The 115343-nt window shown below is 47.5% G+C and carries 112 protein-coding genes, 7 tRNA genes and 1 pseudogene (1 of these 120 cut by a window edge); 25 read left to right on the forward strand and 95 right to left on the reverse strand.

What is annotated here, in order from left to right:
* Positions 1 to 346: 346 nt before the first annotated feature.
* The 31 genes from MAMMFC1_RS03080 to MAMMFC1_RS03230 all read right to left on the reverse strand — a co-directional run bounded on the left by MAMMFC1_RS03080 (position 347) and on the right by MAMMFC1_RS03230 (position 26511).
* A complete protein-coding gene (locus MAMMFC1_RS03080; protein ID WP_126306390.1) occupies positions 347 to 607 on the reverse strand; it encodes a Txe/YoeB family addiction module toxin in 261 nt (86 codons plus the stop codon).
* Positions 604 to 867, reverse strand: coding sequence for a type II toxin-antitoxin system RelB/DinJ family antitoxin (locus MAMMFC1_RS03085; protein ID WP_126306392.1), 264 nt, complete (start codon positions 865 to 867; stop codon positions 604 to 606). Before MAMMFC1_RS03085 ends, MAMMFC1_RS03080 begins: the two co-directional genes overlap by 4 nt.
* A 178-nt stretch (positions 868 to 1045) precedes the next feature.
* Positions 1046 to 1177, reverse strand: a complete 132-nt coding sequence (locus MAMMFC1_RS22575) for a hypothetical protein (protein WP_269471859.1) — start codon at positions 1175 to 1177, stop codon at positions 1046 to 1048.
* A gap of 428 nt (positions 1178 to 1605) precedes the next feature.
* Positions 1606 to 1681, reverse strand: a tRNA-Arg gene (locus MAMMFC1_RS03095).
* 16 nt (positions 1682 to 1697) lie between these two features.
* Positions 1698 to 1771: transfer RNA gene (locus tag MAMMFC1_RS03100), tRNA-Gly, on the reverse strand.
* 19 nt (positions 1772 to 1790) lie between these two features.
* Positions 1791 to 1867: transfer RNA gene (locus tag MAMMFC1_RS03105), tRNA-Pro, on the reverse strand.
* Positions 1868 to 2001: 134 nt separating this feature from the next.
* Entirely contained in the window at positions 2002 to 3114 is a 1113-nt protein-coding gene (citC, locus tag MAMMFC1_RS03110) for a [citrate (pro-3S)-lyase] ligase (RefSeq protein ID WP_232035633.1), read from the reverse strand.
* A 187-nt stretch (positions 3115 to 3301) separates the two neighbouring features.
* Complete coding sequence (gene citF / locus MAMMFC1_RS03115; RefSeq protein WP_126310413.1) at positions 3302 to 4837, reverse strand: citrate lyase subunit alpha; 1536 nt, start codon at positions 4835 to 4837, stop codon at positions 3302 to 3304.
* Between the two features lie 8 nt (positions 4838 to 4845).
* A complete protein-coding gene (locus tag MAMMFC1_RS03120; protein ID WP_126306394.1) occupies positions 4846 to 5721 on the reverse strand; it encodes an HpcH/HpaI aldolase/citrate lyase family protein in 876 nt (291 codons plus the stop codon).
* On the reverse strand, positions 5721 to 6014 hold the full coding sequence (gene citD / locus MAMMFC1_RS03125) for a citrate lyase acyl carrier protein (protein WP_126306396.1): 294 nt from the start codon (positions 6012 to 6014) through the stop codon (positions 5721 to 5723). The genes MAMMFC1_RS03120 and citD overlap by 1 nt, the downstream gene beginning before the upstream one ends.
* 114 nt (positions 6015 to 6128) lie before the next feature.
* Complete coding sequence (locus MAMMFC1_RS03130; protein ID WP_232035634.1) at positions 6129 to 7064, reverse strand: alanyl-tRNA editing protein; 936 nt, start codon at positions 7062 to 7064, stop codon at positions 6129 to 6131.
* A 384-nt stretch (positions 7065 to 7448) separates the two neighbouring features.
* Positions 7449 to 8693, reverse strand: a complete 1245-nt coding sequence (locus MAMMFC1_RS03135; protein WP_126306398.1) for a methylaspartate ammonia-lyase — start codon at positions 8691 to 8693, stop codon at positions 7449 to 7451.
* Positions 8694 to 8888: 195 nt separating this feature from the next.
* On the reverse strand, positions 8889 to 10340 hold the full coding sequence (locus tag MAMMFC1_RS03140; RefSeq protein WP_126306400.1) for a methylaspartate mutase subunit E: 1452 nt from the start codon (positions 10338 to 10340) through the stop codon (positions 8889 to 8891).
* 14 nt (positions 10341 to 10354) lie between these two features.
* On the reverse strand, positions 10355 to 11737 hold the full coding sequence (gene glmL, locus MAMMFC1_RS03145; protein WP_126306402.1) for a methylaspartate mutase accessory protein GlmL: 1383 nt from the start codon (positions 11735 to 11737) through the stop codon (positions 10355 to 10357).
* Positions 11734 to 12168 (reverse strand): methylaspartate mutase subunit S, encoded by a 435-nt coding sequence (gene glmS / locus MAMMFC1_RS03150; RefSeq protein ID WP_174234359.1) that lies wholly within the window; start codon positions 12166 to 12168, stop codon positions 11734 to 11736. Before glmS ends, glmL begins: the two co-directional genes overlap by 4 nt.
* Positions 12168 to 13151 carry a GntR family transcriptional regulator gene (locus MAMMFC1_RS03155; protein ID WP_126306406.1) on the reverse strand — a complete coding sequence of 328 codons (984 nt, stop codon included), beginning with the start codon at positions 13149 to 13151 and terminating at the stop codon, positions 12168 to 12170. Before MAMMFC1_RS03155 ends, glmS begins: the two co-directional genes overlap by 1 nt.
* 176 nt (positions 13152 to 13327) lie before the next feature.
* Positions 13328 to 13756 carry an RDD family protein gene (locus tag MAMMFC1_RS03160; protein WP_126306408.1) on the reverse strand — a complete coding sequence of 143 codons (429 nt, stop codon included), beginning with the start codon at positions 13754 to 13756 and terminating at the stop codon, positions 13328 to 13330.
* A 126-nt stretch (positions 13757 to 13882) separates the two neighbouring features.
* The gene (locus MAMMFC1_RS03165) at positions 13883 to 14368 is read right to left on the reverse strand and encodes a metallophosphoesterase family protein (protein WP_126306410.1); all 486 of its coding nucleotides are present in this window, start codon (positions 14366 to 14368) and stop codon (positions 13883 to 13885) included.
* Positions 14365 to 14982: an XTP/dITP diphosphatase gene (locus MAMMFC1_RS03170; RefSeq protein WP_408631223.1), complete on the reverse strand. Its 618-nt coding sequence runs from the start codon at positions 14980 to 14982 to the stop codon at positions 14365 to 14367. The genes MAMMFC1_RS03165 and MAMMFC1_RS03170 overlap by 4 nt, the downstream gene beginning before the upstream one ends.
* 15 nt (positions 14983 to 14997) lie before the next feature.
* Positions 14998 to 15741: a ribonuclease PH gene (rph, locus tag MAMMFC1_RS03175; RefSeq protein WP_126306412.1), complete on the reverse strand. Its 744-nt coding sequence runs from the start codon at positions 15739 to 15741 to the stop codon at positions 14998 to 15000.
* A 58-nt stretch (positions 15742 to 15799) separates the two neighbouring features.
* Positions 15800 to 17122, reverse strand: coding sequence for a histone deacetylase family protein (locus MAMMFC1_RS03180; protein ID WP_126306414.1), 1323 nt, complete (start codon positions 17120 to 17122; stop codon positions 15800 to 15802).
* Positions 17119 to 18855 carry a hydantoinase/oxoprolinase family protein gene (locus MAMMFC1_RS03185; protein WP_232035635.1) on the reverse strand — a complete coding sequence of 579 codons (1737 nt, stop codon included), beginning with the start codon at positions 18853 to 18855 and terminating at the stop codon, positions 17119 to 17121. Before MAMMFC1_RS03185 ends, MAMMFC1_RS03180 begins: the two co-directional genes overlap by 4 nt.
* On the reverse strand, positions 18818 to 19573 hold the full coding sequence (locus MAMMFC1_RS03190) for an acyl-CoA dehydratase activase (protein WP_126306418.1): 756 nt from the start codon (positions 19571 to 19573) through the stop codon (positions 18818 to 18820). Before MAMMFC1_RS03190 ends, MAMMFC1_RS03185 begins: the two co-directional genes overlap by 38 nt.
* Before the next feature lie 20 nt (positions 19574 to 19593).
* Positions 19594 to 20595, reverse strand: coding sequence for a 2-hydroxyacyl-CoA dehydratase family protein (locus MAMMFC1_RS03195; RefSeq protein WP_126306419.1), 1002 nt, complete (start codon positions 20593 to 20595; stop codon positions 19594 to 19596).
* Positions 20596 to 20668: 73 nt separating this feature from the next.
* Positions 20669 to 21379, reverse strand: coding sequence for a coenzyme F420-0:L-glutamate ligase (locus tag MAMMFC1_RS03200; protein WP_408631224.1), 711 nt, complete (start codon positions 21377 to 21379; stop codon positions 20669 to 20671).
* A gap of 12 nt (positions 21380 to 21391) precedes the next feature.
* Complete coding sequence (locus MAMMFC1_RS03205) at positions 21392 to 21943, reverse strand: hypothetical protein (RefSeq protein ID WP_126306421.1); 552 nt, start codon at positions 21941 to 21943, stop codon at positions 21392 to 21394.
* 58 nt (positions 21944 to 22001) lie between these two features.
* Positions 22002 to 22832, reverse strand: coding sequence for a glutamate racemase (murI, locus tag MAMMFC1_RS03210; RefSeq protein ID WP_126306423.1), 831 nt, complete (start codon positions 22830 to 22832; stop codon positions 22002 to 22004).
* Positions 22833 to 22909: 77 nt separating this feature from the next.
* Entirely contained in the window at positions 22910 to 23317 is a 408-nt protein-coding gene (locus MAMMFC1_RS03215) for an acyl-CoA thioesterase (protein ID WP_126306424.1), read from the reverse strand.
* 352 nt (positions 23318 to 23669) lie between these two features.
* Positions 23670 to 23885, reverse strand: coding sequence for an STAS-like domain-containing protein (locus MAMMFC1_RS22825; protein WP_126310417.1), 216 nt, complete (start codon positions 23883 to 23885; stop codon positions 23670 to 23672).
* Positions 23869 to 24273, reverse strand: coding sequence for a hypothetical protein (locus tag MAMMFC1_RS03225; RefSeq protein ID WP_145987603.1), 405 nt, complete (start codon positions 24271 to 24273; stop codon positions 23869 to 23871). The genes MAMMFC1_RS22825 and MAMMFC1_RS03225 overlap by 17 nt, the downstream gene beginning before the upstream one ends.
* A 552-nt stretch (positions 24274 to 24825) precedes the next feature.
* On the reverse strand, positions 24826 to 26511 hold the full coding sequence (locus MAMMFC1_RS03230; protein ID WP_126306428.1) for a methyl-accepting chemotaxis protein: 1686 nt from the start codon (positions 26509 to 26511) through the stop codon (positions 24826 to 24828).
* A gap of 207 nt (positions 26512 to 26718) precedes the next feature.
* Here MAMMFC1_RS03230 and MAMMFC1_RS03235 point away from each other — a divergent pair, with 207 nt between their 5' ends.
* Positions 26719 to 26940, forward strand: a complete 222-nt coding sequence (locus tag MAMMFC1_RS03235; RefSeq protein WP_197723900.1) for a helix-turn-helix domain-containing protein — start codon at positions 26719 to 26721, stop codon at positions 26938 to 26940.
* A gap of 419 nt (positions 26941 to 27359) precedes the next feature.
* On the opposite strand, the gene MAMMFC1_RS21275 is transcribed toward MAMMFC1_RS03235, so the two are convergent.
* From MAMMFC1_RS21275 to MAMMFC1_RS03350, 26 genes are all read right to left on the reverse strand, one after another.
* A complete protein-coding gene (locus MAMMFC1_RS21275; protein WP_158618621.1) occupies positions 27360 to 27533 on the reverse strand; it encodes a hypothetical protein in 174 nt (57 codons plus the stop codon).
* A 238-nt stretch (positions 27534 to 27771) separates the two neighbouring features.
* Complete coding sequence (locus MAMMFC1_RS03240) at positions 27772 to 28308, reverse strand: pyridoxamine 5'-phosphate oxidase family protein (protein WP_126306430.1); 537 nt, start codon at positions 28306 to 28308, stop codon at positions 27772 to 27774.
* Entirely contained in the window at positions 28308 to 29024 is a 717-nt protein-coding gene (locus MAMMFC1_RS03245) for a type 1 glutamine amidotransferase (RefSeq protein ID WP_126306432.1), read from the reverse strand. Before MAMMFC1_RS03245 ends, MAMMFC1_RS03240 begins: the two co-directional genes overlap by 1 nt.
* A gap of 105 nt (positions 29025 to 29129) precedes the next feature.
* Positions 29130 to 29285, reverse strand: coding sequence for a hypothetical protein (locus tag MAMMFC1_RS21280; protein ID WP_158618622.1), 156 nt, complete (start codon positions 29283 to 29285; stop codon positions 29130 to 29132).
* A gap of 33 nt (positions 29286 to 29318) precedes the next feature.
* Positions 29319 to 30707, reverse strand: coding sequence for a Fe-only nitrogenase subunit beta (anfK, locus tag MAMMFC1_RS03250; RefSeq protein ID WP_126306434.1), 1389 nt, complete (start codon positions 30705 to 30707; stop codon positions 29319 to 29321).
* A gap of 69 nt (positions 30708 to 30776) precedes the next feature.
* Positions 30777 to 31133, reverse strand: a complete 357-nt coding sequence (gene anfG / locus MAMMFC1_RS03255; RefSeq protein WP_232035637.1) for a Fe-only nitrogenase subunit delta — start codon at positions 31131 to 31133, stop codon at positions 30777 to 30779.
* Entirely contained in the window at positions 31133 to 32701 is a 1569-nt protein-coding gene (gene anfD, locus MAMMFC1_RS03260) for a nitrogenase iron-iron protein, alpha chain (protein ID WP_126306438.1), read from the reverse strand. The genes anfG and anfD overlap by 1 nt, the downstream gene beginning before the upstream one ends.
* A 55-nt stretch (positions 32702 to 32756) precedes the next feature.
* Positions 32757 to 33584, reverse strand: a complete 828-nt coding sequence (nifH, locus tag MAMMFC1_RS03265) for a nitrogenase iron protein (RefSeq protein WP_126306440.1) — start codon at positions 33582 to 33584, stop codon at positions 32757 to 32759.
* Between the two features lie 1006 nt (positions 33585 to 34590).
* The gene (locus tag MAMMFC1_RS03270) at positions 34591 to 34917 is read right to left on the reverse strand and encodes a nucleotidyltransferase family protein (RefSeq protein ID WP_126306442.1); all 327 of its coding nucleotides are present in this window, start codon (positions 34915 to 34917) and stop codon (positions 34591 to 34593) included.
* Between the two features lie 3 nt (positions 34918 to 34920).
* Positions 34921 to 35322: a nucleotidyltransferase substrate binding protein gene (locus MAMMFC1_RS03275; RefSeq protein ID WP_126306444.1), complete on the reverse strand. Its 402-nt coding sequence runs from the start codon at positions 35320 to 35322 to the stop codon at positions 34921 to 34923.
* A 370-nt stretch (positions 35323 to 35692) separates the two neighbouring features.
* Positions 35693 to 37096, reverse strand: a complete 1404-nt coding sequence (locus MAMMFC1_RS03280) for a 2-hydroxyacyl-CoA dehydratase family protein (protein WP_126306446.1) — start codon at positions 37094 to 37096, stop codon at positions 35693 to 35695.
* On the reverse strand, positions 37089 to 38267 hold the full coding sequence (locus MAMMFC1_RS03285; protein WP_197723901.1) for a 2-hydroxyacyl-CoA dehydratase subunit D: 1179 nt from the start codon (positions 38265 to 38267) through the stop codon (positions 37089 to 37091). Before MAMMFC1_RS03285 ends, MAMMFC1_RS03280 begins: the two co-directional genes overlap by 8 nt.
* Positions 38264 to 39085, reverse strand: coding sequence for an acyl-CoA dehydratase activase (locus MAMMFC1_RS03290; RefSeq protein ID WP_126306450.1), 822 nt, complete (start codon positions 39083 to 39085; stop codon positions 38264 to 38266). Before MAMMFC1_RS03290 ends, MAMMFC1_RS03285 begins: the two co-directional genes overlap by 4 nt.
* A 33-nt stretch (positions 39086 to 39118) precedes the next feature.
* On the reverse strand, positions 39119 to 40120 hold the full coding sequence (locus tag MAMMFC1_RS03295; protein ID WP_126306451.1) for an aliphatic sulfonate ABC transporter substrate-binding protein: 1002 nt from the start codon (positions 40118 to 40120) through the stop codon (positions 39119 to 39121).
* 304 nt (positions 40121 to 40424) lie between these two features.
* Complete coding sequence (locus MAMMFC1_RS03300) at positions 40425 to 41090, reverse strand: Crp/Fnr family transcriptional regulator (protein WP_126306452.1); 666 nt, start codon at positions 41088 to 41090, stop codon at positions 40425 to 40427.
* Positions 41091 to 41260: 170 nt separating this feature from the next.
* Positions 41261 to 42040 carry an ABC transporter ATP-binding protein gene (locus tag MAMMFC1_RS03305; protein WP_126306453.1) on the reverse strand — a complete coding sequence of 260 codons (780 nt, stop codon included), beginning with the start codon at positions 42038 to 42040 and terminating at the stop codon, positions 41261 to 41263.
* A 19-nt stretch (positions 42041 to 42059) separates the two neighbouring features.
* A complete protein-coding gene (locus MAMMFC1_RS03310) occupies positions 42060 to 43037 on the reverse strand; it encodes an ABC transporter permease (RefSeq protein WP_197723902.1) in 978 nt (325 codons plus the stop codon).
* 374 nt (positions 43038 to 43411) lie between these two features.
* Positions 43412 to 43486, reverse strand: a tRNA-Arg gene (locus tag MAMMFC1_RS03315).
* A 117-nt stretch (positions 43487 to 43603) separates the two neighbouring features.
* Positions 43604 to 43999, reverse strand: coding sequence for a zinc ribbon domain-containing protein (locus MAMMFC1_RS03320; protein WP_126306454.1), 396 nt, complete (start codon positions 43997 to 43999; stop codon positions 43604 to 43606).
* A gap of 300 nt (positions 44000 to 44299) precedes the next feature.
* Positions 44300 to 45622, reverse strand: a complete 1323-nt coding sequence (locus MAMMFC1_RS03325; protein WP_126306456.1) for an MFS transporter — start codon at positions 45620 to 45622, stop codon at positions 44300 to 44302.
* Positions 45623 to 45747: 125 nt separating this feature from the next.
* On the reverse strand, positions 45748 to 46272 hold the full coding sequence (locus MAMMFC1_RS03330) for a transcription repressor NadR (RefSeq protein WP_232035638.1): 525 nt from the start codon (positions 46270 to 46272) through the stop codon (positions 45748 to 45750).
* 214 nt (positions 46273 to 46486) lie between these two features.
* Positions 46487 to 48712 (reverse strand): heavy metal translocating P-type ATPase, encoded by a 2226-nt coding sequence (locus tag MAMMFC1_RS03335; protein ID WP_126306460.1) that lies wholly within the window; start codon positions 48710 to 48712, stop codon positions 46487 to 46489.
* Positions 48713 to 48728: 16 nt separating this feature from the next.
* Positions 48729 to 48953, reverse strand: coding sequence for a hypothetical protein (locus tag MAMMFC1_RS21095; RefSeq protein WP_145987604.1), 225 nt, complete (start codon positions 48951 to 48953; stop codon positions 48729 to 48731).
* 41 nt (positions 48954 to 48994) lie between these two features.
* Positions 48995 to 49070, reverse strand: a tRNA-Val gene (locus MAMMFC1_RS03340).
* 117 nt (positions 49071 to 49187) lie between these two features.
* Positions 49188 to 49262: transfer RNA gene (locus MAMMFC1_RS03345), tRNA-Glu, on the reverse strand.
* Positions 49263 to 49266: 4 nt separating this feature from the next.
* Positions 49267 to 49341, reverse strand: a tRNA-Asn gene (locus MAMMFC1_RS03350).
* 164 nt (positions 49342 to 49505) lie between these two features.
* Here MAMMFC1_RS03350 and MAMMFC1_RS03355 point away from each other — a divergent pair.
* Positions 49506 to 50618 carry an aminopeptidase gene (locus MAMMFC1_RS03355; RefSeq protein ID WP_126306462.1) on the forward strand — a complete coding sequence of 371 codons (1113 nt, stop codon included), beginning with the start codon at positions 49506 to 49508 and terminating at the stop codon, positions 50616 to 50618.
* Positions 50619 to 50860: 242 nt separating this feature from the next.
* Complete coding sequence (locus MAMMFC1_RS03360; RefSeq protein ID WP_126306464.1) at positions 50861 to 52591, forward strand: HD domain-containing phosphohydrolase; 1731 nt, start codon at positions 50861 to 50863, stop codon at positions 52589 to 52591.
* A 43-nt stretch (positions 52592 to 52634) separates the two neighbouring features.
* Here the strand turns inward: MAMMFC1_RS03360 and speE are convergent, their stop codons facing one another.
* The 4 genes from speE to MAMMFC1_RS03380 form a co-directional block, all read right to left on the reverse strand.
* Positions 52635 to 53471, reverse strand: coding sequence for a polyamine aminopropyltransferase (gene speE, locus MAMMFC1_RS03365; RefSeq protein WP_126306466.1), 837 nt, complete (start codon positions 53469 to 53471; stop codon positions 52635 to 52637).
* A gap of 223 nt (positions 53472 to 53694) precedes the next feature.
* Positions 53695 to 54210, reverse strand: a complete 516-nt coding sequence (locus MAMMFC1_RS03370) for a YmaF family protein (protein WP_126306468.1) — start codon at positions 54208 to 54210, stop codon at positions 53695 to 53697.
* Between the two features lie 78 nt (positions 54211 to 54288).
* Positions 54289 to 54618: an AzlD domain-containing protein gene (locus MAMMFC1_RS03375; protein WP_126306470.1), complete on the reverse strand. Its 330-nt coding sequence runs from the start codon at positions 54616 to 54618 to the stop codon at positions 54289 to 54291.
* On the reverse strand, positions 54619 to 55350 hold the full coding sequence (locus tag MAMMFC1_RS03380) for an AzlC family ABC transporter permease (protein ID WP_126306472.1): 732 nt from the start codon (positions 55348 to 55350) through the stop codon (positions 54619 to 54621).
* Positions 55351 to 55484: 134 nt separating this feature from the next.
* Between MAMMFC1_RS03380 and pdxR (MAMMFC1_RS03385) the strand changes: the two genes are divergently transcribed.
* A complete protein-coding gene (gene pdxR, locus MAMMFC1_RS03385; protein ID WP_126306474.1) occupies positions 55485 to 57005 on the forward strand; it encodes a MocR-like pyridoxine biosynthesis transcription factor PdxR in 1521 nt (506 codons plus the stop codon).
* Here pdxR (MAMMFC1_RS03385) and MAMMFC1_RS03390 read toward each other — a convergent pair whose 3' ends face one another.
* Positions 57006 to 57509, reverse strand: coding sequence for a GNAT family N-acetyltransferase (locus MAMMFC1_RS03390; protein ID WP_197723903.1), 504 nt, complete (start codon positions 57507 to 57509; stop codon positions 57006 to 57008).
* Positions 57510 to 57622: 113 nt separating this feature from the next.
* Between MAMMFC1_RS03390 and MAMMFC1_RS03395 the strand changes: the two genes are divergently transcribed.
* The 7 genes from MAMMFC1_RS03395 to murQ all read left to right on the forward strand — a co-directional run bounded on the left by MAMMFC1_RS03395 (position 57623) and on the right by murQ (position 64434).
* Entirely contained in the window at positions 57623 to 58357 is a 735-nt protein-coding gene (locus tag MAMMFC1_RS03395; protein WP_126306475.1) for an SIMPL domain-containing protein, read from the forward strand.
* Between the two features lie 361 nt (positions 58358 to 58718).
* Complete coding sequence (locus MAMMFC1_RS03400) at positions 58719 to 59357, forward strand: nitroreductase family protein (protein WP_126306476.1); 639 nt, start codon at positions 58719 to 58721, stop codon at positions 59355 to 59357.
* Between the two features lie 117 nt (positions 59358 to 59474).
* A complete protein-coding gene (locus MAMMFC1_RS03405) occupies positions 59475 to 60134 on the forward strand; it encodes a rhomboid family intramembrane serine protease (protein WP_126306477.1) in 660 nt (219 codons plus the stop codon).
* Positions 60135 to 60297: 163 nt separating this feature from the next.
* Positions 60298 to 60930, forward strand: a complete 633-nt coding sequence (locus tag MAMMFC1_RS03410; RefSeq protein WP_126306478.1) for a nitroreductase family protein — start codon at positions 60298 to 60300, stop codon at positions 60928 to 60930.
* A gap of 159 nt (positions 60931 to 61089) precedes the next feature.
* The gene (locus MAMMFC1_RS03415; protein WP_126306480.1) at positions 61090 to 62427 is read left to right on the forward strand and encodes a PTS transporter subunit EIIC; all 1338 of its coding nucleotides are present in this window, start codon (positions 61090 to 61092) and stop codon (positions 62425 to 62427) included.
* Between the two features lie 20 nt (positions 62428 to 62447).
* Positions 62448 to 63551 (forward strand): DUF871 domain-containing protein, encoded by a 1104-nt coding sequence (locus MAMMFC1_RS03420; RefSeq protein ID WP_126306482.1) that lies wholly within the window; start codon positions 62448 to 62450, stop codon positions 63549 to 63551.
* A complete protein-coding gene (murQ, locus tag MAMMFC1_RS03425) occupies positions 63532 to 64434 on the forward strand; it encodes an N-acetylmuramic acid 6-phosphate etherase (protein ID WP_126306484.1) in 903 nt (300 codons plus the stop codon). Before MAMMFC1_RS03420 ends, murQ begins: the two co-directional genes overlap by 20 nt.
* On the opposite strand, the gene MAMMFC1_RS03430 is transcribed toward murQ, so the two are convergent.
* The 4 genes from MAMMFC1_RS03430 to MAMMFC1_RS03445 form a co-directional block, all read right to left on the reverse strand.
* Positions 64427 to 64810, reverse strand: a complete 384-nt coding sequence (locus tag MAMMFC1_RS03430) for a YkvA family protein (protein WP_126306486.1) — start codon at positions 64808 to 64810, stop codon at positions 64427 to 64429. The genes murQ and MAMMFC1_RS03430 overlap by 8 nt on opposite strands.
* A gap of 44 nt (positions 64811 to 64854) precedes the next feature.
* Positions 64855 to 65688 (reverse strand): polysaccharide deacetylase family protein, encoded by an 834-nt coding sequence (locus tag MAMMFC1_RS03435; protein WP_126306488.1) that lies wholly within the window; start codon positions 65686 to 65688, stop codon positions 64855 to 64857.
* Between the two features lie 80 nt (positions 65689 to 65768).
* On the reverse strand, positions 65769 to 66320 hold the full coding sequence (locus MAMMFC1_RS03440) for a GDYXXLXY domain-containing protein (RefSeq protein WP_158618623.1): 552 nt from the start codon (positions 66318 to 66320) through the stop codon (positions 65769 to 65771).
* Positions 66310 to 67632: a DUF2157 domain-containing protein gene (locus tag MAMMFC1_RS03445; protein ID WP_158618624.1), complete on the reverse strand. Its 1323-nt coding sequence runs from the start codon at positions 67630 to 67632 to the stop codon at positions 66310 to 66312. Before MAMMFC1_RS03445 ends, MAMMFC1_RS03440 begins: the two co-directional genes overlap by 11 nt.
* 328 nt (positions 67633 to 67960) lie before the next feature.
* Between MAMMFC1_RS03445 and MAMMFC1_RS03450 the strand changes: the two genes are divergently transcribed.
* Positions 67961 to 68641 (forward strand): Crp/Fnr family transcriptional regulator, encoded by a 681-nt coding sequence (locus MAMMFC1_RS03450; protein ID WP_126306494.1) that lies wholly within the window; start codon positions 67961 to 67963, stop codon positions 68639 to 68641.
* 107 nt (positions 68642 to 68748) lie between these two features.
* Here MAMMFC1_RS03450 and MAMMFC1_RS03455 read toward each other — a convergent pair whose 3' ends face one another.
* The 15 genes and pseudogenes from MAMMFC1_RS03455 to MAMMFC1_RS03520 all read right to left on the reverse strand — a co-directional run bounded on the left by MAMMFC1_RS03455 (position 68749) and on the right by MAMMFC1_RS03520 (position 79673).
* Entirely contained in the window at positions 68749 to 69306 is a 558-nt protein-coding gene (locus MAMMFC1_RS03455; protein WP_126306496.1) for a DUF1638 domain-containing protein, read from the reverse strand.
* A gap of 162 nt (positions 69307 to 69468) precedes the next feature.
* A complete protein-coding gene (gene arsM / locus MAMMFC1_RS03460) occupies positions 69469 to 70326 on the reverse strand; it encodes an arsenite methyltransferase (protein WP_232035640.1) in 858 nt (285 codons plus the stop codon).
* A gap of 82 nt (positions 70327 to 70408) precedes the next feature.
* Positions 70409 to 70972 carry an RNA polymerase sigma factor SigZ gene (sigZ, locus tag MAMMFC1_RS03465; RefSeq protein WP_197723904.1) on the reverse strand — a complete coding sequence of 188 codons (564 nt, stop codon included), beginning with the start codon at positions 70970 to 70972 and terminating at the stop codon, positions 70409 to 70411.
* A 1-nt stretch (position 70973) separates the two neighbouring features.
* Positions 70974 to 71201 (reverse strand): hypothetical protein, encoded by a 228-nt coding sequence (locus tag MAMMFC1_RS03470; protein ID WP_126306498.1) that lies wholly within the window; start codon positions 71199 to 71201, stop codon positions 70974 to 70976.
* A 19-nt stretch (positions 71202 to 71220) separates the two neighbouring features.
* Positions 71221 to 71391 carry a hypothetical protein gene (locus MAMMFC1_RS21700; RefSeq protein WP_174234361.1) on the reverse strand — a complete coding sequence of 57 codons (171 nt, stop codon included), beginning with the start codon at positions 71389 to 71391 and terminating at the stop codon, positions 71221 to 71223.
* Positions 71392 to 71406: 15 nt separating this feature from the next.
* Complete coding sequence (locus MAMMFC1_RS03475; protein ID WP_126306500.1) at positions 71407 to 72552, reverse strand: aminotransferase class V-fold PLP-dependent enzyme; 1146 nt, start codon at positions 72550 to 72552, stop codon at positions 71407 to 71409.
* Between the two features lie 180 nt (positions 72553 to 72732).
* Complete coding sequence (locus tag MAMMFC1_RS03480; protein WP_126306502.1) at positions 72733 to 73158, reverse strand: C-GCAxxG-C-C family protein; 426 nt, start codon at positions 73156 to 73158, stop codon at positions 72733 to 72735.
* A gap of 233 nt (positions 73159 to 73391) precedes the next feature.
* Entirely contained in the window at positions 73392 to 74015 is a 624-nt protein-coding gene (locus MAMMFC1_RS03485; protein WP_126306504.1) for an RNA polymerase sigma factor, read from the reverse strand.
* Positions 74016 to 74115: 100 nt separating this feature from the next.
* Entirely contained in the window at positions 74116 to 74379 is a 264-nt protein-coding gene (locus MAMMFC1_RS22210) for a carboxymuconolactone decarboxylase family protein (RefSeq protein ID WP_232035856.1), read from the reverse strand.
* A 92-nt stretch (positions 74380 to 74471) separates the two neighbouring features.
* Positions 74472 to 74753: pseudogene (locus MAMMFC1_RS22215) on the reverse strand (ArsR/SmtB family transcription factor); the annotation flags it as partial.
* Positions 74704 to 75123, reverse strand: coding sequence for an arsenate reductase ArsC (locus tag MAMMFC1_RS03500; protein WP_126306508.1), 420 nt, complete (start codon positions 75121 to 75123; stop codon positions 74704 to 74706). The pseudogene MAMMFC1_RS22215 and the gene MAMMFC1_RS03500, both read right to left, overlap by 50 nt.
* 46 nt (positions 75124 to 75169) lie before the next feature.
* The gene (arsB, locus tag MAMMFC1_RS03505; RefSeq protein WP_126306510.1) at positions 75170 to 76243 is read right to left on the reverse strand and encodes an ACR3 family arsenite efflux transporter; all 1074 of its coding nucleotides are present in this window, start codon (positions 76241 to 76243) and stop codon (positions 75170 to 75172) included.
* A 92-nt stretch (positions 76244 to 76335) separates the two neighbouring features.
* Positions 76336 to 76698: an ArsR/SmtB family transcription factor gene (locus MAMMFC1_RS03510; RefSeq protein WP_126306512.1), complete on the reverse strand. Its 363-nt coding sequence runs from the start codon at positions 76696 to 76698 to the stop codon at positions 76336 to 76338.
* 210 nt (positions 76699 to 76908) lie between these two features.
* Complete coding sequence (locus MAMMFC1_RS03515; protein WP_126306514.1) at positions 76909 to 78471, reverse strand: DHA2 family efflux MFS transporter permease subunit; 1563 nt, start codon at positions 78469 to 78471, stop codon at positions 76909 to 76911.
* 356 nt (positions 78472 to 78827) lie between these two features.
* A complete protein-coding gene (locus tag MAMMFC1_RS03520; protein WP_126306516.1) occupies positions 78828 to 79673 on the reverse strand; it encodes a pyridoxamine kinase in 846 nt (281 codons plus the stop codon).
* A gap of 442 nt (positions 79674 to 80115) precedes the next feature.
* Between MAMMFC1_RS03520 and MAMMFC1_RS03525 the strand changes: the two genes are divergently transcribed.
* From MAMMFC1_RS03525 to MAMMFC1_RS03545, 5 genes are all read left to right on the forward strand, one after another.
* Positions 80116 to 80541: a MarR family winged helix-turn-helix transcriptional regulator gene (locus MAMMFC1_RS03525; RefSeq protein WP_158618625.1), complete on the forward strand. Its 426-nt coding sequence runs from the start codon at positions 80116 to 80118 to the stop codon at positions 80539 to 80541.
* A 38-nt stretch (positions 80542 to 80579) separates the two neighbouring features.
* Positions 80580 to 81839 (forward strand): efflux RND transporter periplasmic adaptor subunit, encoded by a 1260-nt coding sequence (locus tag MAMMFC1_RS03530; RefSeq protein ID WP_126306520.1) that lies wholly within the window; start codon positions 80580 to 80582, stop codon positions 81837 to 81839.
* A complete protein-coding gene (locus MAMMFC1_RS03535) occupies positions 81836 to 85009 on the forward strand; it encodes an efflux RND transporter permease subunit (protein WP_126306522.1) in 3174 nt (1057 codons plus the stop codon). The genes MAMMFC1_RS03530 and MAMMFC1_RS03535 overlap by 4 nt, the downstream gene beginning before the upstream one ends.
* An 83-nt stretch (positions 85010 to 85092) precedes the next feature.
* Positions 85093 to 85818 carry a polysaccharide deacetylase family protein gene (locus tag MAMMFC1_RS03540; protein WP_126306524.1) on the forward strand — a complete coding sequence of 242 codons (726 nt, stop codon included), beginning with the start codon at positions 85093 to 85095 and terminating at the stop codon, positions 85816 to 85818.
* Between the two features lie 73 nt (positions 85819 to 85891).
* Positions 85892 to 86413, forward strand: coding sequence for a cob(I)yrinic acid a,c-diamide adenosyltransferase (locus MAMMFC1_RS03545; protein WP_126306526.1), 522 nt, complete (start codon positions 85892 to 85894; stop codon positions 86411 to 86413).
* A 23-nt stretch (positions 86414 to 86436) separates the two neighbouring features.
* Here MAMMFC1_RS03545 and MAMMFC1_RS03550 read toward each other — a convergent pair whose 3' ends face one another.
* The 3 genes from MAMMFC1_RS03550 to pdxR (MAMMFC1_RS03560) form a co-directional block, all read right to left on the reverse strand.
* Positions 86437 to 87234, reverse strand: a complete 798-nt coding sequence (locus MAMMFC1_RS03550) for a transposase (protein WP_126306528.1) — start codon at positions 87232 to 87234, stop codon at positions 86437 to 86439.
* A 293-nt stretch (positions 87235 to 87527) separates the two neighbouring features.
* Positions 87528 to 87809 carry a hypothetical protein gene (locus tag MAMMFC1_RS03555; RefSeq protein WP_126306529.1) on the reverse strand — a complete coding sequence of 94 codons (282 nt, stop codon included), beginning with the start codon at positions 87807 to 87809 and terminating at the stop codon, positions 87528 to 87530.
* Between the two features lie 508 nt (positions 87810 to 88317).
* Positions 88318 to 89781 carry a MocR-like pyridoxine biosynthesis transcription factor PdxR gene (gene pdxR, locus MAMMFC1_RS03560; RefSeq protein ID WP_126306531.1) on the reverse strand — a complete coding sequence of 488 codons (1464 nt, stop codon included), beginning with the start codon at positions 89779 to 89781 and terminating at the stop codon, positions 88318 to 88320.
* Between the two features lie 121 nt (positions 89782 to 89902).
* On the opposite strand from pdxR (MAMMFC1_RS03560), the gene pdxS reads away from it, so the two are divergent.
* The 3 genes from pdxS to MAMMFC1_RS03575 all read left to right on the forward strand — a co-directional run bounded on the left by pdxS (position 89903) and on the right by MAMMFC1_RS03575 (position 92504).
* Positions 89903 to 90781 carry a pyridoxal 5'-phosphate synthase lyase subunit PdxS gene (gene pdxS, locus MAMMFC1_RS03565; RefSeq protein WP_126306533.1) on the forward strand — a complete coding sequence of 293 codons (879 nt, stop codon included), beginning with the start codon at positions 89903 to 89905 and terminating at the stop codon, positions 90779 to 90781.
* Positions 90782 to 90783: 2 nt separating this feature from the next.
* Complete coding sequence (gene pdxT / locus MAMMFC1_RS03570) at positions 90784 to 91377, forward strand: pyridoxal 5'-phosphate synthase glutaminase subunit PdxT (protein ID WP_174234362.1); 594 nt, start codon at positions 90784 to 90786, stop codon at positions 91375 to 91377.
* Between the two features lie 194 nt (positions 91378 to 91571).
* Positions 91572 to 92504: a CgeB family protein gene (locus tag MAMMFC1_RS03575; protein ID WP_126306535.1), complete on the forward strand. Its 933-nt coding sequence runs from the start codon at positions 91572 to 91574 to the stop codon at positions 92502 to 92504.
* A 102-nt stretch (positions 92505 to 92606) separates the two neighbouring features.
* Here the strand turns inward: MAMMFC1_RS03575 and MAMMFC1_RS03580 are convergent, their stop codons facing one another.
* Positions 92607 to 93200: an acyltransferase gene (locus MAMMFC1_RS03580; protein ID WP_126306537.1), complete on the reverse strand. Its 594-nt coding sequence runs from the start codon at positions 93198 to 93200 to the stop codon at positions 92607 to 92609.
* Between the two features lie 230 nt (positions 93201 to 93430).
* On the opposite strand from MAMMFC1_RS03580, the gene MAMMFC1_RS03585 reads away from it, so the two are divergent.
* Positions 93431 to 94369 (forward strand): O-fucosyltransferase family protein, encoded by a 939-nt coding sequence (locus MAMMFC1_RS03585; protein WP_126306539.1) that lies wholly within the window; start codon positions 93431 to 93433, stop codon positions 94367 to 94369.
* Positions 94370 to 94443: 74 nt separating this feature from the next.
* Here the strand turns inward: MAMMFC1_RS03585 and MAMMFC1_RS03590 are convergent, their stop codons facing one another.
* Complete coding sequence (locus MAMMFC1_RS03590; RefSeq protein WP_158618626.1) at positions 94444 to 95094, reverse strand: FkbM family methyltransferase; 651 nt, start codon at positions 95092 to 95094, stop codon at positions 94444 to 94446.
* 291 nt (positions 95095 to 95385) lie between these two features.
* Between MAMMFC1_RS03590 and MAMMFC1_RS03595 the strand changes: the two genes are divergently transcribed.
* Positions 95386 to 96339 (forward strand): O-fucosyltransferase family protein, encoded by a 954-nt coding sequence (locus tag MAMMFC1_RS03595; RefSeq protein WP_126306543.1) that lies wholly within the window; start codon positions 95386 to 95388, stop codon positions 96337 to 96339.
* A 125-nt stretch (positions 96340 to 96464) separates the two neighbouring features.
* On the opposite strand, the gene MAMMFC1_RS03600 is transcribed toward MAMMFC1_RS03595, so the two are convergent.
* A complete protein-coding gene (locus MAMMFC1_RS03600; RefSeq protein WP_126306545.1) occupies positions 96465 to 97976 on the reverse strand; it encodes a methylenetetrahydrofolate reductase C-terminal domain-containing protein in 1512 nt (503 codons plus the stop codon).
* A 240-nt stretch (positions 97977 to 98216) separates the two neighbouring features.
* Positions 98217 to 98954, reverse strand: coding sequence for an FkbM family methyltransferase (locus tag MAMMFC1_RS03605; protein ID WP_126306547.1), 738 nt, complete (start codon positions 98952 to 98954; stop codon positions 98217 to 98219).
* Between the two features lie 209 nt (positions 98955 to 99163).
* Here MAMMFC1_RS03605 and MAMMFC1_RS22220 point away from each other — a divergent pair, with 209 nt between their 5' ends.
* Both MAMMFC1_RS22220 and MAMMFC1_RS03620 read left to right on the forward strand, forming a co-directional pair.
* Positions 99164 to 101194: a glycosyltransferase gene (locus MAMMFC1_RS22220; protein ID WP_232035642.1), complete on the forward strand. Its 2031-nt coding sequence runs from the start codon at positions 99164 to 99166 to the stop codon at positions 101192 to 101194.
* A gap of 177 nt (positions 101195 to 101371) precedes the next feature.
* Positions 101372 to 103492: an FkbM family methyltransferase gene (locus tag MAMMFC1_RS03620; RefSeq protein WP_126306549.1), complete on the forward strand. Its 2121-nt coding sequence runs from the start codon at positions 101372 to 101374 to the stop codon at positions 103490 to 103492.
* A 150-nt stretch (positions 103493 to 103642) separates the two neighbouring features.
* Here MAMMFC1_RS03620 and MAMMFC1_RS03625 read toward each other — a convergent pair whose 3' ends face one another.
* The 7 genes from MAMMFC1_RS03625 to MAMMFC1_RS03655 form a co-directional block, all read right to left on the reverse strand.
* Positions 103643 to 104104 (reverse strand): hypothetical protein, encoded by a 462-nt coding sequence (locus tag MAMMFC1_RS03625; protein WP_126306552.1) that lies wholly within the window; start codon positions 104102 to 104104, stop codon positions 103643 to 103645.
* Between the two features lie 323 nt (positions 104105 to 104427).
* The gene (locus tag MAMMFC1_RS03630) at positions 104428 to 107580 is read right to left on the reverse strand and encodes an efflux RND transporter permease subunit (protein WP_126306554.1); all 3153 of its coding nucleotides are present in this window, start codon (positions 107578 to 107580) and stop codon (positions 104428 to 104430) included.
* 14 nt (positions 107581 to 107594) lie between these two features.
* On the reverse strand, positions 107595 to 108755 hold the full coding sequence (locus tag MAMMFC1_RS03635; protein ID WP_408631225.1) for an efflux RND transporter periplasmic adaptor subunit: 1161 nt from the start codon (positions 108753 to 108755) through the stop codon (positions 107595 to 107597).
* Positions 108756 to 108791: 36 nt separating this feature from the next.
* Complete coding sequence (locus MAMMFC1_RS03640; protein WP_158618627.1) at positions 108792 to 109361, reverse strand: TetR/AcrR family transcriptional regulator; 570 nt, start codon at positions 109359 to 109361, stop codon at positions 108792 to 108794.
* Positions 109362 to 109676: 315 nt separating this feature from the next.
* The gene (locus tag MAMMFC1_RS03645; RefSeq protein ID WP_126306558.1) at positions 109677 to 111440 is read right to left on the reverse strand and encodes a B12-binding domain-containing radical SAM protein; all 1764 of its coding nucleotides are present in this window, start codon (positions 111438 to 111440) and stop codon (positions 109677 to 109679) included.
* Positions 111433 to 112623 carry a Crp/Fnr family transcriptional regulator gene (locus MAMMFC1_RS03650; RefSeq protein ID WP_126306560.1) on the reverse strand — a complete coding sequence of 397 codons (1191 nt, stop codon included), beginning with the start codon at positions 112621 to 112623 and terminating at the stop codon, positions 111433 to 111435. The genes MAMMFC1_RS03645 and MAMMFC1_RS03650 overlap by 8 nt, the downstream gene beginning before the upstream one ends.
* Before the next feature lie 224 nt (positions 112624 to 112847).
* Positions 112848 to 114305, reverse strand: a complete 1458-nt coding sequence (locus MAMMFC1_RS03655; protein WP_158618628.1) for an ATP-binding protein — start codon at positions 114303 to 114305, stop codon at positions 112848 to 112850.
* 745 nt (positions 114306 to 115050) lie between these two features.
* Here MAMMFC1_RS03655 and MAMMFC1_RS03660 point away from each other — a divergent pair.
* Positions 115051 to 115343, forward strand: the start of a protein-coding gene (locus tag MAMMFC1_RS03660) for a DsrE/DsrF/DrsH-like family protein (protein ID WP_126306564.1). Its footprint extends 2179 nt past the window's final position; only the first 293 of its 2472 coding nucleotides appear in the window; its start codon is at positions 115051 to 115053; its stop codon lies off the right edge, out of view.

The following is a 115343-nucleotide window of genomic DNA, read 5'->3' on the forward strand; positions in this document are numbered from 1 at the left end:
ATCTACAACTACAGATATTTTAGCTCATGTGATTAAATCAGCAGAACAGCAGATATTATGGCGGGGATATTAGCCGACAGTACAGCCAAAGGTAAAGAAATATTGGAGAAACAAAAAAAGCAGGCCAAATAGCCTGCTTAAATTTTTGATATCTTTAGTGTTTATTTGAGGTGTTTTTCAAAAATAAACACTAAATAAGCACTATAATTTACATAACTAAAGGGCCTGCATGTCCTGCAAACCCTTAATTTACCTGGCGCGCCTGGCACGACTCGAACGTAAAAAATAGTCCTCTCCCTGGTGATGGTAACGCTAAGGAAAGGACTATAATATTCTGTTTTTGCAACTAATCATCATAATGGCCTTTGCATGAAAGAATCTCTATAATTTCGCCGCTTATCCGATAGACAAGTCTGTTTGTTTCATCAATGCGCCTACTCCAAAAACCACTTAAATCTCCTCTTAGCAGTTCCGGCTTCCCGATACCATCATAGTTGCCGCGTTCTATGTCTTTTAGCAAAGAATTGATACGTTTTACTGCCTTTTTGTCCTCTCCCTGCCAATAGATATAGTCCGTCCATGCTTCATCAAACCAGATTTTCTTCATTCACCATCTGCCTCAATAAGCTCATGTTCCACGCCCTGGCCCGCGTTCAGTGCTTGCACGCCGCGCCGCAAATGTGCCATGTTGCTGTCAGAATAAAAAGGATCAATGGAAACGTCAAAGGGTATTCGTTTTTCTCTGGTTACTTTTTTTGCAAAAATAGTGAAGGCTGTTGTCATGTTCATTCCCAGTTCGTTACAAGTCTGCTCCAAATTCTTCTTTAATTCTTCATCCATGCGGATATTTACAAGTGCTTGTGCCATTATAAAATCACCCCTTTCATGTAATTATCATAGCACAATATAAAGACATTGTAAAGACTATGTATTTATATTGCTCGGTTTTTAATATATTATACTGGAGAAAACTTTCCTCATTATCATTCCATTTCCTGAAAGAAGCTGTCCACACTCTGCGGCTTCGCCGGTATTTTGCCAGCGGTCATGTCGCGGGCTTCTCCTGGATGGCTTCTTCCGTCTCCTTGTTGTGCTTGCCTATATCCATTTTATCAAGAGCAGCAATAGCCGTCTGCTGCATATCGGGCATTAAGTGGCTATAGGTGTCCAATGTCATATTTACAGTGCTGTGACCTAACCGCTCAGATAGGACCTGATATTTACCCCTTGCTTTAAAAGTAGTGTGGCGTGAGTATGGCGCTTATGGAGAGCTCCCCATAAGCGCCATATGGCGGCTAGCTACCTCAAAAAAGCAACGTAGACATTAGAAGAACGGTAAGCGGCAAACTTGGGCACGCCGAAACCTCTACTACGACAGATATTTATGCTCATGTGATTCAATCAGCGGAACAGCAGACATTATGGAGGGAATAATAGCGGACAGTAAAGCCCAAGGGAAAGAGATATTGGAGAAACAAAAAAAGCAGGCCGAATAGCCTGCTTAACTTTTTATATCTTCAGTATTCTTTTGGGTTATTTTTAAGTAATAAACGGCAACTTCACATAATTAAAAGGTCTGCATACCCCGCAGACCCCCGTAAATTCTGGCGCGCCTGGCACGACTCGAACGTGCGACCAACCGCTTAGAAGGCGGTTGCTCTATCCGCTGAGCTACAGGCGCATAAGTTGCAATGAAATGGAGCGGGTGAAGGGAATCGAACCCTCGTAGCTAGCTTGGAAGGCTAGTGCTCTACCATTGAGCTACACCCGCACGTATTCGTCGGTGAAACTGGTCGGAGCGGCAGGATTCGAACCTGCGACCCCCTGGTCCCAAGCCAGGTACTCTACCAAACTGAGCCACGCCCCGTTCAGCGACATAGATTATTATACATGAGTTTTCCCATGGATGTCAAGATTCCTGATAGAAAAGCGATGGAAAATCCAATTTTACAAAAAATTTTATTGTATAAATTTTTTCGGCGGACATATGGTGGCTGCGGCCTAATGGCGGGCGTTGCTTCCTTTAATTTTGTCAATAACTGGTTTAGCTTCTTCTGAAACAAGATACCGATAGGTGGTATCCGGCACAAGGTGTTTGATCCTGTCCCAGTCTTCGGAGCGGATTAGCTCGCGCACCTGCGAAGCGCTTATTGCTTCTCCGTTGAAGGTGATGCGCGGCATAACCTTAACTGCGATACCGTATTGAGGCAATATATCGTTTAAGGCCTGATTATAGGCACGGGTAACAGGGCAATAGGGTTCTTCACCTACATAGCGTTTGGTTACTTTCAGCGCCGGAGCGATATGACGGGCAAAAACGGTTGCGTCCAGCCTGGTCTGGGCGTCAATGGTGGCGGTACCTTTAGTAAAGTACCCAGGAAATGTCGCCGCCGATATGACGTATTTACCTCCCGGCAGCAGCAGGATATTGTCATACTCAGCCAAGCCTTCCCGCACCAGCCGCAGACGGGTAGCAAAAGGAAAAATCGATCTCTCCGTACTCACCACCATTACAATGGCGGCGGCGTTTTCCTGCGCGGCTTTGGCAATCACGGCTTTATGCCCCAAAGTAAAGGGGTTGCAATTTACCACCAAAGCCGCCCGGGGCCCTGCCGGCAAGTTTTCGGCTTGCGTTGATAGCTCCGCGCAATAATCCCGTATGGAGCCAAGACCTGCCTCCAATAGCACCACATGCGGCTCCACCCTGGCAATTTCGTTAAATCCCAACGAACCAAAAAGAACGGCTGTGTCAGGTTTGGTGTAGACAAAGTAATGATAAACGCCTTTACCGGCGGCCTCCCGCATCAGATGACTGATAACAGCGGCAGTCAAGCCTTCTCCCTGCAGGTGAGCGGCAACGGCAATGTTGCGAAATACTTCGCCGGCAATAGAACCTGTGGCAATTATCTCGTCTTCCCGGTAAAATGCCACCGTGTAGTCAAGATCTACCGCTTCAAAGGTTAAGTCAAACCGGCTTAAGAATCTCCGGACAGCTTCCGTTTCCCGGCTGCTGTTTAAATCGATTACCCGTTCTTCAAAGTCAGCCCACACCGACGTCTTCCCTCCATCAATTTTGAAGTCAAACGTACTATATTTCAGATTATTAAATGCCACAAACTATCCTCTGAGAATCTAAACGTCATAAGACAAAAAAACAGAACCACAGAGACGCTGAGGACACAGAGGGACACAGAGAAAAGATAACGAAGAGCGTTAAAAAAACATAAATAATTAATCCCTCTGCGTTCCTCTGCGCCCTCTGCGCCTCTGTGGTAAAACGTTCTCCATTTTCATTCCTTTTTTACACTTTGCGAACGACATCTATGATAGTGCCGTCCCTATATTCTATGACGGCGATAATCCGTTCGTCAGTTGCAATCTTGTTAGGAACCCCGGCAATTTTTTCCGCCAGCGCCTTAAGCTCAATTGCATCTCGCAGCGGCAGTCCGGCGGCGGCCAGTTTCTCTTTGAGATCGGTCCGGCGGGGATTCACGGCAACTCCTCTTTCGGTTACAAGGACATCAACTGTCTCCCCGGGAGTGGTTGCTGTCAATACTTTGTCCATAATAACAGGCAAACGGCCACGTAGCAGGTTGGCCACAACTATGGTAACTTTAGCCCCGGCGGCAGCGTCACTATGGCCGCCGGATCCGCCCATAATCACCCCATCCGAGCCGGTTACTACATTTACGTTAAAGTCAATGTCAAATTCGGTAGCGCCAAGAACCACGGCATCCAGTTTATTCACCGCACAGCCATTATTAAACGGACTAGCATAAAAGTCGGCGCCGACTTCCATGTGGTTAGGGTTTTCGGCCAGCGATCTGACTGCTGCCAAATCAAACCCTTGGACATCAATCAGACGCCGGAATAATCCCTTCGCCAGCATCTCCACCATGTAACCGGTAATTCCGCCTAAGACAAAACTGCCCGTTACACCAGCCTTTTCCATCATTTGCCGGACATAGTGGGCTGCCGCCAAAGATGCCCCGCCGGCGCCGGTCTGAAAGGAAAATCCGTCTTTGATCAGACCGGCCGCTTGAATGACTTTGGCTGTCGTCTCAGCAATTTTAAGTCCTACCGGGTCACGGGTAATCTGGGTGGTGCCGGAAACAATCCCCTGGGGATCGCCAATGGACTCCACCGTGACTATATAATCCACCCTGGTTTGGGGAATGGAAACAGGCGTCAGGGGATACTCAACCAAATGATCGGTCACCGCTACCACCCAGTCTGCATATTCAGCATCCGGATAAGCGTAGCCTAACGAGCCGCAGGCTGCCGGACCGGAAATGCCGTTCAAATTACCATAGTCATCCGCCGTCGGCGCGGCAATAAAGGCAACGTCAATTTTAAGCTGGCCACATTCAATTGCTCGCGCCCGTCCGCCATGAGTACGCAAGATAACGGGCTGGGCCAGCACACCCCGGGAGATTGCTGCCGCCACAGACCCGGACATATAGTTGGTGTCAAGCCCGGTTACCACCCCGGCTTGCATGTGATCGACCATTGGCGCATGTACTGGAAATACCGAACTTAAAGCCACCTTCAGATTCTTCAGGCCAAGTTTGGCGGCAACGGCCAGAACCATGTTTACCACGTGATCGCCGTTACGCAGGTGATGGTGAAAAGACAGGGTCATCCCATCGGTTACCGGAATGCGTTTGAACACCATCTCCAGGCTGTCGGCCAGTTTGCATTCACCCGGCTGCATCCGCTTAACTTTTGGTGCCTGACGGGTCATAGCGGGCAGGGTGGCAAAGGCGCCGTTAAATGGCCGGACAATGCCGTATCCTTCTATATATTCAGGCAATGCTCTGCCTAACGCGTTTACAATCTGCCGCATTATCCTTTTGCCTCCTCTATCATCCCCAAAAGCCGGGCCAGGTGTAATATCCGTTCGGCCCGGTTAGCGATAGGAGCATCCACCATTTTTCCGTCAAGGGATGCTACTCCCGAACCCTCGGCCTCAGCGCGGCGGATAGCTTTAATAACCCGTTCCGCCCAAGCAATTTCCTGTTCCGTAGGATTAAAGACGCTATGTATATCGTCAATTTGGCGAGGATTGATCGCCAGCTTGCCCTTAAAACCTAGCTGCTTAGCAAATTCCGTGTCTTGAATCAGTCCGGCCCTGTCGCTGGCGTCAGTGTAGGGAGTATCAATCGCTTGGATGCCAGCGGCGGCGGCGCTGTTGACCACAATTGTCCGGGCGGTGAATATTTCGCTACCTTCCTTAGTACGCTTAGCTCCCAGTCCCGCGGTATAGTCTTCCGCGCCTAAGGCCAGCGCCACAACTCGTTTGTCCGCCTGGGCAATAGGATAGGCCTCGGCAATCCCCCGGGGAGTTTCCAACAGGGCAACAATGCCTACCGGCTTTTGCCCGGGAGTTTCAGACGCGGCAATTAATGCTGCCACCTTTTGTATATCCTGCACACTCTCGACTTTCGGCACCAGCAGAGCATCCGGACGGCAAGGAACGATCATTTTGATATCTTCCAGGGCAAAGGTTTCCAGCGGGTTAATTCTTATCACTTTTTCACTGGGGCCGTAGTCTACGTTTCCAAGGGCATGGGCCACCAACAGGCGGGCCGCATCCTTTTCCCCGGGTGCGACGGCATCTTCCAAATCGAGGATGACGGCATCAGCCCCAAAAATACCACCGTTTTGCAGCATGCCGGGATTGTTTCCCGGCATAAACAGCATCGTCCGGCGAAGCTCCATTATATCATCTCCCTGCCGGCGAGGGCGCCGGCCCGTCCCAGCGCCGCCAGGGTACGGGCCCGAATGGTGCAATCCAGGGCGCCACGGTCCACAGCCTTGATATAAATATCGGTAATATCATTCTCAGTCAGGGTAGCGGTGATGGTTTGACGGATGGCTTGCCCGTATTGAGCCAATACAATACTTTCAAGTTCTATAACGATGCCGCTGCCGGGCTGACCCGGCGCCACGGTAACTACGATGTCGCTGGATTCCAAAGTACCGGCCTGGGCCGGTTTTGTTACTGTTGCCATATTATATCCTCCTAACCAGAAACTAAACATAAGCAGCGCATATTTGAACACCGCCGGCGGTAGCCGGCCGCCCAAAGTATGCGCTGCTTTTTTGGTCTAACAGAAAGAAGAGTACTATAAGTTTATTCCATTATTTAACACCGCAAATCCATCCAGATTTACCGCTGTTGTGCCCACAAGCCCGATAACCAGATAGGATTTGGTCTTTGGATCGTAAGTATAGTCATGCAGCAACCGGAAATTCTCAATTTCCTCGGTATTGCGGACATGTGTCCGCGGCCCGGAACAAGCCCAGATGTTTTTACCGATGTGAATGTGAGCCTCATCACAATAGCTGATCGGCAATCCCTCATCAATAATCTGCTTGACTTTGCGTTCCACTTCCTTAAGATCCGCCGACAGAATCATAGGATATTCAAGAACAAAGCCATGATGCACATCCCTATGCTTAAACGGCAGGATGGCCCCGTAATCTTCCACCAGCACCCGGTTGGTAAGGTCTTCGGCGGTGTGAGCCATTTTGCGGTATTGCAGCGTTTTGTTCACTACATCCCGGATTTCCTGCGGAAACGGACCAAAAACAGTGGGACGCACAACGATAACCTCGCCGCCCACACCGATCATTACGTCGGCGTTGTGTTTACGTATGGGATATAATAAATCAAAATGTTCAACAATAACCCTCTTGTCATGGGCTAAAGCTTGCTCAACAGCCTCAGCCAAAATATGCGGCTGGGTAAAAGCCATCTCAAAGCGAATATCCACGTGATAGGTATGACTGGTGAAAAAGCCGCGGTCAATATTTTTAAGCAGCGGCAATGGGCGGATATTCACCCCGTCGTCATCATTAGTAAGCTCAAGTCCGGGAAACATACCTTTGACCAGTGATGATTTTCCCGCTCCGGCATCCCCGATTATGCCAATGAGGCGGTCAAGGGGTGAAAGGTATCTTTCACTAAGCTGCTGCCCCAGCATATACATACGGTTACGGCCCCGGGGGGCAAAGTAACTGGAATACATCAACAGGTCGCCCAGGACTAATTTTTGCATAGTCATCACCCTCCCCGAACTTCCAACCATTCCCATACCCAAATTGTCCCCAGGCCATCAATTGCCACGAACTGCTTAGAAATCGTCAGGTACCGTTGCATATGAAAAAGACTTATTGTGATTATATTTGCTAATTACAGTTCGACAATCATAGTCAGACCGCCTAGGCGCGACGACGATTCTGATTTCGTTAGCTTAGCATAATAGTTTGTGCGGGGACCGGAACGCAAGCGTACTGGTTGTACGCTGGAGTGAGGACCGCAGGAGCAACGATGCACCGTCGCCTACGAGACATTCGATATGGCTCCTGGTTGGCAGTAAACAGGCTGCAAGGGCATCGGGATGGCGGTTACTAAGCAGTTCCCATCTTAATGTGAACAATTTTTACCTGCGTGACCGGCGTACGGCTAAGATCCTTTGCATTTCATTGTAGACGATCATGAAGCCTTCGTCAACGCCCATGCCCGGTTTAGCCAGCATTTGCGCCGGCTGAGTAGCCATGGCGATATGAACGCAGACCTGAGCGGAACGGTCGGTTTCGTTGCAAGTACCGCCCTGATACGCGCCTATGCCCTTTTCTTTACAGTACAAAACGGATTCGATGATATTGTTAATGCCGCCCAGATCGGGAGTCTTGATTTGTAGCATGTCGCCGGCGCGTTTATCCGCAAATAGCTTGATGTCTTCATAAGTGTTGCACCATTCGTCGGCAACAATTTCGATATTGACGCCTTCTTGTTTGCAACGGGCGGTAATAGTGGCCAGAAGCTGGATTTGCTTCTCCCGGTCTTCCACATCGACCGGCCCTTCGATGCGGAGTTTAAGGGGAGCGGCCGCTTTTTCCAGTTGACGGAAGTATTCCACCATCCGCGCAAGATTATTGTTGAAAGCAAGCCCGATTGTACCGTAGACATCAATGTGCAGTACCGGCTTGTAATCGCTGCTGGGCCGTAATTGATCAACCCGGTTTTTTAACCATTCAACGTACTCTAACAGCAGTTCACCTTTTTCCCCCAGTTTTTCCCGGACGTTATTAATAAGACCATGGGGCAACACTTGCGCACCCTTGATGATCATTTTGTCCACATTAAGGTAGCGGTCATCACCGGACTGGGTAAAAATCGGAATCTCTTTATCACTAACCTCGGTACCGTATTCTTCGGCAATAATTTCGCACATCAGGCGATGTTTAGCCTTGGCTACCGCATCCAAAACGGCTTGCGTCACGCCGTAACGCAGCGCAGTGTGAATGGGTTCGCCGCTGACATCGGCAAGATTATCGATTTCTGCGGCCAGAGACTTAAATGAGTTAAGTTCCCGGCCAATCAGGAGCGGTTTGATGTCGGTTTCGATAACCGGAATAAAGTCTTTCGCCAGAAACAGCGGGTCCCGGCCGCCGGCGCCGCTATATTGGACAGCGGCGCAGTCACCATAGGCAATTTGACCGTCTGCCAACACGAGCATAACCGATACAGCTTCACCGGCTTGACGAACCGAGGAAAAACCAGCGGTTACAGGCTTGCCAAGATAGGTAAACCCCTCGTGTTCGGCCCCCTGTTTAATGGCGCGTTGATCGTCGAAATAAAAACCGGTACGACCTTTGGCACAAATTAAGTCGATGATTTTCACAGTATCCTCTCCTACAACCTTAAATTCGGGAGGCTGGTTCAAAATGTTCAGATGCTAGGCGTGACGACGATTCTGTGTAGGATATTCTCTGGCATCAGTTTGTGCGGGGACGCGAACGGAACAGTACAGAGCGAAGTACGTGGAGTGAGCGCCCGCAGGAGCAACAACGCAGATGGGCGTTTTGAACCAGCCTCGTTAGCGCGGACGTCCTACCAGCCTGCCCTTGGAAATAGCATAGATATCGTCAATTACCATTTGAAAACTGGGATCGCGGCCTTCCGCCTTGGCCCGCTCATTGATCTTATCGTGATGGAAGGCAATAAGATCAGGAGTAAAAGGAAGGTTGCCGACGTCAAACAGTCGCACAGCGCCGTTGTTATCCCGGGCCGGCAGAATTTTATTCAGAGAATATTTGCTGGGAGCGAAGGGTACATCGAGCACACCGGCGGCAAAAGCGCGCACCGCCCCCAGCGCATAGTCGCCTTGTCCCAGTTCAACCACTTTATTGAGGATGCAGCGGGCTTCAGCTTTGATGATATTGATTTCATCTTCCAGTTCTTTCGTTGCCGGCAAGGCTTGGTCGCTAAGCATGCTAATGAGCTGTTTCGTCGCCTTAAGGCCTTGAGCATTGGCTTCCTTGGTTGGAATACCGAGAGCTTCGTGAGGAGTTTTTACAATAACTTTCGTTGCCTTCGCCAAACCGGCAGTGGCGGCGCCCCAGGAAATAACCCCGAAAGCTTTGGACTCATCTTGCGGAAAACCACCCATCCATTGATGGAATACGGTAGTCAGGATGCAGTCGGCGCAACTGTGTTTGGAAAAATATTCTTCCGCCAGTTGTTCCAATGCTTGAATGGCTGCAACATCTTGCAGCAGATTGCCGCACTGGCCGTACCCCAGGGTAAGGTTTTTAACACCTTGCTCAACCGCCAGCAGCCCTTCAATTACCGCCACAGAATGAGAAATGCTGGGAGGTACAAGCGTACCGGTCAACGGCCCGAAGGGCTCCCGGTTTATTTCAATACCGTGTTCAGCATAAAGACCTACCAGGCGATCGCAATATTGCCAGTCGAGAATGGTCTTTTCGAGAGAAACTTCCTTGGCATAAGGGATGTTGTAAGAGATGCCGCCGCCTTCATAAGAGGTGTAACCGGCCGCTAAAGTAATTTCGGCTAAGAGACGGGCATCAGGAGTACCGTGACGCACTTGCAGCGGCGCATTGACACTTTCGACAACGCGACGCACGCCGGCCACACCGTGGTTGACAGCCGGAAACCCATTTAACAGGGAACGGCCGGCTTTTAAACTCTCTTCAATGCCGTTTTGCGCCTCTTTATATTGGTTTTGCCGGGTGTAGCTGTCAATGGTGGTAGGCAATAAATCAGCCTCGCCTTCGGTCAGAAGGTAGTTTAAAAGCTTGATATGCTCGTCAATCAGGGCAACGCCGGCCCGGGGCTGAGTCAGAGTCTCGCCGTTTTTTTTGGCTTTGACCAGGCGTTTGGCAAATTGCCGTTTTGCGGGAATGGCTTCGTGATACTTTACTGCTGCAGCAAAATCAACCTCCTTACCTGTAGGCCAATGATTCAGAACTTCTTGCCGCACTGCATTGAATTGATCATGAGTCCACTGCCTGTTTTTCAATTCCATCTATGTAACCTCCATCAAATTTCCGTAATATATTTTTTCATCATTCGCACGGCAACTGCCGGATATTCTTCGCCCAGCAAACCCATGGATGCCATGATGTAATCCTTGTCGATCATGAATACCGGCTTCATTGGTTTTAATATCTGGGGATAAGACCGGTCAAACATAATGCCCTGCAATATTTCCGCCGGTGCAGGATTATTGATGATAACCCCGCCGGTTCCTACCACCACGGTCACCTGGGTTAAATCTTTTCCGGTTTGAATATACGTCTGGCCCATAGGAGAAAAGACTTCAGCGATCCGGCCTACGTGGCGGTCGGCGCTTAACCGGACACAGGCCCGCCCCATGGCGATTTCCAGTTTGGCCTCGGATTCATTTTGCGGCAAATACTTAATGTCCGCCGCAACTTTTTCTATGTATTCCGTTACCGCTTGTTCAGCAACGCCCGCGTAACCGGCGATCATCTCCGCCCCGGCGGCTTTGAGCAAAGCGGCAGCACTATACCGCATTCCCAGGTCGCCTTCAACCGTGCGCTTGCCAAAAGGTTCCGGCAATCCTTGCAGGACAACTCCCGGCTTGGCAGGATTTCCCTTGGCTATAGAGTAGACATCCGTTGTCGCTCCCCCAATATCCACTGCCATCAGATCGCCCAGGCCGGCTTCCCCGCCGCCGCCTCGGCCAAATAGTTCAGCGGCTCTAAGCACTGCCGCCGGAGTTGGCATAACCATCTTGTCTACGATTTGGTTAGCTTTGTTTAATCCTTTGGCTTCGACAATCCGGCGTAAAAATACGTCACGAACAGCATTCCTGGCCGGCTCGATATTGAGCTCATCCAGTTTGGGCATAACGTTTTCTGTGGTCACAACTTCAGACATTTTGGCCGCTAAAATCTTGACGACGGTTGGAGCAACAGATTTGTTGCCGGCTACTACTACCGGTATATCTAAGTTTAATTCCGCCAGCATGCTGGCGTTGTGAAGAATGACTTTCTGGTTGCCGCCGTCGGTGCCGCCGGCCAACAGCAGAATATCCGGCTTTAGAAGAGCGATTTCATCCATTTCATACTCGCTTAATTCATGGGAAAATACTTTCAATACTCTGGCGCCGGCACCTAGAGCCGCTCTTTTAGCTGCCTCCGCCGTCATTTCAGGCACCAGTCCGATGGCGATCATTTTGAGTCCGCCGGCAGCGCTGGAGCAGCCCAATACTTTGGAGAATTCAAGTTTACCGGTGTAAATAAATAAATGCTCCAGGGCCTGATTGAGGCCATCTGTTATATCCGTTTCAACGGTAGTGATCCCGCTGGCGGTGCCTAACACCACCTCCTGCCCCAGGTCTACCGCCGTAATTTTTGTATACGTACTGCCAAAGTCGATGAGCAATATATTGTTCACATCAAAGACTCCTTACTCCTTGCCGTTAAGTCCTCTTGCAAGTCGGCGATTACTTTACCGGGCAGCGTACCGGGTGCATACACCCGGTCAAAACCCATGTCCTGGAATTTATTAGCCACTCCGCTAAAATCGGTTTTACCCACAACCAGGTTACCGCCGACGTATAACAGGATATCGTCTATTCCGGCTTCCCGGCAGCGGTCTCTTAACCCGCGACAGTCAATTTCGCCGTGACCGTAAAGGGAAGCTACCAAAATGGCTTGGGCGTCAGTTTCAATGGCGGCGTTCACAAAATCCTGCTGCGGCACCAAGACACCCAGGTTAATCACCTCAAATCCCGCCGCTGTAAGAGCATAGTCCAGAATTTTGTTGCCGACGGCGTGACAGTCAGCGCCGATTACTCCTAATACAACCTTTACTTTCTTCTCCATCACATCTGCTCCTTTGCCTTCTGCGTTTCCGACGCCAACCGGCTTATAACCTGTTGGAGCGATCCCTGATCCATTTCATAATAAAAGGTGATGATTTCTTTCGCTTCGTCAGCTACCTGCCGCACCGGCCGTTCAGTGGCTTCTGCGACAATAATAACGGGATGGTTTTGGACAAATTGCCGCAATTCTTCGTCACTGCCATCTATGAATGAAGTAAGGTTGATACCGCCACAACCGGTTCTCACAAGCAAATGTTGGATGGTAGCAGCAAACTCGGAGCTTTTTGCTACAACTCCCGCCTTGGTTCCCAACGGTAAACGGGCTAATTTGATAACTGCTTCCAGGTTCGGCATGACGGACACAGTCATTAGCCTGCCGGAATTATTGAAAATACGGGATACGTCCGGCTGATGCTCTACTGTGGTGATGACAAGGTCGCACGCGGTTAAAAGATCGGCTTTTACCTTTCCTGACAAAAGTTCGGATAATATCACTGTCTCAAACCGTGCCTGCACAATTTGTCCGATTTGAGCAATGAAGCGCTGAATATACTCTAATGTACAGTCCACAATTGCAACCCGCAGTTGGCGGACAGATTCGGCTTTTTCCTTAGCCCTGATACTAGCTATCGCGGCAAACTGATCGACGGTGAACCCTAGTTCAATTACCTGGGCCATAGCGGCGTCAATTACTTTGAGCACCCGCTCCAGCCGGCTCCCGGTAATCTCGCCGTAAGACATGGCCAAGTCGGCAGGCTGCTCCCGTACGAAAGTACCCCGGCCTTGTTTTGACGCAAGGACACCTTCCAGCAGCAGTTCCTTATAAGCTGAACTTACCGTATTGCGGCTAATCCCCAGCTCCTCGGCCAGGTAACGTTCAGTAGGCAGCCTGTCCCCGGCGCGATATTGGCCTGTATTAATTTTTTCTAAGATATAAGCTTTAACTTGTAAATAAATCGGAACTCCCAGCTTATGGATAATCATCTTCCTTTATTCCTTATAATTGGATTAATCCATTAATCCAATATTCGATACGCTAATATTATCGCATATTGTATACAAGAAATCAACATTTTCGGCTAAAGAAAAAGGGGGATAAGAAAACTTTGGCCTGCGGTACTATCTTGCCAATCGCAGGCCTATCGTATCCTTATCATTTATCATTTGATTTTCAGCACTATGGTTTCAGCCACCTGGTCGCCTAATCTCTGATTCCGCGTCGAAAACCAGACAATCAAGGCCCCGACCAAATACCCGCCAAAACCATCCACCAACCGGCACACTGTCCGAATTATAGCGGCCTTCATATCACAAGGGTAACCGTTGGTTTTCACAACTCTCAATCCGAGAACCAGTTTACCGGGAGTCGCGCCAATGGTTCCTTCCAGCAGCGTATAATACGTCATACCCAGAAGCAGTGAGTAGAAATAGGGAAGTCCCTGTAGTTCGATACCGTTTGCGGTTGTGTTCCCGCACAATATTAGCAGTATATAGGTAAACACCGTCAAGACAAAAACGTCAATAATCGTAGCCACGGCACGAATGCCAACGCCGGCGCCGGCAGTGGGCACGGCGATTCTTTTCTCCATGTCATATCACCTCTCTTTTTGCATATAGCAAGAGTTATCAGATTGAACTTTTTTCATAATGTCAATATATGCAAATGAACTGAGAAAGGTAACAAATATAAAAACCCTCACCCAGCCGGTGAAGGTTCAATACAAATACAAACTAATGATGTCTGCCTCAATACGCTTGTCCGGATGAATAGTAATAATGCCGAAACTTGGCGGATAACCACCGCGCGGAACCGAAGGGCTGCCGGGATTAAATAGCAGAATTCCGTCATGCCGGCTATTATAAGGGACATGTGTATGTCCGAAGACTACAATGCCGGCCTCATACTGGCGGCCCCAATAAGCAAGTTCCTCCAGATCCCATTTTACTTGAAAACGGTTACCATGAGTAAGCCAAATATCCACGCCGCCAACATGAATGAATTCATCAACTTTACCAGTCATATTGCGGTCGCAGTTACCGGCAACGGCAGTTACCGGCAAACCGGTTATCTTAGCAAGATAATACCCGTCCTGACAATAGTCGCCGGCATGAAGCCAATGGTCAATATCGCCGGCAACGGAGATCGCCCTGTTTATGGACGACGTATCACCATGAGTATCACTGATAACGCCAATCCTCATTGCCGGTCCTCCACCATTTTTCGGACCAGGGTTTGCAATGCCTTGCCCCGATGACTGATAGCATTTTTGTCCGCCGCCGAAAGCTCGGCCATCGTTCGTCCCAGTTCGGGAACCATAAACAAGGGATCATAGCCGAAGCCATTCTCGCCGCGGGGCGCAAAAAGTATGATGCCTTCTATCGTTCCGGCCGCAGTAAGCAAAATGTCTTCACCGTCGGCGACAGCGAGCACACAGCGGAATCTGGCCGTTCTTTCGCCTTCGCTTACTCCTTCCAGCTCTTGCAGCAGCTTGTTGTTATTCGCCGCGTCACTGGCGTTCGCGCCGGCGAAACGAGCCGAATAAACTCCCGGAGCGCCGCCGAGAATATCCATTTCCAGACCGGAATCGTCAGCCAGACAGGGCTTTCCGGTTTTTAGTGAGTAATACCGTGCTTTGTCGCAAGCATTTTCCAGGAAGGTAGCGCCGGTTTCGGGAGCTTCCGGGATATCGCCGAATTCTTCAAGAGACAAAACGTCTACGTTAATCTCAGATAGTACCCGCCTGATTTCGTTAATCTTGCCGGCGTTCTTGCTGGCAACAACCAGTTGGGTAATTCTGTTCTTTATAGCAGCCACCCCCCTTACTATCGCTTAACCTTCCCGGCCGACTTTCCACACCAATTGACCAAGGGCATCTTTCTGAAAGTTAAACAAGACTTCAATGCCCTCCTGGCCAACAGCCAGCATTTCTGCCAAGTGTTCTTTGCTAAACGGGCTTTTTTCCCCCGTTCCCTGCACTTCGACAAACTGTCCGTTGCCTGTCATCACCAAATTCATATCTACGATTGCCGTACAATCTTCGGCATAGCACAAGTCCAGCTCCACTCCCTCCGGCAGAAGACCTACACTTACTGCCGCCAGAAAGTCTTTCACAGGAAATGGTTTACTGTTATCCGTCCAAAGGGAATTAACCGCGTCAACCAATGCCACGAAAGCCCCGGTAATCGCAGCTGTTCGCGTGCCTCCATCCGCTTGGATTACATCGCAATCTACCCAAATCGTTCTTTCCCCTAACGCTTTCAGATCCACGACACTGCGGAGAGATCTGCCGATTAACCGTTGGATTTCGTGAGTCCGGCCGGACTGTTTTCCTTTGCTGGCTTCCCGTATGTTCCGGACTTGAGTAGAGCGAGGTAAGAGAGAGTATTCGGCAGTTACCCAGCCTTCACCTGTTCCCTTCAGAAAGGGAGGTACTTTATCCTCAATTGTCGCAGCGCATAGGACTCTGGTATCGCCGACATCGATCAGAACGGAACCTTCCGCATATTTTAGGTAGTTGCGGGTAATTTTGACTTTACGTAGTTCATTAGCCTCACGGCCGTCTATTCTTGCCATACGGGGCCCCCTATTTTTTCGATATTTTATATAGATATTTTAATATTAATAGTATATTTTACTTCAGTTTTTCTAGCCGATCTTCCGACTTATCCTGTATATAATAATGCTGATATTCTCCTTCTTTCCTGGCCCGAACGACTGCGTCACGGGCCTCGCGACGGCATTCCGGGCAACTATTCCTAAAAATGACAGCGGCAAATGCGGATTTATGCCCGAAAGGATGTCCTGCCGCTTCCGTCGCAACGGTGAGATAGCCCTGACATTTTGGGCAAAGGCGGGCAACCTCGGTTTGGTGCTCGTCTATCCCGCTGTCGTCATAATATACGCGGCGTTTGCGGCGCCAGACACCGCCGGCCTTGGCGACGGCTTCCCGCTTAAGTTGTTCACGCTCATTCCAAATTCCCCGCCAACGGCTCACCAGTTGTTCGATATAAGCCGTAGTGCTGTCCGATTGACGGGGACATCTGGCAATATCAGGCTCTATCACCTTGCTGTAGTCCTGCCCGGCCATGGCCAGGATGATACCCACATTTACGTACGGCAAAGCATCTTCAATAGAATACCCACCTTCCAGCACGGCAATATCAGCCTTTAATTTTTCCGCCAGCTTGGCATACCCTTGCGCGGTTACAGCCATGTTGGCCAAAGGATCGCTATAATGATTATCTTGTCCGGCGGAATTGATAATTATCTCAGGTTGATAGTCTTCCAGCATAGGCAGAATGAGATTATCCAGCACGTAATGAAGTCCCTGGTCGGTTGTTCCCGGCGGTAAAGGGATATTCACGGTAGAGGCAAGCGCCCCAGGACTTCCCAGTTCTTCAACAGCCCCTGTTCCCGGATACAGAGTCCGCCCGTCTTGATGAAAAGAGATAAACAGAGTATCCGGATCATGGTAAAAAATGTCCTGCGTCCCATCGCCGTGATGAACATCAGTATCCACAATGGCAATTTTGCGGATACCATAATGCTGCCGCAAATACTCTATCATAATAGCCTCGGTGTTGATGGTGCAAAATCCTCTGGTACCATGGACAACACGCATTGAATGGTGTCCCGGCGGCCGAACCAGAGCAAACGCCCGTTTTATTTCACGACGCATAACAGCTTCGGCGGCAGTAATGGCTCCGCCGGCAGAAACTAAGTGGGCATCTGTTATCAACGAAGCAATATCCGGCACGCCGATATGTACCCGCTCCGCATCTTGAATATCGGCCATGCGCGGTTTATACTCCCGGATGGCCGGAATGTCCAGAAGCCCCTCTTCAACAATCTGATCCCGGGTGTACAACAGGCGTTCTTCCCGCTCCGGGTGGGTAGGCGAAATAGCCCAGTCAAAAGCCGGGAAAAAAACCAGCCCCAGTGAATTGGTTTTCATACTCCTGCACTCTCCTTCGCCGTTACAGTTATTAATACTCCCGGTTTAATCTGCAGCTTGCAGGTGATGATTTTGCCAACTGTATAAAACCCGCGAACGACATTAAATTCTTCTTCATACAGCCGTTCCATATCTGCCACGGCTTCAGCCATTCCACTGGCCGCCGCCCGCTCACGAAGATGGCCGGCCGCCAACGTCCAGGCAGTATCCAAAGAAAACTTCCCTTTGTCAAATTCCTGTTTGATGCCCAATTCCGGAACAGTATAATAACCTTGGGCAGTATCCGCCCGCAATGTAATTTCAGTGGTGGGACGGGCTATGGCAGCGCCGATTGCATTGGCCACCATTGCCCCCGGAGGTACAATACAAGGTACGCCAAGTTCTGCCGCTACCATCGGCGCCAATCCGCCCGCTGCTCCCCCCACTCCTAAAACCATCTGGGGCTGAAACTCCCGGCCATAGACAATATCCTCCACCTTGTACACAGGTGCAGCCGCCTGTTCTGCCAGCATATCCCGAATAGCCTGAGAGATAAGGCCGGCGGCAATTCCCAAAACTTCCCGGGCCACATCGGCAGCAGTTTGATTTGGGTTAGCTAGGCGCTGCATTGCTAACTCTGCCAGCTCGAATTCGCCATATTGGGTAAGCTCCAATAAGCGCATAGCATCGGAGACAGTCGGCTGGGCCCCCCCCAAAGCCATTGCCGGACCAAACCGCATAGGTCCGACTACGATCTGCCCATTTTCCCGCCGTACATAGCTATCACCACCGACCCCTACCGAGCGAAGCCAAAAGGATCTGACAGCAGTGGGAAAACCATTGATTCTGGCCCCCCCGGGAGCAAATAACGGCACGCCATTTTCCCATAAGGCAATATCCGTCGTTGTTCCGCCGATATCCAAAGACACCGCCTGACTTTCCGGCGCGGCCATAGCCATAACACCCAAAACACTGGCGGCAGGACCGGTAAATATGGCCTCCACCGGTACGTCCTCGGCGTGGGATAACGGCATGGTTCCACCATCAGCTTTCAAAATATATAAAGGAGCCTTAATGCCCCGGTCTGCTACCGCTTTCGTTATGGCAGCAGCGAACATTTGAAAGATTCGCCAGACAGTGGCGTTAAAATAGGCGGAGTTAGCCCGGCGGAGAAAATTCAGAGTACCGGAAACCTGTGCTCCCATAGTGACATGCTCCGGTGCGTACGTTTCCCGGACCCACCCGGCCACAAGCTGTTCCTGCGCTGGATTCCGCACGGCGAATTTTCCGGCCACGGCTAATGTCCGACAACCTTTCAGTTGCTGAACAACGTTTTCAACTTCCCTTTTGTTCGGACGGGAAACTTCTCTTCCCCGGTGATCAATGTACCCGGAAAGGATAAAAGGCTCAACCGGCAGCAAACCGGCAATATTCATTCCCGGTCCAGGTATCAATAGCAATCCTGCCGCTTCCGTCTTACCCTCGACCAACGAGTTGGTGACCACCGTCGTAGATAAGGCTACGCGCTGAATATGCGCTGGCGCAATATGTTCTAAAACTTTGTCAATGGCCTCAACTATGCCGTTTAAGAGATTTCCCTGGGTGGTAGGTTTTTTGGCAATTGCCAAAATTTTGCCGTTGTCCACAACGACTGCATCGGTGAATGTCCCACCGACATCAATTCCCAATAACATACCGTTCCCCTCTCCTTTCACTTCACTTTCGGTTATAAACCGCACAGCCAATTGCCCCATTTAACTGCGGCTGCGGCGGTACAATAACTTCCACTTTCATTTCCCCGGCAATAAAATCCCGGATGGCCGTTCCTAAAGCCACGCCGCCGGTAAAAACTAAGGTATCACTGGCGAGCGCCGACAGCATCGGTTTGATTCGTTTAAATATTGTGTAATTTACGCCGGCGGCAAGCTGAGATACAGTATATCCTTCTGCAATCTTACCGATAAGCTCCGATTCGCCGAAAATGGCGCAGGTAGCATTGAGTTCAACGGGACTTTCATTATACCGGGACAGTTCGTTGAGACTGATCCCCAGAACAGTTGCCATGTTTTCCAAATACCGGCCCGTACTGGCGGCGCATTTGTCATTGGTTTGAAAATCCACCATTTTCCCTTGGCGGACTTTAATAACCTTGCTGTCCTGTCCGCCGAGATCGAGAAGCGTAAAATCAGTACGACCGGTCTGCCATATTGCTCCCAGGACATGGGCCTTTAATTCGGGTATGATTACAGCATCAGCGATGTCAATGGTGTTCCGTCCATAGCCGGTAGCCGTTACCGCAGTGACTGCCGGCAATCCCAGCGCGCCGAAGTCCACAGCAAACCCGGACGTTTGCCTCCTGCCGTACTCGCGATAAAAAGACGCTGTTTCATAAATGCGGGTAGCGCAGATTGCCTTTTCGTCCATTACCACCAGTTTGACACTGCGGCTGCCTAGGTCTATGCCGCACCGCATATACCTTTCATCCTCCTCGCTTAACGCAGCATTTCCAGAAAGCTATCAATCCTGAGCTTAGTTCTTGCATCCAGCTTGCTGGGCTTGTCTCCTTCAATTGTCAAAACAGGAATATCCAGTTTTTCCCGCAGAATTAAGTCCTCAATCTGCCGGAAGCAGAAACTTTGTACATAGTGAATAATGCCATCCAGATTACGGCGTTCCATCTCGCTCCGGATGTCTTCAATACGGCCGAAAATACCATAGGGATAGGTATAGAGACGATACTGCTCAACAATATCCTCGGTTGCAAATGGCATGGCGAATTGGCGCTGCACCTCGTTGAACACCACCCTGGCGCCCATCGATTCAATATACGAGTATAAATCGGTAAAAATGGGCGGCACTCCCACATAACCCAGACGAAGATCCTCATTGTACTCCGGGGCGGTTGCCGCCTTGCGAATGAATTCATCGACCTCGCAGCGGTATTTCTCCACATCGCCGTTAAAGTCGCTGCAGCAAAGTTGATAAAGATGGTTATCCCAACCGCTGACAGTGTTTTCCTGCCAGGTTAACCGGTCGATTTCCGCGACTTTAGCCCGTACCGCATCAAGCTGATGCTTCACTTCCTTCACTTTATCCCAGTCGGTTCCAAGAGACTTGATGAGTTTGTCCATTTGCAGCCTGAGCAAATCATAATCCCGGTCATATGGATAAGCGAAGGGAATCGTAGCAATTCCCGCCAGCTGGTATGTCTCCATCAGAGCATGAGTATTGCTGCAGTCGCCTTGTGTCACCGCGATTATTCTGGAAATACCCAAGCCGGATAAGTTGGAATTATTATCCTTATTCACTACCGTGGCGTATAATCCTTTAATCCAGCCGCAAATATTCCGGGGATACCCGGCTTCTTCCGCCGTTTCCACCAGTCGCGACGCCCCGGGATGAGTGATAAATATATTGTTAAGATCAACAGGCTTATACCCTGCTGCCAAAATAATCTCTACCGGAACGGTAGTGGTAATGCCGATATGCTCCACAACGTCGCCTCCGCCAGATAAATAGAGAGGATAGTTTATATTCTATCCTCTGCCCGTTTAACCTGCTCTTAGTCTATTCCCTTGCCGTCACCCGTTGGGCTGCCGTACCATAATTCTTAATAATAACGATCGGTGTCTTTTGACTGGCGTTGCCAAAGGGGTTATCAATAAGTATTTGCGCCAATTGCTTGGCATTGAGCCCTTTTGATATACCCAGGACGGCGGCCCGTTTCAAATCATTGACATCGGCCACGGCGGCCCCGTAGCACCCGAATCTAGCCTTGATGGACTCCGCAACCCCGTCCGGGTCGGCCGGACCATAAACGATATGTTTATCAAAGGGAGGCATGGTGCCGGTAACATCATCAATCAGCGCCGCCTGTTCCCCCGCCAGTTCATAAAATAATCCATGCCGGCCAAAAATCTTGCCGGCCATGCCCACAAGCATGGCCCACAGGACCCGCCACTCCCCTTCGGCATTCATGGCAGCCTGCATGCCGTATACACTGGAAAGGCTTCCTTTCTGGGGCACAAAGCGGCATAAAACTCTGGCCAGAAATGAAGGCTCCAGTTCTTCCGGCCGGGTGACACGTCCCTGCGTAATAGCCACAACACTTTCCGCCACCGACACAACGTCATTGGGACCAATGCCTTCTTTAGCATATTGAGCAATAATATCCCCAATATCATCCTTGGGGGTTACAATCCGTGTCTTCACCGGTACCAACTCTAACGCCGACTCAGTCATAGTAGTCATAGTAGTCATAGTAGTCATAGTAGTCATAATGGCCCCCCCTTACGCTGCGCTGCCGGTTGCCCGGTCCAGAGCCTGTTTAATATCACCGGCAGTCATTATCAGCCTGTTTTTCGCTATGTACCAGGAACTTCGGGCCACAACCTGATAGACAATGTCAATAGCCATGTCCACAGGCAGGTTGATCATATCGTGCAAAGTTGGGACAATATCACCGTTTTTCGCTGTAAATTTAACCGTTAGGATAATGCTGCCGCCGGTTTTCTTAGGAATGATCGCTGCCTCCCAATAGCCGTCGGTACGTCCGGCCGTAGCCAAAGTAAGCCGCGATTGGACTTCCGCCCCGTCAAACTGCTCATAAGGCAACAGGTGCCTGGGATAAGCATCCATAATTGTTCCGTCCTGCGTTCCTTTATTGACAAACGGTATTATAGTAGAAAAAGCGGCACTGTCCCGAGTTAAATGATCCAGTGTAAAATTGCTGCGCTGATCGACAATAAACTCAAACTTGGCATCCCCCTGCTTGGCGATGTAAAGCCAGACAGCGAAAGCTATTCCTCCCGCCAATACCAATAAAAAAAGTAAAATTCCCATGTTGCTGCCTCCATCCTTCCAGGTATTCTCCCGCAGTTATTATAACCATCATACCATCCTAAACTTGGCATGACGAATATTCCTGCAGATTAACAAGTTCATAATTAGGTTCAGCCCCACGTAGTGCCAGGGATAAAACTTTGCCGGCAAACCTTTGAACCCGGTCTAAATCTGCCGAAAAACACAGTCGCACAGTACCTTGCCGGTTTACTGCAAGCTGCCCGTGCTTGGCCAATAGATCTCTCGCATCGACAACTGTTTCCCGGGCAGGATCAACCAGGCTGACACTTGTTCCGAGAACGCGGGTTATTATCGGGCTAATAAACGGATAATGAGTGCAACCCAATATTAGCGAGTCGATTCCAGCTTCTTTAAGGGGTACGAGATATTCCGCCACGGCCGCCTCGACCTCTGCCCCATCCAGTTTGCCCTGTTCAATAAGAGGCACGAATTTAGGACAAGCTTGCGGAAAAATGGCCGCGCCGGCGTCTATCCTTCTAATCGATCGTCCATGATAACCACTGGCTACGGTAGCCTGAGTGGCAATAACCCCAATCTGTTTGCTCCGGGTAACTTTAAGAGCTGCTTTGACCCCTGTATTTACGCCAACAGTAAAAAATGAATATGTTCTCTTAGCTTCTTCAAGTCCCAGCGCGGTCATGGTATTACAGGCGAACACCGCCATTTTGACTTTTTGCACCGTAAAAAACCGCAGTATTTCATGCATAAACATAATAATTTCGGCCGGCGGCCGAGACCCGTAAGGGGTACGGGCGGTATCACCGAAATAGATGATATCTTCACCCGGCAGCAGATTCAGCATTTCTTTGACTACTGTCAGGCCACCCAGTCCTGAATCAAACACGCCGATAGGCGCATTATTTCCCATGACGCCACCTCCCCATAAAATCTAGTGTCTCTTGGCGCCATGTATAATATGCATGGTGACCGACCATTGCCAGACTCCTATTCACGACTAAGCCCAATCATCAACTTCCCGTAGTATGGCTCAGGCAGACGAATCACTTTCCCCTGCGTATCGGCAAACACATTCTGCGTTCTGCCTGTTGCCAATAGAGCACCATCCTTCTCGCGCAATATACGAAAAGTAAAAATCATTTTGGCTTTGGATAATTCCGCCAAAGTTGCCTCAATGAGAATGGAGTCGTCAAACTTGGCAGAAGCACGGTACTGGCAACTCACATCAGTAATCGGGAAAAGTATGCCGTCAGCCATTAAATCAAGCAACAACACGCCGGCTTGTCGCAAAAATTCCACCCTGCCCATTTCAAACCAGCGAAAATAGTTGGAGTGGTGTACCACCCCCATCATATCTGTTTCCACAAAACGAACTTTTTCTCGTATGGTAATCATATTCCGTTTACTCCAACTTATTAGTTTAAGAAAAAATACCTATATCTATAAAATTCTAAAAGCATGCTGTTCGCATGCCCATTGACTTACTTATGAAAAAAGGCCGCTGGTAATCGCCGCCATGATGCATGCAAATGAATACGATAATAATTGTACTTTTATTTCATGAATTTGTCAAAATAAAATCCATTTTTATGTGTTTAACTTGTGATTACTTTAGTATATGCTTTTTTACTGTTTCTACTGTATATTGCCTTCCTTATTTCGCAACGTAATCAGTAATCCCGCTTCAGTTAATCACTCAGCAATCCTTATGAATGATCTATTTCAGGTTATTACAATAGGTTTCTTACTAATTTTCTATTCGTAATGCCTTTGTTATGACACTTGACATTGAGGCTCGAAATACCATTTTTTTCACGTCGTCCGACATATTGATCGGAAATAACTCAACCTCAGGATGGTCTAGTTTAAAAACCCGAAACAATTCGTCTGCAAAAGCTTGACCTATTGCACTGACGCCTTTGAAATCCAGAATTACTTCTCTAAATCTATCGAAGCGACGAATAAGACGTTTTTGCTTGAGACCTCGACACTAAAGAGGATTCCTCGTGCTCGACTAAACGCACAGGAATATGCGTCTTTGTAAAACCATATGAATCATCATCGTTTGCAGTAAATTCATCGAAAACCTTACTAGTCACAATATCAGAATCTTTGTATATCCACATCATGACCCAAGTCCCTTTTCTAGGCTCATCAGTTTCCAGCAAATAATCAGGGCCATTATTGCTTCCAGACAGAAACGTCAAGCCACCTGATCTTATATAAAAATTATCAAATATTCTCGATGTAAAAAATATACCTTCTCCGGAATGCTTGGCAGGGTCTGTTGTTAGTTTTCCTTTTGCTAATTCAAGAATAGCATGCTTCAGATCTTCCAACCCAAGAGCCATTTGAATTTTGTTAAATATACCTATTCCTCATCAGCTATATAGAATTCGACAGACACCGGATCATCTATTATTCAATTGTAACCTTTACTGCCCCCGAGTGGTCAATTGCATTATTAAGCATCTCCGTAAAACCATAATTGCAAGCGCTTAGAACGTTTTGAGGTAAATCCTGCAATCTCGGTAAAACTTTTTCTCGCCAAACTACATCCTCTTCTAATCCGGTTATCTGTAAACTCTAAAGCTATACGAGAGGTTTTTCGTCCTGCGAGGCGGAGGAGCCGCGCATATCGGAAATCTGCAAGGTGACGACAACGAAGCAGGGCGGAAAAAGACCGCTAAATTAGCAGAGATTTTAATGCAGATGAGGTACTAGTGTATATTATGTTGATGCATTTCGCCTTGTCACTATGTCGCCACAATTTTAAGGGACAGGGGACGGGGTTACTGTCCCTATAACATTTTTTGAGTTGTGGGATAATACACCTGTTCCTCTGTCCCGGCAGAGACTGAACAGGACCAATTGTTCTTCCGCCACATTTTTCTCCTCCCTCGCTATACGTGGAATTTTGCCACTGCCGCCTGGAGTTCCTGCGCAAGTTGCGACAACGCTTCGCTGGAAGACGCGATTTCTTCCATTGAGGCCAGTTGCTCTTCCGCCGCCACCGAGACGGTCTGTGATTCGCCTGCCGTCACTTTGCTGAGATCGTCGATCTTTCTGACCGAACCCACAATCTGTTGACTGCCACTCGCCATCTGCTGGATTGCCGCCGAAATTTCTTTTACCTGGCCTGACACCTGCGTCACCAGCGCCGCAATTTCCCGAAAGGCAGTTCCGGCCGCATTGACTACTTCAGCCCCGGTTTTCACTTCCCGCGTACCCTCGTCCATGGCTACGACGGCTTTGTCAGTATCCCCTTGGATTTCCCCGATCATCTCGGCGATTTGCTTTGCCGCTTCTTGAGACTGCTCGGCCAATTTCCGCACTTCCTCGGCAACCACCGCGAACCCCCTGCCCTGCTCGCCTGCCCGTGCCGCTTCGATGGCTGCATTCAGCGCCAAGAGATTGGTCTGTCCGGCAATGCCGGAGATGGTGTCAACGATTTGTCCGATCTCCTTGGAACGTTCGCCCAGCTTGGCTACCACCTTGGCGGACGTATTGACCGTGCTCTCAATATTCTCCATCTGACTTACAGCTTTCTCCACGGTTTTACCGCCCTCTTTAGCTTTGTTGGCAGCCTGGGCCGAATGGTCTGCTACCTGGTTGGCATTTGCCGCGACCTGCTGAATACCGGCCGACATTTGCTCCACCACGGCGGAGGCGTCGTCGGTCTCCGCCAGTTGTTCGCTGGCTCCGTTAGCTACGTTAGTAATTGACGAGGCAACCTGGTTAGCCGCCCGCGCGGATTGCTCCGAACTGGCGGTGAGTTCTTCGCTCGACGCCGCTACTTGCTCGGATGTTACCTGTACTTGCTTAATTAAGCGCCGTAGATTCTCTTTCATCGTATTAAAAGAAACCGCTAACTGACCAATCTCGTCTGAAGACTTTACTAGGACATCATCTTCTTGTAGATTCCCTTTGGCAAGTTGATTTGCGCAACCGGTAATTTTTCGAATTGGCTTCGAGATACTCCGACTCACGAATACACCAATCCCGATAGCAACAAGCGCTACAAAAAGATTTATAATCAGAAGTAATGTCTGGGCTTGTTTGGCCTTTTCTGTTTGTTCCTTTTTATCAATATCCACTAAAACTTTCACGGCTTGAACCAGTTCCTCAGAAGCTCCCATGGCGGCTCTGTATGACTTGCCCGCCTCCTGCATGTATAACCCGACATCTCCCTGGTTATTCGCTTTCTTGGCCTCGCTAGACTTCTCCGCAATAGCTTCATAGTTAGCTTTTTCCTGTTGCATCACCTGAAGACTTTTTTTCCCTTTTTCTGTTATGACTATTTCACTCAGTTGAGCCATTTTTTCATCAGATTTTTTGCGGTAATCATTAAAAGCAGTTATATCCGCTATGTCGCCCGTAAAGTTAAAGCTGCGCATGGCTACAGCCTCGTTGGCCAAATCCGCCGCAAAACCTTGCGTCAACTCCATTTTGCGCAGACTAGTATCTGTTAAAGCCTCGTATGATGTACCTATCTCGCCAATCTCTAAATAGGTAAATACGCTCATAATAACTACTAGTATGAGTACTAACAAAAAGCCACCTGTAATTTTTTTTCCGACTGTTAACATCACATTTTCTCCTCTCCCTAATTTATCATTTCTAAATCTCTCTTTAAATCTGCTGATGCCGGCCTCCAATCCTGGCTTATTTGAATTCCTTATGATACAAAACTGATTTGCAATTTATGGTAAATTCCCTATTTTCTTTATTTTTTTGAATACTATAGTCTGTAGGCCAATAGTTTCAATCAATCATATAATGGGAATATGATTGATATGATTGATAAAATTTTCGGACAAGTATTAAAGAAATTAAGAATGGAAAAAGGCTTGAGTCAGGAAGAGTTTGCCGCCAATGTCGGTCTGCACCGCACCTACATCAGTCAGCTGGAACGGGGCCTCAAGAGTCCCTCCCTCGGGGTAATGGCCAAAATATCGAGCGGGCTTGGCATCACATTAGTCCAGTTGATGACCGAGTTGGAGCAAAAGCAGAACTAGTGGTCTGTAAACTCTAAAGCTATAGGATGAATTGCGAGAGGTTTTTCGTCCTGCGAGGCGAAGGAGACGCGCATATCAGGAATATGTAAGCCGACGACAACAAAGCAGGACGGAAAAGCTCTCGCAAGAACACTATAGAATTAGGGTTTACAGACCACTAGCTTTTTTGCAAGCATTATGCAAAATATGATAATTTGCTACATTATTATGCAAAATATGGCAATATACTAGTTTTAGAATACCATAGTATTCAAAAAGCGTCAATATATCTCTCTGTTCCTCATGCCTTAAAACGCGTTTACCGCCTTTTAACAGCATCCTTTAGGCATTACTTCCTTTGAGTTGAAGAACCGTTCCTCGACTCTATATAATTTGGTAAACATGAGCAATTAAAAGAATCCCTGCTGTCCAGGGATTCTTTAGCCACATACTTTATTAGCAGTACCTGCGGCGGCGCATGCACTTGCAGTAATGTCTGGTTTTACACCAATGACAGAGACAGGAATCAAAGTTTTCACGACAGCATAAGTGGCATAAGCAATCACCATATTTAAGACACCCATCATCCATATATTCCTTGTAGTTACAACCACAATGCCCCATAATGCCCCCCCTCCACTAATGTATATTATGTTGATGCATTTCGCCTTGTCACTATGTCGCCACAATTTTAAGGGACAGGGTTCGTCCCTATAACATTTTTTGAACTATAGGACGATACACCTGTCCCCCCTGTCCCTTAAGGAAAGCGGTAGCCGCTGGTTGGCACTTATATCGACAGAATTGACAAAAAAAGGAACGTTCTGGACGCCCCTTTTGGATACGGTTATATTATTTTTGCGGCTGAGGAAAGAGCTGTTCCTTGTCAACCGAATTCTCTTTGGCGGTGAGAACTTCCGGACAGATGCGATAAACAGCCACGGCATTGTTGTCAAAGGAGGAACGGTATTGCTCCACGAATGCCGGGGAAAGCGAATTTTTAAAAAAGCCGGGCAAAAATTTTTCCATTAAAACCGCAAGGGCCCCGGTTTTTTCTTCTAAATCCTGTACCGGCACGGCTTTGCCGAAAATGACAACACTCAGGTAGGCAGTATCGCATTTGGCGGGAACCGGATCAACAACCGTGCCGAATTCTTCAAAAACAGTAAAACAGACTGCGGGATTTTTCGCCAGGAGATCGTTCTTTTTGCCACTGCCCATACCATGAAAATAAATGTTGCCGTTCCAATAGATATAATTTACAGGCAGGGCATAAGGACCGGTTTCCCCGTCCCACATACTCAGCGTCCCCACCCTTGTCTCGGTCAGAAAGCGGTTGATTTTTTCCTTGTCCTCACAGATTCGCTGCGTGTAGCGGATTGGCTCCATCAGGCTCCCTCCTGTCTTTGATCATAGGCTTCCAGCCGGTTGAGAAAATCATCCATCAGCGAATTGGCTGCTTTCAGAAAACCCATCCCTGCTTCAATCTGCCTGGCACTCTGGATGTAAGCGCCTTCCGTCATCTCGCCGGCGCAATGCCGGATCAGCGCGGCTATGCTCTCTTGGGTGCTCTCCAGATGAAACTGGAAGCCAATCACGCGCTCTTTATAAATAAAAGCCTGCTGGGCGCAGGCAACACTGCCGGCTATGCATAGCGAACCCTCTCCCAGGGTGCTAAAGGTGTCGTTGTGCCACTGGAAAACAGGAAATGTGGCCGGAAAATTTTTAAACAGCGGCGATTTATATGCTTCGGCATTCAGGGTAACCGGCAGCCAGCCGATTTCGCCTTCCGGATTTTTGGTGACTTTTCCGCCCACAACAGCGGCGATAAGCTGTGCGCCAAGACAAATGCCCAGTACTACTTTACGGTTATCAATGGCTGCTTTGATAAACTGCTTTTCAACTTTGAGCCAGGGGTATTGCTCTTCTTCATAAATATTCATGGGGCCGCCCATAATGACAAGCCAGTCGAACTGGTCCATGGCGGGAACAGCTTCCTGGTTGTATAAGCGGGTGCCGGTGAGGCTGTGGCCCTTGTCCCGCACCCAGCAGGCAATATGGGCGGGATCTTCAAAAGGCACGTGCTGCAGGTAGTGAATTCTCATGGTAACCCTCCTTTTAAAAAAGTGGCTCGGACGGCTGCGAATCTTGACGGCTCAAACAATGCCGCAACTTTCCCGCATAAGGCAAGAACCCGGCAATGCCGAATATCAAATCCGTGGGAGCGGATTTCCCGGTTTAATATTAATTGTATTCGTGCCCTTCATCGTGTTATCCTCTTTAAAATTAATATGATTCTGCCAGAACCCGGCGGAAGGCCGGGAACCGGCAGAATCAGCTAAAAACCCGGTCAGCAGCTGTAACATTTTGTGTGCCGGCAATTTCGCACCGGCTACTGGTTACCAGACATTAAGAATCCACTCCCGGTGCTTCTTGTATTCCATATCGGTGAACAGCATGTTTGCCATCTGCTCGCCGAGCCAGATGGCGCCGGCATAACCGACCACCGGGTGACGGAACAGTCCCGCCCGGTCGTAAGTGGGGAAACCTACCCGCACCATGGGAATGTTGTTGTCGATTGAGATAAACCGGCCCTTGGAATGGCCCAGAATCAGGTCTAGTGCCAGCCCCTCGTTTTTAATCCGGTTTTCCAGTTCCCATAAATCCGCATTCATGATGATTTCCATGGGATAATCGACATTTTCCTGCAGCGCCTTGATGCGGGGATCCTTCGGATAAGCCGTGTTGTCGTCGCCAAGCAGCAGCAGCACGGGTTTCATTTCCAGATCAAGACAGAATTCCGCCAGGCCGATAACAAGATCAGGATGCCCGTAAATGGCGACTTTTTTGTCGGCGAGAAACATGTGGGCAACATCGGTCAGGGCATCAATCGCAACTCCCCGCTCCTGAACAAGCGACTGGGGGATGGGCTTGCCGGTCAGGTTTTTTACGTGCTGCAAAAAGGTGTCGGTATTGCGGATGCCGATCGGTGTCGGCCCGATGACCGCCGGAACGCCGAATTCGGTTTCGAGATAACGGGCGGCTTTACCGCCTTCATACCGGTTCAGGGCAATGGTCCCCAGCGCGTTGGCCGTGTCCTCCAGATCGGCCACCGTCGTGTTGCCGTGGGAAACGACATTTCCCGCCGGCATCAGCGGCGAATCAAAGCTTTCGATTTCAAACAGAACGGTCGCATCCACCTCCATTGCCGCCAGGAGCTGTTTAAGTGCCGTTACGTCCCCCGGATTGACCCAACCGGTAATCAGGTTGATTTTACCGTTGGGTTCGCCTTTTTTCGCAAAATACCTGACGAAGTCCTCTACGGCAACATCATACCCGGTTACCTGGCTTCCCTTAAAACTGGGAGTATGAATGGGAATAAGGTGAACTTTCCGGCCGGCGTATTTTTCCTGCAACAGACCGTTGTTGAGCTTTCTCACGACACCGTCGATGTCGTCGCCGATGACTTCCGTCGAGCAGGTTGAGATAATGGGCACCACTTTCACATGGGGATACCGCATCAACAGCACATCCACCGCTTCCTCGACGCGGTGGATGGCGCCGAAGACCGCGCCGTCCTCATGGAGGGAAGAGGATGCCAGTTCAAAACTTTCCTTGAAATGCTGCGAAAACAGCAGGCGGACAAACATTACGCAGCCCTGGCCGCCATGGACGATCCCGATGCATTCCTTAATGCCGATGCTGGCATATTGCGCACCGCAGGGCTGGCAGGTAAATATGGGGTTGATAACGCCGGCCCGCTCTTTGGGTTTTACTTCACAAAACATAATCCTGCTCCTTTTCTCTTCTGTTTTGTTCTACATCCGCCGTGACGGCACGGTGCGCCGCGCTGCCGGCTAATAAAGCGGGTCGTTAAGCTCTGCATTCAGCGACCCCGTAATGGTTAAGTAATCCATGCGTTCTTTGAGTCCCTGTATTAGCAGCTTGATCTCCGCCTTATCCAGCGTGGCCAGCCAGGGATAGCGGCTTTTGAAAGCATCCGCCAGATACATGGCATCCACCCAGTAGCATTTTTCGGCGGGAGTCCCGGTTTCAACCGGTTCATCGCACAATAGCTGCATGGTTTTGGTAAGGATGCCTTCGTTTTGCCTTTCTCTGTCCCAGGTACGGGAATGAAACTGCCACAGACAATGTTTCATAATATAATCGACCAATTGTTCAATCCTGTCCTGCATCGTGATTGTCACCTCCATTACACCGCCGAACACTGCCGGAGCGCCGGCGAAAAACTAGGATATGTCTTTTTGCGCAACTCGGAAATGATATCCGGCCTACCCGTATACTCCCGCATTACTTGGGAAAAAGTGATTTCTTCACTTAGATTGGCGTCGGAGAGCATTTTTCTGGTTACGAAGCCTTTGTCCGTGGGGATTTCATCCTTGCTGATATCCAGGAAGGCCAGCTGATGAATCGGTGAATAAATTGCGTTGTAGATGTCCCGCGCAAACCGGACCCAGCCCTCAAAGCCCTTGTAGGGTCCGTTGTGATAGGCATGGGCGTTGAGATAGGGAACGCGGATCTTTTTGGCCACTTCGCCCGGCCGCTTGCCGGTGAAGATGACGTCGGGCTTGAGCATTTCCATGGCTTCAAGCCCTTCGAGCTCATTGGGGTCGTCAATGGCGAGCGCCCCTTCTTCACACCTGGCGATGCCTTTTTCCATGTCGCCTTGGTGCCCAAACTTGGTATACACCGAGACGACCTCGACTCCCATTTCCTCGTGGAGTACATGGGCCCAATGCCAGAGTTTGGAGCCGCCCGGCCAGAGGCATACTTTTTTCCCTTTCAGCCGCTCCTTGTACCAGTCAAGCTCCGGTTTCCACCGGGCGGTTTCTTCATCGATAATGGCCTGGGCCCGGTCCTCAATGCCGAAAAACAGGCCGACCTTTCTCAGTGAAGCCGACAGCGGCTCAAAGCCGAACCCGTCGATGTCAAGCCGCGGCGTCCCATACTTTACCCGCAGCTCGTTGCAGATATACTCGGCGGAACGGGCACATTCCAGTACGTTGAGGTGGGCCCGGTGCATTGCCCTCAGGTCGTCGTAGGAGCCATTGCCGGTAAAAGTGGACAACACTTGAATGCCCATGCGCTTGAAATAGTCCTGCATTACTTCCTGGTCGCCCTGAATATTGTACTCACCGACATAATTAATGACATAGTCGCTGGTGATTTCGGGCTCGATTGTTCCGACCTTTTGCTTGATCCAAGCGATGTTGATCTTGTGATGTCCTCCCGACTGGCTCGGACCACCAAATCCGGGAGAATTGCAGACGAAAATATCCACATCGGGCATTTCTTCCATCACTTCGTCGGCAACCGCATTCATATCATCGCCGATCAGCGCCGAGGCGCAGGTCTGGTAGAGGGTCATCCGCTTGATATGGGGAAAGGCCTTGAAGGCTTCAATAATGTTCCGCTTGAGAATTTTTTCGGCGCCGAACACCACATGCTTTTCTTTCATATCCGTGGCATAAGTATATTTAAGCTGGAAGTTGTCGTTATCGCTGATGTAGCGTTTGGTCTGCCAGGTGTCATAGGTGCAGCCCACCGGCCCGTGGCTCATATGGATAACGTCTTTCATCGGCGTGCCGATCACATGCTTGGCGCCGCAATAGGCGCAGCCCCGTTCCGAAATGGAACCGGGGATGGTATTGAGATAGCCGAGGGGAAGGGCGTCCGTCAAATTTTCGCCGGGTCCTTTGATGACGGCATGTTTTTTCCTCTCGGGAATACATTCGCTGCATTTAAACAAATGATAGGGCATAGCTTATTCCTCCTTTATTTGTCACAGTGATTCTGGTAGCGGGCGAGCGGCTCTCTTAATCGGCGATGCCGTATTTTACAACCATGGCTTCCAGTTCATCCATCTTGAGCGGCTTGGGAATGACAAAATCCTTATTTTCAATAATTTTGCGCGCCAGTTCGCCGTATTCTTTGGCCTGGTCGCATTCGGCATCAAATTCCACCACTGTTTTTTTGTTGAATTCAGCCTTTTGGACAATATTATCCCGTGGCATAAAGTGAATCATTTTCGTGCCGATGGCGGCGGTGAACTCCTCCAGGAATTCCTGTTCCCGGTCCACTTTGCGGCTGTTGCAGATGATACCGCCGAGGCGGACCCCGCTTTGTTTCGCATATTTCAACAGGCCTTTGCAGATATTGTTTGCCGCATAGATAGCCATCATCTCACCGGAAGCCACGATATACACCTCCTGCGCCTTGCCGTCCCGGATCGGCATGGCAAAGCCGCCGCATACCACGTCGCCCAGCACGTCAAAGAAGACAAAGTCCAGATCCGGGGTGTAGGCTCCGTTTTTCTCCATCAGATCAATGGCGGTGATAACGCCGCGGCCGGCGCATCCCACTCCCGGTTCCGGGCCGCCCGACTCAACGCAGCGGATCCCCTCGTAGCCTGTCTTTACAACTTTATCAACGGTGATTTTTTCTTCGCCCTCGTCACGGAGCATATCCATTAATGTTTGCTGGTTCATCCCGCCAAGAATAAGACGGGTGGAATCCGCCTTGGGGTCACAGCCGTGGATAAATACTTTTTGGTTGTAAAAATGGGCCATTGCCCCAGCTGTATTTTGTTGCGTCGTGGATTTTCCAATGCCGCCTTTACCATAAATCGCTATTTTTCTTGGCATTTCCGCACTCTCCTTTTAAATTTACAGATTTTTTAAAATTTATTGAAATACTCTCTTTTTGTTGCTATAATAGAAACAGGTTATTAAATGGATGGATTCCTCCGGCAGAAGGTCGTTTTAACTGTTGACTATTTCCTTTCATTTTATAAATTTCTCTAATAACTTGAAATGTACTGGTCATGTTGCTATAATAAAAAATGGGTAAATCAAATAAACCTAGTGCAGCTGGGAATAGGCGATTTTACTCTGCTTCATGGATATTCGTAGTATCCATGGAGCTTTTATGTGGCTACTGTACAATCGTGTTTTTTTTTGCATTAACCAACTCCTTTTCGTACCCTGCTGCTAAGATCACCAGGATTTTTTAGGATATATACAAAATGGGCAACCTAAATAAACCTGGGTGCAGCCGGGATAATAGAAGATGCTTTGCTTCATGGATATTCGTAGTATCCATGAGGCTTTTTGTTTTGCTATTCGCGAATGGATGCAGGGAGACGATCAAATCAACTCCTTTCCAGTCAACTGAAAGGGGCATCAACGAACCCCGTGAACCGGGTCATTGATACCCCTTTGTACCTGAAACAATAATATTATTGTTTTTATTAGCATACAACAAAAGCAAACATCTGTCAATATTCCTTTCGTGGCAATATCTTCGTTTATCGGTGAGGTTAGTGTTTGTTGGCGACATTGGCCTAAAAAGTAATAGAAGAAACCTACTACCTCTTTAGCCCCAGTTTTTCACACTTCAAGTAAGTTCCTTGTCAGTAACTTCATCCTCTGGCACTTAGCTGCGAAGAATCTCATCAAGACAATGATACTAATACCCCGGAATATACCCCTATACCAGCGGCAATCGAATAGATCTTCGGGGTGAGTATGAATACCACCAATTAAATCTGGGGTGTCAATTCGGAAGGCAACTACATGCAGACCTAAAGTCAAAACCGGAATCGGGAAATCCGAAGTGGAAAGAACTTGATTTACTGTTGTGTCTGCTCAATTAATCGTTTATTGACGTGAATTCTTCATTTGTATAAAATTTTACGCCATGTGTATCAATATGCTCTTTTAAACTTTGGTTATTTATCCTATTATAAGCAACGACATCAAAGAAAAATGGCAAGAATGTCTCTTCTTCCAGGTCATCTTTTATTGTTGCGGCATCGGAGGTACTGACTTCCCCTTTTAGGGCAATATCCACATCGGATCCCTGCTTATAGTTGCCCATGGCCCGAGAACCAAAGATAAATGCTTCAGTCACTTTAGGGTATTTTTTCAGTATGGAGATAATTTCTTGTAAATGTTTCTCTGTTAAACCATATTTCATACGTTACCGCCTTTCCGAAAAGGCCAGATACCATTCTTTAAGAGCAGGATAAAAATCGTCGATAATGAAATTAACGGTTTCTTCCATAAGTGAAGCATCATAATTATGCACGGTATTATTGCGTTTTTTTAATGCCTCCATCCAAACGTCACCATTCGAAATATAATTAGCCTGATAGGCCTGCCTCAGTACGGCTTTAGGGCTATTTACCTCAAAGCCTTCCTCTTCCATATAATCTTTGAGTGTTTTCCAGACTAATTCAAAAGTGAATTCAAAAGCCTGTATAAGTGCCATTTTAGCTATTTCATCAGATTTTAAATTCTTGTATTCCACTACCATAATTAATTTTTGATACGCGTTGGTAAAATTCTCAAAACGTTGTTTCCATCTCATAGGATTATTCATTTTTCCTCCTGCCTTTTTGCGCAGACTTTAAATCTTAGCAGACTTTAAATCTTATTTGTGGCTTATTACATATTACTTACGATAAAAATAAAAAACTTCCTGCCAACTTATACAGCAGATATAAATGTGAACAATTTATAGGGGACAAACATACGTCAAAACAACGCACACATTTCTCTTCTAAGGAACTTAGCTTCAGAATTATTAAAATTGCCCCCTTAAAGACAGAAAAGGGACAATGAACTTGTCCTACTGTAAAACCCCTGCCAAATTTAAGGGAATTTGACAGGGGTTTTCGACGTCACCAATGATCCTGTTCTGCGAAACGTAAGTAACTGCGAAATATCATGTGCTTACAACGTCGACGGATTTAGCGACTGTACCGCAACAATTCAATAAATGATTCAATTCTATTCTGAGATTGTTCGGTCGTTTCGGTTTTTGATAATTCACCAACACTCATGACAAGCGTAGGAACTCCTGTTTCTTTCTTGACGATATCCGCCACCATCCGGGCCACGGTAGATTGAAATTGGCACCCCCAGTTATAAATAAACATCAATCCATCCGCTCTGGTGCGTTTCACTTCAGCAGCCGTCCACTTAGCCCGTTCAATTGTAGGAAGTTCATAGGGCTGTGACAATATTCCCTTAGCTAAGTTCACATAGGGATCGCCCTCCTCCGCCACATCCGTTAATACCTCACTCCACTGATCATCATGTCCAACTATTACTCCCCCCACTGCATCGACAAAAACTGGATTTGCAGTAACGCACGAGCCACACACAAAAACACGAACCGGATCTTCAACAAGCCCGTGGCCGCGTACGCCGCGCTCCACCCTGTCTCTTACTTCCGCCACTGCTTGTTCCAACAGACTTAAGGTCGCGGTAACATCTGCCATCGGCTCGTTTGCGGAATAACTAAGGTTGCGCAAATCAGTGCTGTTGGTGGGGGGTATATCTGCCGATTGCCAAATTGCTTCAAATTCACGCGCCAATCCTCGGACTTTATTAAAATCATGAATCTTCTTCCGTAAATCGTCGTCCGGAACTGGGCGTCCTGTAATCTGACTAATATTAGACACCAATTTTCGCAATTCCTGGCTTAACAAGTTGACCGCCCGGGGAGTGTTCCGCGGGTTATCAATAGGATAATCCACCACCTGCAAAGGAATCTGTTTTTTACCATGGCGGTGAGCCTCCACTAAATAGGCCATATCCGAACAACGTAAATTCAAGTATGGCGCGATAAGATCAACATCGACCTCACCTTCCTGGACTGCAGCATGGGCTGTAATTTGGTTGCAAACCTCTATTCCGACATCTCGGCGGCCTTTTTCCATAATGGAGTTTCCACGCCAGTCCGCTCCGCGTACATCTAACCCTTCTTCTTTATCCTTGGCCCAATTGATGATAAAGCCAGGGCGCAGCGGAATCGTTCCCGCCGCATAATATGGTTCATAGGATTGCCCCCCTTGTACCAAAACCGTGGGAATGTCGTTCTTGCGGGCCTTTTCTATTCGGTCACGAACCGTAAGATAAAGGTATTTATATTTGACGCCACTGAAAAATTCAGCATCTTGTGAGATTTGTCCTTGAAATTGAACACCGAGCTGATAGCTGCGCGGAAAACGTCTTACCCCTTCTTCGGTCATGAAATTCCAGATATCGGAGCTACCCACGTTAGTCCCGTCGCTCAGGCGCAGGCCATCAGTCTTAGTGAAAGAGTCTTTTAACTCAGGGGGAAATTGAAACAATGCCGGACTAGACAATTTTCGTTACCTCCTTAGCGGGATTTAAGTTTTTGATTAGTTCCACAAACGCTCCAACCCGTGTTCTGATTCCTTCCATATCTGAAGTGGCGTATTCAGTATGAATTTCTAAAAAAGGAATTTCCGCTCCCAGGAAATTTTTTGTTTCATTTGCTTTAAATGTAAACGGATCGCAATACCGTAAAGTATGATAGATTACCCCATCAGGCTGATAATCACGGATTAATTCCGTTAAATTTTCCAGTCGTCGATCTCCGCCGATATCCAATCTTGGCAACGAAGCACACGGCACACGTTCTAAGTATGCCCTGGCAATCCCAGCCGGAGAAATTTCTGCAATGTTTAAGCTTAAAAACGGTCGCAGTCCGGTGCACAAATCGTCGACAATCACTTCGCCGCCAACCTCATCAATAATATTTAATAATTTTTCATCACCAGTGGGAATCAAGCTGCCCGATAATAGAAACCGTGGCTTTCTTGTCTGTATCGCACCTGCCTGTTTCTGCTGCGCTTCCGCCAAAAACTCCGTTATCAGGGTTAAATACTCGCTCCTATCTAAAAAGAAACCGGCTTGAACCAATTCATAAACTTCCCGCCAGGTTACACTTGGATCAGGCTTAGTCAATAGCTGGTAAATATCTCTGATCCCCTGACGAATTTTTTGGTAAAGAGCCACAGATTTATCCAATTCCTGAATATCCAGTTTTACCCCGGCAAACTCTTCCAATCCACCGGCAAAGTCCGCAATAACATCTTCGAAATATTTCACGCCCTGTTCCTGGTAAAAATTGCGCGGAACCGGGATCACCAAAGCTTTAGCCTTGAAGTAGTACTCCACAATTTCCGCCAGGCGATAAATTTGAAGACAATTGGCAGCCACAACCAGGCAATCTGTATTTTGAATATAGGGATCTTCGCCGGTGGCGAATAAGCCCACGCTTTCCCGGACAAACGCGCAATTTTGGGCGGAAAGATATCTACTGCCTACTTCTACTAAACGGTCGTCGCCGCCACGCCCCAGTCTGATTGGTATTAGTCCCAAAGCATGGATAATTTCTTCAGGAACATTGCAGCAGAAATAACCTATAACCCTTTTCCCGTTTTTCCGTTCTTGTTCCAATACCGCCGGACGGCCACGCAGCTTTTCCCGTATCTTATCCAAAGTTTTCATGCGCATTTCCCCACCACTTCTTTTTGGCCTATTATTGCCGCTCCAATGGCGCCAACCAATTGTGAATCCGGATGAATAACAAGCGTTACTCCCAATGCTTCTTCAATGGCCTTTCTTTGCCCAATGTTTTTGGATACGCCCCCGGAAAAAAAGAAAAGGTCTTCCACACCAACACGCGAGAACATACCGGCTATTCGCTGGGCAATAGCATGATGAATGCCGCTGATAATATTTTCCGGCAACTCCCCTCTGGCCCGCAACGAAATTACTTCCGATTCAGCAAAAACGGTACAAGTACTGCTCATTGCCACCTTATGAGTCGCCTTCAGGGATAACGGCCCCAGTTCCTCCAATGGTACTTGAAAAACCCGGGCCATTACCTCGAGAAACCGGCCTGTCCCGGCGGCGCATTTGTCATTGAGAGTAAAATCAATAAGTTTTCCGTCGTCATTCAGCCTTATGGCCTTGCAATCCTGCCCCCCCATGTCGACAATGGTTCGGACTCTCGGATCAAGAAAGTATGCGCCTGTCGCATGGCACATAATCTCTGTAACTTTTTTATTCGCGTAAGGCGCGGAAATACGCCCATATCCCGTAGCTACCGTATATGTGAGATCAGCTTCGGAAAGGCCGGCGTTTTGCAGCGCTTGTTGCAGCGCTTCCTTGCCACTCTCCTCAGTATGAATTCCGGACTGAATAAGCGATCTCCCGATAATTTTATTTCCTTTAATTATCACAGCTTTTGCTGTTAATGACCCAACGTCCACTCCCGCAAAAATTTCATTATTTCCTGGTTTTTCCTTTGACCCCTGTGACATTTTCTTATCTCCTCTCATTATTAAAATTCATGATCATTTATTTCCTAGTGCTTTTTCGTAATAGTTTTTATCGATCCATTTGTCGACATCAAAATTACCTTTCAGAATATTGTTTTCTAATAGAAAATCTTTGGTATACTTGATATTCTGAATAGTTTTGTCACTCAACACCAGTTCAAAATAAAATTTATTTTCCGGATACATATAATCAATCTGTTCTTTGGTATATCCGGCTTTTGTCCAAATCAGCTTTGCATCTTCCGGATTTTCAGTTACGTATTGCTTCGCTCTGATTAGTCCCTTAAGAAAAGCGACTACAGCATTGGGATTGTTCTTGGCAAACTCTGTTCTGGCTATTAAGAAATTTTGTCCTTTCCATTCCGGATGATCCTTGCAGTTAATTACTACTTTGGCCTGCTTATTAACAACCAGCTTAGCCACAGATGTATTCGGTGATACTATAGCCTCGACTTTTTGGGAAATCAATGCTGTTTCAGCTTCGGGAGCAGTCATATGAAAAAATTCAATATCTTTAACCGACAAGTTGTTGGCCTTAAGCGCCTCTACCAAGGTCCTATGCATATACGCTCCTTTCATAGTCGCCACTTTCTTCCCTTTCAGATCTTGGACAGAAGTTATTGGCGAGTCAACCGGAACAAGAATTGCCGCATCCTGTCCCGTATTACCGGTACCCAATAAAGTGGTCTCCATGCCTGCTCCCTTGGCCAATATTGCCGGAGTGTCACCATATACACCGATATCGAGATTTTTACTGCCAAGCCCTTCATTAATAGCCGGTCCCGCCCCGACAAAGGGAATAAATTCCGGTTTTAGCCCCAGCTTTTTAAACTCCTCGTCAATATATCCTTTTTCAACGGCAATCGCCAACAATTCGGTGGGAAAGCTTTTACCGGAATCGACATAACCAATTTTTACGGTAGTAAGCGCTTCTTTTTTGACCTCTTGCGAGCAGCCGGCCAATAACATTGACACTGTCAATAAAATCCCGGCTGCAGTAAATAAATATTTTTTCATTTACATCCTCCTCGCCATCATCATAATAGCTTTTTGAATTATGATTGTTAGAAATTCAGGTATAGATAGGAACCATTTTCCCCCCCTTTACGCCGATAGTATGAAAGCAAAAAGGCCAGACACGTATCATAAGCAGTGTCCAGCCTCTAGTTTTACTAGTCAGCTAACGTTCTTATTATTTTCTTGATAGACCGGCCTTCAAAATCAGCTTTGGCTTATAGTCTGAATTCTTGGCTATTAACATCAGTTTATCAACTGTTAAAGTGCATATATGTCATCCAGATGACAATCCTAAAAAATATTGTTATCTGTCTTTTAATTTGGCAGCATCGATAATTTCAATATGTTTCCCTACTTTGATGAGGCCTTCTTTTTTAAATTGACCTAAAGCAATTGTCACCGTTTGACGACAAGCGCCGATCATGTCAGCCATTTCCTGGTGAGTTAAAGTAAAGGTAATTCTGGCCCGGTTATCATTAGGAGTTGCGGTTGTGGCGAGTTCCAGCAATAGCAAGGCTAACCGGCGCTCCACCGTATAAGATGTAATATTCATAATGGTTTGATGGGCCCGGCGCAAACGTTTACCAAGTTCAGCAGCAATATGAACAGCCAATGACGGATATTGGTGAAGCATGTCCACAAAAGTCTGTTTGTTCATTTTCCAGAGCATACAAGGCTCTAAAGTCTCAATAAACACGGCTCGCTGTTCACCTGTTAAAACTCCTGCCACTCCCACTACTTCACCGGAACGACCAACAGCTACTGTAACCGTATTACCAAACTCAGTATTTTGAGAAAGTTTAACATGCCCGGTTTCAATTAAATATATATATTCCGAGCAGTCCTCTTCCCGAAAAATTACTCTTCCTGTGCCTACTTGCATCGGCCGCGCCAGTTTTTTAAATATTGCCACCTCATCAGGCGACCAATTTTTTAATGTATCACTCGGTAATGGAGTAAAAGTATTCAAAGTAGCCTCCTAATTTAGATTACGTTAATATTTTATTAAGTTATAGAAAAAGGATCAGCATCAGTCTGACCCTTAAAAATATTAACTGCTACTTATAAGCTGACACTATTTTTACGGCATTAAATCTGGCATCCTACATCGGTATGAGGACTGGGGGATTTGCTAGTCTGCTAGATTGTAAAATCATAAGGCATTTCTTCTTCGTTAAAAAATTCCCGATAAATTTCCTTTTTTATGCTGGCAAAATCATAGCTATTACGATCCCTCGGCCGAGACAAAGTGACATCGACAATTTTTTTAAAACTTCCCGGCGAACTATCCATGACTGCAACCCGGTCACCAAGATACACCGCCTCATCAATATCATGAGTTACGATAATCATTGTAGTTTGACCGCGTTTCCAGATGCCTAGCAATTCCTGCTGCATTCTGATCCTGGTCATAGCATCCAGCGCCCCAAACGGTTCATCAAGCAACAAAATATCCGGCTTACTCACCAAAGCCCTGGCAATAGCAATTCTCTGCCGCATGCCACCGGAAAGTTGCCGCGGGTAGCAATGGGTGAACTCACCCAAACCAACCAACTCAATATGCTCTTTGACAATTTTATCCTTATTGCCCTTGTAATTGCTGCCTAAGCCAAAAGCAACATTTTCTGTCACTGTAAACCACGGAAACAAGCGGTGCTCCTGAAAAATCAAACTAACCTTTTTCGGGGTATTATCATTATTATCGCTTATGGTTAAAGAACCAGTATAGTTTTCATCCAATCCTACTATTAAGCGTAAAAGAGTGCTTTTCCCGCAACCACTTGCCCCGACAATACTCAGAAATTCACCGCTTACAACATCAAGTTGAATGTTTTTTAAAACTTCAACCGGGTTCTGGTTAAGAAAAAATGTTTTCGACAAATTATTGATCTGCAGGTCATACAACTTTGAACCGTCCATTTTCTCCCCCCTATAACATTTATCCGCGCCAAGACAAAAGCCTTTTGGCGAGTATCTTTAATGCCATATCCATAATAACGCCAACAACGCCAATAACAATCATACCTACAACAACCATGTCCGGTTGAGACAACTCCCGACCGTCATTAATTCGATAACCGATTCCTGAACTGGCGGCAATCAATTCTGCGGCAACCATTGTCATCCATGCCGCACCAAGACCAAGCCTCAAGCCTACAAAAATCGATGCCAAGGAAGCAGGAAAATATACTTTCCTTAATAAGTCGATCTTATTGGTTCTGCAAATCCGGGCCACTTCCAGATAATTACCGGAAACATTTTGAATGCCACTAATAGTGTTTACGAGAACAGGGAAAAAAGCGGCTTTAAAAATGATAACAACTTTCGAGGTCTCACCGATTCCGAACCAAAGAATAATAAGTGGAATCCATGCCAAAGGCGGTATTTGTCGCACAGCATCAAAAACCAGCATAAAAAAGCGATTGACCCTAGTGTATATTCCCATAAAAATTCCAAATCCAACGCCCAGAATGACGGCAGCACCGTAGCCCTTTAATACCCTGGACAGACTAATTGCCAAATCGCTCTGTAATTCACCGCTCAGAATCAGTTCCTCAAAGGTGATAATAACCTGTTTCGGCGACGGTAAAATAGCAGGAGAAAATAGTTGCAGTTCGGTGACCATTTCCCATAGTCCCAAAATAGTAATTGGCAGAGCGATAAGATTTGCAATATTTATTAGGTTATCTGTACTTAATACTCTACACTTGCTTACCATCAATTGATTAATCAACCGTTCTTCTTTAATAAATGTTTTCAAACTATATCCTCCTCTATTTAGTTGTTTTTTTGAAAAGTCCATTCCCAAAAGAGAAATGCTGCCGGAAATATAGATCACTATTTTCAAAAATGCTCTTTCGCTGCAAATCTTTTTAAGCCAAAGTATAAAAAGTATAATAAAAACAAGGCTAGACATTTACCAAAATCGGTAATGCCTAGCCTCTAAGTCAATATTAGTCAGCTAAAATCCGTTATTATTTATTGTAAATTCATTCCGAAAAAAAGAGGGATTAAATATCACTAAATCACAAGAAGCTTGTAGCTTTCTTATATTAATATTATTAAAAATTTTATCAAAAAACAAAGCAGATATATGTCGTCTATATGACATCATATTTTAAAATATTTGATCTAATTAAATGCCGGCTATTGCGCCGCAGGATGCGGTTAACACTTTTACCAATCCAGCCAGGTCGGCTTGTACTGTGGTGGAATCACGACGAGGTTCCAGGGGCTCATTTTGGAAAAAAGACTTCCAGCAAAAATCGCTAGAAGTCTCAAATTTCTCTATGGTGCGCCCGGTAGGAATCGAACCTACGCACCCGGCTCCGGAGGCCGGCGCTCTATCCCCTGAGCTACGGGCGCATATGGCTATGAATTACTTTCTTCAGCCACAAAAAAAATTATAACATAACAATTGGCTCATGTCTAATATTTTTTATTAAGAAAATATATGAAATTTCAGGAAATAGAACGTCTAGGTCACTTTGCCTCTGTCGGTGTTTGGCAATGAGGGCAGGTTCGCCATTCCCGGTTAAGTTCCCGGCCACAGGACGGACATTTAGGCTGTAAGGTGTGACCGCAATACGGACAGACTTTAAAGTCATCTTTTACTTTGCCGCCGCACATGGGACAGTTGATTGTTTCGTCCACAGGTATGGCTTCAACGTCAATGATTTCCCGATCCCGGTCCACGCGACGGGGTTTCAGGCTCGGCTTGCGACCAAAAATAAGGTACAGCGGCAAAAAAATATATATCGCACCTGCAACACCGATTGCCCATAGTATTGCAGTACCCAACTCTTGTCCTAACTTTCGCGCATCAGTATAAACCCAAAAGGCTGCAAGCAGGCCGATAATCACATGTAACGAAAACATAGCCGGTCTCCTTCCAAATTGTACGCTAGTGGACTGTAAACCCTAATTCTATAGTTTTAGAGTTTACAAACCACTAGTACTCTGCGTCACTTAAATCATTAGATAAGGTTGCAAGGATTTTTTTGTCCTGCGAGGCGGAGGAGCCGCGCATATCGGACATATGTAAGGAGACGACAACGAAGCAGGACGAAAAAAGACTGCAAGATTATCCATGTATTTAGGTGACGCAGAGTACTAGGCTCAGCACCTTGACATAATTATATCACCCTCTACCATTGATAGCAAACATTACCGTCCGCTTCAACTGCTGATCTCGTCAAGAGTTCGTCCCTTGGTTTCCTCGCCCAGCAGCCATACGATGGCGGCAATGGCCAATAGAACGCCGGTAAACATGGAAAATACTTTTATAAAGCCGTCACTGCCGCTAATCATATAACCGACCACGGTGGGTGCCAAAATTCCTCCGAATCTTCCTACCGCTGCCGCCCAGCCTGAACCGAGAGCCCGGATCCTGGTGGGATACAACTCCGGCGTATAGGTGTAAATGACACCCCAGGCGCCTAAATTGAAGAACGACATTAAGCTGCCCCATAGGAGAACAATAGCCGGATCGCCGCCTTGGCCAAAGAAATAAGCGCTCACGGCACTCAGCGCCAAATAAAAGGCAAGAGTGGCCTTACGTCCGATCCTGTCCACAAAATACGCAGCGCTGAAATACCCCGGAAGTTGAGCCAAGGTAATAATGAGTACATATTCAAAGGTTTTCAGAATTGTATAACCCTGCTTGACCATTAAAGACGGCAGCCAGGTAAATATGCCGTAATATGAATATACAATGCCAAACCACACCAGCCACAGCACGATAGTGCGTTTCATAAACCGGGGCGCCCACAGTTCATTAAAACTAAACGAGGCAGCCGCCGAAGAATTGAGAGAATAAACAGGGCGATTAACTTCTGTTACACCGGCTTCTTGCTCCAGCTTGGCGATGATGGCTTCTGCTTCCCGGGCCTGACCTTTGTCCAATAAATACCGTACCGATTCAGGTACCGCCAAACGAATGAAAAACACATACAGTGCCGGCACTGCACCGATAAAAAATGCCATTTGCCACCCGTAATAGGGAATAATCAGGTAAGAAATAAGAGCTGCCGCCAGCCAGCCCAACCCCCAGAAGCTTTCCAAAAGCACAACGAACCGGCCACGCCTGGCAGGTGGCGAGTACTCGGCCATTAGCGTCGCGGCCACAGGTAATTCACCGCCTAGGCCAAACCCGACCAGAAAACGAAATACTAAAAGCGACTGGTAATTCCAGGCCAGTCCGCACAGACCGGTAGCCACACTATAAATCAGCAGCGTAACGGCAAAAACTGTCTTACGGCCAAACTTGTCCGCCGCTGTTCCGGCTAAAACCGCTCCGACAGCCATGCCCAGGAGTCCCATACTGCCTATCAGCCCCATTTGAGCGGTCGTCAGGTTCCACTCCTGGGCCAGCACGGGCAGGATAAACGCGATGATGCCGGTATCCATGGCATCAAACATCCAGCCCAGCCCAGTCACTAGCAGCAGTTTGTAATGAAACCTGCCCACAGGCAAAGTTTCCAAGCGTTGAACTAATTCCATTCCTCTTCCCCGCCCTTCGCGCCACATGTTCTTTACACTTGTCTTGTCAGTTAGATTTATTATACACTGCCTTCCCGACAAGAACAACCACTTTTCTTAGTTTTGGGCGAAAGGAAAGAACCCAGTCATTCCACCAATATCCCGGCAGTCCTAAGCTCCTGTTCAATTTTCTGCAGTATGACCTCTGAAGATGCTTCCACCATATGAAGGTGAACCCCGCCGGTAATAACAGACAGCGGTTCTGCTCCGCTGTTGGCGCTATCACGTAAAAAATCGGCAAGTTCCCGGCGGGAAGAAAGCATAAGGCTTGCCTTTATTTCACCGTAAACCGGGTGATCTACAATAACATTCAATACTTTTCCGCCATTATCAATGATAATGGCCAGTTCTTCCCCCATCCTGTCCCGGCCGTGACGGCAGGCAAAATGGGTAGTGACCGCGGTTGATTGCAGGACAGGTATTACATACCCCAGAGGGGTGGCATACACATTTACCCCGGCTGCCCGCAAAATTGCTATATCGCCTACAATCACCTGTCTGCTCACACCTAGTTTATTCGCCAATGCCGTGCCGGTCAAAGGCACTTGGGATTGCTTTAAAAGCTGAAGCAGTTGTTCCCGTCGTTCTTTGGTATCCACTCCACCACTCACACTCCGCTAAAAAGAGGCTGTTTCAAAACGCCCATCTGCGTCGTTGCTCCTGCGGGCGCTCACTCCACGTACTTCTCTGTACTGTTCCGCTCACGTCCTCGTCGTGCCTAGCATCTGAACATTTTGAACCACCCTCACCAAATTATGGTTGCGGCAAACTTCACGCTTGCTGTCCGGTTGAATTCACTTAAATAGCCGCGCTCTAGCCTGCCTTTTATTCTTCCGGCTTAAATCGTCGCAGCCGCAAGGCGTTTGTTACCACGGAAACCGAGCTAAAAGCCATGGCCGTTCCGGCGATTATCGGCGAAAGTAATCCGCTGGCCGCCACCGGTATACCAATAATATTATATATTAACGCCCAGAATAAATTTTGTCTTATGTTGCGCATGGTGGCGCGGCTTAAGCTGATGGCTGAGACAATACCTCTGAGGTCGCCCCGCATTAAGGTAACCGAAGCAGCCTCCATGGCCACATCTGTCCCGGTGCCGATGGCCAGGCCCACATCGGCTGCAGCCAGGGCGGGGGCGTCATTAATACCGTCACCAACCATGCCGACAACAAATCCTTTATCTTTGAGCCGGATTATCTCTTCCGCCTTCTGTTCCGGCAACACTTCCGCCAGCACACGATCATCCTCGATACCCACCTGGCCGGCGATAGCCAGGGCTGTACGGCAATTATCCCCGGTAATCATCCAGACTGCTATCCCCATAGTTTTTAAGCGGGCAATGGCCTCTTTCGATTCAGGTTTTACGGTATCGGCAACGGCGATAATTCCGACCAAATTGCCGTCCACCGCCGCCAGCATGGCAGTTTTGCCTTGAGACTCAAGGGTCTCCATTGTTGCCGTAACATTGGGAGCCAAGACCACATGCTCCCGTTCAGCCAGTCTGCGGGTACCGGCCATCACCTTCTGGCCGTTGGCGTCTGCTGTCACACCAAACCCGGCGACAGCGGCAAAATTCTGCACTGCCCAAAGACTTAGTCCCCGGTCTTGCGCCTTCATGACAACAGCCTGACCCAGCGGATGCTCTGAGGCCTGCTCCACGCTGGCGGCATATTGGAGAATTAAATTCGGCTCCATTTCGACCAGCGGAACAATATCTGTGACTTCCGGCCGGCCCTTGGTGATGGTTCCGGTTTTGTCCAGGACAACAGCCGTCATCCGGTGGGCGTTTTCCAAATGTTCGCCACCGCGAAATAATATTCCGTATTCCGCGCCTTTGCCGGTTCCTACCATAATGGCCGTCGGCGTCGCCAGTCCCAATGCGCAAGGGCAGGCAATGACAAGTACGGCGGTAAAATTAATAAGCGCCCTGGTTATGTTGCCGGCATCAAGCCAAATATACCAGACCAAGAATGTAATTGCGGCAATTACTACGACCACCGGCACAAAGTAAGCTGAAATCACATCCGCAATCCGTTGAATGGGGGCTTTTGAACCCTGAGCTTCTTCCACTACCCGAATAATCTGAGCCAGGGCGGTATCACGTCCAACCTTCGTAGCTTTTAACCGGAAACTGCCGAACTTGTTTACCGTCCCGCCGGTTACCGCATCGCCGGGGTTTTTGTCTACCGGCAGGCTTTCGCCGGTAAGCATGGACTCATCAATAGTAGAGTTCCCCTCCAGTACTTCCCCGTCCACCGGGATTCGCTCGCCTGGGCGGACAACCACAATCTGGCTCACGGCAACGGATTCAACAGGAACGTCTATTTCTTGGCCGTCTTGGACAACCCGCGCTGTTTTAGCCTGCAAATTTATAAGTTTTTTTATGGCCGCCGAGGTCTGGCCCTTGGCTCTCGCTTCCAGGAGCTTTCCCAAAAGAATCAAGGTAATGAGGATAGCCGAGGTTTCGAAATACACCATGCCATGGGGCAAAAAGACATTCATGATGCTATAAAAGTAAGCCGCACTTGTCCCGAGAGCCACAAGCACGCTCATATTAGCCCCCAGATTTTTTACGGCATGGTAAGCATCGCGGTAAAACTGCCAGCCGGCGCCAAATTGAACAGGCGTGGCTAAAATCCATTGGAGATACTTATTCCCTAGTATGGGAACCATACCATGTCCCATGAATATCTCCAGCAGCATATTCAAGGCCAGCGGCAAAGATAACGCCACCGATAACAAAAACCACCGTTTTTGCTGGGACATATCCGTTTCCTGTGCAGCCTTCTCCTGGTCGTTGGAAAAAGCTCGTTTTTCTTGCGGGTTATGGTCATTAAGTTCACTAGCGGTATAACCGATGTCGCTGATTTTGGCAATTATCTGATCCACATCGACCGTGTCCGCATCATAGGCAATGTTGGCCTGCTCCATAATAAGGTTCACTGCCACCGTAATAATTCCGGGCATTTTTTTCAGCCCGCGCTCGATGCGGGCCGAGCAAGCGGCACAAGTCATGCCGCCGATTTTAATTATAACTTTTCGTTCATTCATTAGACCTGCCTCGCCTTCACAACGCTATATGGGCTTCCCTTTCCCGCTCACTCTGTATTTTAATCTGTCCCTGTTGATTGCGAATCATACTGTAACCCCTGGATAACTCCCTAACGATCTCGGCACCCTTATTGCTTTCATTAATATGATTAATATTAATATGGATATAAGCATATTTCGCCAAAAAACCATAAAGTTCCTGCTCAAAGCAAATACAATACCCACCGGTTTTTCTAAACAAAAAAAGCCTATAGGAATTTCCTATAAGGCTTACTGCGCTTATGGTGGGCGATGACAGGATCGAACTGCCGACATCCTGCTTGTAAGGCAGGCGCTCTCCCAGCTGAGCTAATCGCCCGTTTCGGTTTTCGACCTCTGACGTTTGACTTTCGTCACACCTAGCCGAAAACTATTTATCCAGGCTCGTTACTTCTGCCCTTTCGAACATCGTGCATCGAACCTCGAATATCGAAAATGGTGACCCGTAGGGGATTCGAACCCCTGATACCGCCGTGAAAGGGCGGTGTCTTAACCGCTTGACCAACGGGCCGGCTTGGCTCCTTGAGTAGGACTCGAACCTACAACAACTCGGTTAACAGCCGAGTGCTCTACCATTGAGCTATCAAGGAGTGTCTAGCGACATAACAAATTATATAACAGTGAAAATAAAAATGCAAGAGGATATATTCATTTTTTTCTGTTAATAAGTGGGATATGCAAGGATAAATCATGCCAACGTCAAATAAACTATATACTATAATAATATATATCCCATTTTTAGGAGGCGTGATCCGTGGACCCTAGAATCAAAACCTTAGCCAATAATTTGATTCATTATTCTATCGCGTTACAACCCGGAGAAAAGATTCTGATTGAAGTCTTTGACGATGCTTATCCTCTGGCCAAGGCTTTGGTCGACGAGGTTTATGCTGTTGGCGGCGTGCCTTTTCTTGAACTGAAAAACAACCAGTTGCAGCGGGCATTAATTCGCAATGCCACCCAAAAGCAATTAAGCTCCATTGCTTCTTGGGAAGCAGCCCGGATGAAAGAGATGAATGCCTACATTGGTGTTCGCGCCAGTCACAATGTGAGCGAGTTGGCGGATGTACCTTCCGATCAGCTGCAAAAATATTCACAGTATTGGATGAAACCGGTACATACGGATATACGGGTTCCAAACACCAAATGGTGCGTTATGCGCTATCCCAATCCGTCCATGGCCCAACTGGCCAATATGAGTACCGAAGCCTTTGAGGACTTCTATTTCAATGTCTGCAACCTGGATTACGCGAAAATGGCCAAAGCCATGGACCCCTTAATTGATCTGATGGAACATACCGACAAAGTGCATATCATAGGACCCGGCACAGATATAAACTTCTCCATAAAAGACATACCGGCAATAAAATGCTCCGGACTAAGAAATATTCCCGACGGCGAAGTCTATACCGCCCCGGTGAAAAATTCCGTAAACGGATTTCTCACCTACAACACTCCGGCAATCTACCAGGGCTTCACCTACGATAATATTCGTCTTGAATTTAAAAACGGAAAAATCATGAACGCATCGGCCAACGATACGGAAAAAATCAACAAAGTATTGGATACGGACAAAGGCGCCCGTTTCATTGGTGAATTTGCTTTGGGAGTCAATCCTCACATCGATACACCGATGAAAGATACTTTGTTTGATGAAAAAATCAAAGGCAGTTTTCATTTTACCCCCGGCAACGCCTATGACGTAGCTTTTAACGGCAACAAATCAGCCATCCATTGGGACCTGGTGTGCATCCAGAACCCTGAATACGGCGGCGGCGAAATCTGGTTTGACGATCGCTTAATCCGCAAAGACGGACGCTTCATCATTCCCGCGCTTGAGGGCTTAAATCCCGAAAACTTGGTGTAAATTCAATTTATAAGCAGAGACTATAATTTTAGTACAGAAGAGACCCATGGGTGAATCCCCCGGGTCTCTTCTTTTTTGTAAAATTATTGTAAAGTTCCGTTTAATTCATTTTAAAAATAAAGGATTTAGCGTTAGCCGCTTTGAAATCACTATTATCAACATTATATTCCAAAATAGATTGCAATCTGTTAATAACTGACAAAAATTGATATTCGCGGCAATCGAATGAGGGGCTGAGACTGTTGCTAAAATCAATCAGAACCGAACTATTTATCGTCACTGTCTTAATGGTAATAATCCCTCTAATTACCTGCAGCATTTTCAACTATTATATCATCTCCCGCGATGTTGGAACCAAAATGCGTGAGGACAGTCTTGTATTCACGTTATCAGTCGCCCGGAATATACGCAGCTTAATCGATAAGTCTTATGCAGTCGCCGAAGAATTGTCCGCTAATACTGATATCTCTTCATTTAATCCTGCGAACCAGGAAATGATATTACGTCAAGCTGCATCCCGCCATCCCCAGTTCGATCTATTATTTGTACAAGATATTCATGGGTGGCAGACGGCCAACAGTCTGGGTGTTCCCGGCAGTGACCGCTCCGGTCGCTGGTGGTATAAAAAATTTATGAGTCTGCAAACCCCTTTTGTCAGTAAATCATATTATACAACAACAGACAACACTGCCGTTACATCTATTTTTATGCCTGTATATTCCCTTGATGGTCTCATTGGGATTTTGGGAGCCGACTTGAAATTGGATTCCATTCAGGATCTGGTGGAACAGCTTACCATAGGCAAAGGCAGTTACACTTATATCCTTGACGGCCAGGGAACGGTTGTCGCTCACCCCGATAAAAACCAGGTTGCCGAGTTATACAATTATCAAACACTGACGCGGACCATTCAACAAAAAGACGCCAATGGTATCCCCCTGCGCGACCGATACAATAATCACATTACTCAGGAATACCCCATATCGGTACCGGAAAAATTGCATGAGGTTGTTAGCTTGGCCCTACAAGGAGAATCGGGAACAGCAGAATATCAAGATTTAAGCGGCAATGACATGATCTGCGCTTACACGGCTGTTTACCTTCCCGGTAATTCCGAAAACTGGGCGGTAATTACAGTAGATAATAAAACAACCGCTATGGCCACAGCCACTCAAATCATAGATAAGAATACATGGGGCACAGCAATTGCGTTGATTGGTACTATTTTGATTGTATATCTCCTCTCCCGCCGGATTACTCATCCCATATTACTTATGGATGAACAAATTAAACGAATTACACGAGGTCAGCTCCACAAACCGCTGGCAGGTGATTTCGGGAAAAATGAGGTGGGACGTTTGGCTCATTCTTTTGAAGATATGCGAGCTACTTTAGCCAAGGTACAAACCGAACAAGAAAATATGTTCCTGTCCACCATTCGGGCGCTGGTTATGGCACTAGAATCCAAAGACGGCTATACCCACTCCCATTCAGTTGAAGTAGCGGAAATCGCAACCAAAGTAGCTGCCGAGCTTGGGTTATCCCAGCAAGAGCAGTTCAAGATAAAGTTCGCCGCCTTGCTGCATGACATCGGAAAGATCGGCATACCCGACCATATTCTTAATAAAAATGGCAGTCTGAGCGATGAAGAATGGGACACCATGCGCCAGCACCCGACCATAGGAGCAAAAATTATCAGTACCATACCAAACATGGAGGAAATCGCCCATATAATCAAGCACCACCATTCCCGCTGGGATGGCAAAGGATATCCTGGCGGTATACTCGGCGAAAATATCCCCCTTGGCGCCCGCATTATCGCTGTTGCCGATGCTTTCCAGGCTATGACTTCCGACCGTCCTTATCGCCAGGCTCTTTCGTACCAATATGCAATCGCTGAAATTCGCCGCTGTGCCGGTAACCAGTTTGATGCTCAAATTATCGACGCTTTTCTAAAAGTTGCCGATCAGTGAAAGACCCAGCCTTCCGGCTGAGTTTTCCATACTTGTTGTAATACTATTTTATAAGTTCCTGCACAAAATTAGGCAAAGCGAAACAGCTTTTCTGAATATTTACATTGTGATAACGGGTGCCAAATGTCGCGGGAATCCGGCTGACATCGGCTTCTGTCGGATCATACTGCTTAGAACCGATGGTAAAGCAATGAAGACCGCCGGGATAAAGCGGAATCGAGGCTAAGTACAGGCGGATAATTGGGAATAAGGAAGAAATATCTTGGTGTAGTCTTTTGACCAGTTCCTGATGGTAAAAGGGAGATTCAGTCTGCTGAACGAATAAACCGTCCGGTTTAAGAGCTTTATATACGTCTTTATAAAAAGCGCGAGTGAACAGTCCTTCGCCTGGCCCGATGGGATCAGAGCAGTCAACAATGATAACATCATAAAGATTTTCCGCTTGCTGCATATGCTTAATGCCGTCGCCGATCTTAAGTTCAAGTTTAGGATGGTTTCCGTTTAAAGCAATACTTATCTCGGGCAAATACTTTTTGCATACATCCACGACCATGCCATCGATCTCCACCATCTCAGCCTTCTCAATAGATTGGTGTTTTACGACCTCCCGGACGGTACCGCCGTCGCCACCGCCGATGATCAAAACTTTCCTGGGATTCGGATGACTGAACAGGGGAACATGGGCAATCATTTCATGGTAAATAAATTCATCAAAAACCGAAGTCTGGAATACTCCGTCCAATACAAGCATGCGTCCGAATTCCAGGGATTCTACGACCGCTACTTCCTGAAACTTTGACTTTCCGGCGAATAGAGTCTCTTTAATCCGGGTAGTCAAACCCAGATTTTTCGTTTGAAACTCTGTATACCATAATTCCATACAAATATCCTCCTATGATCAAGCTATTCAAGCTTGCATATTACGCTCCTTATTGATCCGGGCACGGATTCTACCACATATTTTACCACAAAAAAAATAAATTTACTGAATTATATATATGTTTTATCTGCCGCCTTAAAGAATTGACATCCGGATATTAGGACAAGCTTCAACCAAAGCAAAAGCCGCCGGGATATCCCGGCGGCCAACTATTCTATTGTTTTTACTCCTTTTCTCCAGGGCGCTTGCCGTACTTGTATTTCGGCATGTGGTGTTTATAATAAGGCTTATGGCATGCTTTTTCTTCACATTCTTCTACTGCTTCCTCAATATCCTCAACGCATTCCTCTACATCTTCCTCGTCGCATTCCTCTTCAGCCAGACTAGGACCTAAACCGGTACAGCCGGAAAAAGTATGACAGTGATCATCACAAATACTAGTGTCGCCGGCGAAATAATGTACATGAGTATCATCACATAACTCAACAGCCGGCCCTGTTATGATGTCAAAGGCATGCCAATGGCCTTCACAGTCTTCACTGATGAAGGAAGTACGGCCATGGATGCAGTGAACGTGGGACCTATTTTTTTGCTTAGCCGGACCACTAACCCCCGTAATTATGTGTTGATGGTCGTCCGCCACATCAGCCTCGGTCAAATAGGTATGGACATGAATCATACAATCGTCCTGATTGTGATGATGGTGTAGATGTTTACGGTCTTCTTCCGTAACAGGCATTTTTTCACACCTCCCAAGAGTTGTCGTGTAATATAGTATGCTTTTAACAACTCTTTGGTTACAGACACTAACCCCTGCCTAGCGGACGGATAACCAGCGAAGTGACAGCATAACCGCCAGACCTAGTGCCATGGTCAGCATCGCGTTACGGTATTTGAAAGCAATAATTGCCGCCACAGCTCCGGCCAGCAAATAATGATTGTTTAAGGACAAGTCAAATTTACCGGCGGGAAGAAGCAGGGAAGGAACAATTAAAGCTGTCAGTATGGCTGTGGGTACATGCTTCAGCCATCGTGCAAACCAGGCCGGGATGCCTGTCTTCCTAAACAACGCCACCGCCCCGTACCGGGTCCAAAATGTAACAATTGCCATACCGGTGATAATCAGCAACATTTCACTTCTGACCATCTAGTTAATCTCCTCCTGCCTTCTATCGATAAGACCTCCGGTAATACTGGCGGCAAAACAAGCGACGATGATATACCATTTACCCGGCAGGTACAAGGCTCCCAGAACGGCAGTGAGTGATGCCACACCGCAAACAACAAAGCTGTTTCTATCTGCCAGCCGGGGGATGAGCATAGCCAAAAAAGTAGCCGGCATGGCAAAGTCCAGACCCCATGCCAATGGGTCGGGAATATACCCGCCCATTAGCACCCCGGCTATGGTTGAACCGGCCCATGTCAGGTATGCGGCGGTGTTGGAGCCGAGTTGAAAACTGGCACTGTATCCGTTCTGAGTAATGCGGTTGATTGTAATCGCATAAGTTTCATCCGCCATACCGAAAGTAAGCAGCATTTGCTTTAACGCCGGCAGCCGCATCAGATGCGGCGCAAGTGACGCCCCCATTAACAGATGCCGGAGATTGACAAGCAAGGTGGTGCACACAATCAACCACCAGCCGGTGACTCCGGCCGCAATCATCGAAATACTGATAAATTGGGCTGCACCGGCAAAAACCAAGAGAGACATCAACACTGTTTCCACCGGCGTCAGCCCTGCGGCCAACCCCATTACGCCGCAGGTTATGCCAAAGGGGACTACCCCGATTATGATCGGAATACTATCCCTTGCCCCGAGCCAGAAATCCGTTGTCGCCAAAAGATTATCAGCTGCTGCTGATGCTTTGCAACTCTCCATACCCATTGAACCACCTTCCCGAGCACTATGGCTGCGTGTCTTAATATTTTTAGGATAACAGGCAGGAAAAACACCGTAAATATCCAATTAAATAAAATAACAGCATAATTGGATATTTCGGAGGAAAATACAAAATGGATATATCCAAAATTATAGGCGGCATCCGTTTAGACCCTGCCGCTACTATCCCGCTGTATATACAAATTGCGAATGCCGTTGCTGCGAAAATTCAAGAGAATATCCTGCCGCCGAATACCAAACTGCCTCCCGAGCGTGAATTGGCAGAACTTTTGAAAGTTAGCCGCACCACAGCCATAAATGCCTACCATCAGCTGGAACGGCAAAAAATGGTTAGAACCAGAATCGGCAGCGGTACTTACATAGCCGAGTTATCATCTCATTCAGTTCCTAAGGCTGACATTCCGTGGCATCAATTGTTTTCTCCCCATCTCCAAACCCCATTATCATCCATCATTAAAGAACTGGTATCTACTGTAGTATCCAGTGACTCTATATCTTTGTCCGCCGGCATGCCCGATCCGGCGCTATACCCTTTGGACGCCTTCCACGATTTATTTAACCTGACTATTAAAAACCTAGACAGTACAGACTTCGGCCATATTCCTACCGAAGGCTATTTCCCCCTGCGCCAGGAATTGGCCCGCTATTTAAACCAAAAAAATATTTTCTCCCAGCCGGACGATATCCTTGTATCCACCGGCTCCCAGCAGGCTTTATATCTTTTAACCAAGGTATTGCTGGCACCGGGAGATTATGTTATCGTCGAATCGCCAACCTATCTGGGCGCTATCCAAATGTTTCAGTCTGCAGGAGCCCGCATACTTACTTTACCTGCCGCAGGCCGGTTTCCCCTGTCGCTAATGGAAGATTATCTTATCCGGTATCGTCCGAAGCTGCTTTATATTCTGCCTACATTTCAAAATCCCAACGGGCGGCTGATTCCACTCAATGAACGGCAGGAAATCTTAAGTTTGGCCTCACGCCACCGGCTGGCCATTATTGAAGACGACCCTTATGGCGAGCTCTATTACGGGGAAGCGCCGCCGCCTTCGCTTAAAGCGCTGGACCATTATGGCGGCGTCATATACCTTAGCACTTTTTCCAAAATATTGTTTCCCGGCTTACGCACCGGCTGGATAGCGGCTCCCGCGGCGGTCATCAACCGCGTTGCCCTGGAAAAACAGTATATGGACCTGCACAGCAACAATATATCCCAGTGGCTGCTTACCAATTTCCTTGGCCATAATTTGCTGGAGAGCCACCTGAAACTGGTTCGCCGGGAGTATAAAAAACGCCGCGATTCAGCCGCCCGCGCTTTGCGGCGCCACCTGGAAACCTTAATCTCTTTTTCCGTCCCCGGCGGCGGTTTTTATCTCTGGTGTCATCTGGAAAACAGGATTACTTCCCGCCAGTTGCTTCATGAAGTCACGAAAGAAAATGTCTCCTTCGTCCCCGGTGAAGCCTTTTATGCCGACCCTCTCGGCGAGAAAGAATTCCGGCTCTGCTTTGTAACTCACCGGGAAGAACTGTTGCAAGAGGGAGTAAAACGGCTGGCACAAGCATTGCACGCATTGATGAAAAATACTGTTGCCAGCCAAACAAACCGGCCTAACTCTATACGACCCATCATATGATTACAGCAACTTGGCCATACAATATTCATCCACATACTGCCCGTCAACAATCAGAGATTTGTGGTACTTGCCTTCTGTCATAAACCCCATCTTTTCATACAATCTTAGTGCCCGCTTGTTGTGAGCCATGACGGTTAGCTCCAAACGAACCACTCCCACGTTCCTCGCCCATAGCTCCACTTCCCTAAACAAGCGTCCGCCCAGGCCTTGTCCGGTATATTCCTCCAAAATACCTACGGCAATATATGCCTTATGCCGGATTCGGTTGGCGAATCCCCGCTCGGCAGACAGAAAACCAACCAGACGGCTGCCCCCGGCCTCGACAACCAATAGGAGCGAACCGGATCTCTCAGCGTTACGGATCCGAATTACCAACTCTTCCGGCGAAGTTCTTCTCTCGCCTGGTTCAAACAGCAAAAATTTGGACTCATTATCCAGTGTGTGCAGCAAATGATAATATGACCATACGTCTTTTTCTTCAATCTTTCGTATTTCCATTTCCATAACTACCAACCTCCAGCCCCTCTAACTTCCAACCTCCCGAAAAAAACTTATAACACCCGAAGCGTTACCTTTTGCTTTAATCTGCGTTTATATAACTAAAAGGAGATGAAAATGTGAAAAGTAAACTGTATTTCTTGGGGAAACAAGCTATTTTATTAGTACTAATGATGGTATTGGCAGCGACGCCGGTACTGGCTAAAGAGCCATCAACCGGGACAGAAGTTACGGTGTCAGGGAATTATGAACAGGAAATAGCTCCGGATGTTGCTTTTGTCACTATGGGCGCAGTAACGGATGCCGTAAATGTAAAGGATGCACAGGAAAAAAACGCCGAGTTGGCGGCCAGAATCCAGCGCCAGATTGAGGCTCTGGGAATCAAGCCGGAACACATAAAGACCGTCAATTATTCCGTAACTCCGGTATATGAGTATGCCGACAACGGACGCAGACTTGCGGCAATCAAGAGTTACCAGGTATCTAACAATATCTCTGTCACCGCCGCCCCCGACCAAGCCGGACTGGTAATCGATACCGCTCTAAAAGCCGGCGCCAATCAGGTAACCAGCGTTCGTTTCGGCAAAAAAGACGAGACAGCCGCCAAAGCCGAAGCAATCCAACAGGCGGTAAAAGACGCCCTCACTAAGGCGGAAGCCATTGCCAACGTCTTAAATAAGCACGTTTCCCGCATCCAGGCAGTCAACGAAAGCGGCGTGTATTTGCAGCCTTTGGAAATGAGCAGAATGGTTGCCAAGGGCGCAGCAGCGGATACGGCGACCCAGCCCACCCCCATATCGCCCGGTTTGGTTCATCTGACCGCCAATGTCCAAGTCACGGTTGAACTGGAATAATAATTTGGCTATTACATCCATCGGAAAATCACCGGTGGATTTTTTTCCATTCCGGGTACCCTATTGGGAGATGGATCATATCATGAACGGTAATCCTTCCCCGCATTATTTAATATACGTCAGGAGAATAAAGAAATGTGCCTTACCTGCAACATGGCGCAACAATTTGTTGCCAAATGGAATAACTTTCTGGGACAATACATGTTCCTGCTGGTTCTTATGTCACTCATTATCGGCTTTAGTACCCCTCGCAGCAATACCGTATATCTACAAGTATTTTGACAAGAATATTCCTGCCTAAGTTGCTTGCCCATAAAAGGGGAAGTATAATAGAAACATAACAGGGAGGAATGCGAAAACTATGAAAGAACTTGAGTTCATTTATAAACGGGTCAGTGTAAGGAAATTTAAGGAAGACCCAATACCTGTCGAGCATATCCGGGAGATAGTAAAGGCAGCTACCTATGCCCCCTCAGGTAAGAATCTGCAAAACTGGCATTTCGTTGTTGTTAAAAATAAAAATAAAATTGCTGAAATTGCGTCAATTGTGGAACAAAAGAATCAAAAACTAACGAATTACATAAAAGACGCGGACAAGATTAAAGCATTTGCAGGATCGGTGCGCTACCATACTGTATTTCAGACGGCGCCGGTGCTGATCCTTGTCTATGCCGGCCCCTATGATACCATTGCCGATACGCTGTTAGAAGCCGGCATTCTGCCGCGAGAGGAAGCTTTGAGTTACGCCAAGCCAAATCCAGGAATTCAAAATATTGCTGCCGCCTTGGAAAACCTGCTGCTGGCTGCGGCCAGTCTGGGTTATGGCGCCTGCTGGATGACCGGTCCCAGCTATGCTGCCGCGGAAATATCCCAATACATAGGCTTTAAAAAAGAAGGCTATTATCTGGCAGCCATGACTCCACTAGGTATTCCGGCCAGCGGCGAGATAGCCAACCCGGCCCGCAAACCTTTGGAGGAAGTGCTTACAATCATTGAATAATAAAACTAATCAGCTTAAAGTAGGGAACTGATAATCTGAGTCCATCATACGAAATAATATTAACGGGGGTAGGTCTTAAAGCCGCCCCCGTTTTTTGGATAAAGGGAGAGTACGGGTATGATTCCTTTACGTGATAATATTCGCCTTGGTTCATTTTTTCCTTCTCTAACTTTGGGAATTATTCTCTTGAATGCCTACGTTTTTTACCTGGAATTGACTTCAGATTCCATCGGTATAATCGCTGCATATAGCTTGATACCGGCCAAACTCATGCATAATATTAATACCGGCACTCCCCATGATCTTATTGCTTACCTGCCTTTGGTCAGCAATCTGTTTCTTCACGGCAGCTGGTTTCACATCATAGGCAACATGTGGTATCTGTGGCTATTCGGACGCACTTCGGAAGCCTGCCTGGGTCATTTAAAATACCTCTGCTTTTACTTTGCCTGCGGCATTACTTCCAACCTTACCCAGGTTCTGTTCGATCCAAACTCAAATATTCCGCTTATTGGCGCGAGCGGCGCTGTGTCGGGGGTGCTTGGTTCATACCTGACCTGCTTTCCCTCCGCCCGGATTCTAACTCTTATCCCATTATTCCTTTTTTTTCCGATAATAGAAATTCCTGCCTACCTTTTTATCGGCGTCTGGTTTCTGCTGCAACTCGAGCAGGGAGCCATAGCCGGGTTCATCGCCGGGTCAAATATTGCCTGGTGGGCCCATATCGGTGGATTCCTTACAGGCATTGTCTTGAGCCGGGTTTTTCGGAATAAATAGTTTTTCCACTCAGCCTATTTCGGCAGAAAACAAGGGAGGTGAGTATGGGCGAATTCTCTAATTTAACTAAGTGATGATCCAATGTATAGCAGGAAATCCCTTTGCAAATAACTAATATTTATTAACTAGGAGTAACTTTATTTTAAATCAGGAGGGATTACTCATGGTAGAAAAAAAGCTTGATTTTAAAGAGCTTGCTGAAACCAGACGGTCGGTAAATTTTTTTGATCCAACCAAACCTTTATCGGATGAGTTGCTGAAAGACATCATCGACCTTGCCGTACTGGCTCCTTCTGCCTTTAATGCCCAGCCGTGGCAAGTATTAGCTGTAAAGTCAAAAGAGAAGCGGCAAGAAGTCCACGACAAGGCGTGCAACCAGCCGAAAGTGCTTGACGCCCCTGTCTTGTTGGCTATTCTTGGCGACACAACCGGATTTAAACGCCCAAATCCGATATGGGACGAAAAAGTCCGGTTAGGTAATGCTAGCGCCGCAGATGTAGAAAATATTGTAAATTTCTCCGAAAATGTCCTTTTTCCTACGGAACTTAGGCAGGTGGCTTTCGCAGCCAGCAACAGCTCCCTGCTGGCCATGAGCATCATGTATGCCGCCAAATACTATGGCGTTGAAGCTCACCCCATGATCGGATTCGATGAGTCCAAAATAAAAGAAATATTCAACATCCCTGATCATGTGATTGTAACCATGCTTATATGTTTAGGGTATTTTGATGAAACTAAGACTTTACGCCCGCGAGAAACCCGCTTTACTTATGAAAAAATTGTAAAATCCTTTTAACCGGCTATGCCGCTGCAGTGCTTGTAAGCCCCGCCCGCCATTCGCGGGCGGGGCTAAACATTTGATAATAAAAATGGCCGCAACTGCTCTATACATAATAACACTAAAATGCTATAATTTTTTGAATAATCCTAGTGGTCTAGTAACGGAGGTTGAAGAATGTCCAAAGAAAGAGAGCTTGCCGAACAGATAGTCGTGACCGTAGGCGGCAAAAACAATATCATTGGGGCCGCTCACTGCATGACCAGACTCCGTCTGACATTGGCGGATTTACAAAAAGCTAATCAAATTGTTCTGAAAAAAATTCCGGGAGTGCTGGGAGCAGTAGAGCAGGCGGGTCAGTTGCAAATCATCCTCGGCCCCGGAATTGTAAACAAAGTTGCAGGCGTACTGAATGAAATCACCGGCCTTAAGACGGGTGAGGTAAGGGACTTAAAAACAGCCTGCCAGGATCAGAACCGCACCCCGTTCAAATTGTTTCTGCGAAAACTGGCCAATATCTTTGTTCCCCTTATTCCCGCTATCGTTGGCTCCGGTATGGTAGCGGGCATTACCAACATCGCCGTACAGTCAGGGGCAGACCCGCAAGGAACGTTTATCGCCATCTTAAATGTAATCGGCTGGGGAATTTTCTCTTATTTGGGCGTCTTTGTCGGCATCAACGCCGCCAAAGAGTTTGGCGGTACGCCGGCACTGGGAGGTCTTGCCGGAGTACTTATCATTAACCCGGCAATCGCCACAATAAAAATCAATGGACTGGCTTTGGTCCCGGGCCGGGGCGGCTTGATCGGAATATTGCTGGCAGCCTGGTTTATCAGTTGGGTGGAAAAACAATTGCGCAAAGTTGTCCCCCATGCGTTGGATATAGTGGTTACCCCGGCGCTTACCCTTTTAATCACCGGGTTGGCCACCTATTATGTACTGCAGCCTGTCGGCGGCGTCTTATCCGATGGTATAATAGCTTTTTTTAAAAATATGATCAGCATAGGTGGTGTCGTGGCCGGTTTTACTCTGGCCGGGACCTTCCTGCCTGTTATAATGTCGGGAATGCATCAAGGCCTTGTACCGGTGCACATGGAATTTCTTAACACCCTGAAAGAAAATCCTTTGCTCCCTATTCTGGCCATGGGCGGTGCCGGGCAGGTAGGAGCAGCTTTTGCCGTATATCTGAAAACTAAAAACAACAAGCTGAAACAAATAGTCAAAGGCGCTTTGCCGGTCGGTCTGCTGGGCATCGGCGAACCCTTGATTTTTGGTGTAACCCTGCCCCTCGGCCGCCCTTTCATTACCGCCTGCATCGGCGCTGGTTTCGGCGGCGCATTCCAGGCTGCCGCCGGCGTCAAATCCATCGCTTTAGGCGTCTCCGGCCTTCCCCTGACTTTTCTTATTAAGCCCGGCGGCGCGGGACTTTACCTTGCCGGCCTTGCAATTGCTTATGCGGCAGGTTTCATCGTCACCTGGGTGGTAGGCTTTGAGGACCCCAAAGATGAAGAATGATTTAAGGATGTGACTAGTTCATGACAGTTGAAAAAGGAATATCCGTTTACGCCGGGCTGGGATATCCGGTTGAAACCATCAAGCGCCATCTTGAAATGGCCCGTGACTTAGGCTATTCCCGTCTGTTTACCTCCCTTCATATTCCCGAAGCGGACCAACAGGCGATAATCCCGGAATTTAGAAGCATCATCGGCCACGCCGGCGAATTAGGATTCCGGGTCACTGCCGATATATCCCCTCGGGCCTTTAGCCTGCTGGGGCTCAATTACCTGTCGGCCCCGGCCTTGAATAGTCTTGGTATTGACATTCTACGTCTGGATTTCGGGTTCACGCCGGCGGAGATTGCCAGACTCACCAGGGAAAGCGCCCTTCATATCGAACTCAATGCCAGTACAATTAACACCACCATACTGGCGGCCATTCTCTCAGCCGGAGCCGTTACCAGCCGCATCACGGCCTGCCATAACTTCTATCCCCGTCCGGAAACCGGCTTGTCCTACGAACTATTCCAAGAACGCACATTACTCTGCCAACAATACAATATCCCGGTGGCCGCTTTTATTCCCTCCGGAAAAAATCCCCGCGGCCCAATCCACCAGGGTCTGCCCACTTTGGAACAGCATCGCTCGCTAAGTCCGGTGGTGGCGGCCAAACACTTTTTGGCCGGTAAACTGGTCGACTGTATCTTCTTCGGCGACCCGCTGGCCCCTCCGGAAGAATTAGCGTCAGTAGCGTCTCTTGCTGACGAATGTGTGGAACTTAATGTCCAGGTTGAATCAGGTCTCAGCCAGCAAGAACTGGCTATACTCTTTTCCCGCCATACCAATCGTACCGACCCGGGAGAACATGTAATCCGTTCGCAGGAAGCCCGCGGCCTGTGTACCGGAATCATTCCCGCCCGTCCGGTCCGGCCCCGCGCAACAGGCTCGGTTACAATCGATAACGCCGGCTACCTCCGCTATATGGGAGAATTACAGGTTGCCGCGAAAGACTTACCACCTGACCCCCGGGTTAATATAGCGGCAACCGTAGTGAAAGAAGAGCTTTTTCTGCTTAAATATATCACGCCCGGTCGTCCATTTCGCTTTAAGGAGGTCGCCGTAATTGAAAATCAATCTGGATAAACTGCTAACCGAAGGCTGTAATCCCAATACCGTAAATATTGACAGGCAAACCACACTGGATATCGTCCGTCTCATCAACGCCGAAGATCAAAAGGTGGCCCTGGCCGTTAAGGAAGTATTGCCCCAGATTGCCCGGGCCGTGGATTGGACAACTGACTGCCTGCAAGCCGGCGGCCGTTTGTTCTATATCGGTGCCGGCACCAGCGGACGATTGGGAATACTGGATGCCTCCGAATGCCCGCCCACTTACGGGACATCGCCGGAAATGGTTCAAGGCCTGATTGCCGGCGGGAAAACTGCGGTTTTTCGCGCAGTTGAGGGAGCTGAAGACTCTTTGGCCTTGGCCGCCGACGACTTAAAACAAAAACACCTTACGAATAAGGATATCGTAGTGGGAATCGCCGCCAGCGGCCGAACGCCTTATGTCCTTGGGGGTTTACGCTATGCCCGGGAAGTAGGCTGTAAAACAATTGCCGTCAGTTCGACACCCGAGCCGGAGATCGGCAGTGTCGCCGCTTTGTCCATTGAAATTCTCACCGGCCCGGAAGCAATTACCGGTTCTACCCGGATGAAAGCGGGCACCGCCCAAAAGATGGTGCTAAATATGCTGACAACGGCAACCATGATTAAATTAGGCAAGGTTTATGGAAATCTGATGGTTGACGTCCAGGCCACCAACCACAAACTCAATGAAAGAGCAAAACGCATAGTAACACTGGCTACCGGCTGCCCAGGGGAAGAAGCCGAGCAGGCGCTTATCCGGGCAGAAGGTTCAGCAAAAACAGCTATTGTCATGCTGTTGGCAGGTATTTCGGCAGATGCGGCCCATGACTTACTGCGTCGTACAAAGGGCAGAGTATCCGAGGCTATTGATATTATTTAACCAGATAATAAATTCCCGTCACCAAAATCACTACCGCAATGAATACAATAGTCAACCACTTTAGCAGCCTCTTCCTTAGCGGGTATTTTTCGGCTGTTTTACGGCATTCGTCCAGTATTCCGGCCGGAACCTGATTAATTGCCGCCGCTAAAATAAACGGCACTACGACTAAATCATCTAAAAAGCCAAAAAAAGGCACCACATCCGAGACGATGTCTATCGGACTAATTAAATAGAACATCGCTGCCCCGGCCATCAGCTTTACAGATCCCGGTGTTCGCGGATGTTTTAAAACCAGTAAGAGTACATATAAGTTATTTTTAAGCACCCACAGCCTTTGGGTAAAATTTTTAAATTGCAGCCACTTGGTTATCATGTATAATCCCCTATCAGTATATAGGTCGCATTAAAGAATTGACATCATAGCAACCCGTCGGTAGCAGAATTTATGATTGAATCCATGTGTTCCGGCAAGTAATCCAAAAGCATATGCGCCGAATAGGTTCCGGTCAGTCGCGCCAGTAAAGCATCAAAATCCGTGGTGCTAAATATTGGGATACGGCGCAATAAGAAGATATTGTCCCGACCGGCTTTGTTTACGCCGCTTAATACCGTAAAGGCCCCCTGATAGCCTGCTGATTCGATCTTTTTCCATGATCTCAGGTTAAAGAACCCGTAAGGATAGGAAAAAAACAACGATTCCTGGTGCGTTATCCCTTCAAGCTGTCGTTTATTGTCCAAGATTTCATGTTCTAATTCCGGTCCGGACAATTGGGTCAAATCACTGTGAGTCATGGAATGCCCGCCGATGGCGAACCCGCTCTTTGCCATTTCCCGCACTTGTTGCGCCGATAATCTTTGGGCACGGTCAACGTTAATTCCCACAACAAAAAAAACTGCTTTAAACCCATACTTCTGCAATATTGGCAAAGCATTAGCATAATTATCGTCATAGCCATCGTCAAATGTGATCAGGATGGGTCTTTCCGGCAGAGACACTTCTTCCCTTTTCATGTAGGCAATCAACTGCTCCGGCGAAATAGTCTCAAAACCCGCATTATGCAGCAACGCCACTTGCCGTTCAAATTCGTCCGCAGTTATCGTCAGGCGGGGCAAACCACCATCATCATTGCCAACATGATGGTATAGTAACACAGGAATTCCGTCTTGGCGGCTTGCACTGGCAATATAGCTGGAAAATAACATGATAACAACAATAACAGTAGCTACTGCTCTTTTTTTTAGAACAACCATCAGGGTCAACCTCCAGTTTAGGATTCTCCTTTAGTAATATATATATGTGAATACCGCTTGTTCCTCGGCCGCGTTTTTTCTTATTTTCTTTCCCGCAAAACATCAAGAAGCGTTTTGTCCCCTATGTAAAGCTGTTCGACCACGCCGTAACCGTCCTTGATCCGCACCAGCGCAACCCCGTCTTTGCCGGCGCTGGTTCTGTACGCCGTTTCAGCGGCAGGAGCCACATCCTCCGGCAGGTAATACCGCTTAAAAGGAACAATGACAAATGCCTGATCCTGATCCTTTTTTACATATAGAACCTTTACCCGCAGAAAAGGTTCTCCTGCCGGCCGGTTGGCCCGAATCCCCTGAATGTAGGCTTTGTTGTCCCGCCTTTCCCCGATAACGGCGTAAGCCGTTTGTCCGTGGGCAAAATCAGACCCGTCAAGGATGGGGCCGCTCATTTCCTTAAAATGAAGATCAATATACCTTCCTTTCAAAGCATCGTATGGGTCAACCGGTGCTGTGGCCCAGTAAAACTGATGCCCATTCTTCAGTACATCCTCCCAATGCCATGTCATGTAGAGTGGAACGGTCAGTTGAATGACTGCCAGGAACAGAAAAAGTAAAATGGCGGTTTTAGTTTTCATCATCATTTCCCCCCGCCTTTCGTCGGACCATTACCAGATTAGCAATAAGAAAACCGATTCCCAGCGCAACAAACACGCTCCCCCGCACTATAAAACTGAATTCAATATCAAAGAAACGGGCCGTTATTAACGCCGCCAGCATTATCATGCCGATATTCAGGGTCCCCAGAGTCCCCTCGCGGATACTGGTCATAATTACAGTCAGGCTTATAACCAGCATATAGGCATTTAATAATACGGTAGCTCCGACCCCGCCGGTATCATAACTTTGTATCAGGTAAGCCGCGCCTGCAATCAGCGGCGCTACCCCGAATAAGCTGAATAAGCTATACTGAATCCCTTTAGTCCTAAGCAGCCGGCTCCCCAATAGAACAGCAAAAGCCATGAGAGCAAAAGCAAGTATATATTCTTTGGTTGTCGTCCAATAGAGCTTGTCTCCCAAACTAAGCCACAGGTTTCTAAACGTCATTAGAAAGGTTAAGCTAACGGTTCCCAATAATCCGACTAATTTGAAGGGTTTCTGCCAGGCTGCGGCTTCTTCGTCAAACCACAAGCTGCCGACAAAATAGAGTATTGTGAACCAAATAGTATAAGTAAATAAACTAAGTTTGTCGATATACCGGGCAAAAGCAAATCCGAAACAAAAACAGAGGCTAAGGGTAAAAAACCAGGAAAAAATAACAGTCTGATTCTTCCCCCGCGCTGTCCGCAGCAGATGGTAGTAATACGGGGTCGCCAACCCTAACAGGGCCCAGATGATTTGCTTGCCCAAGATATCAAAATAACCGACAGCCGTCCATAGGGAAATGCCGATCAGGTACATCAGGGCAGGAACGGTAACATTCAGCAGATAAACCAGCGGAAGGGAAAGCAGCATCCAGGTCAACAAATAGCCGCCTGTGTCATCAACCAGATGATAGGTCTGCCCAACTAAAGCTATCGCTGCCCCCACGATCAGCATCAATAAGGTAGCTGCGCACTCCGCCCACACCGCGCTGTCCTTTTTATCCTTTTTAAACCATATTACTGCGCCGGTAAGGGTTTGCGCCGCCAATAACATACCAACAGCAATCGCCATCCGGTGTAAACGGGTAAGCTGATCCCAGTTATGGGCCAAAATGAGGATAATTCCCAATCCTACTAAGACAACGCCGATTATGCCAAATACTGCTAAGAAAATTTTGGGCTGGGGACGCTGGGTTATGGGTTCGTAGTATTCCCGTATCCGCTCGGCGTTTTCGGCGGAAATAACGTTTTTCTCAACCAGCTCCGGCAACTGTTGATACAGCCATTTCACTGCTTTTTTGCTCATAAGTCCGTCTCCCATAAGGCCTCATAATCAATACTTCATCAATACTTCCTTGTTGTTTTAACTTGCCAAAGCAAAATTTACAACTTTGAAAACTTTGAAAACTTTGAAAATGTTTTGCGTTTTTCGTAAATAATATGTCTATTGGAAATATATTATACATTCGCTGCGAATTGGGAAATACCTGTTACTTAGGAATATTCCTGCGCCAAAGCGCCCGCGGGAAACTCTGCCGGTCCCGCAAGTGTCATATTTACGGGGCCGGCAGGAAGGATTGCATAGGAGAGTCAGAGAATATAGCACCAAAACATTTTGTGGAGGATATGTGATTATGACCAATCGTTGCATGAAGGATTTAGATATCTTTTCTGCTTTAGGTCACATCGAGCGTGAACAGGTGGGCGAGCTCGCCCTTAAGAGAATCTATCATAAAAATGAACCGGTTTTCAGCGAAGGAGAGGAAGCAGACGCCATTTATCTCATTAAAACCGGCAGGGTGAGACTCTATAAAATCTCCGAAGAAGGCAAGGAGTTTACCCTTGACTATCTGAAAGCCGAAGACATTTTTGGCGAAGCCACTTTTTTCGAAAATGCTGTACACACGATGAATGCCGTTGCAATGGAAGACACGTTTATCTGCTGCTGCACCAAGGAATTGTTTGTCAAATTATTAAATCATCCCCAAACTGCGTTGAAAATTGTCCAGCATTTTGGTAAAAAAGTGAATGAATATACCGAGCATATGTCCCGCATTGCCTTTAAGGATGTAAGAGGCAGAGTACTGGATGTGCTCTATCGGCTGGCCGAAAGTTACGGGAAGCAAACCGGCAATGGACTTACAATAGCTTTGGACCTCACGCACCAGGAAATCGGCAGTCTTGTCAATGCCTCACGTGTTATGGTAACAAATGTACTCAGCGAACTGCGCAAAGAAAACCTGGTTCATATCGATGGCCACCGCATCACCTTGCCAAATGAAGGTAGGACTAAGTACCAGAATCGGGTCATTTAGAAAAACATAAAACATGCCCCTGCCAAAAACGGCAGGGGCATGTTTTATGTTTTAAGCCCAAGCAGCAAAAATAACTCAAAAATAACTATGGAATAACTATGACGCAGCTACGCCGTCAACAATTTTCGCAGGTTTTCCAAGTCAATGGGAACAATCTCAATCGGGACTTCAGCAAAGTCAAAGAACTCCAGTATTTTCTCATCATCAAAGGGAACCAGCCCGGTATCCAGCAGAACAATGCGATCATAACCCCCAAAGTTCTGGCGGGCATCCACCTTATCCCAATGAAGGCCCTCCTCAAATATCTGCCGCCAATTGTTGAGCCAGCCGGTTGTTAAATAGAATGTCCGCGCTTCTTTATCCATTTCAGCCATTTTTTCTCCCAGCAGCATTTCGATACAGTTTCGCGCCTCAATACACCGGCATCCGTTACGGGCCGCCAGTTCTTCCATTTCCATATGGCAGCCTGTGCCAAATATCAATGTCAGGTTCTCCTTGTCGTCATAAGCCTGGATAGCATTTGTTACCGCCGATAATAATTTTTTCAGATCCACATGGAGAGCGGGGTCCAAGTAACGAATTTCAACATTTTCATCCTTTAGAATATGCTCAATTTCATCTTTCAATATGGCACAACACAACATTTTTTTGGGTTTATCCGGCATAATGTCCCCCTCCTTGTCTCTTAAATGATAGGGTTATAACACTCCTTATGCTCTCATAGTAACAAATTAGGGCACCGCCGGTCTGTAAATTATTTTACAGCAATAAATCTTTTCGGTTGAGCCGGCCTTCCTTTTAATGCCTGACCCCGATTCCACTGCCAGCTACCGGGCTGGTTTTCTCCCGCGAACAAAGGCGCTAACGATGGCTCCGTTCCATTTTTCAATCTCTTTAATTGTTGCTCCGGGAACCAAATTCTTCGCCGACGGATCGGTTAAATCATACGTCCTGGTAATTTCCAGTTCGATGTTTTCAAAACCAGCTTGAAATAGCTTTGCTTTATACTCGTTGTCTGTAAGAGCCCCAGCCATACAGCCGGCCCAGGCCAGCAGGTTCTGCTTTATTTCATCAGGTAAGGGCTTGGTAGTAACGATATCTGACACTGCTACCCGGCCGCCAGGTTTTAAAACCCGGTATATTTCGTGGAATACCTGGTCCTTATTAACAGACAGATTGATCACACAGTTGGAGATAACCACATCCACCGCCGCGGCCGGCAAAGGAATATCTTCAATATGACCTTTCAGAAATTCGGCGTTGATCAACCCGGCCTTGGCCTTATTAGCGTTGGCTGCTGCCAGCATCTCATCAGTCATATCCAGCCCATAGGCTTTGCCGGATGGCCCCACCCGCCTGGCGGAGAGAAGAACATCAAGCCCGGCGCCGCTCCCTAAGTCAAGCACTGTTTCGCCAGGATGCAACTCCGCCAGTGCTGTAGGGTTGCCGCAGCCCAGCGACGCATTTACCAGATCCTGGGGAAGTCCGGTTACCTCATCAGCAGCGTATAATCCGCCGGTGATCATGTTAGCAGCCGAGTTATCAGAACCACAGCAGCTTGAATTACAACAGCAGCCTGTCTTGGCGGTTATGGCTTCAGCATATTTTTGGCGTACCAGTTCGCGCACTTCATTATCATCCATCATCTGTTTCCCGCCCGCCAGGCAAGTATTCTTTTCATCCATCTTAAACAACTCCTTATATGTTTATTAGTCTTTTCGACTTTACACATATAAAGACGCGGTATGAAAAAAAAGGACGCAATTTTTACGCCTCTGGCTCAACAAAATTGCAGTCCTTACGCGTATAATCAATAATGTTTCCCAACCGGTCAAATTTGAAATGGCAACAACCCAGCAGCATTTCTTTAAGCATGACCCTAGCCCTCTGTACCCTTGATTTTGCTCCCGATAGGGAAATTCCCATCTGTTCACTTAATTCTCTTTGCGTTAGGTTGTGAAATTCTGTTAATATAATCGCTTGCTTATATTTTTCAGGCAAATTTTCCAGCATTACCTTTAAACACGATCCGATCTCCTCCCGGACTGACAAATCGTCTTCCGGCTCATTCGCTAAATCCTCTGTAAGTTCTCTGAATTCAACCGGTCTGTTTTCCTTGCGGTAGTAGTCAACAATCGCATTGCGCGCTATCTGGTAAACCCAGGCATAGATTTTCTTATCATCCCTTAAACTGTCGATATTATTATATACTCTGGAAAACACCTCCTGCAAAATATCCTCAGTATCCTGCTCGTTGGCTATTCGCTTCCTTATGAAATTTTTAAGCGGTACACTGAATTCCTGCCAAAATTCATTCATATCGGCTTTCACTTTACACCGGCCCCCGCATTCTTCGGGAAGCCAATTCCCATTCTTTAAGCATCAGATTTTGTGACGCTGACATTGGCTCACCAGCCTCGGACTGAGGTTCAATGAAATAATAGCAGTCTGGTTTGATCTCTTTAGACCCATCCGATACGTCAACCTGATATTTAAGACACCACCTTTTTCCATCGCTCTGTATTTCAGCGATACCGCATAGAGAACACATGTTAGCCATAGGATCTCCTCCTTAACTTTTATCCTTTTTGACCAGACAGCAGTCCCGATAAGCAGGTTATCTCTTTCTTTACTTTAGGTATGATGTGTTCAAGAACAAAGCTAAGCGCTTCCTGCGGATCTTCATCATAATAAATACTCTTTAGCAGCAGTTGCTCCGCTTCGTCAAATACAACGAATACTTTGGACAAAACTCTTCCCTCCTCTCATTTGTGCAATATTTCTTCCAGAGCATTAGCCAATAAGTCCATATCTCCTCTGGAATTGAAATATCCTGTACTTATCCGCAGTGTACCCGTATCTTGCGTGGCCAGCACCTGATGCGCGCAAGGGGAGCAGTGAAGCCCGGCCCGTACCGCAATATCATATATTTCGTCCAATACATAGGCTATCTCGGCCGGGCTAACTGAATCGAAGTTCAACGAGATAATACCAACCATCTTTTGCGGGTCTTTCGGTCCGTGAATTGCAACGCCGGGCAGTGCCGACAACCGCTTTAAGGCATAACCTGCAATGTCCGACTCTTTTTGCACAATCTGATGAACTCCTTGCTCAAGGATAAATTTGATAGCCGAACGCAACCCGACAATACCAAGCATATTCATGGTTCCTGCTTCCAGTCTGTCGGGATAATAGCTTGGATGAACCGGCGACATCGAATCACGCCCCGTCCCGCCAACTATTAGTGGCCTAATTTCTATGCCAGGACTTATCAGCAAGCCGCCAATGCCCATGGGTCCGAGCAGACCCTTGTGGCCGGTGAAGGCGAGTATATCAATGTTATCCTTGGCAAAATGTATGGGGTAAGAACCGGCCGTTTGCGCGCAATCTACTAGTAACGGTATCCCCATGCGCCCGGTAATGCAGCCGATCTCTCTGATAGGCTGAACAGTTCCTATTACATTGGAAGCGTGAGTAAAAACAACTAACGATGTTTCCGGCCGGATAGCCGCCTCCACTTGCCCCGGATCGGTAAAACCTTCTTTACTGCATGGCACTGCCGTAATAGAAATGTTCAACTCTTTTCTCATCAACTGCAAGCATCGCCACACGGCATTATGTTCAAGGCTGCTGATGATAACATGATCGCCCTTTTTTACAATGCCGCGGATTGCGATATTTATCGCCTCAGTAACATTGGCAGTAAAAATCACATTATCCGGCGCGTTGAATCCCAACAGTTCACAGAGCAATTCCCTTGTCTCATCAACCAATGCCGTCGCCTGCTTGGCTTTAGTATACGAACCTCTGCCCGGATTAGAGCCGTTGTGCATCATATACTCACTGATCGCCGCTAACACCGCCGGCGGTTTAGGAAATGATGTAGCAGCATTGTCTAAATAGGTAGACATATGGCCATCTCCCTTAATCTATGCTCACCAAGACTAAAAATAAGGCAATTCATTCATTAAACATATCCCCCTATATAGAATATAGAATAATTCTACACAGGGGCTGAACATTATATTTTCCATCCTGTTTTATTAAAAAATGTAAGTGTTTTATAGTTCACTCTAGTGGGTGGGCTTTATTTATAGCATCTGTTCCATAATCTCCGTCGCAGACCATACAAGCTTAGGACAAATAGTTTCGTTAAGCTTGTTTTCCTTCATGTAAGCTTTGCCTTCAAGCGTGCTTAAATCACAGCCCCTCAGATTCCAGCAAATAGTAGAACCATTACAGCCTTGAAATTTATCTAAAAACTGCTTGGCCCGTTGTAAACTGTTGGCCTTGGCCTCGGGATCGGTCATGTCATGTTTCAAACCAAGGGCCATCAGCGCACCGGTAACCGCCCCGCAAGTCTCACCGGACATTCCCATACCGCCGCCAAAAGTACTGGCAATTTTTATTGCAGTTTCCCGGTCAAATCCCTGCTTTGGTCCATATGTAACCAATGTCGCCTGGGAACAAGAAAACCCTTCTTTAAAACAAGTTACCGCAGCTTCAACATCGCTCATTTCTCCACTCTCCCCACAACTTATTCGGTAATACTGCAAGGTGGTGGTCAGTCGTTTGTTATTTAGGCAACAGTCCACATTTTCCAAACTCTTTACTAAAATCTTCCGTTGCCAAAAGCGGCTGTCAGCCTCCCCAGTCTAATATCACCTCCTATTCCTATAGACGGAAATAAGGAAAAAAAGGTTACACCAAAAAGTTATATTTTGAACTTAACAATCACTAACCGGTTTAATCAGTGCCGCGTAGCGGAAAAAGGTTTTATTTTTCGTGCAGCAGGCCCCTTGGGTTCGCAGGCCAGTTCATTGCACTCGGTACGGTAAAAATTACAGTTTGCTAATAACAGCTCCTTTAATCTTTTCTTTGCCCGATGCAATCGCATTTTTACTGTATTAACGCTTAACCCCAGTAACGCCGCAATCTCGCTAACCTTGAATCTTTCCATTTCGCTAAGAACGAAAACAATCCTGTAGTTTTCAGGAAGAACCGCAACATATCCTTGGATACATTCGTTCATTTCCTTACGAATGACCTGCTCTTCAATTGACAACGGCTTGTTGGCGAAACACATATTTTTTTCATTCAGTTCTCCATCCGTTGGGTAGTATTTCGTGATAGCGTCCTGCTTATATGAACGGCTTCTCATTCTATCAATAGCCGTATTTGTGGCAATTTGATAAATCCATGTGGATAATTGAGACTTGTTTCCAAATTTATCCAAGGCTTTTCCAACCTTGATAAAAACCTCCTGGGTTACATCTTCCACTTCATTAATGCCAATTAACCGCTCAAGATAGCGATAAATCCTAGGCTGAAAAATTGCATATACTTGCTCAAAATTCAGTTCGCTTCTTATCATTGGGTGTCCCCCTTAATAAAAGATGCTGGTAAGGCTTACTTGTTAAATAAGCCCCTTACCGGTTCGGTATGGGGCTGCATTTGTGTTCCGTATATCGATCCTATTTTTTGCAGTCGCAGCTTACGTTTCCGGCCAAAATTTCCTGCCAGTCGCCAATCACATCATGGGTCCAGCAGTCGTCAGCCCCGGCGGCTTCCCGCATAACCAGCGCAAAGATATAGGACAGTTCTTTTACAGTTGCCCCCGCCTCCAGGGCTCCCTTAAAGTGTTTGAGTACGCACGGTTTGGACTGGGCTTTAATGGAAAGCGCAAAACAGATGAACTGATATGTCTTTTCATCAAAGGTATTCCCCGGCTCTGACACTCCGCCAGCTTCGCAAGATCTTCTTGGCACTGGGGAATTTTGGTCATTTCCTGATTCAAGATGGTTTGAATAAAGGGATATTCTGCCAGCAAGGCCGGGTTAATTTTATAGGAAATCCACTGTGCCTTTTTCGACGAAACTACGAAGTCCGAGTCACTAAGTTTTGCCAAATGCTTGGAGATATTTGACTGGGTAGCGCCTAAAGCATACGTTATTTCACAAACGCAAAGCTCAGAATTTCTCAATAAGTTAACAATACGGATTCTGGTTTCGTCACCTAAGACTTTAAAGATTTTTACTAGTTTCATTGTAATATTAATCGCCTCAGTTCCGCTTTTTGCCAAATTCGTCAAGAATCCATTTTTTAATCTCATCACGAATGCTTCTTACGCCGCTCAGAATTTCCTCGTCCGTCCCACGGATGGCCGACGGGTCAGGAAAACTGTAATGGATAATTTTCTTGCCGCCGGGAAAATATGGGCACTCCTCTTTGGCATTATCGCATACGGTAACCACATAGTCGAAGTCTTGACCGATAAATTCATTGAGATGCTTGGATCGATGAGAAGAAAGATCGATATCAATTTCGGCCATTGCCCGTACGACATAAGGATTTACCTGTCCTGGCCGGGTTCCGGCGCTGAAAGCTTCATAGTCATCCCCCAGTATGCCGCGCAGAAGTCCTTCAGCCATCTGCGAGCGAGCTGAGTTATGAGTGCAAAGAAAGAGAACGCGTTTTTTCATGATTCCTCCCGAATTCATATTGGTAAGATTCATCCTTCTATCACTCCTATTTTTCCTGCCTGGTGACCGCCTCACCAGCTTTGTTGAAATATTTTTTCGAAAAGGACAGCGCCACATTAACCAGCGCCACCATAACCGGCACTTCGATGAGCGGCCCGATTACGGCCGCAAAAGCCTGCCCGGAGTGGATGCCGAAAATGGCCACCGCCACGGCGATTGCCAGCTCAAAGTTATTGCTGGCGGCCGTAAAGGCCAGGGTCGTGGATTGTCCATAATTAACGCCGAAACGCCAGCTGAGGAAAAACGACAGCAGGAACATTACAACGAAGTAGATTAGTAGCGGGATGGCGATACGTACTACGTCCATTGGCAGGGTAACAATGTAGTTGCCTTTTAAAGAGAACATGACGATGATGGTAAACAGTAAAGCAATTAAGGTCAGGGGACTAATCCTGGGTAAAAACTTATTTTCATACCAGTCCCTGCCTTTCGCCGGCAGCAGGAATGTTCTTGTTAAATAACCGGCCACAAACGGTATGCCAAGATATATGGCCACACTCAATGCCACATCCGCCATCGACACATGGACTTCCATGCCCTTAAAACCGATCCACTCCGGAATGACTGTTATAAATAAGTACGCATAAATTGAATAGAAGACTAGCTGAAAGATGGAATTCAACGCCACTAATACGGCGGCATATTCGGTATCGCCTTTAGCCAGGGTATTCCATACAATAACCATGGCGATACAGCGGGCGAGGCCAATCAGGATAAGACCGGCCAGATATTCGGGTTTATCAGGCAGTAGCAGTATGGCCAGCGCGAACATGAGGACCGGACCAATAATCCAGTTTTGTACCAGTGACAACGCCAAAACTTTGGTGTTTTGAAAAACCTTGCACAGTTCTTCATACTTAACCTTGGCCAGCGGCGGGTACATCATGACGATCAAGCCAATAGCTATCGGAATTGAAGTTGTACCAACAGACATTTTGTCCAGCCAGCCGGCAATTCCCGGAAAAGCGTATCCCCCACTGACTCCAACTGCCATCGCCAGAAAAATCCACAGTGTTAAAAACCTGTCCAGAAACGATAATTTGGGTTCTGCTTGCGTCATTGCCTACACCTTTTCCTTCCTTGTTTATTATTTATTAATCCTTTTTATTAAATGCTTATAATTGAATTTATTCATATATAGCTAAAAATATTCTACTCCTCATCAATCTTAACGGTCCGCCCGCAACCGCCGCCGCATTCCCGGTATTTTCTCAGCCGGGCTAAATCTTTTCGAAACAGGGGACTCATATCCGATTCCGCTGCCAACAGCTCTTTGACGAATGAACACGTCGCCAGCATTTTTTCATCAGCCCGGTGGTATACCCACTGAGCCTGCTTTTCGCTGGTAATCAGCCTGGCGTTTTTTAGCTTGGTCAAATGCCGGGAGGCGTTGGACTGGCTAAGTTTTAATATCGCTTCCAAATCACATACGCATAAGGTTTCCTGGTACAATAAGCTCAACATTCGCATTCTCGTTTCATCGGCCAACGCCTTGAGCACTTCGATGGTACTCATCACTTACACCTCTGTACTGAAATTGTTATTCATCGTCCATCTAACTTCTGTCGAAATTTACCTGCTTCCCGCTGAAGGTAACCACCTCCCATATATGATTATATGCAGTTTTACTCATAAATGTCAATATGTTTTTAATTATCTTCTATGTTCTATAGCCTGCTTAAAGACGCTCTAGCCTTGCGGCAGGGAAGCCGCAAGGCCTTGATTTTATTCACCAGCCACTGCCGGCTTTCCGGCCTCCGGCCGGACCGGCCTTAAAAGCAGGGCCGGTAGAATAGCCGCGCCGCATATTATGGCCAGTACCAAGAAGGCATCATCAAAGGCAAAGATATACGACTGCCTTTGGACCAGGGAAGATATCAGTGCCAATGCCTGAGTTTTGGCCAAAAAAACCGTGCTGCCGTTATGGGCAAAAAGCTTTTCCCCGTAAGCTAACATGCCGGCAGTTGCCTTAGCGGCCGTATTAATGTTTTCTCCTATTTGCTGCAGATGAACGATTTGCCGGTTTTGCAGAACGGTGGTCAAAATGGCAATGCCGAGGGAGCCGCTTATCTGCCGGACCGCGTTGTTAAGCGACGATGCCCGGCTAATTTTAGGCATTGGCACCGTATTCATGCCCAGCACGGTTACCGGCATGACAAACAATCCCAGGCCCAGGCCGCGCACGGTCATTAGCAATCTTATCGCATTGTCCGATGTATTCAGGTCGATAAAGATCAGCGGCAACGAGCCGGCGGTCAGCAGTACCAAACCGGTGATCACCACCGGCTTGGCCCCAAACTTGTCCGCCAGTCTGGCCGCTACCGGCATCATGAGTCCGGCGGCGACAGCGGAGGGAAAGATTAACAGGCCGGTCTGCATGGCAGTGTTGCCCCGCATATTCTCCATAAACAGCGGCACCATGAAAATACCGCCGAATAAGCCAATCGTACCGATAAAGCCGACGATTGTGCTAAGGGAAAAGTTCCAGTTCTTAAATAAGGACAAATCCAAAAGCGGCGCCGGATGGTTGATTTCAATAAATACAAACAGGACCAGACTGGCCAGGGCAATATAAAACAGCGCCAGGATATACGCCGAACTCCAGCCTTCGTCGGTGCCCTCGCTTAGTGCCAGCAACAGGCAAAACAGACCCAGCGCCGACGTGATGAACCCGCCATAGTCGAAATGGCGGTTAGCGGCAATGGGCGTTTCTCTGAGAATAATGACAGCCAGGATGTAGCCGATAATCCCCACCGGTATATTGATGGTAAAAATGAGCCGCCAGTCCCAATATTCCACCAGATAGCCGCTCAAGGTCGGACCAACCGCCGGCGCCACCATCGCCGATATGCCCCAGATACCCAATGCCATATTTCTTTCCTGGGGCGGAAAAACCTGATACACGATGGACATGGTTATAGGAACGATAAGTCCGCCGCCAATCGCCTGAAAGATCCGGAAGGCAATCATGCTGTCATTGCTCCAAGCGATGCCGCATAATGCCGATCCGGCAACGAAGACGGCCAGGCTAAACAGATACATCCGGCGGCTTCCCAATACATCGCAAAAATATCCGGTAGCAGGCTGCACAACTCCCATGGTCAGCATGTACGCCGTCAAGATCCACTGCGCATCATCGGCATTGACTGAAAAAACCGCCATCATTTTGGGTACGGCGATATTAACAATACTGGTATCCAGTATGCTCATAAAACCGCCGATAATTATTACCCCCAGCGCCCACCATTTATATGCCTCCTCCTGAATCGGCAACCGCGGTATATTCATCCGGTTGTTCCTCCCAGCCGACTAGTACCTCATCTGCATTAAAATCTCTGCTAATTTAGCGGTCCTTTTCCGCCCTGCTTCGTTGTCGTCACCTTGCAGATTCCCGATCTGCGCGGCTCCTCCGCCTCGCAGGCCAAAAAAATCCTCGCTAAATTAGCTATAGTTTTAACACAGATGAGGTACTAGTCGGTATGAATTTTAACATAAACCGACATTCCCGGACGAAAGATGAGACCGCTATCCGGAGGTATGGTAAATCAGTCACTTTCGAAACATACTTTGATTTTACCACTTTCTTTAAAAATTGTGCAGTCATAATTTTTATCCAATCGCAAACTCCCGCGGCGATAAAGGAGTTATATATTCCGGCATAACCAGGGCAGCGCCCTCTCCAGCAATATGCCTTCCCTGGCAGGAGTACCGGCCGCAAAAGTTGTTCTGATTCCCAGGGCAACAAAATCGGCGGCCCGTTTCATAGCCGCCGGCAGGCTAAACCCATTCAGCAAAGAACCGGCCAGTACACTGGCGAATACATCTCCCGTACCGGGATACTGTCCTCTGATATATTCACTGCTAACCTCATAGAAACTATGTTCCAGGCGGTCATAGGCCATATTGGCAATTTTTTCTCCGACAAAAGGTATTCCTGTCATAACCACTTTCGCTGGTCCGAAATCGGCTAGCCTGACAAGCCATTGTTTTAGTTTGTCCACATCCGGCCTATCGTCCTGATACCGTTCCCCCAACAAAAAGCAGGCTTCGGTATAGTTAGGAGTAATAATGTCCGCTTTTCGCACCAGCGTTTGCATGTGCGCTTGCATCTTGGGCGTGTATACCGAATAGAGTTTTCCTTCATCCCCCATCACCGGATCGACCAGGACCAGGGGGTTATTTCCCGCGAACATATCGATAAACCGGGATACTACATCGATTTGTTCCTCGGAAGCCAAAAAACCGCTGTAAATACAATCGAAGGCCAGACCTTCCTGTTGCCAGTGATGAAAAAATTCCGGCATACGGTCGGTAAAATCACAAAACGCAACATTTTTAAACCCGCCTAGGTGGGTGCTGAGGATAGCGGTAGGCAGTGGGCACACCTGGATTCCCAGGCAGGAAAGTATTGGCATAATTACCGTTAGCGAACAGCGGCCAAAGCAAGATATATCATGAACGGCGGCTACCCGCGGCACCTTTGGGTTCATCCTCTTCTCCCCTTGAAAAAACGGCTATTGCTTGGCGGATACAATAGCTTCAGTCATTTGCCTTAAGTGAATATACTTCGGCATATTAAAAATCATTCCTGCATCTATATATGTCGCCTTAAAGAATTGACATCCGGGTATTAGGATAAGCTGAGGTTAAGCGACAGCGTCGAAGCGTTCCTAATACCCGGATATAATTTCAATTCTTTAAGGCGTTCCATATATATGGAGCAGCATTAAAGAATCATAACTATAATATCCGGCGCTCCGGCATTTCGTATTATTTCGTATTATGTTAAGATCTTATCCGTTTGTGTTAAGATTCTGTGACAATAGTTGCACGCTCAACTATTGTCTGCTATATTTTTGCTTGAGAGAAGATTTTGCTTTTTAGGAGGCGTTAACTATCGACCGCCCATACCTGGGAAAATGGATTTCAATATTGCATCGCACCGGGCAGTTTTTCTTCGATAAGCATTTCGAGGAATGGGGAATCGGCAGCGGACACTTCTCCTTTCTCCTCTGTCTTTACCGGCAGGAAGGCATCAGCCAGGACGTGATAAGCAAACGCCTGCATGTGGATAAGGCAACAACGGCGCGGGCTATTGCCAAACTTGAAACGCTGGGCTACATCATTCGCGAAGAAGATCCCACCGACCGGCGAGCGTATCTTATTAAACTTACCCCGCAAGGCAAACAACTGGAACCTAAAATCAAAGATGTCCTAAAAGCATGGGCTGGCCTCATCACCGAGGATTTAAGCCCGGAAGAACAAGACTTGGCCTACCAGTTATTAAGTAATATGGCTGAAAAAGCACTGGCAGTCAAGAAACTCTGCTACGGGCCTAAGGCCGATAATAATGCATAAGATAACTCGTTTATATATAGAGAAAGGAGTTCCATACTATGAAAAGCCGATCGATAGGCAGCAAGAAATTTTTCGTTATTGTCGGCATTGTAATTGTGTGTCTCGGCACTTTTGCCACCGTTCAAACGTTCCGCAAGCAGACCGCCCCGCCGGCAGCAGCGGCCGGTAAACAACAGACTACGGTAAGTGTCGTCGGCGTTTCCCGAACCGATCTTGTAAAGCAAATCTCCTTGTCAGGTCAAACTATTCCCGAAGCGCAGGTTGATGTCGCTGCCAAATACCAAGGCCGGGTAACTGCGGTTGAGGTCAGTTTGGGCCAGCAGGTCACTGCCGGCGATGTGCTTATTGTCCAGGATACCGGTGATGCCGAAATTTCCGTTATGCAAAACAGGGCAGCGTATCAACAGGCATCTGCCGACGCCGTTACCAATGAGGTTTCCTTTCAGTCCAATTACACGAAAGCCCAGGCCGACTATCAGCATGCGAAAACAACTTATGAAAGATATAAAGCCCTTTACAACATAGGGGGAGTTTCCAAAGAGCAGCTGGATGACACCGAACAGCAATTATCCGACGCGCAAGCGTCGCTGGATGCTTTGGCTAACCAAATGAATGCCGGCCCGGTTCCTTCGGCTATTCTATCCGCCAGAGCCGCCGCCCAAAAAGCGGCCCAGAGTGTAAACGCCGTGGAAAAACAGCGGGACGACCTTATTCTCCGGGCGCCCAGAAGCGGCATCATCGGCTTTCGCCAGGTGGAAGTGGGCAGCATCGTCCAGGCGGGACAAAAACTGCTTAGTATCGTCGACAACAGTCAGATCTACATAGATTGCCAGGTATCGGAACAAGATTTATCCGCTCTCAGCCTGGGAATGAATGTGGATGTTCATATTCAATCCTTAAGCCGGACTTACCCTGGCCGGATTATTTATATCAGTCCGGCCAACGATTCCCAGAGTCAAAGCTTCTCGCTGCGTATCGCCCTCTCCGATGCCGGCCCGGAAGTGAGAAGCGGCATGTTTGCCCGGACCGCAATCAAAGCCGTGCTTCGCGCCAATGTTTTAGTTGTTTCCAAAGATGCTGTACTGCAAAAGAATGGTAAAGATTTTGTCTATGTTGTCGACGCCAAAAATGTTGTTGAAGAACGCGTTGTGCAAGTTGGGGCAAAAGGTGATGACAGTGTGGAAATAATCAGCGGCCTTAACGAGGGCGAACAAATTGCCGTTACCAACCTGGCGCGGTTACGCTCCGGCATGACGGTTGTCCCCAGCTCCCCGGACAACAGGGGTGAAGAAAAGTGAACATAACACGCTTTTCCATTCAAAGGCCGGTTGGTATTTCAATGATTGTAATGCTGTTCGTGGTCCTCGGTTTATACAGCTTCTACCGCATCGGCGTTGAACTTTTGCCGGCCATTAACACGCCTTATGTTACGGTAACAGTCAATTACCCGGGCGCCGGCACCGAACAGGTCGAGCAAGACGTTATCAAACCACTGGAGAATTCATTATCCTCACTGTCCAACTTAAAGCATATGACTTCCATGGCCCGGCCCGAAAGGGCCACCATTATTTTGGAGTTCGAGTTTTGGGCTAATGCTAATTTCGCTGCCATTGACGCCACCAAGTACGTTGATGCCGCCCGCCGCCGCCTCCCCACCGGCATTGACGAACCGGTAGTAATCAAACGGGACGTTAATGCAGCGCCGATCATGGAGGTCTCCGTTATTGCCGATAAGCCCTTGTCGGAAGTCTATACGTTGGCCAACGACGTATTTATGGAACGTCTGCAAAGGGCCGGCGGCGTATCCGATGTGGAGCTGGACGGCGGCCGGGACAAAGAAGTGGCCGTTGAAGTTGATAAGGATAAACTGTCCTACTACAATATTTCCCTCAGCCAAATCGTCACTCGCATCCAGCAGGAAAACGCTCTGACCCCGGCCGGTTCCATCTTTAACGATAAGAACGAAACCAATGTGCGGCTGACCGCACAGTACACTTCGCTGCAAGAACTGGCCTCCATTCATGTAACCAATGCCAAAGGCCAGAATATTCCGCTTACCGACCTGGCAACAATCATGGAAAAGGACAGCCGGGTCACCCGCTATGCCCGAACCAACGGCCAGGACGTAATTTCCCTTACCGTTTACAAAAACAGTGATGCCAACCTGGTGGATGCCGCGAAAGCTACTAAAGCGCAATTAGATAGTCTTCGCGCCGAATATCCCGATTATCAATTTGTTGTCGTGACCGATTCGTCCCGCTTTGTTGAAGATTCGCTGCACAATACCCTGGAGGCATTAATCGAAGGTTTATTCACAACCGGTTTTGTGCTCTACATCTTTTTGCGCGGCTGGCGTTCAACTGCGGCGGTTCTAATCGCCATCCCCACCTCCCTGATCGCCTCCTTCTTTGCCATGTATATTGCCGGCTTTACCTTCAACATGATGTCGCTAATGGGGATGTCGCTCTGTATCGGCATTCTGGTTGACGACTCCATCGTTGTGCTGGAAAATATTCATCGCCATTTGCGTATGGGGAAAGATTCCCGCACGGCCGCTGAGGAAGGACGGACCGAAATTGGTATGGCCGCCATCGCCATCACCCTCTGTGATGTGGTGGTATTTATGCCCATCGCCTTTATGACCGGGATGACCGGGCAATACTTCCGCCAGTTCGGACTGACCATTGTTTTTGCCACCTTGTTTTCCATGTTCGTATCCTTCACATTGACTCCCATGCTGGCATCCCGCTTTTTTGCCCGGGGGGAATTAGAGCCCCAAGGCCGCCTCTGGGACTTCATGGCCCGTTTGGAAGCGGTGACTATCAATAAATACGAACAACTGCTTTGCTGGAGTCTTAATAATGGGAAAAAACTCATTGCCGGTATCCTCATCATCTTTTTCGCCGCCATTTCCCTTATCCCTCTGGGAATAATCGGATCTGAATTTATGCCAAAAACGGATGAAGGAGCTTTTCGCATCAATGTTCAATTACCGGTGGGTACCAATATTGATCAAACCAACGATGCGGTGCGCAAAGTTGAAGATTATTTGGCGACAATTCCGGAAGTAACCAACTATCTGTCAAGTGTGGGTTCGCCCGCAGGCTACTCCGGCGGCATCAGTGTGCGGATGGTAGACAGACAGGACCGCCAGCGCAGTGTTTGGGAAGTAACCGATCAAGTACGCCAAAACTTAAGAAAACTCTTGCCGCAGGCCGTAGTCCAAGTAAACGAAACCCAGTCTTCTATCGCCGGGGTATCCGGCGGCGCCGGCAGCGGCGGCAGGGGTCCCAATTCCTCCCCGGTGCAAATCGAGCTCCAGGGCCAAAATCTGGCCAATCTGATAAAAGCGTCCTACCGGGTGCAAGAAATCTTAAATCAGGTTAACGGAATAAAAGATATCCGCAGTTCGTATACCGAAGGCATGCCTGAATTGCGGCTGGCAGTGGACCGGGAAAAGTTGAAGTTTTATAACACCACCGTAAATAACATCAATTCGGTATTTAATGCGGCTATCACCGGCGCCCAGGCCGGCTACTACGCCAACGACCCTGCCAACAACGGGCAAGATACCGATATTTACGTCCGCTTGCGAGGCAGCGACGGTTTTAAGCCCTCCGACTTAACTTCCATCCCCATTCAAGCCGGCAACTACCTGGTAAAACTTGGCGATATAGCAACCGTGCAGGATGCTGTGGGGCCGGTCATGCTGCGCCGCGTTGACAAACAGGAATCCATAAATATTGCCGCTAATATTACCGACCGGCCGCTCCAGGAAGTTCTAAACGACGTTAAGGCTGCCATTAAGCCTGGTGATCTTGGCACCGGCATTACTTACCGCTTTACCGGCCAGGCCAATAATATGCAAGAAACCTTCGGCGAAATGGCGCAGGCCCTCGCGCTCTCACTTATCCTGGTTTATATGCTGCTAGCCGTCTTGTACGAATCAGTATCCACTCCGATTATCCGGATGTTTTCCCTGCCCCTGGGTTTAATCGGATCATTAACCTTTTTAGCCCTGACCCATAACACCATCAATCTGTACTCCCTGATCGGCGTCTTGGTAATGGACGGCGTGGTCGCTAAAAACGGCACATTGCTTTTAGACTATACCTTAACCCTGATGGCGGAAGGAGCAGACGCCCGCGAAGCCATAATTCAGGCGGGGAAGACCAGGCTCAAACCTATTGTCATGACAACCATAACTATGGTAACCGGTATGCTCCCCACCGCGCTGGCAATAACGGCGGGATCTGAAACCAGGGTGAGCATGGCGTGGGTGGTTATCGGCGGTCTGCTGTCATCCACCATTTTTACCCTGCTTATCATCCCGATTATCTTCCTCTATTTCCATACCCATCAAATTAACTTTTGGCAGCGAATCCGCCAAATAACATATTGGATTAAGATGAGAATGGCCAAAAAAACAGCAAAAAGTTTAATGCCTGATTGGGTAAGAAAGACGTAATAATGGTGCGACATATTTTCCACATATTCTCCAAAGCATTAAAATATATTTATATTATCTTAATGTTAGGGAGACTTGGAGAAATGCGCATACGTATATTTTTTACCCTGACAATAGTTCTCTCATTGCTGGGCATTTCATCAATATTCGTGAAAAATTCCTGGACTGCGTCCGGTACAATCAGCTCGGTTCCTACTACGCAAAAAGTCGTAGCCATTACTATCGACGATGGGCCGCATAATAAGACAACTCCGGAAATCCTTGCCGTTCTCAAGGAAAAAAAAGTTCACGCCACCTTTTTTATACTAGGAGAAAACGGGGAATCCAATCCTGGTTTAATAGCCCGGGAGAATGCCGAAGGACATGAAATTAGTTCCCATGGCTATAGCCACAAGCACTTGACAAAGTTGTCCAAAGATCAAATTAAGGAGGAGCTTGAACGAACCGAAAACCTAATCAGGCAATACGCGCCCAAACCGCTCCTGTTCCGTCCACCCGGCGGCTTATATAACCAGGACGTTCTGGAAGTGGTACGCAACCGCGGATATTCCACCATACTCTGGACCGTCGATCCCCATGACTGGGCGCGGCCGACTGTGAAAGAAACAGTTGACAGAGTAATGTCACAAGTCAAGCCGGGAAGTATCATCCTACTCCACGACGGGCAGTATCCTCTCCCTACCCCCAAGGCATTGGGCATAATTATTGACCGCTTAAAAGAAGAAGGATATGAAATGGTAACAATTTCAGAACTATTCCAATATTACGAAGTCAGGACCTCCCACTTTTGGGACTTTGTATTCGACTAAGGGGGGTGTATTTCGGGTTAAAAACTGGAAAATATGTTATTCCATAGGTCCAAACTAAGAGGAGGGAGTAAATATGATTTATACCAAAACAGGCGATAAGGGAACAACCAGTTTGCTGGACGGCACCCGCGTTCGCAAGAATAGTCCCCGCGTCGAAAGCTATGGAACTATTGACGAATTAAATTCACTGCTAGGCTTTGGAAAACATTTTATTCATAACAAAGATATTGTAGAAAAGATTCATACTGTCCAAAAAGAGCTATTTTCTGTTGCCTCGGCCTTGGCTGATCCGCAGGGCAAAACCTATACTTCCCCTTTGGGAGAAGCTGAGATTGTCAGGTTTGAAACATGGATAGACGAATATGTCAAACTCATGAATCCGGCACCGAAATTTATAGTGCCGGGCAGTTGCCAAGCTTCAGGAATTCTCCATGTGGCGCGTACGGTATGTCGCCGGGCGGAACGGGTCATGACGGCCCTCGACGAATTGGAACCGGTTAATCCCATCCTTGCCAAGTACATCAACCGGCTGTCGGATGTCTTATATACCTTTGCCCGTTATCTCGAAGAAAACCAGGAACTGGTCAATACCTGAGAGTCAGGGGACGGTTCCTCGGCTCACTTCGTTCGCTGCACTATGTTTCGATTTATTCCCAACAAATTTGCTATTTGACGTATTGATAAACTTGATTCTCTTTTCAGTTTGCTGATAAGGTCCCGGCGCAGGTTCTCGTTCTCCCTGGCTTTTAAGTCATTGAGACCGATATTGTTTTGAACTAGATAACTCGCAGTTAATTCCCTGGCCTGCTTTTCCGTTTGAATAGGTTTCGCCGCTATTTCTTCTTTTGCCAAATCTATGAATTGCTCATCGCTCTGTGTATTGGAATATTCTTCAAATAGCCGGATTGCGCTTTCTATATCATCTGCAAATAGTTTTAGTATGAATTCCCTATCCACAACACAGGGTTGGATACTTTTTTGAACGTATATATTGTAACTGCTCCATTTGTATTCCGCTGCGGACTCGACGATTCCGGCTTTTACCGGATTGTTATGTAGGTATCTGACGGCCAATAGGAGATATGCGTCGCTTTCAATAGCCTCACTCTTAAATCGATCTTGAAATAGATGGCCGATGCGACAATATTTTTTATTAAAATAGTAGGCGTAGCTGGTGTTGATTCTTTTCATGATTTTTGCTATCTCATCGCTGCCTTCATTGATCAAAAGATGGACATGGTTATCCATTAAACAGTAGGCGTAGACTGTGTATCTACGCTCTTTGTTCTTTTCGCATAAGGTGTCAAGAAAGTGTATTTTGTCTTCATCATTTAGAAAAATATTTTTCTTCTCATTTCCCCGGATCATGACATGATAGATTTTACTTTCACTTAATCGCCTACCTTGTCGTGGCATTCGAATCTCCCCCTTTTTTGCTTTAGGAAGATTATACCACTCTAAATAAGTAAGAGTCAAGGAACCGTCCCTTGACTCTTTTACGATTTATTCCCAACAAATTTGCAATTTGGCGTATTGATAAACTTGATTCTCTTTTCAGTTTGCTGATAAGGTGGATCATGACATGATAGATTTTACTTTCACTTAATCGTCTACCTTGTCGCGGCATTCGAATCTCCCTTTTTTTGCTTTAGGAAGATTATACCACTCTAATAGCCAAGAGTCAAAGAACCGTCCCTTGACTCTTCAGCTTAGGCCCTAAGTTCACCGCTCAGTAACTTATTATTATAGCTTTTTACAGCCAACGCGCCCCAAATCATGCAAACTGGATGAGTTACTAAAAGTCCGAAACCAAAGGTTACAATCCCGACAACGACTTCCACAACAAGCATAATGATCGCACCCATAACTGTAGAATAAAACATACCGATGGAACCAAAAAGAAAGGTAAGCATTAAGGACAGCCCCATGTTTTTCGGGGAAAGAGCCACAATGGTCTTGACGGTGTTCGTATCCGGATTTACATCAGACATTACACATTCCTCCCTTGATTTTGTCAAATTTTCATCCGGAAACAATATCTTTGCATTCGAACACAACAATGCGCAAATATCCTTCCCGGTTTATTCTGACCCGAATTGTGGCTGCTTGTACTGCCTGTCCTCCTTTTGATAAATTTTTGACCCACAATAACTGATCATTATAATTTTATTTAGTTCTAGAACAGGCAAAATCCTGCTATTTTATTACAATAATATACGAGATTCTGCTATTTTGTTACATTTTTTTGTTAGACCGAGTCAGGGGACGGTTCTACGACTCACTTCGTTCGCTGCACTATGTTTCGGTTTCGATTTCGATTTATTCCCAACAAATTTGCAATTTGGCGTATTGATAAACTTGATTCTCTTTTCAGTTGGCTGATAAGGTGGATCATGACATGATAGATTTTACTTTCACTTAATCGCCTACCTTGTCGTGGCATTCGAATCTCCCCCTTTTTTACTTTAGGAAGATTATACCACTCTAAACAAGTAAGAGTCAAAGAACCGTCCCCTGACTCTTGATGACCTCGCCCAGGATCTTCACCCCTTCCACTATTTTTTCCGGGCCGGCTACGGCAAAGCTAAGGCGCAGGAATTGGTCGGGCGGGCGGCGGGGAAAAAAGGCGGTGCCCGGCAGCAGCAGGACATCTCTGCTTTCGGCGTCGGCAACAATCTTCCGGGCCGATAATCCTGCCGGCAGGGACAGCCAGCAGCTTAAGCCGCCGCGGGGACGGTGACATACCACTGCCGGCGGCAGAAATTGCTGAATCGCAGCCAGCGCGGTATGGTATCGCTCCAGGTAAATGCTATGGATGGCGGCTATATGCCTTTGCCAGATGCCTTGGCGCAGATACAGGTCAAAAGCCCGCTGGGTCAGGCCCGAAGTGGAAATATCCGAATGATGCTTAACCGCCAAAACTTTAGAAACCAAAGGCGGCGGCATAAGTAAAAAGGCCAGGCGCAATCCCGGCATGAAAATTTTGGAAAAGCTTTTCAGATAAATCACCCGCTGATCGCGGTCAAGGGCTTTCAGCGGCGCCAGCGGCACCCCGGAAAAATCCAGTTCACTGATATAATCATCTTCCAAAATAATGGCGTTATAGCGCCGGGCAAGGCCGATCAGCCTGTTCCGCTTGGCTAGGGAGTACGAATAGCCGGTTGGGTTTTGGATGTTGGCCATGGCGTAAATCAGTTTGGGACGAAAGGAGCGGATTTTGTTTTCCAGTTCCGGAATATTCATGCCGTCGTTTTCCATGCCGATTTCAACAATTTTAGCCCCCCGGGAGCGAAAGGCGGCTATGGCGCCGGGATAGGTAGGGTTTTCGGTAAATACGTAATCGCCGAAATTTAATAAAGCCTTGGCGATAATATCAATGCCTTGCTGGGCGCCGGAAATGATCTGAACATTATCCGCCTGAGCCTTAATGCCCTGCGCCTGCAAATAATAAGAAATGGCTTCCCGTAAAGGGTAAAAGCCCTGGCTTTCCTGATAACCGAAAGCAAAACCCTTATCTCTGTCCAGCACTTCAATTAATACATTTTTAAAATCATCGATGGACAATAAATCAGGCGTAGGCATTGCACTGGCAAAATCAATACAATGCTTATTATTAGCCAGGAGCATAGCGCTTTTAGTTTCAAACATATCCAGGTCGGTATCGGCCGCAACAGGTTCATCCGCGGCCGCGATACTGCCGGTAATTTCGGCTACATAGCTGCCGCTGCCGGCCCGGGAGCATATGTAGCCGTTTTGTTCCAGCAGTTTATAGGCGCTAACCACCGTGCCGGGATTAATCCCCAGGCCGGAGGCCAGGCGCCGCACCGGCGGCAGCAGATACCCGTGGCTTAGTTTCCCGCTTACGATAAGCTCGCGTAAGCGGTCATACAGTTGAACATAGAGGGATGCTTTACTGTTTTTGACTAATTGTATCGACACAAAATCAAAAAATTGTTCATTCATATTGTATTTACACTTCCTACTTTGCTATAATAACAAAAAATCCGTTATCGATACCAAGTAATTGTATCGATACGATTATTTTACCAGTCAACTTGTGTTTAGTAAAGAGGAGGAAATTCAGATGCAACACCGCTATGATCTCAACAAAAACTTGGCCCAAATGTTAAAAGGCGGCGTCATTATGGACGTCACCAATGCCGAGCAGGCTAAAATTGCCGAAACGGCAGGCGCAGTAGCCGTTATGGCTTTGGAAAGAGTACCCGCCGATATCCGCAAACAGGGCGGCGTGGCCCGTATGTCGGACCCGCAAATGATCAGGGCAATCAAGGACACCGTATCCATCCCGGTTATGGCCAAAGCGCGGATCGGTCACTTTGTGGAGGCGCAAATCCTTGAAGCCATCGGTATCGACTATGTGGACGAAAGTGAAGTTTTAACCCCGGCGGATGAGGATTATCATATCAATAAATGGGATTTCAAAATTCCTTTTGTCTGCGGCGCCAGAAACCTGGGCGAGGCCTTGCGCCGCATCGGGGAAGGCGCAGCCATGATCCGTACCAAAGGGGAAGCCGGTACCGGCAACGTGGTGGAAGCTGTCCGCCACATGCGGACTATGCTGGCGGATATGCGGCGCGTTAAAGCTGCCCCCAAAGAAGAGTTGATGAGCATTGCCAAAGAAATGGGCGCACCTTTTCATTTAATCGAGTACGTGTCGGAACACGGCGTATTGCCGGTAGTCAACTTTGCGGCCGGCGGCATTGCCACTCCCGCCGACGCGGCCCTCATGATGCAGCTTGGCTGCGACGGGGTTTTTGTCGGCTCGGGAATTTTTAAATCCGGCGACCCGCAAAAGCGGGCCAAAGCCATTGTCGAGGCCACCACTCATTACAACGATCCAGAGCTGCTGGCCAGAATCTCCGAGAACTTAGGCGAGCCGATGGTCGGTATTGAAATCGACAAAATAGAGCCTGCAGACCGGTTAGCTGTCAGAGGGTGGTAAAGATGATCACAATCGGGGTGCTGGCTCTCCAGGGAGCCGTGAAGGAGCATCTTGACCGCCTCAATTCTCTGCCTGATGTAGCCGGCTTAGCAGTTAAGAAAGCAGCTGACCTAAACAATATTGACGGTCTCATCCTTCCCGGCGGCGAATCAACTACCATAGGCAAACTGCTCAGAGAGTTCAATCTCTCCCCAATACTGATTGACAAGATAAACCGCGGTCTGCCGGTATGGGGTACCTGCGCCGGAATGATCCTGTTGGCTAAGGCTATTATCGGCGAAGAAACAAGGCATTTGGGCGTCATGGATATTTGTGTACGGCGAAACGCTTATGGCAGCCAGTTAGACAGTTTCGCCACCGAGCTTGTTATACCAAAAGTGAGTTCTTCGCCTGTACCTTTGGTATTCATCCGGGCTCCTTACGTGGAAGAGACCGGTAAAGACGTTCAGATACTGGCCAGAGTCGATGGTAAGATTGTGGCTGTAGAGCAAGGCAACATGCTGGCTACAGCTTTTCATCCGGAATTAACTGATGATTTGACTTTTCACAGGTATTTTGCGGAAAAAGTAAGAAAAAATAAGAATAGCGAGAAATAATCCGTTAGTCGACTGTCGACTGTATCGATATGAAAAAGCGCAAGCTTGCACCGCATTCTTCAAGTGCAAACTTGCGCTTTTGTTTTTCGCTGCCGTATAAGTGTTATTCTTCGAATCCGGTTCATAAATATAGTTTAGAATTTCATTGCTTAAACACTTAAGCAAAGGATCAATTAAAACAGGGAGGCAACCCTATGCATATTGGGTTTGTGATCAAATGGCCGAAAAATGCCATTCGGCAAGTAATTGGCGAGGAATTATACGCCGAGTCTTTGTGCCGGGAACTGCGGCAGATGCCGGGAGTCCGCTCGGCCCAGCTATATTACCCGAATTTAATGCCTGCAGCCAAGATCGATATCATGATTCACCTTAATGAATCGCTGCCGGGTCCCTTTGCCCGCAAGCACGTGCTGTACCTGCAGAATTTCTTTCAGCAGGGCTCGGACGTGGTATTGGGATACCTGCAGAAAAAAGGTTACGACGGGTTTGCCTTTTTTTCCCAGCGTCTGTATGATCTGCACCGGCAAGCAGGGTATGGCGGCATCTTTTTGCCTTTGGCGGCGGACACCACTATATTTAAACCCCGGGAGAAAAACCCCAGGTACGACTATGATGTTGTTTATGTAGGCAATGATATTAAAGGCGAAGAACGAACCATGCGGTATATTTATCCGGCAGCAGCAAAATATAACTTTGGTTTGTTTGGCAACTGGTGGCCTTATCCGCCTAACGGCTACCGCGATTTATTCGCCAAACTGTCACAAGGCTCCATCAGCCGTGAAGAATCGGCTGTTCTCTATTCCAGCGCCAAGATCGCCTTAAATTATACAGCAGAAGATTCCATCTACTGGGATGCGATGAATCTAAGATTCTTTGAAGTATTGGCCTGTAAAGGTTTCTTAATCAGTGACAAAGTTCCGTCCGCCCAACGCGAGCTTAAAGGCTGCGCTGTATTCACCGATGGCGGCGAGGACTTAATTGCCCAAATCGAATATTATTTATCACGGCCAAAAGAAAAGGACGAGATTGCCGCCAATGGCTATCAATACATCCTGCAGCACGCGACAGTACAGGCTCGGGCAAAACAGCTGCACAATTATCTTCAGCAAATAATGGAAATAAACTGACCAAAAAATATGAGCACTATTGGCGAATTATACAAACGAATAGTGCTCTTTTGCGTTCATTTATTTTTTCTAATTTTTCATATGTCCAATACCAGATCATTATCAACTTTCTGCCAAATCATCAAAACAATATCCCATCTTCTTGGCGTTTTCGATTATTTTTCGGCCATCAATTTTTTTCACTGGTTTGGCGGGGTTACCGCTATATACCGTCCAGGGTTCCGTCTTGCCTCTAATAACTGAGCCGATAGTGATTAGCACCCCCATGGCCAGATGGGATCCGGGAAGAAGTACCGCACTGGTAGCAACATTAGAAAAAGGCTCCAGAATAACAGGTTCGGTTATCAATCGGCCGCGATACTCCGTGGGGATCATACTGCCAAAAATCCCGGAATCGTCAAAACGCTCGGAAGCACAGATAATTCGGGCACCTGCCGCAATATTATTAAAGCCTGCACATCGCAGCACCCCGTCTTTGCCACCAATACAGGTAACATACGGGCATATGTGAATATAATCACCCAGAGTTACCTGTGTTGTACAATAGAACCCCCAATCTATGGCAATGTTTGACCCTATACTTACTAACTCAGGCCGGCGAATACGTATATTGGAGTTAATATATACATTATTACCAACAGAGTTTAATAATTTATAATCATATTCCTGATCCACAAGCTTCCCTCCAGTTATCATAAATCTAAGCTCCATCGCCGGATAAAATCCGAAAAAGCCGCGTATTAGCAGCACCATTAGTCGTAATACATAATATGACATATTCTTTTATTATGTTACGACAACGGAAATTGGGTTCTAATATAAATCATGCAAGGAAGGAATCAGGAAAAGGCCGCTTGTTATCACCAAATTCTGCTGTTATACATAAAATTAAACATGAGCAAAAAACATCGAAAGGAGGATATAATTTGAGTTCTCCCAATCGTTTTTTACTGATTAAAGCCTGGGGAGCCGGCTTTTGGTCGGATATGGAGCATGTCCTTGGTCAGCTTCTGATTGCCGAATTATCAGAACGGATACCGATTGTCTACTGGGGTAAAAATAGCGTATACAGCGGCGCCGAGGACACAAATGCTTTCGAGCAATTCTTCCTGCCGGTTTCCGCTTACTCCATTCATGATTTAATACGGTCGGATTTTACTTTTTACCCTGAGCCATGGAAATTTAACAACTTATTTTATGAAGAGGGCTGGCCGGAAAAAACCGTAAGAACATATTATCCGCTCCATACTTTGTACGATCGATGTGAAAATGTTCTGGTCAGTGATTGCTGGCTGGGCATTTATTTGATGGAACCAATAATAAAAAGCACCCACCCTGCCTTCGGACTTGAACTTGACGACATTTACCGTTCCCTTATCAGCAAATATATCCGATTACAGCCTGATATCGAGCGGGAAATAGACGATTTTTATAATGCCAATCTGCTGGGCAAAACCGTTTTGGCCGTACACGTACGGGGCAGCGATAAGATTCGGGAATTAGGAAAGCTGTATGAACTTAATAATCTGTATTATTCAGTAATTGATCACTGCCTGGAAGAAAACCCGGCGGCATTTATTTTCCTGCTGACAGAATCGGAAGATATACTAGCCGAATATAAGAGCTTGTATAAAGAAAAACTGATCTATACCGACTGTCAGCGAACAAGCAATGATCATGCCTTATTCTGGGCCGAAGGCATAGACAAAAGGCGTATGGGTATTGAAATTTTAAAAGATACGTACCTCGCGGCCCGTTGTGATTCTTTTATCGGCAATGCCCATTCCAATGTATCCACTGCCGTAAAACGGCTCAAGCAATGGCCGCCAAATAGTCTGGGACTTTTTTCGGAAAAGCATTTATAAAAAAAGCGACGGTAATCTCACCGTCACTTTTTTTATGCACTATGCACTATGCACTACCCCTTGATTGCCCTTGCTTACCCTTGCAGCTCTAAATATTTACTCTCACGATGAATATATATATCGTCAAACTCTAATTTGGTTAGCAGTATAAATCCTTTATCCTGCAGGTAATTTTGGACATGCGTCTCTTGATAATTATTTTCTACCGTTAGGCATTCGATTTTTACTTTGGAAAAATCAATAGTCTTAAGAACAGTCAATTCCGTTCCCTCAGTATCAACACTGCACAGATCAACATGGGTTATTCCGTACTGATCCAAAATAAGTTGAAGCGGATATGTCGCCACAGGAATGATTTGGAGACTGCCCCCGTAATACTGCTGCGTCAACTGTATCCTTTTCAAGTGGCGAGGATCAAGTTCATTAAGTAATCCGCTCAGCATCTCTGAATATCCTTGTGCCTGTAAAAAATTTTGAAATCCCTGTTTGGCGGATATTGCTCCCTCCAAACAGATGCATTTTCTATTCTTTATTAGTTCCTGATATACGTTCGGCAATGGTTCCACACATATCCCATTCCAGCGTTTATACTTTTCAAAAAAATAACTATTACTGAAATCTATCCCGTTATGGGCGCCGATATCAACAAAAAATCCTTCTTCTGCTCCCCGGAATACTGTTTCATTCATAAAACGGTCTTGCCCGATCTGGCTATAATACTCCATAGATGTAAACCTCCATATTCTTAATATGCTTGCCGTGAGTGCAATTACAATATTTACATAACCTAATTCCATTAATACTATATGCCAATTTGTTTGTACTGGTGCAGGTTGTGGTTTTTTAACTTCACGCCGGTAATTACCGACCGCGTTGTTTTCATAAGAAAACACGCCGAATTTTTTCAAATAATGAAAGTTTAAAAAGAAGTATTAGATCGGGAATAACATTTACATAATACTCGGCATAGGATAATAGCGGAAAAATAAATAATACGGTACGGCGGTGATAATGTAATGCAAGAAATGCAAAGAAATAGCGGATTTTTGCTAATTAAATGCTGGGGCTGCGGTTTCTGGTCCGACATGGAACATGTTGTCGGACATCTGCTAATAGCCGAACTACTTGACCGATATCCGGTTGTTTATTGGGGACCAGAAAGTCGTTACGGCGGGACTGAAGGCATCAATGCTTTTGAACACTTCTTTTTGCCTGTTTCAGCCTATTCGATAACGGATTTAACCCGAGCAGGCCTTACCTATTTCCCGGCAATGTGGAACACCAAACCGTTGGTTGAAGAAAATCCGGACAGATATATTCCGGATCAATATTGGCCGATAGACCTGATGGGCATTAGGAGGCCGGAAACAGTGATCGTCAGCGACAGACATATCTGGCCGACGGAAATCATGCGGTTCGTTCCCCCGGGCCACCCTGCCTACGGGTTAAATCACCATGACATGTATCGATATATTTTCAGTAAATACATTAAATTGCAACCAATCGTTCAACTGGAAGCGGAATATTTTCTCAAAACGGAAATGCAAACTCGTCCTATTGTAGCTGTACATGTCCGGGGGGGAGACAAAATTTTTGAGAATGGCAACTTATGGCGAATTAATGCGTTGTATGCGAAAGAAATCCAGAACTATCTCATAGCCCATCCCAGCGCATCTATTTTCTTACTGACAGACAGCGAGGACATCTTAGCTGAATATAAATCGTTATATGGTCCTAAAATAATCTATACGGATTGTAACCGGACGGTCAGCGGCGGCCTGGGAGTGCATGTAATACCTTCAAATGGATACCGGAAGGGAGTTGAAATTCTCAAAGATACTTTGTTGGCGCTCCAATGCGATGCTTTTATCGGCAATGCCCACTCCAATGTTTCCATAGTCATAAGACGTTTGAAAGCTTGGCAAGACGGTACCATACGACTGCTGGGCGAACAAGATCTTACAGAATAGCGTTCATCAGTAGCAAAAAGCACTATTTGGTCTGGACCGCACCAACGGAGATAGAGACAAAAGAGAAAAACCACATAACAAAACCTCCAGCCGTAATTTTGTCCTACGACTGGAGGTTTTGTCTTTCAATCTTTATTATTATTGTAATCCCGGCCATTGAAATAGTTGAGCCAGGAAGATGTCCGGTGCAGGTCCCAGTTGCAGGGCGGCATATATTTTTCCTTCATGCGGTCTTCCCGGCCGCGTCCTTTAAATTCTTCATACATTTTTACATAAATACACTTCTGTTTGCCGGGATAGACTTCGCACCACCCGTCGCGGCTGCCGCCGCAGGCACCGTTGCGCTGCTGCTTGGGGCACTGGGACATGGGGCAGATGAAACCGAGTTCATGCATGGCGCAATCCCCGCAGAAGCGGCATTCATTCGTTATCGTTTTAGTAATGTATTCAGCCCCGGTAAACGGCTGCTTCAGCCAGGATTTGTCGATGTAACGGGCGGCGGCCCTGTTTGCGGGATACAGGGGAGACTGCTGATCAAACGCCACTCCGTGCACCATATTCATCAGCGACTGCTTCAGCGAGGTACGGCCCGGGCCTGTCCGCCTCCGGTCGGCAGGCTGGCAGGTATTCAGTCCGGTTGCCGCATCCTCCTCAAAAAAGTAAAAACCGCCGGCCTGGGGATGATTAAACTCAGCCGCTGCGATATCCTGCCAGTTGGAGCTTAATTCTTCCCCCTTTTCCATGATAAATTGCACATCCTGATAACTAAGGCCATGGCCGCCGATATTGACGCCGTCATACTGCAAGCCTTTCAGCACGGCATACTGCCTGGCCGCCCGCAGGAGCTGCAGTTCCCGTTTATTGCTGTGAGCGGCTTCTTCTTCCAGCCGGGCGACCAGGGAATCCGTCACCACACAGCCGGGAATCAGGTTTTTGTTCATCATTCTGGCCACCGGCAGCGACAGGACAAAGATATTGCCGATCAACGGTACTGCCAGGTTATTCAGCATAACATATTTTTTCAGCTCATCAAACTTACGGGCGTCGTAGCCCAGTTGCGTAATGATAAAGCGGGAACCGTTGGCGACTTTTTTGTGAAGTTTATAATACTGGGCCATCGTTTCAGCTTCGGTTGATTTGAACGGGGAAACAACAGCGCCGGCAAAAAAGTGCGTGGGCGCCAGCTTAGTATAGGTGCTGTCATTCATTTTCCCAATCAGCCTGAGGACATGCACCGCGTCAAAGTCAAAAACCGGCTTGGCGTTGCCGGAATACCCTGAAACCGGATAATCACCGGTCATCACCAGCAGATTCTCAATACCGGCTCTCTCCAAGGCATATAATTCGCTTTCCAGGGCGTTCCTGTTTTTATCCTTGCCAGTAAAATGAACGAGCGGATCAATCCCTAGCCGTTTAGCCTCCACAGCCATGGCATAGACTGCAATCGCCGATTTTCCTCCCGGATTGTCGGTAATCGTCACCGCATTGATTTTGGCATCCTTAGCGGCCAGTTCGGCCATTTTTACCAAATGTTCCTGCGCTTTTTCCCGGGCGCCCTGCCCGGGTACCAGCTCCCAAGTTACCGACAGTTGCGCCGGATCAGCCAGCGCGGCCTGTAAAGAAAGTTTTGCCGTCATGTTATTACCTCCGCTATTACTGTAATAATGCGAATACATTTGCACACTTTTTGCTCACAGGCTTTTCTAAAGTCCTCAACAGAATTGATTTCACCACATCGGCCACCGTATATGCATCTATATATAAGGTAGCGAAACCAAGCTGTTTTGTCAATATTTTTATATTATTCTTATAATTTATTCAGAGGATTCAGCGGGAGTGAGGGCTGTATTTGTCTGACGAATAGTGCTTTTTTTATTTTAATATGCGTGTACCAGGGTCGGCTGCGTATTGCTCTTTCCTTTAATATTTATCTGATAATCCGGGCGGTAGGACAGTATAATCTCCTGCAGCTGCCGGGCGTGGTCGGCGTGATGATAAGCACAGATTGCCAACCTTGGTTTGAATTTTTTTATTGTCTGCGCCGCACCATATAATGCCTCCACCTCGCTGCCTTCAATATCCATTTTTATAAAATCCGCCCGCGGGATAACCCCGCTGGCAAGCAGTTGATCAATGGTATACTGGGGACACTTTTCTGAAACCCAGTTGCCGGGAGGACGATTTTCCAGCTTGGTGCTGCCGCATACCGACCACGGCGCTACCGCCAGATTTGTTTGTCCACTATCCATTCCGATCAAGGCCCGCAGCACGTTAACCTTTTCCTGGAAAATTTCAGCGGCAAAAGTCATCTCCAGGCATTTTGCCAGGTTGTATACCGGTTCGATTGCCAAAACGCCGGCGCCGCGCTCCAGTGCGTAATAGGTAAAGAAGCCTTCGCTGGCGCCGACATCTATCACCCAATCCCCTTCCTTAATACATGATCCGGAATATTCATACGCATGATCATTCTCTGCCGGCGGCAAAAAAATTTCCTGCCAGATTGTACTCAAAGCACCGTAGTCATACTCTTGCGGCCACCAAATCCTGTAGCCGCTTATCTCCAATAGTATATATCCCGGTTGTTCCACAAGTTTGACAATTTCGGGCAATGCCATTAAGATCCCCCCTCCCTTTCTTTTTTCTATTATATTTAATATTACCGGATTGTTTCCAAAAATGATTTATAGTTGGAATCCGCTTCCTTCACTTTGAAAAATTGCACTGGGGCAATATTTCCTGCCGGCACTGCTCACGAGTTGGAGAACAAGTGAATACAATGGCATAGCTAAAAAACACGGGATACTACTGGGAGGAGGAAACCAATATGCTGATGGAAAATATTCGCATTGGCCTGCCGTTTATTGCCGACCAAAGTGAGTTGGAAGCCACTGTGAAAATAGCGGCCCTTACCAAGGCAGTCAGTTCACTGCCGGTAGAGGAGCGCCCGCTATTATTTCTGGTTGTTACCGATGAAACGCTTACTCCCCTTAGCTTCCCGCCGCCATACATTTCCTTGTTTGATGGTATTATTTATATGGGCCGGCATCTTGAGACAGCCGCCGTCACATTTGGCACACCCCTCATTCACACTACATCCTACGACCGGTTATTAGCAAAAATAGATTTCTGTTTTACCGTGTACCCTCAGGTTCTGCCGCACCCCCGGACTGCCGTATGGATACCTGATTTTCGGCTCCCTGATTTTTCCCAGTCCTTTTTGCCGCAAGAGCACGCCTGGCATGATACCCAGCTAAAACAAACCTCCGAGCAAGCAAGTATGATAATTTTTACCAGACACACCACCGGACAAGACTTTTTAAAAGTATATCCGGCCGCTAAAGGAATCACCAAAGTCATAGCTGCTCCTTTTTATCCCGAGCGGGAATGGTATGATGGCGATCCGGGCGCAGTACAACATAAATACGGTTTGCCTGATAAATTTATATTGTGTTCCAACCATTTTTGGCGGCATAAAAATCATCCCGAGCTATTCAGAGCCATAGCTTTGCTCCGCCAGCTGGGACAGGACGTGCATCTGGTCTGCTCAGGCCTGACCAACGATCCCCAACTGCCCGACTATTTCCTAAATTTACAGCAATATATCCGGCATATCAATATTGACGACCTAATTCATATCCTGGGGCCGATCCCTGACCAAGACAACATCGCGCTCCTGCGGCGCAGCCTTTTTGTCGTTCAGCCATCCCTGGGCGAAGGGCTAAATATAATAATTCAACAATGTCGCGCTTTGGCGAAATCCATTATTTTATCCGACATCAATATCCATTGGGAAGAAAACTATGGTACATACTTCCACCGCGATGATTACGAAGATTTAGCCGAAAAAATCGCGCTTCTATTGCCCCAATCCGCGCCGGGTCCTGATCTGAAGCGGGAGGCGGAAGCAAAACAGGCCGGCGGCAACTTGGCGCAAGCTTTTGCCCGGCAGTTTTGCAACATTGTATTCCAGGTATTGGAGGGGCAAACCGCCCAAAGCTCACCCAGTCAAAACAACGAACCTTGCCGCCCCGTCCAACCGAATGCGGTTATCGACACAGCCGCACCATTCATTCCTGTTACTTTGGACAATTGGCAACAACCTTACCCGGCCGGCGGCAGTAAGGCTGAGGTTATAACTATTGCAACGTCGTTAGCCCCCCGGGACTTCGACAACCAGCGCGGCGCAGTAAGAAGCTGGAAAAATCTCGGTTTTGAGGTTGTATCCATTAATGCCCCGGCAGAAATAGCCCTGCTAAAACCGCATTTCCCGGATATTGAATTTGTAACCGCCAACCGGGATGCCGAAGAAAAATACGGTAAGCCGTATATTTACTTAGATGATTTCCTGACTTTTTTTAAAAACCGGGGCTGTAAGGTATGCGGCATAATAAATTCAGACATTTTACTGAACAAAGAAAATTTTCATTCTATCATTTATAATGAAGCAAACGACGCGTTGGTCTATGGACCCAGAGTCAACATTGATTCATTTGATTTAACGCAGCAACAAGGAACGATGGAGCCCCACGGTTTTGACTACTTTTTCTTCGACAAAGCCCTTATTCCGTGTTTTCCGCGCGAAGAATTCTGTGTTGGTCTGCCATTCTGGGATTATTGGTTGCCCCTGGTAGCCGCCGCCTGTGAATTTACCGTCAAAAAAATAATTACGCCGGTTGCTTATCACGTAAAACATCCTGCGCGCTGGGACTGGGAAAGCTGGACTTTGTTCGCCCGGATCTTAGCCAAATATCTCCCGCTTCCGACCGACCCTTCTGATTCGGTACATTCTTTACATCTGTGGGGAAAAATGTGGCATAAGGTAATTACCAAACATTCTATAGAAATAAGGATATAACCTAAAGTCAACTCCTTGATAGGTCGTTGGTCTTGGCCGCTGAACAAGACCAGGGACCTGTTAATTTTACTCCGGCATTGCTCACGCTTAACAAAACGAGTGAATATAATGCAATAGTAAAATGCTCTCTGCGGAATAGGCATTACGGTAGTCGAATACGGGGGGAGAGTGAAGCGAATGACGGGTAATATTTCCGCAAGTAGTCCTATTCAACCGGAAGAGATTTGGGCGATAAATAATTTTATTTTTAACAGGAGTGTTGTTTTTGCTGTAGGGGGTTGCAGGGGCGACTGGTTAAAGCAAGTTGTAAACAACAAAGATATTAAGGAAATCCATGCGTTTGAAGCTCTGGCGACGACTTATTACCAGGCTTGCGCCGAATTATGGTATCTATTCCCGGGCGGCAAACTCCGCTTAAATAATATTGCTTTATCAGACAATGAAAAACCGGCAGGAGTAGAAAAAACAGAAGAAGCACATTGCCGGAACCGGAACTCCGGGGAATTTTCCGTATATGCAACAACGCTGGACAAATATTGCTCTTCCCGCAGAATCCGTCATATCAACTTTCTCAAAATCAGCGCAGCCGGCGAAGAATTCAATATCCTCCGGGGCGCAGAAACAATGTTATCAAAAGGCGCTATTGACTTCATTCAGTTTGAACATGGGAATACTTATGCCGACAGTGGCGCCAAACCGGAACAGGCTGGTGAATTTTTAAAGAAGCACCAATATCAGATATTCCGGTTGGGATCGCAAGACCTTGAACCCGCAGATTTTAGATCTGAAACGGAAAGTTCCCATTACTTGGTGATTCATAATCGTCTGATTCAATATATATTCGAACAGGAAAAAAAGCTGATTAACCTGGAAGCACTGCCGGCAGAATATGGCATTCTGCCGCGGGGTGTTGTGCATGTTGGCGCTCATGAAGGCCAAAAGCTACGAACCTACCAAGGGATGGGGATTTATCACACATTGATGATTGAGGCCAACCCGGCAGTGTATGATAAACTGGCTGCCGCCTGCAACTCGCTGGCGGGGGTAGTCACAAAATGCTGTGCCGTCAGCGACGTGGACGCAACTGTGCCGCTTTACTGCGCAGCGGCTGACCAGAGCAGCTCGCTGCTGCCGCTGAAGCACTATAAAGAAATTAACTCTGATATTCAGGAACTGGCAACACTGGCAACTATGGAAGTGGTTGCTAAAAAGCTAGACACATTGCTGGCAGAAGCAAATCTTCAACCGCAAAACTATAACATTTTAAATATTGACAGCCAGGGATCGGGACTTAAGGCGCTCCGGGGAGCGCCGGAATTACTGAAACACATTGAAGCAATTAAAATAAGGGTATACTATGACGAACTGTATGCGGGCTGCGGCATCATTTACGATGTGGATGATTTTCTGGCAGCCTACGGCTTTATCCGGGTGGATGTATCAACGCCCTACCATCCCTTGTGGGGTGAGGCCCTGTATTTAAAGAAACCCGGAATCTCCATGACCACGCTTGGTTCTCAGGGGCGGTTCGGCAATCAAATATTCCAATATGCCTTTTTGAAAATATATGCGCAAAAGCATGGGCTGCAGGCGGAGGTACCGCAATGGATCGGATCGACCATCTTTGACCTGAAGGATGCGCGCATTTCCCGCCGTTACCCTCAGGTCCGGGACAATTATAAGGACCGGCCGTCGGTTCCCAAAGAGAATTTTGCTTTTGAGACAAACAATCCCCTGAAAAATAAAGATGTCTGCGGTTACTTCCAGTATCACACCAAGTATTACCGGCCTTATCAGAACTATTTTCGCTCCTTGTTTAAATTTACTCCTGAGTTTAAAAATGTATTTTCCCAGGCGCTTCGTGAAGTTTATCAACAAGGTAATACCCTTGTGGCCATCCACCTTCGCCGGGGAAAGGACATCCGGACGGCTGATCCCCGGTGGGCCTATTACGCGCCAACAGCATGGTATCTGGACTGGCTCCAAAGCTTCTGGCACACGTTGGATAAACCGGTACTCTATGTGGCAAGTGACGATCTGCAATCCGTCAGCCAAGACTTTTCCGGCTTTAACCCGCTTTGTGTGAAGCAATTCCAAACCGAGCCGGCAGAATCTGAATTTCTTGTTGATTTTTATATCCTGATGCATGCCGACATTTTAGCCATAGCCAACAGCACTTTCGGTTTTGCCGCCGCTATGCTCAACCAGCAAGGTAAAATATTTTTTCGCAGCGAGCAGCGCAAAAAGATGCTTATCCCCTTTGATCCCTGGAATTCCGAGCCTTTACTGTGGGATTAGGGGGGGGAGGCGCCCCCAGCGGCGAAGAAGGAAATCCCTCAGCGCGATGGCAAAAGAAAAAAACAAAAAAATAAAAAGCATCTCTTTTTGCGGTATGTTGAATCGTCAAAGCAACAATCCCAAAAAGAATACTTTTTACCTTCTAGTAAATTATTTAACGGCTTTTAACTTCTCTGTTTCCACTTCTTGCCGAAACAAACGGTTGTTCAGGACCCGAAATTGCGCCGACAAATCGGCAACATCGTCTTTGGTAGCTAGTGGGGCGACGGCCTCTTTGGTCACCACCGAATGCAAAAGCCCCTCAAATTTGGCACCCAATTCTTCTGTACGATGCAGCAGAACCTGCACAAAATCACTGTTTTCCCTCATTTGCCGTTCAAGGTTAGCCACGCGCTGATTTAACTGTTCTTGTCCAGTAACTAACTTCTCCTGACCTTTTGACAATTGCTCCACTCGCTGATTCAACTGTTCCTGGCCTCTGGACAATTGCTCCACTCGCTGATTCAATTGTTCCTGGCCTCTGGACAACTGCTCCACTCGCTGATTCAATTGTTCCTGGCCTTTAAATAACTGTTCTTGACCTTTAACCAACTGTTTTAATAATTCCTCCATAAAGCCCGTCACCTCCACTATAGTTTATTATAAATCCACTGATTCGTTTTGGCAATTAGAGGCACAGGCAAAAGCACAAGGACAGGCACACTGTTTTTCTCACTTAATCGTCTGGCTTGTCGTGGCATCGGGAAAAGAGTCAAGGGACGGTTCTACGACTCTTCCTTGACAAGTCAAGAGTCGGAGAACCGTCCCTTGACTCTCAGCTCCTTGACTCTTCGAAAAAGACACCCAGTTACATTTTGTAATCTGGGTGTCTTTTTATTATCTTTATGCGTCAACTCCGGCGATACAAGCCACTTCATAAACCAACGATGGCTATATTACAGTGCCGTTCCTTCAGATGCTTTCGGTCTATGACGCCAGTGCTTCAGTTTGGCTGTAATCCATTCGACAACGACAAACAGTACGGGGATGAGGAAAATGCCCAGAGACGTAGCCACAAACATACCGCCAACAACAGCCGTGCCCATTGAGTTTCTAGCGGCGGCACCGGCGCCGGTGGCAATTGCCAGCGGCAAGCAGCCGATAATAAAGGCCAATGAAGTCATGAGAATTGGCCGCAGCCGTATTTTCGACGCCTCAATGGCTGCCTGTACCGGGTCCATTCCTTTATCCACGCGCACTTTGGCAAATTCCACAATCAGAATGGCGTTTTTCGCTGCCAGACCGATCAGCATAATCAGACCAATCTGCATATAAACACTGTTTTCCAAAAGCCGCATGTGCTGGAACATGAAAGCACCGAATATCCCTGTAGGTACGCACAGGAGAACCGCAAAAGGCACACTCCAGCTTTCATATAAGGCCGCCAGGCAAAGGAAGACAAATAGCATGGCAAAACCAAATACAAGCGGCGCTTTGCTGCCGGATAATTTTTCTTCCCGGCTTTGCCCGGACCATTCGTAACTCACTCCACTCGGCAAAGTCTGGGCAGCCACTTCCTCTAGCGCAGTCATGGCCTGACCGGAACTGTACCCGTTATTGGGGTTTCCGCTGATTTTGATCGCTTTAGCGCCGTTAAAGCGGGTAATCAGGGTCGCCGCATTAGTAGCTTTCGGTTTCAGCAGCGTGTCCAGCGGAATATCGGCGCCGCTTGAACTCTTTACAAAGAAAAACTTCGTCGCCTCCAAATCCGCGCGATATCCAAGATCGGCCTGCAGCATAACTTTGTACGTGCGGCCGAATTTATTAAAATCATTTACCTGTGTGCCGCCCAGATAAGTTCCTAATGTTGTATACACATCCGCTATCGACACACCCAGCTTTTGGACCTTGTCTCGGTCAACTTCATACTGGAAGCCCGGCGTATTTGCCCGGAAAGTGGTGTATATGGCCCCTATTTCCGGACGCTTTCTGGCTTCAGCCAGAAATTTTTGGGCAAGAGCGTCAAATTCGTTGGTTGTGCCGCCGCTTCTGTCTTCAAGCACCAGCGTAAAGCCGCCTGCCATGCCCAGTCCAGGCAAAGCCGGCGGGGCAAAGGCCATTACTGTGCCTTCCGGCAACCCTCCGGATTTCATAAAGATCTGTCCAATTTCCGCTTTTAGCTGTGTGTTGGGAGTTTTGCGTTCATCCCATGGTTTTAGTTTTATAAGCATCGTAGCTGTATTCGATTTTGCGCCGCCCCCCAGCATATCATAGCCCACAATTGTCATGGCACTGTCCACGCCAGGCTGACTCAAAACCTGATCTCTCAATTTGGCGATTGCCCGGCCGGTACGCTGCAAGCTGGCCGCCTCCGGCAAAGTGAGGGAGGAAATGATAAAGCCCTGGTCTTCATCCGGCACGAAGGTGGAAGGAACGATCTTCATTAAAAAACCGGCACCGATGGTGAGGACAAGAATAAAAATCAGGCACAAGCGCCCGTGGGGGATGAGTTTGCCAAGCCCCCGGCCGTAGCGTTCGATCATATTTTCAAACCAGGTATTAAAACCTGTAAAAAAGCGTCCCACCATTCCTTTATGTTCATCCGGATTGTAGGGCTTGAGAATGGAGGCGCATAAGGCCGGCGTCAGCGATAAGGCGACCAACGCGGACAACGCCATGGACACAACAACTGTCAAGGCAAACTGTTTATAGAGTATTCCCATTGTCCCGCCGAAAAAGGCAACCGGTAAAAATACCGAGGCCAGCACAAAGGCGATTGCCACCACCGGGCCGGACACTTCGCTCATAGCTTTCTTCGTCGCTTCCTTCGGCGATAAACCGGAATACCGCATATGATGCTCAGTGGCCTCAATTACCACAATGGCGTCGTCCACTACCAAACCGATTGCCAGCACCATGGCAAATAAAGTCAAGGTATTAATGGAAAAATCCAGCGCGACAAAAGCGCCGAAAGTACCAATTAGCGATACCGGAATGGCCAGCATGGGAATCAGCGTCGCCCGCCAGCTTTGCAAAAACAGGAATACTACCAGCATAACCAAGAGTAATGCTTCCATAAAGGTCTTTACGACTTCACTCATGGACTCTCTGACAAATTCAGTCGTATCAAAGATAACTTTGTGTTTTAAACCGGGCGGATATTGTTTCGAAGATTCTTCCAGCACTTTCTTTACATTGCTGACGGTTTCCAAGGCATTCGCATCACTTGCAAGTTGAATAACAAAGCCGGCAGAAGGATGCTCGTTGGCGAAACCTTCCACAGAGTAATCCTTACTACCCAGCTCAATTTGGGCAACATCTTTCACCCGGATAAAGGACCCGTCTTTTTGCGCCCGGATAACGATATTGCCAAACTCCTCCGGATCGGACAAACGCCCCTCAACCCGGGCGGTATATTGAAATTCCTGGCCGGCCGGGGCGGGATTCATGCCCAGGGTACCCGCCGGCGCCTGCTTATTCTGGCTGGAAATAGCGTTGGATATCTCACTGACGGTTACCCCAAGCTGGGCCAGCTTATCGGGCTGCAGCCAAATGCGCATAGCATAGTCAGCGCCAAACTCCATAATATTGCCGACACCCTTAACCCTTTTGATGGCGTCTTCCAGATAAATGGTTCCATATGTTTTCAAAAAGCTGCGGTCATACTCATCATTTTCCGAATACAACGTGAAAATAAACGCAAAATCATTGGTTGCTTTGCGGGTCGTTACCCCGGATGTCCTAACCGAGTCAGGCAGCGAAGCGTCCGCCTGGGAAACCCGGTTCTGCGTCTGCACGGTTGCAATGTCCGCGTCCTTACCGGTTTCAAACTGCACACTCAGCGAATAGGCACCGGCGTCTGAACTGGTGGAGTCCATGGATACCATGTCCTCAACCCCATTCACCTGTTCTTCGATGGTCTGCGCCACCGTCTGTTCCACAACTTCGGCATTAGCACCCTGATAATTGGCCCCTACCCTGACAGTTGGCGGGGCAATCTGCGGATATTGGGCAACCGGCAAGTTAAACGCTGCAATTAAGCCTGTCAAAGTAATGAGAATAGATAACACAATAGCAAATATCGGGCGCTCGATAAAAAACTTAGCCACTTAATCAAACCCCCTTATTGCTTTGCCGAACTTTGCAAATCGTTTAGTCCGACCATGGTTACTTTCAACTGGGCGCCGGGCTGAATCTTGGTGGTGCCTTCAATGATGACACGGTCACCCGGATTCAATCCCTCTTCAACAATCCATAAGTTTCCTATACGCGGCCCCATTTTTACCACGCGTGATTCGGCTTTATCGCCGTCACCAACCACATTCACCAGTGTTTTGCCCAAAAGCTCCTGCACCGCCCGCTGTGGTATCAGCATGGCATTTTGGCGTACTTCCCCCTGGGCAATCACTCTGGCAAACATGCCCGGCAGCAGCGTTTTTTGCGGGTTGTCAAAGCCGGCTTTCACAGTAATGGTACCTGTATTCTGATCCATTCCCCTGTCGATCTGCTCCACCGCCCCAGCCAGCGGATACTCCGTCCCGTTACTGAGGACCAGTTTCAGATTGCTGCCCCAGGTTCCTGGTAAAGAACCATTACCCAGCTGCATCATTTTCAGATATTCGTTTTCATTAATGCTAAATTGCACAAAAACCGGATCAATCGAAGAAATCGTCGCGATGACAGTTGATCCTGCCGTTACAAAACTTCCCAGACTTAGATCATTCACATCAATACGGCCATCAATCGGGGATACAATCAATGTATCCTGCAAATCGGCCTGGGCCTTCTGCACATTCGCATCGTTGGCAGCCGCCGCAGCCTCATATTGTTGCGAAGCTGACTCAGCTGTGTCATAGGTTTGCTCCGCGATTGCATTTTGGGCAGCCAGCTGGCGATACCGTTCAGTATCCCGCCGTGAATTGGCCAAGGTTGCCTGACTCTGCGCCAGTTGAGCCTTAGCCGACAACACCGCGGCTTCGTACTGACGGCGATCAATTTGAAACAATGGCTGACCCTGGGAAACCATCCCCCCGCCAGTGACCATTTTTGCCACAATATTGCCGGAAACTTTGGCTTGCAGTTTTACCTCATTTTTGGCCTGGACCTGACCCACATACTCATATGTAATCGGAGTATCCTGTTGTACGACCGCCATCGCTTTCACCTCGACAGCCTGCGGTGCTTGTTGTCCCGCCTGGCGGCTGCCGCAGCCGGCAACGATGGTTGCGGCCAGTAAAAACACCAAACCAAATCGCCACAGCCTTCTGCCACTATTTCGATTCACTGATCTTCCTCCCTATTATTTCAGAAATAAACATAACTACTCAGTTATATCGTTTTTTTGTGCCAGCATTCCGTTTAGCAGCACATCCACCATATAGGTAAATGCTTCCCCCAGCGAGATACTGTTATGGACAAGGAATTGATAATTAACAATTTCTTTGCGGGTGCCATCCAGTATTTTCTTTACAACCGGCAAGCAGACAGGACGAAGATGGCCCTTTTGAATTCCTTCCCGCAAAAAAATATCCATCCTTTCCCATTCCTGATCGTTAAACCGATCAAACTTCTCGTACTCCATGGGCAGACACCGCTTGATCTCCTCCGCAATTCTGCCGTCGTCCGGCAGCAGGTGTTTCTTGGGAGTCAGAAGTTGTTTCAATTTTTCGGAAAATGTCAGATTGGGATCACGAAAAATAGCAGTCCGCTGCTCCCGGATTTCCTGCAGCGTAAAATCCACAATAGCGCCAATCAGTTCTTCCTTCGACGCAAAATACTCATACAACAGCCGTTTGCTTACTCCCAGGCGGTGCGCCAAATCCGCCATGGTGAACTTGATGCCTCTTGCCCGCATTTCCTCTGTTGCGGCTTGCATTATTCTTTGCCGCACCCACATCACCCCTAACTTACCGCTTTTTCAGGTGACTGTTATTTACTGTCGAAACTTCAGAAACCAGAATCGAATCAATCGGTACCATAAATCTAATATTACCTCCAATCCATGCGTTCTGTCAATATACCTTACAAACTTTACAAATAAATAACTTGTCTGCCAATGTCCCCTGTCGTTGCGTCTAACCAGGCAAAAAAACCGTCCCCCCAGTTTATTAAGCTTGGGGAACGGTCTTGTCTAAAAAGCTTATTGAGCTATGGGTCGGCCGGTTTCACTTATTTGTCCGGTTGCCGGAAACTCTGCGGGGTTACTTTATATGGCATTTTTCCGGGGTACAGGAAAATCAGCGGCAAAATGGGGACTGTTCGTGGCTGCCAGGGCTTGACTGCTGGCGTTTATTTGGTCAACCACCGTGCGCAGATATTGGGAGCTGCCGCTCATAATGTCAATCAGCGAGTTCTTTTGAAACTGCAGCAGGTCCAGCTTGGAGCGGTAGCCGATGGCTTCCGTCATCATCAGCAATTCGTCGGAAACGCCGATAGGTATTCCCATGGCTTGAATGGCCTGGCGCAAACGACCGTTTTCCCGTAAAAGCCGAGGCACATCCTGACCGTTTAGCATATAATCAAGTTTGGGCCAGAATTCCGCCGGTTTGTGGATGGAATACTCATACTCCATTAATTCCGGCGTAAATCCCGCTCCGGCCTTAAAACCAAAGGAATCAGCCTGTTCAAACCAGATTGTTCCCGGAAAAATTCCGGGGGGATTGACGATAACGGTGTCCGGCAGCGTATCTTCAATTAGACGCAAGTTGGCCTCAAACACACTTTCCAGACTAACTCCCGGCGGCACCGGGCAGGGATAAATCAACGCCAGCCCAATGCGGCAGGGGGCGCCGGCTTCCGCCGCGGCCAGTTTCAGGCAGTGAATGGTGTCGATGATGTCCTGACGGGTCACGCCTTTGTTCATGATCGCCGCATTGACAGCATCATGGCCGGTTTCGCCGCCCATGAACACCGCCCGCAAACCGGCGCGGATCATTTGGCAATAGGCTTGATAAGTTTGGTCCGTGACTTTTCCCGCCCGGACAAACATGGAATAGCGGATGTTGATATTATTTGCCAGCAGCATTTGGGCAATGGCTTTACCCTGATACACCGGCGTTTCGGAACTGCTGAACCGGAAAAAGGCGATTCCCTGCTGAATCATGGTGACTATTTCGCCTTTAATCTGTTCTACCGGCCGCGGCGTATAAGGGATTTGCTGTCTGGTATGGGAGCAAAAATTGCATTTGTTCCAGGTGCAGCCCACCCCGTCAACCAGAGTATGGAACAACATTTTGTCGGTTAGCTCAGCCGGCGTGTAGCGGGGAATGCTGTTAAAAGTGGCCGTCGGCACGCTTTTGCCGCTGTACTGACCCACCCGGATCAACGGCGCCGGACTGATATTATGCCGTACCAGCCGCAAAAATTCCTCTTTGTTTGCCGCCGTCCAGCGCAACCGGAGCAGTTTTTCCAGCATTTGTTCCCCCGGCCCCATGATGGCCAGATCGAAATGCCGGTTCCGGGTGACATATTCGCCATAAACGTTTACCTGGGGACCGCCGACAACCACCACCGTTTCCGGAGCGGCCTGCCTGACTTTGGCCGCCAGCATGGCGCTCCATTTATAGGAATCGCCGTACCAGCTCTTGATGCCCACCACCGGGATATTCCCTTCCTTTACCAATTTCACGATAGTATCAGCCAGCTCCTCCATATACCGGCGGCGAAAATACAGGCCGGCGGCCTGGACCGGCCAGGCGGCCAGCATAAGCGGCAGCAGCAATAATTTTTTTTGGCGGGCATATACTTTGATCTGCCACTCTACCAGACGGCGCAGCAATCTGTTGACCCAGCGGGGAACGCCCTTTTCAATTGCCCCTACCCGCTGCTCGTCAATTACCGCCACGGCAAAGCCCTTCTTTTCCAGATAGGTGCGCAGCAGCGCCAGGCTGTTTTCCAGGGCGGTATCGGAAGCAATCCGGTTGCGCGGCGCAAAACTGTTGACAAGCAGTAAATCAATCCTCTTATTCACGACCCATTCCTCCTTTAACCGCTTTAAGTCTTACCGGGTGCATACCGACAGGCATCGTCAGGCGCAAGTTCCGGATTATTTGGTGCCCGGCCTGCGGCTGGCGGCGGCAGAACCGCTCGAAGCCCTGCCGCGGAATAACCAGCACTTCCGAATCCGCCGCCGCGCTTATCGTCGCGTACTGGGGACGCGGTTCCGTTAACCCGGTCCCGCCGAAGCTTTCTCCCGGCTGTATTAAACGCTGAACGCCGGCACTGTCGGTCAGTAATGCACCGGTAAGCAGAATAAATACTTCATTGCTTACCTCGCCGGGACTGACCAGGCAATCAGCTTCGTAACAAGTCACTACCACTCCCGAATGCAACAAGACGGCGGACTCATCTTGACTTAATCCGGCTAACAACGGCACGGCCGCCAAGGGAGACTCGCCGAGCTTCTTTGTCACTATCTTCCATAAGTCATCTTTGCGTATTAATTGTGAATTGATGTATCTTGCTGCTTCCGGGAATGCGTGGAGAAATGCTTGTCCCCATTGGTTGTCATTGGATAATTCTCGCGCTACCCGGTAAAAGGGAGACCGGACGGCTCGGAAATGTTCTACATCCTCCACCACCATAATAAGGGGGACAAGCAGTCCATAACCGGGATCGGTAAAATTACGGGAAAATTTTCTAAAACCCAATTGTTCATATAATGGAATTAAATGTGGGTTACATCCAGTAAAAGTAAATTTGACATGATTCGTTCGAATCATTTCATAAGCCTTGGCCGTAAGCATATATAAAACTTGTGAACCACGATATTTTTTTTCAATTGATAATTTAGTAGCCAAACAAAATGTTTGATTGCTACCGTCAACAAGTGTTTGAAACTTTTCCATATAAAACGTTTTTGTCAAATCCTGCGGAAATTGTCCCATATTACCGAACATAACCCTTAGTGTGCCGATGATACCCAAATTGCTCTGAGCATAAAGTAGTTGACTGTATTCATCCATACAATCACTTATCATACCGAAATTTTGCTTGTTTTTTTTTATAAATTTACCCATTCCTTCCGCCAGCACCCGATAGCGAAACTTATAGATTTCCCGTTTCTCAGCCTGACTATGCGCTACATGGATAGAAACTTCATCGTTTCTGGGCACCATATAATTCTCTTTGTTAAGTAGCCCTTCTTTTCCCAAAAAAAGCCCTCCTTTTAATAAGTTTCATAAATCCAGTCAACTGTGCTTTTACATTCTCACCACCTCTCGAGGCAAAATTTCTACAAAATCCCATAAAATTCCTATCAATTGCAAAATTTTTGTAATTTTATGTCACGAAATGTAATATTTGCTTTAAAAATAGCAAAAAAAGAAAGCCCTTTTTATTGGGCTTTCAGTTAAAAATTTGACCGCAAGCTGCCTTATTATATTTCTTTCGGTATTTTAAACCGGACGATGAACGTCGTTCCCCGGCTACTTGTATCGACCTCAATTTTGGCCTGATGCCTGTTGGCAATCCGGTAGCAGGTTGCCAGTCCCAGTCCGGTCCCGTTTTGTTTGGTGGTGAAAAACGGCCGGCCCAGATTGGCCAAAACATTCTGGGGTATGCCTTTACCCTGGTCCCGGACGGTAAATACCACCGCGTCATTGTCCGCATATGTCCGCAGGGTCAGGGAATAGCCGGTGTCGTCCATGGCCTCAAGACCGTTGCGCACCAGGTTCAGGATCAATTGCCGGATTTCCTTGGCATCAATATACACGGCCGGTATGTCGCCTAAATCCAGCACTATTTCCTTGCAGGCAGCGACGGCGTCGGCCGTGACCAGCGGGTATAGGGATTCAATAATCGTATTTAGCTGGACCAGGCGCATATCAGCCATTTTATTCTGGCTTAAAGCCAGGTACTCTTTGATGATCTGGTTGATCCGGTCCAGCTCCGCCAGCAGTTGGTTAAGCTGTCCCTGATAATTGACGAATTCTTTTTTCCGGGAAAAAATCTGCAAATAGCCGCTGATGGTCGTCATGGGGTTTCTGACTTCATGGGCCATGCTTGCCGCCATCTGCCCCACGGCATTGAGACTTTCCAGCCGGGCGACGTCCTGCTCCAGCGCTTTCCGCGCCGAAACGTCGCGGACTATCCCTTCAAAGCCGACGCAGCTGCCGTCCTCGCTGAGCAGCGGCGCCAAAGTCTGCTCCACCCAAATGGCCCGCCCGTCCCGGTGAACGAAGCGCATTACCAGCGGCTGAACGGCGGCAGCCACATCGGCCATAACCATCTCCAGCAGCGGCCAGTCGTCCGGGTAAACAATAGTGCGCATAATGTCCGCTCTAGCCTGGAACTCTTCCGGCGAGTAACCGGTCAATTTGGTTATCGACGGACTGATATATTCGAATCCCGCCAGCGGCGCCAGCCGGTAGCGGTAGATGACATCCACGGCGTTTTCGGCCAGCAGCCGGTAGTGTTTTTCCTTGACCTCCAAGTCCCGGCGGGTTTTTTCAAAATAAACGATCAGCGTGCCAATAGCAATCATAAGTCTCAATGCCGCATCCAGCATAAAGCCGAATGGTGCAAACCAGGCAACCTCAATAAAGAAAGGCAGATCCATCATATGAATTCCTAAAATAATAAAAGCAGCGCCGGTAATATTCTTGCCCCAGCCTTGTATGCCAGCGTGACGAAGGAGCAGTATTCCTGTCCAACAGTATACGGCGCCGATAAACAAACACGCCGGTAATACTCTTAAATAAAACGGTAAAGCAGCCAAGGTGGCAATACTGCTTATACCAATGGTAATCACCGTAATAAACCACCACACTGGATGCAACTTTTTTTCTAAAAACTCTACCGTACCATAAAGCAGGATGAAACTGGCTATTATCATTAAAACGGCAAATCCAAGAAATGCTGGGAGACTAAGCTCAGAATATGAGACACGAAGAAAAAATGACCGTATTAGACACATTGCCCAGCTAATCATCCACAAGGCTAAATAACGTTGCCGGTATTGAAGGTAAAGATAACCATAAACACAGGTAACACAAGTAATAGCTGATAATGAGATTATCATGGAGATTTCAATGACATTCATCAAAACATCCCACCCATAGCAATTCTTTTTATGTCAGACTGGCCATGCAGTTTGGAAACGGCACCAGCGCAGTATGAAAGTGCTATTTTAGAGGATAGAATTTATAACTTTTCGGGAAGATACAATAGTTGATTGATCTGCAATTTAGACAAAAGCGAGCTTATATCCTTCGTAACATGAAAAAGTTTTTTATGGCCCGTCTTCTTTCATAGGCAAATGAGCTGCTTTACCAGAACAACAGGCACCATTATGAGTATTATGAGTGACTGCCAAAATTCTTTACAATTCGCAGCCGCCTGTGTCTTTCTTAACCGCCAAACCGCCAACAAAAATATATTTATATAATTCCATAAAAGTTAAAATACTCCTCTAAGCATCAAAATATTCCTGATTATTTCTCTTCGTTCCCGAATATTCAGAAAGAACCAAATTGGCCAATAATAATATAAAATTTTCTTTAAATTACATTACAGGTTGATTTATAAATCGTTATATCGTAATATTAGGATATAACGACGAAAGTAAGGAGTTGAATGAAATGAAAGTGTTAATTGTCGGCGGAGTTGCCGGCGGGGCCAGCGCCGCCGCCCGCTTAAGACGTTTGGATGAAAAATGCGAAATAGTTCTCTTGGAAAGAGGGGAGTATATTTCTTTTGCCAACTGCGGGCTGCCCTATTATGTCGGTGAAGTTATCCGGGAAAAAAACAAATTGGTTGTGCAAACCCCGGCAGCTATGAAAGCCAGATTTAATATTGATATCAGAACTCTAAACGAGGTAGAATTCATTGATACCGCCAAGAAGGAAGTGGAAATAACCGACCTGCGGACGGG

The sequence above is a fragment of the Methylomusa anaerophila genome (genome assembly GCF_003966895.1).
GTDB lineage: Bacteria > Bacillota > Negativicutes > Sporomusales > Sporomusaceae > Methylomusa > Methylomusa anaerophila.

What these genes read in the sequence shown, in the direction of transcription:
- MAMMFC1_RS03080 (WP_126306390.1), bottom strand. Translation starts at nt 607, where the DNA reads ATGAAGAAAATCTGGTTTGATGAAGCATGGACGGACTATATCTATTGG.
- MAMMFC1_RS03085 (WP_126306392.1), bottom strand. Translation starts at nt 867, where the DNA reads ATGGCACAAGCACTTGTAAATATCCGCATGGATGAAGAATTAAAGAAG.
- MAMMFC1_RS22575 (WP_269471859.1), bottom strand. Translation starts at nt 1,177, where the DNA reads ATGACATTGGACACCTATAGCCACTTAATGCCCGATATGCAGCAGACG.
- MAMMFC1_RS03120 (WP_126306394.1), bottom strand. Translation starts at nt 5,721, where the DNA reads ATGGAGCTTCGCCGGACGATGCTGTTTATGCCGGGAAACAATCCCGGC.
- citD (WP_126306396.1), bottom strand. Translation starts at nt 6,014, where the DNA reads ATGGCAACAGTAACAAAACCGGCCCAGGCCGGTACTTTGGAATCCAGC.
- MAMMFC1_RS03130 (WP_232035634.1), bottom strand. Translation starts at nt 7,064, where the DNA reads ATGCAAAAATTAGTCCTGGGCGACCTGTTGATGTATTCCAGTTACTTT.
- MAMMFC1_RS03140 (WP_126306400.1), bottom strand. Translation starts at nt 10,340, where the DNA reads ATGGAATTGAAAAACAGGCAGTGGACTCATGATCAATTCAATGCAGTG.
- glmS (WP_174234359.1), bottom strand. Translation starts at nt 12,168, where the DNA reads ATGGAGAAGAAAGTAAAGGTTGTATTAGGAGTAATCGGCGCTGACTGT.
- MAMMFC1_RS03155 (WP_126306406.1), bottom strand. Translation starts at nt 13,151, where the DNA reads ATGATTATCCATAAGCTGGGAGTTCCGATTTATTTACAAGTTAAAGCT.
- MAMMFC1_RS03160 (WP_126306408.1), bottom strand. Translation starts at nt 13,756, where the DNA reads ATGGAGAAAAGAATCGCCGTGCCCACTGCCGGCGCCGGCGTTGGCATT.
- MAMMFC1_RS03165 (WP_126306410.1), bottom strand. Translation starts at nt 14,368, where the DNA reads ATGAGGATTGGCGTTATCAGTGATACTCATGGTGATACGTCGTCCATA.
- rph (WP_126306412.1), bottom strand. Translation starts at nt 15,741, where the DNA reads ATGGCAAGAATAGACGGCCGTGAGGCTAATGAACTACGTAAAGTCAAA.
- MAMMFC1_RS03180 (WP_126306414.1), bottom strand. Translation starts at nt 17,122, where the DNA reads ATGAAAACCAATTCACTGGGGCTGGTTTTTTTCCCGGCTTTTGACTGG.
- MAMMFC1_RS03185 (WP_232035635.1), bottom strand. Translation starts at nt 18,855, where the DNA reads ATGGGGCAATTGGCTGTGCGGTTTATAACCGAAAGTGAAGTGAAAGGA.
- MAMMFC1_RS03190 (WP_126306418.1), bottom strand. Translation starts at nt 19,573, where the DNA reads ATGCGGTGCGGCATAGACCTAGGCAGCCGCAGTGTCAAACTGGTGGTA.
- MAMMFC1_RS03200 (WP_408631224.1), bottom strand. Translation starts at nt 21,379, where the DNA reads ATGACTACTATGACTACTATGACTACTATGACTACTATGACTGAGTCG.
- MAMMFC1_RS03205 (WP_126306421.1), bottom strand. Translation starts at nt 21,943, where the DNA reads ATGGGAATTTTACTTTTTTTATTGGTATTGGCGGGAGGAATAGCTTTC.
- murI (WP_126306423.1), bottom strand. Translation starts at nt 22,832, where the DNA reads ATGGGAAATAATGCGCCTATCGGCGTGTTTGATTCAGGACTGGGTGGC.
- MAMMFC1_RS03215 (WP_126306424.1), bottom strand. Translation starts at nt 23,317, where the DNA reads ATGATTACCATACGAGAAAAAGTTCGTTTTGTGGAAACAGATATGATG.
- MAMMFC1_RS03225 (WP_145987603.1), bottom strand. Translation starts at nt 24,273, where the DNA reads ATGGCTCTTGGGTTGGAAGATCTGAAGCATGCTATTCTTGAATTAGCA.
- MAMMFC1_RS03230 (WP_126306428.1), bottom strand. Translation starts at nt 26,511, where the DNA reads ATGTTAACAGTCGGAAAAAAAATTACAGGTGGCTTTTTGTTAGTACTC.
- MAMMFC1_RS03235 (WP_197723900.1), top strand. Translation starts at nt 26,719, where the DNA reads ATGATTGATAAAATTTTCGGACAAGTATTAAAGAAATTAAGAATGGAA.
- MAMMFC1_RS03240 (WP_126306430.1), bottom strand. Translation starts at nt 28,308, where the DNA reads ATGGAGCCAATCCGCTACACGCAGCGAATCTGTGAGGACAAGGAAAAA.
- MAMMFC1_RS03245 (WP_126306432.1), bottom strand. Translation starts at nt 29,024, where the DNA reads ATGAGAATTCACTACCTGCAGCACGTGCCTTTTGAAGATCCCGCCCAT.
- MAMMFC1_RS21280 (WP_158618622.1), bottom strand. Translation starts at nt 29,285, where the DNA reads ATGTTACAGCTGCTGACCGGGTTTTTAGCTGATTCTGCCGGTTCCCGG.
- anfK (WP_126306434.1), bottom strand. Translation starts at nt 30,707, where the DNA reads ATGTTTTGTGAAGTAAAACCCAAAGAGCGGGCCGGCGTTATCAACCCC.
- anfG (WP_232035637.1), bottom strand. Translation starts at nt 31,133, where the DNA reads ATGGAGGTGACAATCACGATGCAGGACAGGATTGAACAATTGGTCGAT.
- anfD (WP_126306438.1), bottom strand. Translation starts at nt 32,701, where the DNA reads ATGCCCTATCATTTGTTTAAATGCAGCGAATGTATTCCCGAGAGGAAA.
- nifH (WP_126306440.1), bottom strand. Translation starts at nt 33,584, where the DNA reads ATGCCAAGAAAAATAGCGATTTATGGTAAAGGCGGCATTGGAAAATCC.
- MAMMFC1_RS03270 (WP_126306442.1), bottom strand. Translation starts at nt 34,917, where the DNA reads ATGAAATATGGTTTAACAGAGAAACATTTACAAGAAATTATCTCCATA.
- MAMMFC1_RS03275 (WP_126306444.1), bottom strand. Translation starts at nt 35,322, where the DNA reads ATGAATAATCCTATGAGATGGAAACAACGTTTTGAGAATTTTACCAAC.
- MAMMFC1_RS03285 (WP_197723901.1), bottom strand. Translation starts at nt 38,267, where the DNA reads ATGAAAACTTTGGATAAGATACGGGAAAAGCTGCGTGGCCGTCCGGCG.
- MAMMFC1_RS03290 (WP_126306450.1), bottom strand. Translation starts at nt 39,085, where the DNA reads ATGTCACAGGGGTCAAAGGAAAAACCAGGAAATAATGAAATTTTTGCG.
- MAMMFC1_RS03295 (WP_126306451.1), bottom strand. Translation starts at nt 40,120, where the DNA reads ATGAAAAAATATTTATTTACTGCAGCCGGGATTTTATTGACAGTGTCA.
- MAMMFC1_RS03305 (WP_126306453.1), bottom strand. Translation starts at nt 42,040, where the DNA reads ATGGACGGTTCAAAGTTGTATGACCTGCAGATCAATAATTTGTCGAAA.
- MAMMFC1_RS03310 (WP_197723902.1), bottom strand. Translation starts at nt 43,037, where the DNA reads ATGTCTAGCCTTGTTTTTATTATACTTTTTATACTTTGGCTTAAAAAG.
- MAMMFC1_RS03320 (WP_126306454.1), bottom strand. Translation starts at nt 43,999, where the DNA reads ATGTTTTCGTTACATGTGATTATCGGCCTGCTTGCAGCCTTTTGGGTT.
- MAMMFC1_RS03325 (WP_126306456.1), bottom strand. Translation starts at nt 45,622, where the DNA reads ATGGAATTAGTTCAACGCTTGGAAACTTTGCCTGTGGGCAGGTTTCAT.
- MAMMFC1_RS03335 (WP_126306460.1), bottom strand. Translation starts at nt 48,712, where the DNA reads ATGAATGAACGAAAAGTTATAATTAAAATCGGCGGCATGACTTGTGCC.
- speE (WP_126306466.1), bottom strand. Translation starts at nt 53,471, where the DNA reads ATGGAATTATGGTATACAGAGTTTCAAACGAAAAATCTGGGTTTGACT.
- MAMMFC1_RS03370 (WP_126306468.1), bottom strand. Translation starts at nt 54,210, where the DNA reads ATGCCTGTTACGGAAGAAGACCGTAAACATCTACACCATCATCACAAT.
- MAMMFC1_RS03375 (WP_126306470.1), bottom strand. Translation starts at nt 54,618, where the DNA reads ATGGTCAGAAGTGAAATGTTGCTGATTATCACCGGTATGGCAATTGTT.
- MAMMFC1_RS03380 (WP_126306472.1), bottom strand. Translation starts at nt 55,350, where the DNA reads ATGGAGAGTTGCAAAGCATCAGCAGCAGCTGATAATCTTTTGGCGACA.
- pdxR (WP_126306474.1), top strand. Translation starts at nt 55,485, where the DNA reads ATGGATATATCCAAAATTATAGGCGGCATCCGTTTAGACCCTGCCGCT.
- MAMMFC1_RS03390 (WP_197723903.1), bottom strand. Translation starts at nt 57,509, where the DNA reads ATGGAAATGGAAATACGAAAGATTGAAGAAAAAGACGTATGGTCATAT.
- MAMMFC1_RS03400 (WP_126306476.1), top strand. Translation starts at nt 58,719, where the DNA reads ATGAAAGAACTTGAGTTCATTTATAAACGGGTCAGTGTAAGGAAATTT.
- MAMMFC1_RS03405 (WP_126306477.1), top strand. Translation starts at nt 59,475, where the DNA reads ATGATTCCTTTACGTGATAATATTCGCCTTGGTTCATTTTTTCCTTCT.
- MAMMFC1_RS03410 (WP_126306478.1), top strand. Translation starts at nt 60,298, where the DNA reads ATGGTAGAAAAAAAGCTTGATTTTAAAGAGCTTGCTGAAACCAGACGG.
- MAMMFC1_RS03415 (WP_126306480.1), top strand. Translation starts at nt 61,090, where the DNA reads ATGTCCAAAGAAAGAGAGCTTGCCGAACAGATAGTCGTGACCGTAGGC.
- MAMMFC1_RS03420 (WP_126306482.1), top strand. Translation starts at nt 62,448, where the DNA reads ATGACAGTTGAAAAAGGAATATCCGTTTACGCCGGGCTGGGATATCCG.
- MAMMFC1_RS03430 (WP_126306486.1), bottom strand. Translation starts at nt 64,810, where the DNA reads ATGATAACCAAGTGGCTGCAATTTAAAAATTTTACCCAAAGGCTGTGG.
- MAMMFC1_RS03435 (WP_126306488.1), bottom strand. Translation starts at nt 65,688, where the DNA reads ATGGTTGTTCTAAAAAAAAGAGCAGTAGCTACTGTTATTGTTGTTATC.
- MAMMFC1_RS03440 (WP_158618623.1), bottom strand. Translation starts at nt 66,320, where the DNA reads ATGAAAACTAAAACCGCCATTTTACTTTTTCTGTTCCTGGCAGTCATT.
- MAMMFC1_RS03445 (WP_158618624.1), bottom strand. Translation starts at nt 67,632, where the DNA reads ATGAGCAAAAAAGCAGTGAAATGGCTGTATCAACAGTTGCCGGAGCTG.
- MAMMFC1_RS03450 (WP_126306494.1), top strand. Translation starts at nt 67,961, where the DNA reads ATGACCAATCGTTGCATGAAGGATTTAGATATCTTTTCTGCTTTAGGT.
- MAMMFC1_RS03455 (WP_126306496.1), bottom strand. Translation starts at nt 69,306, where the DNA reads ATGCCGGATAAACCCAAAAAAATGTTGTGTTGTGCCATATTGAAAGAT.
- arsM (WP_232035640.1), bottom strand. Translation starts at nt 70,326, where the DNA reads ATGGATGAAAAGAATACTTGCCTGGCGGGCGGGAAACAGATGATGGAT.
- MAMMFC1_RS03470 (WP_126306498.1), bottom strand. Translation starts at nt 71,201, where the DNA reads ATGGCTAACATGTGTTCTCTATGCGGTATCGCTGAAATACAGAGCGAT.
- MAMMFC1_RS03475 (WP_126306500.1), bottom strand. Translation starts at nt 72,552, where the DNA reads ATGTCTACCTATTTAGACAATGCTGCTACATCATTTCCTAAACCGCCG.
- MAMMFC1_RS03480 (WP_126306502.1), bottom strand. Translation starts at nt 73,158, where the DNA reads ATGAGCGATGTTGAAGCTGCGGTAACTTGTTTTAAAGAAGGGTTTTCT.
- MAMMFC1_RS03485 (WP_126306504.1), bottom strand. Translation starts at nt 74,015, where the DNA reads ATGATAAGAAGCGAACTGAATTTTGAGCAAGTATATGCAATTTTTCAG.
- MAMMFC1_RS03500 (WP_126306508.1), bottom strand. Translation starts at nt 75,123, where the DNA reads ATGAAAAAACGCGTTCTCTTTCTTTGCACTCATAACTCAGCTCGCTCG.
- arsB (WP_126306510.1), bottom strand. Translation starts at nt 76,243, where the DNA reads ATGACGCAAGCAGAACCCAAATTATCGTTTCTGGACAGGTTTTTAACA.
- MAMMFC1_RS03510 (WP_126306512.1), bottom strand. Translation starts at nt 76,698, where the DNA reads ATGAGTACCATCGAAGTGCTCAAGGCGTTGGCCGATGAAACGAGAATG.
- MAMMFC1_RS03515 (WP_126306514.1), bottom strand. Translation starts at nt 78,471, where the DNA reads ATGAATATACCGCGGTTGCCGATTCAGGAGGAGGCATATAAATGGTGG.
- MAMMFC1_RS03520 (WP_126306516.1), bottom strand. Translation starts at nt 79,673, where the DNA reads ATGAACCCAAAGGTGCCGCGGGTAGCCGCCGTTCATGATATATCTTGC.
- MAMMFC1_RS03530 (WP_126306520.1), top strand. Translation starts at nt 80,580, where the DNA reads ATGAAAAGCCGATCGATAGGCAGCAAGAAATTTTTCGTTATTGTCGGC.
- MAMMFC1_RS03540 (WP_126306524.1), top strand. Translation starts at nt 85,093, where the DNA reads ATGCGCATACGTATATTTTTTACCCTGACAATAGTTCTCTCATTGCTG.
- MAMMFC1_RS03545 (WP_126306526.1), top strand. Translation starts at nt 85,892, where the DNA reads ATGATTTATACCAAAACAGGCGATAAGGGAACAACCAGTTTGCTGGAC.
- MAMMFC1_RS03550 (WP_126306528.1), bottom strand. Translation starts at nt 87,234, where the DNA reads ATGCCACGACAAGGTAGGCGATTAAGTGAAAGTAAAATCTATCATGTC.
- MAMMFC1_RS03555 (WP_126306529.1), bottom strand. Translation starts at nt 87,809, where the DNA reads ATGTCTGATGTAAATCCGGATACGAACACCGTCAAGACCATTGTGGCT.
- pdxR (WP_126306531.1), bottom strand. Translation starts at nt 89,781, where the DNA reads ATGAATGAACAATTTTTTGATTTTGTGTCGATACAATTAGTCAAAAAC.
- pdxS (WP_126306533.1), top strand. Translation starts at nt 89,903, where the DNA reads ATGCAACACCGCTATGATCTCAACAAAAACTTGGCCCAAATGTTAAAA.
- pdxT (WP_174234362.1), top strand. Translation starts at nt 90,784, where the DNA reads ATGATCACAATCGGGGTGCTGGCTCTCCAGGGAGCCGTGAAGGAGCAT.
- MAMMFC1_RS03575 (WP_126306535.1), top strand. Translation starts at nt 91,572, where the DNA reads ATGCATATTGGGTTTGTGATCAAATGGCCGAAAAATGCCATTCGGCAA.
- MAMMFC1_RS03580 (WP_126306537.1), bottom strand. Translation starts at nt 93,200, where the DNA reads ATGATAACTGGAGGGAAGCTTGTGGATCAGGAATATGATTATAAATTA.
- MAMMFC1_RS03590 (WP_158618626.1), bottom strand. Translation starts at nt 95,094, where the DNA reads ATGGAGTATTATAGCCAGATCGGGCAAGACCGTTTTATGAATGAAACA.
- MAMMFC1_RS03595 (WP_126306543.1), top strand. Translation starts at nt 95,386, where the DNA reads ATGCAAGAAATGCAAAGAAATAGCGGATTTTTGCTAATTAAATGCTGG.
- MAMMFC1_RS03600 (WP_126306545.1), bottom strand. Translation starts at nt 97,976, where the DNA reads ATGACGGCAAAACTTTCTTTACAGGCCGCGCTGGCTGATCCGGCGCAA.
- MAMMFC1_RS03605 (WP_126306547.1), bottom strand. Translation starts at nt 98,954, where the DNA reads ATGGCATTGCCCGAAATTGTCAAACTTGTGGAACAACCGGGATATATA.
- MAMMFC1_RS22220 (WP_232035642.1), top strand. Translation starts at nt 99,164, where the DNA reads ATGCTGATGGAAAATATTCGCATTGGCCTGCCGTTTATTGCCGACCAA.
- MAMMFC1_RS03620 (WP_126306549.1), top strand. Translation starts at nt 101,372, where the DNA reads ATGACGGGTAATATTTCCGCAAGTAGTCCTATTCAACCGGAAGAGATT.
- MAMMFC1_RS03625 (WP_126306552.1), bottom strand. Translation starts at nt 104,104, where the DNA reads ATGGAGGAATTATTAAAACAGTTGGTTAAAGGTCAAGAACAGTTATTT.
- MAMMFC1_RS03655 (WP_158618628.1), bottom strand. Translation starts at nt 114,305, where the DNA reads ATGATAATAGCCAGTTTCATCCTGCTTTATGGTACGGTAGAGTTTTTA.